We start from the raw sequence: 115343 nt of genomic DNA, 5'->3' as shown, positions 1-115343 counted from the left end.
TCGGGCGCGTAGGCGTCGAGCTCCGTGTGCGGGAAGCCGGCGCGCAGCGTCACCACCTCGGCGCCCGTCTGCCGGAGGTAGTTGGCCAGCGTGTGCACGAACGAGTCCTGGTGATCGACGAGCAGCACCTTGAGGCCGCCCCCCGGCACCGGGTTGATCGCCGCCGGCGCGGTCGTGGGCACCCCGCGCGGCCTCCGGATCGCGTCGATGAGCGCCGACGCCTTGACGTGGGTCTCGCGCTCCTCCTCGTCGGGATCCGAGTCGTAGAGCAGCGTCGCGCCCGCCCGGACCTGCGCCACGCCGTCCTTGATCCGGATCGTGCGCAGCGTCAGCCCCGTGTTCATGCCGCCGTCGAAGCCGATGAGCCCGACCGCGGCCCCGTACCACGCGCGCGGGGAGCGCTCGTGATCCTCGATGAACTGCATGGCCCAGGCCTTCGGCGCCCCCGTGACCGTGACCGCCCACGTGTGCGCCAGGAACGCGTCGAGCCCGTCGAACCCGTCGCGCAGCCGCCCCTCGACGTGATCGACCGTGTGGATCAGCCGCGAGTACATCTCGATCTGCCGGCGGCCGATCACGCGCACGCTCCCCGGCACGCAGATGCGGGACTTGTCGTTGCGATCGACGTCCGTGCACATCGTGAGCTCCGACTCGTCCTTCGCGGACGCGAGCAGGCGCGCGATCTGCGCCGCGTCGGCGATCGGGTCGCTGCCGCGCGGGATGGTGCCCGAGATCGGGCACGTCTCGATGCGGTTGCCCTCGACGCGGACGTACATCTCCGGCGAGGCGCCGACCAGGTACTCGGCCTCGCCGAGGTTCATCAGGAAGCCGTAAGGCGCCGGGTTGCGCTCGCGCAGGCGCTGGAACAGCTCGGTGGGCGCGACGGGGCATGGCTCGTAGAACGTCTGGCCCGGGACCACCTCGAAGAGATCGCCCCGCTTGAACGACTCCCGCGCGACCCGCACCAGCGCGGCGTACTCGCCCGGCGCGTACTCGTTCGGCGGCGCGCTGTGGGCGCCCACGTAGGGCCGCGTCGCGCCGTCGCGCGGCAGCCCCTCGGTCGATCGATCGCCGAACGTGAGCTCGTAGCGCGTGCGCGTCGCCCGCTCGCGGCGGTGGTCGACGGCGACGATCTCGTCGGGGAGGTAGAGGACGAGATCCCGCTGGTCCGCCGGGCGCTCGAGGCGCAGCCGGATGGGCTCGAACTGGAAGGCGAGATCGTACGCGAACGCGCCGTAGAGCCCGAAGAGCGGATCGCCCGGGACCCCGAAGAGCTCGATCATCCGCCGCAGCACCGAGAAGATGGACGGCTGCCGGCTCCGCAGCTCCTCCGGCACCCGCTCGCCCGCCGGCCGGACCGCGCCGACCACCTCGTCCGCGCGGCGCTCGACGGCCTCGAGCGGCTCGTAGCCCCGGAGGGCCTCCTCGATGGCCGGCAGGATCACGCGCCCGCGCTCGTTCAGCGCGGTGAACCGGAAGTCTCGGCCGCGCGAGACGAGCACGAGCGGAGGATCGACGAAGCCGATGTCCCAGCGCGTGTACCGGCCCGGAACCTCGTAGCTCGACGCCAGGACCACGCCGAGGTGGCTGTCGAGCGCCTCGACGATCGGCTGGATCGCGCCGTCGACGGCGAGGTCCTCGACCTCCCGCCGGACCGCGACGCCCCTCCGCGTAATGTTGCTCTCTCGTTTCACGACCACGTCTCCTTCTGCGCGGCGAGTATACGCGGCGCGGCAGACGCGCCGCACCCGCTTCTTCGCCGCGCGCACGGGTTCGTCGGGCACGTCATCAGCGCGCGACGCCCATCGCGCGCGCGCACGGCCCGGGCGCTCGGCCAGCGTCCGCGACGCGCTCCGCGAGGTAGACGGCGCGGAGCAGGGGGAAGCTCTTGACGAGGACCTCCTCGTACTCGGCCTCCGGGCTCGACTCCGCGACCACCGCGCCGCCGCTGCCGAAGCTGACCCCCTCGCCGTCGGCGACGAGGGTCCGGATGGCGATGTTCATGTCCATCGGGCCCTCGTACGCGAGGTACCCGATCGAGCCCGTGTACACGCCGCGCGCGCGCCGCTCCAGGGCGTCGATGATCGCGATCGTCCGGTGCTTCGGCGCCCCGGTGATCGAGCCGCCCGGGAAGCACGCCTCGAGCGCGTCGAGGGCGCAGCGGCCCTCGCGCAGCGCGCCGGTGATCACCGAGGAGAGCTGGAGCAGGGTCGCGTGCTCCGTGATCCGCAGGAGCTCCTCGACCTCGATCGAGCCCATGGCGCAGACCCGACCGAGGTCGTTGCGGACCAGGTCGATGATCATGAGGAGCTCGGAGCGGTCCTTGTCGCTGGTCGCGAGATCGCGGCGCAGGGCCAGCGTCTCCTCCTCGGTGGCGCCCTTCGGCCGCGTCCCCTTGATAGGCTCGCTGCGCACGCGCCGCTCCCGGTCCACCGACAGGAACCGCTCCGGCGAGGACGACAGCACCGCGCCGTCCGGCAGCCGGAGGTAGGCCGAGAACGGCGCGGGGTTCGTGCGGCGCAGGACGCGGTAGAGGGCGAACGGGTCCACCGAGGTCCGCACGCGGAACTCGTTCGTGAGGCACACCTCGTACGTCTCGCCTTCCCGGATCTCGCCGAGGATCGCCTCGACGGCGTCGAGGTGCTCCCTGCGCGAGAGGCGCGGCGCGTGCGCGACGCGATCGGCGAAGCCCTCCGGCACGGGCGGGAGGGCGAGCTCCGGGAGGGCCGGGAGGCCCTGGAGGCGCGCCGCGATCTCGTCGAGCCATGCTTCCGGCGAGGGCGGCGAGGGCGGCGGCGGCTCGTCCGCGACGAGCGCGCACGCGTACACCGCGCGCTCGACGTGGTCGAAGGCGAGGAGCCGCCGCGCGATCATCATCGCGCTGTCCGGGAGCGCGCGGCGCGGGTGGGCGGACGCGCCGAAGCCGAGGTGCTCCTTGAGCTCGTAGCCGAGGTAGCCCACGAGGCCGCCGGTGAAGTGGAAGGGCAGGCCGCTCGGCTCGAGCGACACGGACGCGAGCTCCCGCCGGAGCGCCGCGAACGGGCTCCCCTCGGACATGGCCGGGGTGAGGAGGCCCTCGGGGCCGCCGGCGCTCCAGCGCGTCGCGGCGGCGCCGCGGCTCTCGATGGCCTCGGTCGCGCTCCCCATGAACGAGAAGCGCCCGTCGCGGCCCGCCGCGCTCGAGTCGAGCCAGAACGCGTACGGCGCCGCGGCGAAGAGGCCGGCGAAGGCCCGCTCGGGGTCGACCCAGGGGAGCCGGACGTGCCGCACGCGGCCGCGCGGCTGCGCGCCCCCCAGCGCGGAAGGCGCGCGCGCGCCGGCGCGCGGAGCCCGCCGGCCGCGGGCTGCTTCCATGGCGATGTCACGGAAATTGGCGAGGATCTTCTTGCCGTGCTCCGTGCCGATCGACTCGGGGTGGAACTGCACGCCGTAGAGCGGCCGATCCTTGATCTTGAGGGCCATGATGAGCCCGTCGCCGCGCGTCCGGGCGGTCACCTCGATCTCGGGCGGGAGCGCGTCGTCGCCGACGATCAGCGAGTGGTAGCGCACCACCTGGAACGGGCTGGGCACGCCCTCGAACAGCCCGGTGCCGTCGTGCTCGACCTCCGAGACCTTGCCGTGCATCGCCCGCGGCGCGTGCTGGACGCGCCCGCCGAAGCGCGCCGCGAGCCCCTGGTGGCCGAGGCAGACGCCGAGGATCGGCGTGTCGGCGAGCGCCTCGATCACATCCATGCAGACGCCGAAATCGGCCCGCCGCTCGGGGCGGCCGGGGCCGGGCGAGAGGACGATGCCGTCCACCGCCAGGTCCCTGATCTCGGCGAGCGAGAGGCTGTCGTTCCTGACGATGAGCGGCTCCTCGCCGTTCACCTCCCAGAGGTACTGCCCGAGGATGTGGGTGTACGAGTCGTAGTTGTCGATGAGGAGTGTCTTCACGGCGAAGCTCCCCTCCGGGCCCGCGCGGCGGCCGAAAGCGCGGCCCCGCCGGCGCGGCGCGGGGCGCGGGTGAGGCGCCCGGGCGGCGGCCCTGGGGTCACGGGCGGATGATGGCGGCGAGCATGGCCTGGAGCTTGAGCTGCGTCTCGACCAGCTCGGCCTCCGGGCTCGAGCCGGCGACGACCCCGACGCCCGCGACCATGCGGGCGCGCGCGCCGTCGACGGTCGCGCTCCGGATGCCGATGAACCAGTCGCCGTCGCCGCGGGCGTCGATCCAGCCCACGAGCCCCGCGTAGAGCCCGCGGCGGATGCCCTCGTGCGCGCTGAGCCAGGCCTCCGCCGCGGCGCGCGGGGTGCCGCACACGGCGGGCGTCGGGTGCAGCCGCGCGGCGAGCGTGAGCGCGTCCGGCGCCGCCTCCTTGAGGTGGCCGTGGATCGGGGTGCCGAGGTGCATCACGTTGCGGAGGCTCAGGATCGACGGCTCGCTCGGGACGTCGAGCGACGCGCACTCCGGGGCGAGCGCCGCGGCGACGGCCTCCACCACGAAGCGGTGCTCGCGCTGGTCCTTGGCCGACTTCCGGAGGACCTCGGAGAACCGGCGATCGGCGTCGACGTCGGCCGAGACCGCGTACGTGCCGGCGAGCGGGTGCGAGGAGACGGCGCGGCCGCGCCGCGAGAGCAGGAGCTCCGGGCTCGCGCCGAGGAAGCCGTCGACGTGGAAGATCGCGCACGAGGGGTAGAGCGCGGTGAGGCGGCGCAGGACCTCCTCGACGACGATGGGCCGGTTCGCCTCGACGTCGACCGCGCGCGCCACCACGACCTTGGAGAGGTCCCCGTGCTGGATGTCGGCCACCGCGCGCGCGATGCGCCCGCACCACTCTTCGTGCGGGAGCGCCGATTTGAGGGTGAAGCTGTCGGGCGAGCGCCGGTGGCTCTCGGCCCGCTCCAGGTGCGGCGCGGGGGCGGCGCCCTCGCCGACGGTGGTGACCCACGCGGTCCCGTCGGGCGCCACGCCGACGACCTGGGCCGGCACGACGAGCGCCGCCGGCTCGGTCCGGTCGAACGGCAGGGCGCCGAGCGCCACCGGGCCGCACCCCGGGCGGCCCACGGCGTCGGAGGCGGCGATCGACGAGAGCGCCTCCTGGATCCACGCGACGCCGCCCTCGATGCCGTGCGGCAGCTCCAGGCGGGCGGCGACCCCGTGGGCGATCAGCTGCGCGCTGGGGTGCATCCAGACGCGCGCGCCGTCCCCCGCGAGCGACGAGATACCGCCGGGCATCCTCGCGAGCGTGTCAGCGTCGAGCCGGACGGTGCGGGCGACGAGCCGTGCCGCGAGGCGGGGGGCGTCGGCCGGAGAGGAGAGCGTGAGGGGGGTCATGCACAGCGGTGCGCAGGTCGGTTCGGGCTCGTCCTGCCCGGCAGGACCAGCCTGGGACCGGCAGGCCGAGAGCCCGCGGCTCCATGCCGGATCGCGAGCGCCGGCCGCGCAGCATCGGCTCTACCGCCTCCGGAAAGGCTCCGCAAGCGCAAAGCAGCCCGCGCCGAGGGCCCGAGGGCGCGGCGTTCGGCCGCTGAAATGGCGCTCTCGGACGCGCGTCCTGCTTCGCGCAAACGATGCGCGCTCGCCGCGCGAAGCCCCGCGCACCTCGCCCCGCGTCTCATCTCCGACTGTCGCGCTCGCCAAACGCCTTGTCGCGGCCGCGCCACCCGCCGTCAGCACAGAGAGCGGTGCTCCGTCCTCTGTGTGATCCGAGGGCGCTCGCTCTCGGCGCCTGCGGAGCGACGCATGAGATCCCTTGCCCCGGAGCGCGCAATTGTTCGATGCTTCCGCGGGCTTCACCTTCGCGGCGCTCGGGAGCGGCGTGTCTCGATAGCTCCGAGGCCCCGGGCATGTCGAAATTCTTCAGGACTGAGCTCAGAAAGGATCCTGCGATGGACCCCACTCGGCAACATGACCCCCGCGCGTGGCGAGCCACAGCGCTCCTCCTCTTCGTCGTCGGGCTGTGCGCCTGTCGCGGCGACAAGAGCCCGCCTGCCGGCGAGAGCCGCCCTCCCGCCGCCGCCACGACCGCGGCCGCCACGACCGCGGTCGCCGAGGCGCCGGGCGACACGGCGATCAAGGCGCAGCCCCCCGCGGTGCCGAACGCCGCCGAGGCGAAGAAGCATGCTGGAAGCAAGCTCAAATATTACAGCGAGCCGCTGGGGGTGGGCGCCGAGCTCGACAAGGTGATGGTCAAGCAGTTCCAGCAGGACACCGGCATCGAGGTGACCATCATCCCGAGGCCCAAGGACGCGACGGAGACGTACGCTGTCTACCAGCGCCTCTTCCAGGCGCAGTCCGGGGACGTCGACGTCATGATGCTCGACGTCATCTGGCCCGGCGCCTTCGCGCAGAACCTCGTCGACCTGAACGAGAAGCTCGGCGAGGCCGCCAAGCAGCACATCGAGAGCATCGTGCGGAACAACACGGTGGGCGGCAAGCTCGTGGCGATGCCGTGGTTCACCGACTTCGGGCTGCTCTACTACCGCACCGATCTGCTGGAGAAATACGGCTACAAGAAGCCGCCGGAGACGTGGGACGAGCTCGAGCAGATGGCGAAGAAGATCCAGGACGGCGAGCGGGCGAGCAATCCGAACTTCCTCGGCTTCGTCTGGCAGGGCAAGGCCTACGAGGGGCTGACCTGCAACGCGCTGGAGTGGATCGCCTCGCACGGCGGCGGCGCGATCATCGAGGACGGCAAGATCACCGTGAACAACCCGGGCGCCCAGAAGGCGCTCGCGCGGGCCAAGGGCTGGGTGGGCTCGATCTCCTCCGCCGGCGTGACGAGCTACGAGGAGGAGGACGCCCGCAACACGTTCCAGGGCGGCCACGCCGCCTTCATGCGCAACTGGCCTTATGCCTACGCGGCCGGCAACGCCGACAAGTCGCCGATCAAGGGCAAGTTCGGGGCGGGCCCGCTGCCGCACGAGCCCGGCCAGAAGAGCTCGGGCACGGTCGGCGGGTGGCAGCTCGCCGTCTCGAAGTTCTCGCCGAACAAGGACGCGGCCATCGAGTTCGTCCGCTACATGACGAGCCCCGAGGCGCAGAAGTTCCGCGCGACCGCGGGCTCGTTCATCCCGACCATCCCGTCGGTGCAGCAGGACCCGGACGTGGTGAAGTCGCTGCCCTTCCTGGCGAACGCGAAGGACATCGCGCTCGTGCCGCGCCCCTCGAACAGCACCGGCGCCCGGTACAACGAGGCGTCGATCGCGTTCTTCCAGGGGGTGAGCCAGGTCCTCCAGGGCAAGGAGCCGAAGGCGGTGCTCGGGCAGGTGGAGCAGCGCCTCACGCGCGCGCTCCGCTGACCCGGCGCCGTCGCGTCGCCCGGGTTTCGACGCCGCACGCCGCACGCCGCGCCGCGGCGGGCGGCGTCGGAGCCCGAGATCTCCCGGCCACACCACCTCGCGAGAACGGATCGTCCCATGAGCACGCCGGAGAACAGAGAGGCCACGAGCGCGGCGCCCCGCGCGGACAGCGCGTCGTTCGAGAAGCGGCGCCAGCGGCGCGCCTGGTTGTTCCTGCTGCCGACGCTCGTGGTCGTCGCCTTCGTCGCCCTCTACCCCCTGGCCCAGACGTTCTACCTGAGCTTCACGAACGCGCGCCTCGGCACGGGGGAGCCGGCGACGCTCGTCGGGGCGCAGAACTACGTCGACCTCGTGCAGGACAGCTACTTCCACGACGCGGTCCTGCTCACGGTCTTCTTCACGGTCGTCACCGTGCTGAGCGAGCTCGCCCTCGGGCTCGGCGTCGCGCTCCTCGTCAACTCCCAGTTCAAGGGGCGCTCGGCGGTGCGCGCGGCCATGCTCATCCCCTGGGCCATACCGACCGTCATCTCCGCCCAGATGTGGAAGTGGATGTACAACGACGTCTACGGCGTCTTCAACGATCTCCTCGTCAACCGGCTCGGCGTCCTGCCGCGCAACGTCGCCTTCGTCGCCGATCCCGACGTGTCCTTCTGGGCGGTCGCCATCATCGATATCTGGAAGACGACGCCGTTCATGGCGCTCCTCCTGCTCGCCGGGCTGCAGCTCATCCCGAGCGATCTCTACGAGGCCGCGCGGGTCGACGGCGCGACGCCGCTCCAGCAGTTCACCCGGATCACCCTGCCGCTCCTCAAGCCCTCGATGCTGGTCGCGCTCATCTTCCGCACGCTCGACGCGCTCCGGGTGTTCGACGTCTTCTTCGTCATGTTCGGCAACCGGCCGGACATGCAGACCATGGCGACGTACGCCCAGCAGACGCTGGTCAGCGTCTCGAACATCGGCTACGGCTCGGCGATCTCGGTCGCCCTCTTCCTGATCATCGCCGTGTTCATCCTGATCTATCTCGCGGTGTTCCGCACCGAGGAGGCGTGAGATGAACGGTCCTTCAGGTTCTTCGCTGGGCTCGGGGGTGCAGCGCTCGCCGGCGCAGCGCGCCTTGCGGGCGCTGTTCTACCTGCTCGTCGCCGCGGTCGTCGTGTTCACCGTCTTCCCGTTCGTCTGGGCGTTCGTCTCCTCCATCAAGCCCGACGACGAGCTCTTTACGACCCCGGTCCGCTACTGGCCCGGGCGCCCGACGCTCGAGAACTACCGCCTCGTGCTGGACAACGGCGAGTTCCAGACGGCGCTCTTGAACAGCGTGATCGTCGCCGTCTCGGTCACGGCCCTCTCGCTCGCCGTCGGCTCGCTGGCCGCCTACGCGCTCGGGAGGTTCCGGTTCCGCGGGCGCAGCGCCGTGCTCTACGTCGTCCTGGCGATGACCATCTTCCCGCAGATCGCCGTCCTCGGCGCCCTGTTCGAGATGATCAATTTCTTCAAGCTCTACAACCAGCTGCCGGCGCTGGTCCTGACGTACCTCATCTTCACGCTCCCCTTCACGGTCTGGGTGCTCACCGGCTTCCTGAAGGCGATCCCGCGCGAGATCGAGGAGGCCGCCTACGTCGACGGCGCGACGCCGTGGCAGGTGTTCACCAGGATCATGCTGCCGCTGTCGGTCCCCGGGATGGCGACGACCGGCATCCTCGCCTTCATCGCCGCCTGGAACGAGTTCTTGTTCGCGCTCTCGTTCACCCAGACGCCGGACAAGCGCACGGTGACCTACGCCATCCAGGCGTTCTCGACGACGACCAGCGGGCTCTACGAGATCCCCTGGGGGCAGACCATGGCGGCGTCGATCGTCGTGACCGTGCCGCTGGTCGTGCTGACGCTGGTCTTCCAGCGCCGGATCCTCGCGGGGCTCACGGCGGGCGCGGTGAAGGGCTGACGGGGCGGCGCGCGGCGCGGGCGCCGGCTCACGCGCGCCCCCAGGGGAAGCGGAGCCAGCGAGGCCCGTAGACGGCGCCGAGGTCGCGCAGCCCCGAGAGCAGCACGCCGGCGGCCATGAGCGGCAGGATCACGCGGAGGGCGAGCGGCGCGTCCCAGCGGGAAAAGCCGGTGGGAGCGAGCGACCAGCGCCGGAGCTCGGGGAGCAGGTGCGCGAGGGTGGCGCCGTAGACGATGCCCATCACGGCGTGCATCGCCCGCTCGCCCGGGTAGACGCCGCCGAGCGGCCTCCGGACCTCGTCTTCGACGATGAAGTCGCGGAGCGTGATCGCGATCTCCACGAGGAGGAGCGCCGCGAGCGCCCACGCGGCGAGCCCCTCCCATCGCACGAAGGGCAGCGAGGCGAAGAGCACCGCGTACACGAGATCGCGGGCGCCGTGCAGCACGAGCTCGGGCGCGGTGCCGGGCACGCCGCCGGGCAGGCGGGCGCGCCACTCGTGGTAGTAGAGCGTGTCGAACGCGCCGAGCGCGCCCTGCACGGCGAGGAGCACGAGCGCCGTGATCACGCGGCGCCCTCTGGCGGCGGCGCGCCTGGCGCCGGCGGCGGCGCGACGGCGCGCGCGGAGGGCGCCGCGCCTCGCTCCTCGCCCGCCACGCGGCCCTCGTACGCGACGAGCAGCCCGGCGATCGGCGCGGAGATCCGCACGTCGACGCGGACCTCGTCGCGCGAGGGCTCGGCCCGCCCCTCGACCCGCGGGGCGAGCCAGCGGGGCAGCGGCAGCCCGAAGCCGCGGAGCCCGAAGGTCGACCGCGCCTGCTCGAACACGAGCGCGCCGCCCTCGGCCCGGAGCCGGAACCAGCACTGGATCGGGCCGAGCGCCTCCACCAGCAGATCCCCCGAGCGCCACTGCGACGAGCAGAGCAGTCGGCCGCCGAAGGCGCGGATCCACCGCTCGCCGTCGCCCGAGGGCTCGACCGCGAGCGTCACGACGACGTCCTCCGCCGCCGCGGGCATGCGCAGCAGGGCGGCGAGCAGGCGCGCCGCGAGCCCGCGGCCGCGGCGCACGCGGAAGCGGCCGCGGGCGCGCGCGCCGCCCGCGTGGAGCGCCCGGACCGACGGCGCGAGCGCGGCCCACGCGGAGCCGAGGAGGGCAGGGTAGAGGGCAGGCATCGGGGCACCGCGCGTCGCGATCGAGCAGGAGCGCGAGGGCGCCTCGCGCGAGCGATCGCCCGTCCGGTGGGACCTCTCGTCAGCCGTCCTCGGGGAGCATCTCGCGCGGCAGCGCCGGGCTCCTCGGGGCGACGACCGCGTCGGCCAGGTCGCGGACCTTGACGAGGAGCGCGCTCTCCGCGTCGCCCTCCGTCTCCTCGCAGAGCGACCGGATCTGCCAGAGCAGCTTGCGCGTGCGCCGCAGCTCGAACACGAGCCACCGTGTCTCCGGCCGCGCCTCCAGCGGGTGGCGCTCCAGGTCGACCTCGATCTCGCGGATGCGCTCCTCGATCTGCTCGCCGGTCGGATAGATGCGGCCGTTCCCGTGACAGTCCTTGCACAGAAAGGGGCCGGCGTCGGTGTTGATCTCGCCTTCGCCGTAGCAGCTCGTGCACGTAACCAGATCGTAGGAGTTCATGGGGCGCCACTCTATCCGATCCTGCGCGCGCGGTGCTCGCGGCCGGCTCCGATCCTGCGCGCGCGGCGCTCGCGGCCCGCGTCGCCGGTCCCCGCGATCGCGCGGCGTGTCGTCGCGCGCGGGAGCGGCGGCGCCCTCCTCGGACGCGCGCGGCGCCGCGAGCGCCGCTGCATTCCTGCTTCGTCACGTCTGCCTGGCCGGGGCGGATCGGCGGCCGTGGCCGTTCGAGATCGCGATGCGTCGGCCCAAGGCCGTCGCGGCCCGCGCGTCCTAATTCCGCTTACGCCGTTCCTTGCGGTAATGGGAGCCCCCGTGACCTGCCCTCATCCCTCGCGCCGGGGTGCGCTGTGCGCCGTCCTGGCCCTGTGCGCCGTCTCCCTCGGCTCGTCGCGCGTCGCCCTGGGCGCCCCGCCGCTCCCTCGGCTCGCCGTCCACCGGGCGCCTTCGGCGGCCGACTGCCCCGATGCGGCGTCGCTCGCCGCCGCGATCGAGCGCGTGATGAACCGACGCGCCGTCGAGCCGGCGAGCGCGGGCGGACCGGCAGGCTCGGGCGGCGCTCCCACGGGGGTCGACGACGCCGCCGCAGGTCCGGGCAGCGCGCCGGCAGGCCCGGGCAGCGCGCCGGCAGGTCCGGGCAGCGCGCCGGCAGGTCCGGGCAGCGCGCCGGCAGGTCCGGGCAGCGCGCCGGCAGGCCCGGGCAGCGCGCCGGCAGCCGCCGGCGGCGCCCCCGCGGGCGCCGGCGTACCCAGCAGCGCCGGCGCCCCCGCCGCTCCGGCGATCGCCGGCGTTGCACCCGAGTTCGAGGTCCACTTCCTCCGCACCGATACCACCTACACCGCTGTCCTCCAGGCGGGGGGACGAGCCCGGCAGCTCTCGTCCGAGGCGGGCGCGACCTGCGACGAGCTCGTCGAGGCGGTGGCGCTGACCGTCGCCATCCTGCTCGACAGCCAGCCGGCGCCTCCTCCCGCCCCGCCCCCGGCCGCGCCCGCCCCCCCGCCAGCCCCCATCGCCGTCCCGCCGCCGCGCCCGCCGCCCCAGGCGCCGCGCGGGGACGTCGCGCTGGAGCTCGGCGCCGCGGGGACCGTCGGCATGCTCGATCTGTTCCGGCCGGCCGCGGTCGCCGACGTCTCCCTGCGGCGCAGCGCCTGGTCCGCCGGGCTCGGCGCGGTGTGGCTGCCGCGTCAGGACATCGAGATCGCCCCGGGCGCCGTCTCCGTCGGCCTCGTCGCCGCGACCGCGCGCGGCTGCGCGACGCTCCTCGGCGAGCTCGACGGCTTCCGGCTCTCGGCCTGCGCCGTGTCGCTGCTCGGCGCCGTCCACGGCGCAGGCAAGGGGTTCAACCCCGACCGCGAGGCCGCCGCACCCTGGTTCGCCCTCGGCGCCTCGGCCCTCGCGGAAGGGCCCCTCTTCGGCACGCGCGCGCTCGGGTGGGCCGCGCGCGCCACGCTCCTCGCGCCGGTCGTGCGGGCGCGCGTCACGATCGAGCGCCGCGCCGGCGCCGAGGCGGGCGCCGCCGTCACCGACGACCCCGCGCTCGACCCGTCGCCGGTGGGGTTGCTCGTCGGCCTGAGCGCCCGCGTGTCGATTTTCTGATGGCGAGGCAGGAGACCCTCCACAGACGGGGTGAGCATGGCGAAGAGCGGCAGGACAGAATGACCTTCGGAGAGGTCTATGCGCAGCATTTTCGGTTCGTCTGGCGCTCGCTGCGACGCCTCGGCGTGCCCGAGAGCGACGCCGCCGACGCGGTTCAGGACGTCTTCCTGGTCGTCCATCGGCGGTTGCCGGAATTCGAGAACCGCTCAAAAGTTACAACTTGGCTTTACAGTATTTGCTTCCACGTCGCCCGTGACCGGCGCAAGCTGGCGCACATGAGGCGGCGCGCTCACGATGACGAGCCGTTGCTCGACTGCGCGGACGACCGGGCCGACGTGGGCGCCGAGGCCGAGCGGCGCCAGGCGATCGAGCTCCTGGAGGCCATCCTCGACGAGCTGCCCCTCGAGCAACGCGCCGTGTTCACGCTCTTCGAGCTCGACGGCATGGGCGGCGAAGAGGTCGCCGAGCTGCTCGACGTCCCGCTGGGGACCGTCTACTCGCGCCTGCGCCTCGCGCGCGACGCGTTCCGCCGCGCGGTCGTGCGCCTGAACGCGCGCGACCAGTTCCGCGTGGGCGGGGCCACGCCCACGAAATCGCAGCCTGTGCTGAAGGCGGCGGCCGTCGACGCCGGGCTCCCGGCCCTCGAGCGGGGCCCGGCGCCGCCAGGGCCTTCCTCGATCGTCCTCCCCCTGCCGGGGGTCGAACGGCGCTCCCTCTGGAAGCGCGCGGGAGGGGAGCGATGAGCGATCCCGTGCGCTGGCTCGATGCCGAGGTGAGCGCGCTCGACACGGAGCGCGATCTCCTCCGTGCAGCTCCGCCCGTGGACCCGCCGGACGGCGCGCAGGAGCGGGTGTGGGCCGCGATGGCGGCGCAGCTCGGCCTCGCCGGAGCGGCCTCGCTCGGCGGGATCCAGGGCGCCGGAGGAGGGGCGCTCTCCGCGAACGCGGGGGGCGCGGCGAGCGCTGCCGCGAACGCGGGGGGCGCGGCGAGCGCTGCCGCGAGCGGCGCGGGCAAGGTCGCCGCCGCCACGTCGGCGGGCAAGGTCGCCGCCGCGTCCGCGGGCAAGGTCGCCGCCGCTGCGTCCGCGGGCAAGGTGGCGTCGGCCGCAGGGGTCGGCGCTGCGGGCGCGATGGGCGCTGCGGGCGGCGTCGGCGCTGCCGGCACCGCCGGCGCGGCGGCAGCGGTCGCCGCCGCGGGCGCGGCGGGCGCCGCGGGCATCGTGAAGTCGATGCTCCTCGGCGCCGCCTGCGGGGGCCTGTTCCTCGCCGGCTATGCCGTCGTGGCCCCGCCGAGCGCGGCGCCGCCGGCTCAGGTCGTCGAGGTCGCGCCCCCGGCGGCGCAGCTGGCGCAAGGGCCGGCAGCGTACGCCGAGGCGTCGCGGCCGGCCGAAGCGCCTGCGCCGGTCGAGGCGTCGCGGCCGGCCGAAGCGCCTGCGTCGGCCGAGGCGGCGCGGCCGGTGGCGGACCGGTCGCTCGCGCCGGCCAGGCCCCGCACGGCCGCGGCTCCCGCGAGGCCGGACGCACCGCGGCGGGAGCGCGTCGCGAGCGCGCCGCCCGCGGACGGGGCCGAGGTCGCCGAGGCAGCGCCCGCGGAGGCGGAAGGCACGCCCGCGCCCGAGGCGGAAGGGACGCCCGCGCCGGAAGCCGCAGGCGCCGCCCTCGCGGACGGGGCCGCCAGCCCGGCGGCCTCGCGAGAGAGCCGGCTGCGCGAGGAGCTGACGCTCCTCGCCGACGCGCGCGCGGCGCTCCGGCGCGGCGACGCCGCCGGCGCGCTGGTCATCGCCGAGCAGGCGCGGCTCCGCTTCCCGGGCGGCGCGCTGGCCCAGGAGCGAGAGGCGCTCACCATCGAAGCGCTCTGGCACAGCGGCCAGCGCGCGGCCGCGGCGCAGCGCGCATCGGCGTTCCTCCGCGCCTACCCCTCCAGCCCCCACGTCTCCCGCCTCCACTCCTTCACCCAATAGAGGGGGGCGATTCCGCTTCGGATACGGGCCCATCTCGACGTTTTCGGTGCTCGGCGTACAGGAGTACGCCTGTGCGCCGAAAACGCCGATATGGGCCCGTCTCCTGTGCGGAATAGCCCCCCTCTGGATGCGCTGGTTGGAAGGAGGGGAGGGGGGGCGCGATGCGCGGCAGAGCGATGGGGGGAGCAATGCGCGGAGGCATGGAGAGCGCCGGGGGGCTGCGTGCTTAGTGTCTGCGCGATTTGAATCCTTGGATCGGGGGGCTCGGTTTTTGCGGAGGGGGCGTCTTGGGTGCGGGTGGGGGAGGGGGAGGGCGTGGGACGTTTGTTGTGGGGGAGATGCTTTTTTGAAATGGGGGGCGGGGCGAGCGCCCCTTCACGCTCTGTCACAGCAGGCTTTCGGCGGCGGCGCTCGGGGCCGCTCATGGAGGAGCCATGTCATCGAGGCTTTTGAGGACCGTATCGCCCTTTGTCGTCGTGAGCGCCATGTCGCTCGCCGCATGTCAAGTGGAGATCTCGCTCGGAGGGGCGAACACCAGCTCGTCGTCGAGCTCGGGAGTCGGCGGCAGCGGCGGAGGCGGCGTCGGCGGGAGCGACGTCGCCGTCAGCTCCAGCAGCGTCGTCACCAGCAGCGCCTCGGGGGTAGTGAACGTGGACTGGCCGGAGTTCACGGCGGACAAGGTCGACGTCCTCTTCGTGGTCGACAACTCCGGCTCGATGGCGGACAAACAGCAGATCTTGCGCCTGGCGACCGCCGACCTCGTGTCCAACATCGTCAACCCGATCTGCGTGAACCCGAGCGGCGTGCCGGTGAGCGACGCCGAGCAGCCCGCGACCGGGTTCGAGGCGTGCCCGGCGGGCACCGCGCGCGTGCGCAACCCGGTGCACGACATGCACATCGGCGTCATCAGCAGCAGCCTCGGCGGCCACGGGTCGAGCGCCTGCCCCGCGATGACGTCCCCCTCGAACGTCGACATGGCCCACCTCCTCGCGCGCTCCAACGAGTCGAGCTCGAACGATCTGCCGACCTACCAGGACAGGGGCTTCCTCGTGTGGGATCCGGCCGGAGCCCACGATCCAGCAGGGGACTCCGATGTCACGACGCTTCACAGCAAGCTCAGCGCCATCGTGGCCGGGGTCGGACAGGCGGGGTGCGGCTTCGAGGCGCCGCTGGAGAGCATGTACCGCTTCCTCGCCGATCCCGAGCCCTACGAGCGGATCGAGATCCGAGGCGACGTCGCCACGCCGATGGGGGTCGATGAGACGCTCCTGACCCAGCGGCGGAACTTCCTCCGGCCGGACTCGCTCCTGCTCATCGTGATGCTCTCCGACGAGAACGACTGCTCGATCCGGGACGAAGGCAGGAACTACCTCGTCGCCGAGACCAGAAATGGCTTCAGGCTCTGGCGGCCGCGGAGCGAGTGCGCCATCGACCCGAACCACGCGTGCTGCAAGTCCTGCAGCCAGAACCAGGACGGGTGCCCCCCGGACCCGGCCTGCACGGGCTCCGACGGCTTCCCCGCCAGGCTCTCCGCGTCCGAGGACCCGGTGAACTCGCGGTGCTGGGACCAGAAGCGCCGCTTCGGGTTCGACTTCCTCTACCCGCTCGAGCGCTACACCAACGCGCTCTCGTCGCCGTACGTGGCCACGCGGGCCGGAGACCTCGTGCCGAACCCGATCTTCACCCACCCCGACGACGGCAACACCCTGACCCGCGGGCCGCAGCACGTCATCTTCACCGGCATCGTCGGGGTGCCGTGGCAGGACCTCGCGCGCCAGAACGCCCTCGGGGTCCCTGACCTCGACGCGGGCCTCGACGAGCAAGGCAATCCGGTCGGCGGGCTCAAGAGCGCCGCCGAGCTCGGCTCCACGTTGCCCGGCAGCTCCAACAACGTCTGGGACCTCGTCGTCGGCGATCCGGCGAACAACGTCCCGCCCGCGGACCCGTTCATGATCGAGTCGATGGCGCCGCGCGCGGGCGCGAACCCGATCACCGGCGATGCGATCGTCCCGCCGAGCGCCACGGGGTGGAACGCGATCAACGGCCGCGAGTACACGATCCCGGGGGGCGGCACCGGCGACCTCCAGTACGCTTGCATCTTCGACGTCGAGGAGCGCGAATGCGCCGGGAACACTCAGAGCTGCGATTGCAGGGAGATCGCGGGCCAGGCCACCGACAACCCGCTGTGCGCGCCGCAGCAGGGGAACGACCCGGCGGATCCCAGCGTGCGGACGACGACGCAGATCAAGGCCAAGGCCTACCCCGGCATCCGCGAGCTGCGGGTGCTCAAGAGCCTCGGAGATCAGGCGATCGCGGGCTCGATCTGCCCGGCGCAGACGAACGATCCTGACAGCGAGCTGGGCGACTTCGGCTACACGCCGGTCATCCGGGCGGTGCTCGAGCGGCTCGACGCGTCGCTCTGACCGCGGCAGCGGCCGCGCCCCGCGACCGCGTCTCGTGACCCGCGCCCGGTCGGCGCGCCTCCTGCGCGCCGACCGGGCGCGCCATCCATGCCCCCCACGGGAAGGGCCTCCGCCCTCGAGGCCCCGAGATCCTCCCGTCAAGCCGTTGGCACAACTGCCACACAGCAAGACATCCCGATCGCGGTGATCGCGCTCGACGTCGAGAGCTCCGCGCGAAATTCAGCGATTTCCAGTGGCACCGAAGCTGCCTCAGGGCGGGCGCATGGTGGGACGCCGCCCTCGAACGACGCGCAGCTCGAGAGCGCAGACCGCAGCAGCGCTGCAGGTGGCGCGGACGATCACACCGGGGGCGTCCTCGTCGGCAGCGCCCGCGCGATAGGCTCGCGGCGCGGCCGCCGCGCTGGTGGCCGCGCCGGATTTCGGACAAGCACAATGCGGAGGTTCTGATGCGCCACAAAGGACTAGGGCTCTTGTTGATCGTGATCGGGCTCGTGGGCTGCGACCCAGGGGGAGGCGGCGGCGACACCGGAGGAACGACGGACCCGCCGGGCCCTCAGGCGTGCGGCGGGTTCCTCGGGACGGGCTGTCCTGATGGGCTCGAGTGCGTCGATGATCCGGCCGACGACTGCGATCCGGAGCACGGCGGGGCCGACTGCCCCGGCGTGTGCGTCGAGCCGAAGCCGCCGTCGCCGGCGTGCGGCGGCTTCGCGGGCCTGCCGTGCCCCGACGGGCTCGAGTGCATCGACGACCCGAGCGACGACTGCGACCCGGAGCACGGCGGGGCCGACTGCGGCGGCATCTGCGTGGAGCCGAAGCCCGGGCCGGCGTGCGGCGGCATCGCGGGGCTACCGTGCCCCGAGGGGCTGGTGTGCATCGACGACCCGAGCGACGACTGCGACCCGGAGCGCGGCGGGGCGGACTGCGGCGGCATCTGCGTGGAGCCGAAGCCCGGGCCGGCGTGCGGCGGCTTCGCGGGGCTGGACTGCCCCGACGGGCAGCTGTGCATCGACGACCCGTCGGACGGCTGCGACCCGGAGCACGGCGGGGCGGACTGCGGCGGCATCTGCGTGACGCCCGAGCCCGCGCCGGTGGCGTGCGGCGGCATCACGGCGCGCCCGTGCCCCGAGGGGCTGGTGTGCATCGACGACCCGGGCGACGACTGCGATCCGGCGATCGGCGCGGACTGCGGCGGCATCTGCGTGAAGCGGTGAGCCGACCCGCGCGGGGCGCGCCGCCGTCGCGAGGCGCGCGCCCCGCGCCGGATCGCGCTCAGTACCGGTGCTTCCAGAGCAGGTCGAGCGTCGTCGCCGGGCTCTCGCCCGTCGCCATCCCGGCCCGCAACGACCAGTCCCGGCGGAACCGCCACTCGAGGCTCACCTCGGTGCGGGCTCGCGCGGCGGCGGGGCTGCTCGGGGAGCCGGCCCCCTGCCCCTCCCCCCCCGTCGGCCCCGCCTCGTAGCTCGCGCTCGCGGTCACCCGCTGCCCGAGCTGGTAGCCCACCGTGGTCTTCAGCGCGCCCTGGTCCGTCGTGTCCAGCTGCGTCTCGAAATTCTGGAGCGGGCCGATGCTCCGCAGGATCATGTTGATCTGCGCCGACGCGAGCCCCGTGCCCACGCCGGCCGCGACCCCGCCGGCCGCGTTGCTGCCGCCGCCCGAGCCGGGCTCCTCGGTGGACGTGCCGCCCGCCAGCGTCCCTTCCGCGTACTGCTTGCCGAGCAGGAGCTCCGCGATCACCTCGTTCTCCGGGCGCGCGGGCTCCGAACGGAAGGTGACCTTCTCCTCGGTGATCGGGTTCAGCTTCCCCTCGTAGTCGATGTAGATGCGGGTCCCCTCCGGCGTGTCGTGGAAGGCCGTCACGTTCAGGTACGGGTTCGAGGGATCCCCCTGCAGCGCGACGACGCCGGGCTCGATCTCGAACTCCTTGCCGATCACCTCGAGCTTGCCCGAGAGGATCTTCACGTTGCCCTCGATCTGGGTCTCCCCCGCGACCTTGATCCGGATCGGGTGCTCCGGATCGCCGGACAGCGAGGCCTGCACCATGTCGCCCTCGACGCCGATCCTGCCGAGGCGCACGTCCATGAGCAGCGGCGTGCCGCCCTCGCGCTTCTTCGCCTCCTCGGTCGGCTCGGCCGGCGCCCGCCGCGCTTCGTACTCTTCCCGGCTGAGCGGCGCCGACGTGACGATGTCCTCGTTCTCGTCGAGCGGCTGCACGCTCCGCCCGATCGTGGGCGGCAGCTTCAGGTTGAGCGTGGGCACGTCGACGCGGACGACGATCTGCTCGTCCCGGCTCTCCGCCGCGAGCACCACACGGCCGCGCGCGTCGCCCATGGGGACGCCCTCCAGCGCGATCGGGAGATCACGGCCCTCCGGGATCTCGAGCTCGGCGCGGGCGCTCCGGAACGCGAACCCCTCCATCTGGAGCGTCGCCTTGCCGCGGACCTGGCCGCTGCCGGCCTCGGCGCGGATGTCGTCGATGCGAAGCTCGCCGGAGGGGCTCGCCGTGACGCGGAACGAGGCGTTCTCGAACGGCTGGCCGATCGTGGCCACGTGGACCAGGCCATCGGTGAGCCGCATCTGGCCGGAGAAGCCCGCCTGCGCGCCGAGCCCGAGCCGCACCTCGCCGTCGAGCGTGCCGTCGAGCCGGTTCACCGAGCCCTGGACGAACGGCTCCAGCGCCGCCAGGCGGAAGCGATCGACCGCGAGCGACACCTTGGCGTTCTCGTCGTCCGTGAGCGTCGGGATCGCGTTCGCCTCCCACCTCATCGGCGCCTCCGCCTTGGCCTCGAGCCGGCCGCCGTCGCGCCCCACGAGGCGCACGTTCGCCACCGCCGCGGTGCGCCCGGCGCCGCCCGGCGGCGCGATGTCGAGCGACACCTCGGCGGTCTCGTACCGCACGTCGGGGCCGAGCGAGAGACCCGGGAACTGGAGGCGCGCCTCGACCTCGGGGGCGGCCTCGAACAGGCCCCGCACGGCGACCTCGCCGCGCGCCTGACCGCCGATCTGCATGTCGGCGAGGACGGGGATCTCCGAGAGCGGCAGGTCCGCGATCTTCGCCTCGAGGCTGCCCTTGCTGAGGAGCGGACCGCCCCCCGCGCCGCCCAGGAAGGCGGCGGCGCTCGCGCCGACCTTCGCCTTCGCCGTCATGTACGTGCGCGAGCCGCGGAACGCGAACGCGTCGAGCGCGGCGTCGCGCCCGTCGTAGACGAGCAGCGTGTCGAGCCGGAGCTTGCCGAGCGGCGAGCGGCCCCCGTTGCCGCCCACGTTCGTCGCGGTCGCGCGGGCCACGAGCCGGGGATCGGCCATCGTCCCCGCGAAGTACACGTCGAGGCCCGCGGAGCCGGAGAGCACCGGGGTCCTCTTGCCGAGGGCGGCCAGCTCGGCGAGATCGTTGAGCCGGCGGCGCGGCACGCTGAGGTGCGCCGCGACCGGCATCCGCGGGAGCGCCGCGGCCGGATCCGCCATGAGCGCCGGGAGATCGGCGTCGATCGCGGCCGAGAGCTCCGCCACGAGCTGGCGGTCGAACACCGACAGCGTGACGTGCGCGTCGCCTGTCTTCGCGTCGAGATCGCCGGCGATCCGCGCGTCGAGCTTCCTCGACACCCACGCCGGCGCGCCCGTCGTCTCGTCGATGGGCCCCGCCGCGCGCAGGCCCTCGGTGCGGATCAAGAGGCTCCGCACCGACGGGAGCCGCTCTCCCGCCTCGCGCGCCACCGCGAGGCGCGCGGTGAGCCGGCCCGCGAGCTCGCTCAGGGCGAGCTGGACCGGCGACGCCTGGGCCAGGCACCCGAGCTGCCACGCGTCGGCGTCCATGCGCGCCGAGCCGGTGACCGTCTCCCAGGTGCGCCCCGAGAGCAGCGGCCCGCGCAGCGCCTTCGCGTCCCCGTCGATCAGCACCCGCGCGATCGCGCCCTGGCACACCGGGGGCGGCGGCGTCCTCGGCCGCCGCGCCAGGTCGCCGACCGTGGCCGACGGCTCGCCCGGCGTCGCGCCCTGGCGCAGGGCCTCCCGCGAGCGGGCCTGAGGGGGCTCGGGCGGCGCGATCAGCCGGACCAGCCCGTCGGCCTTCAGCGCCTCGCCCTCGACGCGCGCGGTCATGTTCATCGACAGCCGCGGCGCCACGCCCGGGAGGGAGCCGTCCTCGAGCTCGATGAGCGCGTGCCCCGCGCGGCGCTTGCCCCGGCCGTGCATCGACACGTCGATGTTGGCGAGGCCCCCGACCCCGAGCGGCACCCCGGCGATCTCGGCGATGCGCTCGAGGTGGATCGCGGTGCCGCGGAGGTCGCCCTCGACCTCGTCCCCGACGAGCGACAGGTTCCCCTCGAGCTCGCCCACGCCGTCGCCGCGCAGCTCGAGCCCGCGGAGGGCGATCCCGCGGTCCCACGCGACGCGCGCCGCCTGCGCGGTCATCTCGTCCTCGCCGCGCGCCACCTCCACGCGGATCCGCCGCGCCTCGCTCCGCTCGATGTCGAGATCGGCCGAGGCCGAGATCCGGCGCTCCGCGCTGGCCAGCGACGCGCGCACGCGCGGCGCGGTGACGGGCCCCGCGACGCTCGCCGCGACGCTGCTGAACGCGTACTGCTGCGCGCGGAGATCCGCGCCCCGGAACGTGCCCTCGACCGTGAGCTTGTCGAGGGGACCTCTGGCCTTGGCCCGGACCTCGCCGCGCCCGAGCCGCAGATCCGACGCGACGCGGAGCCCGGCGACGCGCACGGTCGCCTTGGCGTCGAGCTCGTCGTTCTTGAGCGCGCCCTCGACGTGCAGCGCGGCGCTGCCGTGGATGCCGCTCGGGACGTGCTGCACGGCGCCGAGGGACGGGATCTCGCTCTGCGCCTCGAACTGGATCTCCCCTTCCTTGGAGAGGGCGACGGTGGCCTCGATGGGCGCGCCGGGCTCGTGGATCGTCGCGGCGGCGCGCAGCGCGCCGCGCTCGAAGGTCGCGCGCGCCTCGGTCGCCGGCACGCGCTGCCCCACGACGAGGAACGGCTCCGTCTTCGCCTCGGCGACCACGCGCGGGCCGCCCTCGTCGTCGAGGTGGATCTCCCCGCGGGCCTCCGCGCTCACCCGCGCGGCCGGGGCCGCCCCGGCGAAGGCGCGCGGGTCGAGCTCGGCGATCCGGATCTCGGCCGTGATGCGCTTCGGATTGAGCGCGTCCAGCCGGGCGCGGGCGGTGATCTCGCCGGTCACCGCGTCGTCGGTGACGAGCGGATCGAGGACCGCGACGCGCGCCGTCACGGCGAGGTCCGAGAGCGCCCCGTCCGCCGTGACCAGGACCGAGATCGGCCGCGCGAGCGGCGCGCTCGGGTCGATCGCGAGGACCGCCTCGGGGGTCACGCGCGGCGACGCGACCCGCGCCGAGAGGCGCTCGTCCTTCAGCGTCCCCTCGGCCGTGAGCGGGATCGCGCCGACGCTCCCCTCGAGCTTCGCGGTGAGCGCCATGGGCGCGTCCGTGGGGACGTCGACGTCCCCGGAGACGCGGGTCACCTCGATGGGGACCGGCAGGAGGCGCTGCTCGGCGATGCGCACGCGCTCGAGCGCGTACCGGCTCCGGTCCGCGACGACGATGCCGCCGGCGAGGTCCTCGATCGTCGCGTCGATCGGGCTCCCGGGGGCGACCGTGCCGTGGACCGCGGCGCGATCGAGGACGACGCGCGAGAGCTCGAGGCGGAGCGGGCGCCCCTCCTCGGCGGGCGGCTCCTCGGACGGCTTCGGCGTGAACGCCTCGGCGAGGGTGAGCGCGCCCTGCTCGTCCTGATCGAGCAGGACGTCCGCGTCGGCGACCCGGACGAGCGGGATCGTGATGGCGAGGTCGCCGTCGCCGAGCAGGAGCTCTCTCACGATCGAGAGCGCGTTGAACTCGGCGTGGACGCCGCTCACGCGCAGGAGCTCCGTCCCGCTGGGGTGGCGCACCGTCACCGTGGAGACATCGGTCGCGAAGAGGCCGAGGCGGTCGATCCGCGCGATCTCGATCTGCCCTTCCAGGCTCGAGCGCAGGACGTCGTTGACGAGCTGCCGTGTCAGGTTGCGGGTCGCGGCGGTGTTCAGGTGGACGACCGCGCCGACCCCGACCGCCGCGATGAAGACGCCCCCCAGGCCGATCACGCTGGCCGTCACGGAGGCCGCGCGGGCGAGCGCCCGGCGGAAGCGGCCCTGCCGGTGCGGGACGGCTGCGCTGGGCACGGGAGGATGGGTGGGCGGGTCGGGCATGGGGATCAGCTAGGGATGGCGGGCGGGACCGCAGCTCTGGGAGACCGTCGAACCGACAAATCCGGGGAGACCCGACGGCCTCATGCAGATCTCCCCGAGGATGCGACGGCTGTCCAGCCGGCGGTCGAGGCGCTATCCGCCACGCGCGCGCGCCCGCCGTCGGCTGGACGGCGGGCGCGTGCGGCCTGCTGCGGCCCGGTCCTACGCGCGCGGGAAGTCGTGGCGCGGGACCTCGTAGGGGGACGGGTCGGGGACCTCGGGCGTGTGCGTGGGCGCCGGCACCTCGGGCTGGTGCGTCCTCGGCGCCGGATCCCCGCCGGGCCGCTCCGTCCCGGGGAGCTGGATCTCGCGGTCCGGTGAGGTCCGGCCAGGCGAGCCTGGGTTCTCCGGCTTCTCGCCGGGAGGGCTCACCTGCGGCGCGCCGGGCCGGGCGGGCTCACCGCTTGATTGCTGCGAAGCGTTCTTCATGGCTCCACCTTTCCTTGGATCGCGCCGGGGCGCGGCGGATCACGACGGGACGCGGCGCCCCAGCGCGAGCGAGATGACGGCGAGCACCAGGAACGCGACGAACAGGATCTTCGCGATGGACGCGGCGCTCGCGGCGATACCGCCGAACCCGAAGATGGCAGCGATGATCGCGATGATGAAGAAGGTGACAGTCCAGCCGAGCATGATGTCCTCCAAGGGGTCTCAGGGGTCGACCCGTTGTGTTCGTGGGGACGACCTCAACGTGATTCTGTTTGAGGTTGATTGCAGCCCCCGTGCCGATGGGCGGCAGCGACCGGTCCGAGGCGTGTTTCCCGGGGTTCTGTGCGGGCGCGGCGGCGCGGCGCCGAGCTCGGCGCCGCCGCTTCCGTCCTGGGGCCCGCGCGGCTACCTCTGCCGTGGGGCATGATGCCCCGACCGTGACACCTGTGCGGGCGCAGATCCGGGCGCGCGCCGCGCCGCGCCGCGCTGCTCGCGCCCGCGCTGCACGGAGGCTCCACGGGGACGCCCCACAACTTCCCGGATCGGGCGACTCGGGACGAGCTATAACGACCCGGCCATGCCGAAATCCAAGGTTGCTGTGATCCGCACGTCCCCTGCGACGGTGCTCTCGGACTACCACCGGCTGATGAACCTGGCCGGTTACCAGGATGTGGTCGCCAAGGACGCCGACACGGCGCTCAAGGTGAACATTTCCTGGCACTTCTTCTACCCGAGCTCGTCCACGACGCCCTGGCAGCTGGAGGGCGTCATCCGGGCGATGACGAAGGACGGGTACTCGAAGGACCTGATCCACGCGTGCCACAACCGCACGGTCGTGATCGACGCCCACCTCGGCGAGCGCGAGAACAAGCAGATCGACGTGGTGCAGGCGCAAGGCCTGCGCAACGTCCACCTCTACGAGGGGGAGGAGTGGATCCCGATCGGGGACGCGGTCGGGGATCTCCGGAAGAAGTTCCTCTGTCTGAACGACGTGTACCCGAAGGGGTTCTCGATCCCGAAGCGCTTCATCGGGGAGAACATCATCCACCTGCCCACGGTGAAGACGCACATCTTCACGACGACCACGGGCGCGATGAAGAACGCGTTCGGCGGCCTGCTGAACGAGCACCGGCACTGGACGCACCCGGTGATCCACGAGACGCTCGTGGACCTCCTGATGATCCAGAAGAAGATCCACCGCGGGGTCTTCGCGGTGATGGACGGCACCTTCGCGGGCGACGGCCCCGGGCCGCGCTGTATGGTGCCGCACGTGAAGAACGTGCTGCTCGCGTCGGCGGACCAGGTGGCGATCGACGCGGTGGCGGCGAAGCTGATGGGGTTCGACCCGATGCGCGACTGCAAGTTCGTGCGCCTCGCGCACGATCTCGGCCTCGGGACGGGCGACGTGCGCGACATCGAGCTCGTGGGCGACCTGGACGCGGCGAACGAGAACTGGAACTTCGACGGGCCGTTCAAGGAGATGACGTTCGCCTCGCGCAACCAGCACCGCATCTACTGGGGGCCGCTGAAGAAGCCGGTGGAGTGGTCGCTCAAGACCTGGCTCGCGCCGTGGGCCTACGTGGCGTCGGTCACGTACCACGACATGTTCTGGTACCCGCGGTACGCGAAGGAGAAGATGGCGCCCGTGCTGGAGAGCCCGTGGGGGCGGCTGTTCGCGAACTGGGGCAAGGTGCAGCCCGACGCGGAGGGGCGAGGCTACCCCGACGTCGGGTCGGCAAGCCCGGATCTGGTCCGCACCGGGGTGCGGCACTTCCTCGAGGGCATGCGCCTCGTGGGGATGGCGGTGGCGGAGTCGCCGGAGATCCAGGTCCGCAAGCGGGCGCGCGCGCAGGCGGCCGGCGGGGGCGGGGCGGCGGCGGTGTAGGTGCCGAGGGGAGTCCACCTCCACGCACCGGGAGAGGATGCGGGCGCTGACGGGCGCCCGCTCGCCAGCCGCCAGGCGGGCCTCTCTGCGCACCACGGGACCGACCTGTACGCACCGGGGTCGCGCTACGCTGGGCCTCGGCGGGCTTGACCAGGAGGTCGACCGATGACCGACGTGGAGCGAATTTTCCAGGAGATCCAGGGCCTGCCGGTCCAGGAGCGGCTTCGGCTCATCGAACGCGTGGTTCATGAGCTCGCGGATGGATCCGCGAGCGAGGATCTATCACGCGAGGCAGAGGCAGCGCCGTCCCTGATCGGGCTCTTCGCCGACGACCCCGAGGCGGTCGACGCCATGATGGAGGTCGTCCGGGAGAATCGTCGCTCCTCCAGGTTGCGCGACGTGGAGGAAGCGGGTGAGAAAGGCGCTCCTTGACACGGACATCCTGTCCGAGATCACCAAGGCCAAGAGCCCGGCTGTCGTGGCGCGCGCGCGCTCGTACATCGGCTTCCATGGCCAGTTCACGTTCTCCGTGATCTCTGTCATGGAGGTCGTGGCTGGCTACTCGCTGCGGCAGGCAGAGGAGAAGACGAGGCGGTTCCTGGAGATGGCGCATCGGAGCGAGGTGTTGCTCCTTGACGCGACTGCGGCCGAGCTCGCTGGCCGCATCCTGGCCGATCTGCAGAGGACCGGCACGCCGATCGGCGTACCGGATACGATGATCGCCGCGACCGCGATTCATCATGGGATGCCGCTCGTGACAGGCAACACGTCGGACTACCGCCGTGTTCAATCCGCCGGTTACCCCCTGGTTCTGGAGAACTGGCGGGAGCCGACGTGAGCCCATCTCAGGCTCGGGCGCAGGTGACGGCGACCGCCCTGGCGTTCGGGCCCGAGCGTCGACCGCGAGCTCCCTGACCCGCGTTGTTCCGTACGTCCGGCTTGACGCACCTGCCACCCTGCGCTTTCCTAAGGGCGTCGAAAAAGGCGGACCGGTTCGGTGAGCCCGGTCGCTTCCGCAAGGGAGCTCTGTCCGACGCACCAGCGCGCCAGGACCCACGACGAGCAGGACGCAGTCTGCGCTGCGCCTGGTCGGGGCATCCATGGGCGAGCACATCCATCACCAGCATCCTGCGGGAACGCGCGCCGGCACACGCCGGCGCCGGACGGGTCGCGCATGGTGGGTCCCGACCTTTCAACCCCCTGAAAGGACCCGACATGCATCTTAACCACCTCGATCTGTGCGTACCCGACGTCCGAGAGACCAGCGAGTTCTTCGAGCGGTTCTTCGGCTTCCGATGCCAGCGGGAGAAGGGGCGCGACGCCCTCGCCATCCTGCAGGACGAGGCCGGCTTCACGCTCGTGATCAGCCGGCTGCGCGCCGGGGACCCGACCAGCTATCCGGCCCAGTTCCACGTGGGCTTCCTGCTCGAGAGCGAGGCGGCGGTCCAGGAGGCGTATGACCGGATGAGGGAGGCGAACGCGGAGAACGTGTCGCCGCTGCGGGATGTCCGCGGCGGGCCGGCGTTCTACACGCGGGCGCCGGGCGGCGTGCTCGTCGAGGTGAGCCACCGCCGCTGACGGCGCGAAGCGCACCGGCTCCGCGGGATCCGACAGCTGGCCTAGCATCACGGGTCAGAAATCCCGCCAGAACAACCGGGCGATGGCGAGCGATCGCCGGAACAGCAGCAATCTTGTTAGTTTTCGCCTGTTTCGCCGCCGAGGGTGGCCCCGGTGTGGCCCAACGGGGCACCCTCCGCCATTGCGCCGTCGGCGGTGAAGGGCCCGCGGCGTCACCGATCGGGATCGGCGCCTGGCCCGGCGGCGCCATTCGATGCGATCGAGCTCGACCTCTCTGTTTTGTGGGCGAAGTAGCGCCGCTCAGGCGGCTCCGCGCTCGCCGTGCGAGGCGGCGGGAGATTCCCTGCGGCGCTACCAGTCGCCGTCGGTGCTCACCGAGAGATCTCGCCACGAATCGAGTTCGGCCTTCTGCCGCTCGATGACGCCCGTCGCGAACGCGACGGCATCGGACCCCGCCACGAACGACACCGGCGGCTCCTCGACCCGCGCGAGGTGAAGAATTACGCCGGCGAGCTTCGCCGGATCACCCACCTGTTCGTGGTTGCGGTCGTCCAGGAATGCGCGGAAATCCGCCATCATCTTCGCGTAGTCGCCGATGGCGGATCCGGAGTACTTCACGGAGCTCGCATCGAGGAAATCCGTGCGGAAGAAACCAGGCGAGACGACCGTGACGTGGACGCCGAAGGGGGCGAGCTCCTCGGCGATGCACTGCGAGAACCCCTCGACCGCGAACTTGCTGGTGTTGTAGAGCGACCCGCCGAAGCCGCCCTTGAGCCCGGCGATCGAGGAGATGTTGAAGATGCGCCCGCTGCGTTGCCGGCGCATGCCGGGGATCACCGCCTGCGTCACGGCCATGAGGCCGAAGACGTTGGTGTCGAGCTGCCTGCGGACCTCGTCGAGGGGGCTCTCCTCGAACACCCCAAGGTGGGCGTATGCCGCGTTGTTGACGAGCACGTCAATCCTGCCGAACCGCTCGACGGCGGCGTTCACGGCGGAGCGCGCCTGGGCCTCCTGGCTGACGTCCAGCGGCAGCGCGAGGAGCCGGTCCGATCCCGCGCCGCCGAATGCCTGCTCGATCTTCCGAGGGTCACGTCCGGTCGCGACGACGCGGTCGCCGGCGTCGAGTACAGCCTTCACGATCGCGGCGCCGATGCCGCGGGCGGCTCCCGTCACGAACCATGTCTTGGTCATGTTGCTGGCTCCTTCCGAGCTCGTGGACGACCTCGGCGACAGGCCTGTGGCGTGCCGCCGGCTGCAGCGCTCCTCCTGCTTCGCGGCGTCGTCCGCCTCGCCGCGACGAGGAGAACGTACGGGGCGCGGTCCTCCCGGACCACCGTGGAATCGTGTATAGGTCTTGAAGCGGCGCTTAAAAATTCCCTGGATCACGGCTGCACGACGGAGTGGACGATGGACGACCCCTTCTCTGGCCTCTCGGCCTTCCTCGCCGTCGCCGAGCGCCGGAGCTTCACCGCCGCTGCTGCCCACCTCGGCGTCACGCCCTCGGCGGTGAGCCAGGCGGTCAAGCTGCTCGAGGAGCGCCTCGGCGCGCGCCTCCTGCACCGCACCACCCGCAGCGTCGCCCTCACCGAGGCCGGCGAGCGCTTCCTCGAGCGCGTGCGCCCGGCCGTCGCCGTCGTCGAGGACGCGATGGCCTCGGCGGGTGATGCGGCCGAGCGCCCCGTCGGCACGCTGCGCCTGAACGTGCCGAAGTTCGCCTGCTCCATGCTGCTCGAGCCGCTGCTCGCGCCGCTCCTCTCCGAGAACCCGGGCCTGACGCTCGAGGTCTTCGTCGACGACGGCCTCGTGAACATCGTCGCCGCGGGCTTCGACGCCGGCGTGCGCCTCGGTGAGACCCTGGAGCAGGACATGATCGCCGTGAAGATGGGCGGCAACCTCCGCACCGCCGTCGTCGGCGCGCCGTCGTACCTGGCCGCGCGCGGCCGCCCGCGCCGCCCGCGCGACCTCCTCCGCCACGACTGCATCCGTTACCGGCGCGTCACGAGCGGCGCCGTCTACCGCTGGGAGTTCGTGGAGGACGGCCGCGACCTCGCGATCGCGGTCAACGGCCGTCTCATTGTGAACGACCTCGATGTGATGGTGCGCGCCGCGCGCGATGGCCTCGGCCTCGCCCACGTCATCCGCGAGTCCGTTGAGGAGCACCTGGAGAGCGGGGCGCTCGTGGAGCTGCTGAAGGGCTACGCCGCGGTCTTTCCCGGCTTCCACCTCTACTATCCGAGCCGAGTGCACGTCCCGAGGAAGCTGCAGGTGTTGATTGACCGGCTGAAGAGCGCACGCGACGGGGCGCCGACGTCCCGGCGCCGGTCGTGAGCACGCGGCGTGGAGCGCGCCAGATGCCGTGAGCGTCAGCGTAGGTAAAAGAAGCCGGATCGCAGCGCGAAGAAGTATAGCGCAGCAAACCGAAAGGGTGGGACCGCGAGCGTCGTGATGGCTCGGTCCTGGGTCGAAAGAGCGTGGTCCGGCCGGCGCCGAGCGTGCTACGGGGCGCATCGGCGTGCCGTGGGCACACGTGTCCGTCCGGGCGTTGGTCTGGCCCGGGAGGCGCGTCGCGAGACGCTATGCGGCGTCACCGGGCGCCCTGCGGCGCAGAACGGTGCTTTTCCAGTACGGTGGCCCCCGGTCGGGAGAGCGTGCTGGAACATCGGTCGGCTCGCCGAGCGCGGAGAGGAAGCGGGCGATGTTCCGGGGCTCGGTCACCATGGCGACGAGCTTCATCCGCCCCTTGCAAGTTGGGCACTCGAGGACATCGATCGCAAATGTGCGGCGCAAGAGCTCGGCGCGGTTTGTCGACCGCCCGATAGCCGCCACGCTTGCATTTCGGAGCGGCGTCATCGTCCGCCTTGGTAGGCTCTTGTGGCTTCGCAGGGCGCGGTCCGATGCGCTTGCGCCATGGACTCGCTGAGGCGAGCACCCCCGCGTACTTGACGGTGTGAAAGCGCGGCGGCGGAACGCTGGCCGCGAGGCGGCACAAGAGCGAGAGCGGATCCATGTCCACCGCGACAGTCCCGTCAGCGAAGGCGCGCTTGAGCGAGAGCCGCACCAGGCCGTCCTGCTGCGGCTCGACGCGCTCCTTTGCGAGCGGGGGTCGCAGCACGTAACGCAGCAGCGCCTCCCTCGCCACGGCATGGTGCGCACCGGCGCGCGTCGCTGCGTGCAAGGTGAAGCCATCGAGCGCAGCGCACAGCGGCTTGTCGTACGCGAGCGCGCTCGGAACGCGAGCGCGCTCGGAAAGGACGGCGAGAGCCCGCGGAGCCATTGCGGGGCGACGACGTGTGGCGCGGCTCTCGTCCCGAGACGGCGAAGGCACAGAACGCTGCCTCGGGCTCGTCGTCCTCCTCGACGTCGTGCTCGACTGGCGAGCGGCAAGGCTCCGGCAGCGAGTCGACGCGAGCGGAGGGCTCGACGTTCGGCCGAAGCCAGCTCACCCCTCCGGTGCCACCGGCAGCCCGAGCAGCTGACCGATCGCATCGTGAACGACCCGGACCGCCACCTCATCCCCGAGGGCGACGGCGCGGCTCAGGGTGCTGGCGAGTGAGGCGACCACGGCCGCCCGAGGCGACGGATCGGTCACGGCGAGCTCCCCAGGCCCGGGGCTTGACTCTTGGGCCCGGGTTGGGCCAATGCCTCCGGAGGGGGTGCGATCCGTGGTCGCTCCCTCCCAAAATCCCCGGGGATCCGACGAATCGCGACGGTTCGCCCCCGCGGGACAGTCCCGTCAGAGATTTCCCGGTCGGAGAGGAGCGGTGGCTGGAAAGCTCAGTGCCTCATCCAGGGGGGCGAAGTCGCCCAGGCCGAGCTCAGCGACCTTGCGCGCGGCGCGTTTGTAGCGGTGGATCTGACGGCTCGACTTGTGCCCGGTCCGATCGGAAATGCACGTCTCAGTGCGACCGTTCGCTTCAAGATGTCCCGGCAGCATGGAGATCGCGCCATCCACCTGGTCGATCCGGTTTCTAAAATAAAATCCCCTTTTCCTTCCTTGGGATGGGCTTGACGAAGCGCTCCACGTTGTATGCGCGCTCCAACGCCTTCTGCCGCCACGGGTCCGGCAGCAGCGTGGCCGCGTCGCGGTAACGCTTGGACTGCTCCTGCTTGAAGGCAGGGGACTCGAGGATGTCCATCGACGAGACGGCTTCTTTCACGAGCGCGAGGTTGTAGAGGGCCTCGCCCGCGTAGGGCGCCTTGGGAACCGCCTCGACGATGGCCGCGAGCGCCCTTGTGTCGCCGAACCCCGCGGGGAGAGGGCGTGGATCGTGCACCCACGCCTTCGGCGTCCACGCCTTCGGGTAGTCCGGGGCGTGTCGAAGCGCGGTCGCCGTCGCGAGGAAGAGATCCACCTTGTGCGATCGTGGCAGCGAGCTGGCGAGCGAGATCGCGCGCTCGATGTCCGACGCGCGCATCCACTGCAGCCCCAGCAGCAACCGCGCTTGCGCGTGGAGCCACACCACGTCGGCCGGCAGATCGGCCGCCTCGAGGGCCGCGCGGTGCGGCGCCGGAAGCCCTTTGTCCATCAGCGCCCGCAAGAACGCAGGCTGGCGGGCGAGCGACGGCTCGAGCAGCAGCCCCGCATAGAACGTCGGCAGCAAGCCGGCGAGCCGCTCGTTGGTGGAGCCCGGTGACGCAGGCGGGGGCGGTGGTAGCTTCAGGGCAAGCTCGGGAGGCATGGTGTTCAACGCCAGGGAAGATATCCACCCGAACGGCGGGGACAGCGCCCCGGCGGGCCAGCTCCTCCGCGGGAACGTCCCATCGGGCGCGATCCTCCGCGGGGGCGACGGGGGGGCGGCCTTCCGGAGCGGCGGATACGGCATCAATGCCGAGGAGGTGTCGAAAAAGATGCTCATCAGGCAGTAGGGCTGCGTTTTGCGCATGAATATCCCGCCCCGGTTGGCGCGATAGTCGTCGAGCACGCCGAGCGCAGCGAAGTCGCGGAAGCTTACCAGGTAGGCATGGACGGCCTGGTCCACCAGCGGTTTATACAAGGCATACCGACCGCGGGAATAGGTATTGAAGAGACCCATCTCAGCCCTGCCGATTTTCGTCGATGGGCCGGCCACCCACATCACCACGTCGTCAACCGTCGTTAGCGACACTTCCGCCAGCGCAGACGCAGCGATGGTGCGGCCGTAGGAAGCCGGCATCGAGAGCACCTGTGCCCCGAGCTCGTCCAGAAGGGCCTTTTGCGCCTCCCACTCCGGCGTCAGGGTCTGCGCGAGGCGCGTCACGTCCTCTCGGGTGGGGCTCGCTCTGAGGTCGAGCGGCGGCAAATGGGGCGCCACGCGGGATACCCTGGATGCGAGCGCATGGCCATAGAGGGTCAGGTAAATCGCGCGGCTCATCCCCTGCGGAGGTGCGGCGAGCATCGGCACAACCAGCGCTTCGGCGCAGGCCGGAGGCGCGAGCTCCGCGCGCAGCGCTCGCACGACGCCGGCGGGCAGGCCGGCGCACCCCTCGAGCGCCGCGAGCTTCGCGCCGCGCTCGGACGCGCTCGGCGCGGAGAGCGCGGCGGCGAGGGCGGCGAGCGTCTTCTGTCGCGTCGCGCAGGCGGGCGCGCCGGCGTCCGCCGACGGCGTCCTGCGCACCAGGGCCGAGCATTCCAGAGGCGGTGGGGACAGCCCCGCAGGGGGCGCTGGGAGCGGGAGGGTCGCCGGGTCGAAGGATACGGGCTCCTCGGTCCATGGGTCATCCTGGTGCTTCGCGCTCTGGGCGTACGGGTCACTCGGCGCCACCTGGGCGGCCGCGCCACCAGATGACGCGGCCGCACTGGGCGCGGCCGCACTGGGCGCGGCCGCACTGGGCGCGGCCGCACTGGGCGCGGCCGCACTGGGCGCGGCCGCATCGCTGGATGACGCAGCGGCGGGCGCGTTCGAGCCGGCCGCGGCCTCTGCGGCCGCCGGGGGTGGCGCGGGCGCGGCGCACGCGGAGAGCGCCGCGGCGAGCAGACCGGGCAGCACGTATCGGAGGGCGCGCGGGCGCGTGGACGGGTGCGGGTGTTCATCGCGCTTCATCATGGATTCGAGTCTCCCTGCGTGGATTGGGGCCGTTTTTGAGTGCATTGATGTCGACGCCAGTCTGGCGTGGAGCGTGTGGTCATTCGACCCCGGCCTGTCGTCCGCCTCACGCATCGACCTCGCGCGCCGCCCGCAGCATCGCGATCGCGGGCCGCGGCAGATCGGCGGACACGAGCACGCGACCCGCCGGCTACCGGCTCACTTCCTGGACGACTCGGGGGGGACCGAAGGCGCTGCCGGCCGGGCCGGGGGTATCGATGCGGGCGTCAACGTGGGCGTCGGCGCGGGGATCACGTTCGACGTCGGGCCGGGGGCGACGTGCGTTCGCGCAGGCGCCTTTTGCTCCGGCATCTTCTGCTGGTCCAACGAGCCCGGCAAGGGCGAGCCGTTCGGCGTCAGCGACCGCGGGGTCGCCGCCTCCGGCGCCGCCTTCGGGGGGGGCGTGGGGCGCGGATCGCTCGACCCGCCCTGTACGCCGAGCGCCTCGTGCGTCCGCTCGCGCGCCCCCTGCACCTCCGGCGCGCGGTCGCCTGCCGGATCGAGCCGCGCCGCCTCGTCCAGCTGCGTGAGACAGGGCTGGAAGTAGCCCACTTCGCACGCCCAGAGCGCCTGGGCGCGCAGCTGGCGCGCGGTGTCCAGCGGCGTTACCTCCCGCTGGGCTCGGGGTCTCGATGCGGGCGTCTGCCTGGGCTTCGGCGCGGGGACCACCTGCGACGTCGGGCTCGGGGCAACAGGCGTTCGTTCAGGCGCTCTTTGCTCCGGCATCTTCTGCTGGTCCGACGAGCCCGGCGAGAGCGAATCGATCGGCGCTGACGACGGAACCTCGAGGCGCGACGGCACCGGCTCGGGGCGGAACGCGATCTCCTCTTTCGGCCGCCGGAGGAGGCGCGCGACGAGGAGGGCGAGGAGCGAAAGCGCTGCCACAGCTGCGAGCTCCGCGAGCCAGCGCTCTCGCATCCAGCGGCGCATGCGCGACACCCGCTGCCGCACGCGGGCCGCCGGGACATGCTCCGCTGCAGCGATGCTCTCGAGCTTCTCCCCTTCACCCTCGCGCGCCATCCAGTCGAGCGTCTGCTCCGCGTCGCGCGTCGACGCGGCGGCCTGCCGTTCGGCCCAGCGCGCGAGCTCGCGTGCCTCGATCGGCGGCGGCGCGACCGGCACCTCCGGCAGCTCTGCGACGCTCTCGCGGGCCGATCGCCGGAGGTGGCGGGCCACCTTGTGGCGAGCGATTCCGAGCAGCCAGCACCTGAACTCCGCGGGCTCTTCGGGGCAGGCTTTCGCCGTGAGCGCCTCGCAGAGCACGGTCTGCACCACGTCCTCGACGTCGGCCCCGGACATGCGCCGCCTCACGAAGTCCGTGAGGGTCCGGCGGAGGTCCGGATCGGCGAGGGGGGAGCGCGAGCGGATCGAACATTCGTCCATGTGGCAGCTCATCGAACTCTGAATGACCCGGGGCGCGCAAAGTGTGACACGCGACGGGCGAAATGAAACGAGCCCCCCCCACACGCGACCACCACCGGTCACCCCGGCCCACCGCCGCGCCTTTGTCTGGCCTCCCGCCGGCATGACGACCTCTCGCGCGCGCCTCGCCGGGCATCTCCTGCTCCGGACGCTGCGCGCTGGGCCCCAGAGCCCCACCTCCGTCCGGTCAACCGGATGCTGCATGGGACCACGCACAGCCCGCGGGCGAGGATGGCAGAGGGGGCGGCGCGCGTCTCAGTCGCCTGGCGCGACAGGGGCAAGGAGCGAGGTGTCGATGCGCAGGGCGCGCGCCGTGTAGGGCCCCATGGGAGACGCCTGCGTGCGCACCGCGACGGTGAGCTCCGCGCCGAACGCGGAAGCGTGGACGAGCGGCTGATCCCGGCTCGACTCGATGTAGCCGTTGTTCCCGAGCGCGGGGAGCGGCAGCGCCAGCGTGACCTCCGGGGCGCCTCCGGCCGACGGCACGCGCACGAGGCGCAGCTCGCCCCGGCTTTCGTCCACCGCGACGTCGCCGGCGCACATGAGCGATCCGTTGATGTTCTGCACCTCGTAGTCGATCGTCCAGTCGATATGGCTGATCACGACCGCGATCCATACGTCGCCGTCGCTCGTGCGCGCGGCCGAGAAGGCCGACCACCCGAGCCCCGAGGTCACGTCGTGGCATTCGGCCGGGCAGCCGCCGGTGGGCGCGCTGGAGTCCGCGGGCTCCAAGCCGCGCGAACATTCGAGCGTCGGTGTCGCGGTTCCGGGGATCGCGATCTCGTCGAAGCCGGCGCCCTCGGCGGCGCTCGCCAGCCGCAGCCCGTCGGGGTGCTGCACGACCGCGGCAACGCGCGGAACCATCGCTTCCCCGGCGGGCTGCGGCGGCGCGATGACGCCGTAGTCGAGCGGCCGATATCCGGCGACCGGAGCGCCGAGGCTCCGCTCCGTGGTGCCATCGAGCACCTTGAGCTGCCAGCTCAACGAATCCGCCTCGGCGAACCCAAAGGCCAGCGGCGCGCCGTCCGGCGCGAGGCCGAAATGGGTCCAGTCGCTGCGGCTCGGCCGGCTCGCCGGCACGAGGTCCCAGGCGCCGCTCGGCGCGCGCGTCGCGTGGACGAAGCGGTCGGGCCCGTCCGCAGCGAACCAGATGTGCGGCTCGCCCCGGGAATCCATCGCGAAGCCGTACACCGGCACGGCCTTGTCCTCGGGGTCGAACACCGGCTGCTCCTCGGTCGCGCCGCCGGCGAGCGGCAGGAACACGAGACCGCCGGGATAGGCGCCTGGGCCGGCCTGCGTCTCATCCGCTGCGGCGTACGCCTCGCCATCCGGCGAGAGCGCCACGTGCATGTAAATGGCCTCCATGTCGAGATCGCGTTGCGTCGCCCCCTCCTTGTCGAGCTCGAACAGCCGCGTCGGGTCGTTGCCGAGCGCCACGAGGTACGTCGCGCCCGCCGCCGGCGCGGCCATCACTCCGCCGAACGCAAAATTGGACTCGGTGCAGGTCACTTCCACGTCGAGCGTGATCGCGCATGGCGTGTCCGCAGGACAGGCGTCGTCGTGGTTGCCCGGCCGCGAATCGCACGTCACCGCCGCGCCGCCCTGACCGCCCGCGCCGCCCTGACCGCCCGCGCCGCCCTGACCGCCCGCGCCGCCTGCCGCTTCTGCGCCTGGCGACCCCTTGATATCGATCTGGCACCCAGCCGTCAGCCACAGGCCGGCGAGGATGCCGGCGCTCAAGATCCATTGGTCGCGCGAATTCAATTGTCTTCCCATGATCGATCGCCTCCTTGAGATGCGTGGCCACTCAAATGCGTGGCCACTCAGCAACAAACGCGCCATTCGATTTTCTGCGCAATACCACGGTCACACTTGATACTCGTGCTCCCACGCGCCATGGCAACGACGTTCACAATTGACAGATTGTGCCGCCTTGTGCCGCACGCGATCCGCTGGAGCTCGCCGATGGGCAGCCCCTCCTCTCCTCGGCGACGGGCTCGCTGGCGGCGAGGGGATGGTCGGCTCCAACCGGACCCTGCAAGGGCTCCTCGGAGCCACATCCGGTGAAGCTCCACGACGCCTGGAGAGCAAACCGACCTGAGCCAGGAAGACAGCTGAGCGGCGTGACACAAGTTCAGCAGGTGCCCTCGCCTGTGCATTGGTAGATCCTATGTTCTCTTGCCCGGTCGTGAGGCCGGGCGATGAGGGACCATCGCGCGGTAGCGCTCCGCGGAGGGCGGCGGCGCGCCCTGCTCGGCGCGCTCCGCGTGCGCCGTCATGGCCGCGTCGCGCGCCGCCTCCGCGCGCGCAGGGTGGTCGGCCAAGGTCGCGCTGATCATGGTCTGCTGCAGCTATGTTCGGAGGCGGGCGCCGGGATCACGAAATCGTGAGCCGATGCGAGCGGCGGGCTCGACGTTCGGCCCAAGCTTGCTCGCGCCTCCGGTGCCACCGGGGCGAGACCAGGCGGCAGCGACCTGCAGGTCGGCAAGGGGGTGGGCGAGACCAGGCGGCAGCGACCTGCAGGTCGGCAAGGGGGTGGGCGAGACCAGGCGGCAGCGACCTGCAGGTCGGCAAGGGGGTGGGCGAGACCAGGCGGCAGCGACCTGCAGGTCGGCAAGGGGGTGGGCGAGACCAGGCGGCAGCGACCTGCAGGTCGGCAAGGGGGTGGGCGAGACTAGGCGGCAGCGACCTGCAGGGGTGGTGCCCTAATGAGGGCAGACGGCGCGCCGCCGCTTGACCGGCGCGTGCGACCGCCATGCGGTCACCGATCTGAAGCTCAAGCGTCCCCATCCAATACGCCCTCTGTGCTGGACGTTGGACATCGCCGGCGCCGTCTGGTTCTTCCCCGCTTCCGTGGACACCCCCGGAGGCACCCAGGGGGCAGGGATGGGACGGAGAAAGAGGAGGGCGTTCACGCTATCCTCGTGTGGCTCCTCACTGCTGGCGCGCCCAACGCTCCGAATGAGCCGCCAACGAACGCGATGAAAGCGAACCCCTCCTCGTCGACCTCATTCGGTCGCTAGGCTCGCGTTCCCAAAAATCTTAATTTTGGCCTCATGGATTTCTAGTGCGAGGATCACCTCGTCCCGCGTCCAGCTTGGATTGCCGTGCCCGTGTGTTACGGCACATGATATGTGCCCAACGACTTCGGATTCTGCTGCGCGTGGATGCGCTACGTTCACCCACGCGTCGACGATCTCGACGAGCACTGTCCGGGACGCGGACAGGCCCGGCGTCACGACGAAGCTCGCTCAGCGCGCCGCGCTGGCCGCGTGCGACGGCCGCCGCCCCGACGTCACGGCCGGCGCGGCGCCCGCGACGAACCTGACGCGCACCGGCTTCGGCCGGAGCGGCGGCAGCGAGCGCGCGAGCCGCTCGTACGCGTCGCGCCCCACGCGCCGCTCCTCGTGGACGAGCGTCGCCCAGATCTCCGCCTCGCGCGCCTCCGCCTGCTCGGCCGCGCGCGGATCGAAGCGCAGCCCGCGCTCGAGGGCCGTCGCGCCGGGCACGCCGCCCTCGGCGCGCCGCGCCGCGCGCTCCCGGAAGACGCCCGGCCCGAAGCGGTCGTACTGGAGGATCGTGTGCGCCGTCGACACCGCGCCGGCCCACGGATAGCTGCGCAGCGTCCAGCCGCGCGACAGGTCGGCGAGCCGCTCGTCGACGTCGGCGCGCTCGGCGTCGGTCTTCCACGGCTCCCGCGGGACGAAGAACAGGCCGAGCCCGAGCTCGTCGCCCTCCAGCTCGAACACCTCGTCGATGCCGAAGCGCTCCGGCGCCTGCGCGACCAGCGAGCCGTGCGTCAGCCCGAACTCGCCGACGATGTACACCGCGAGCGCCTCCCGCCGCTCGCGCAGGAAATCGAGCGTCTCGACGGCCTCGGCGTGCGTCTCGGTGGGGAAGTCCGTGAAGCACATCGCCTCGGCGGCCACGCCCGCGGACGCGAGGTGATCGATGACGTCGGAGACGACCTCGACCGGCGCGCCCTTGTCGATGAGGCCGAGGACCCGCGGCGACGCCGACTCGACGCCGAGCGCGCAGGCGACGGCGCCCGCGCGGCGCAGCACGTCCGCGCGCTCCTGCGTGAGGTACTTCTCCGGCTTGAGGTCGGTCGCCCACCGCACGTCGAGCCCGGCGTCGAGGATCGCCTGCGACATCTTCACGAGCGTCTTCGGCGCGACCGAGTCCTGCGACAGGTAGAAGTGGCGGGTGCCGTGCCGCGCGGCGAGCGCCCCGAGGTGCGCCACGATCGTCTCGACGGCGCGCTCGCGGTACGCCGCGGTGCCGACCTCCGCGAGCCCGTAATGGCAGAACGTGCACTTGCCCCAGTAGCAGCCCCGCGTCGGGTCGTACGGGAGCACCAGCGTCGGCGCGAGGTACGCGCCGACCGGGAGCCCGTCGAAGTCCGGCGCCGGGAGCGCCTTGAGGTCCTCCATGCCGTGGCCGGGCGTCCAGCGCGCGCCCATCAGCCGGTCGCGCGCCACGACGTTCGGCACGTCGCGCAGCGGCCGGCCCTCGTCGAGGGCGCGCGCGAGCGCGAGCAGGGTGTGCTCGCCCTCGAAGAGGCACGCCGAGTCGAACGGGCCGAGGGCGCGCGCGAGCCGCTCGCCCGAGAGCCGGAGGAGCAGCTGCGTGACGCCGGGGCCGCCGCACGTGACGTGCACGCCCGGCAGCGCCTCCTTGATCTTGCGCGCGAACGCGTATGCGGGCTGGAGCTGGCCGGGGAAGCACACGGAGAGACCCACGACGTCGGCGCGCGCGTCGCGGAGCCGGGGCACGAGGACCTGCTGCACCCAGGCGTCGAACGGATCGTGCTCCGGGCGGCTCGACCGGGCGATCTCGTCCATCGACATCAGGCCGAACGGCGTCCGGTACGCCGTGAAGTCGAGCTTGAGCGGGTGGTGCGTGGCGGACACGACGCCGAGCGCCGCCTCGATCGTCGCGACCGCGCGGGCGTAGGCGTCCGGGTCGTAGAAAGTATCGGCGGAGCGGAGCGCGGCCTTGGCGCCCTCGACCGCGCCCGGGACGGCGTGCGCGTCGCCGCGCGCGCGGGCGAGGGCCAGGTACTCGAGCTGCTCGGCGTGCGGGAGCGCCGCGCGCCGGTCGAGCTCGCCGAGGCGCGCCTCGAGCCGGTCGAGGAGCCCCGCCATGCGGTCCTGGGTGAGGAGGGCGTCGAACGCCTCGACGTTCGCGTCGATGGGCAGCACCTCCACGCCGTTCGCGCGGAGGAAGCCGGTCAGCATCGGCACCGCGAGGTACGGCGCGGTGGGGTCGCAGGTCGGCGGATAGACGAGCGCGATGCGCATGCGGGGCGGCGGTCTAGCACAGGCCCGGAGGAGCGTCCGGGCCGGTCGACCGCGATGCCGTCGAGGCCGGCGGCGGCTCCCTCGGAGGCCGCCGGCGCCGCGCGACCCCTTCAGGCAGGCGCGCCAGGGAGCACATCCGCTCGCCTCACGGCTGCTCCGTGTAGGCGTAGAGGCCGATGTAGGTCCCGACGAAGCCGCCGGCCTGCTGCGTGCTCAGGATCTTCCCGTCGACCTCTTCCAGGAGGCTGACCCACGCGCCGGGCTCACGCGCGTAGGAGAAGCTGTAGGCGGCGCCCTGCGCCTCGATCTTGAGGTGGATGGGCGCGCCTGCGGAGAGATCGAGCGGCGCCGAGGCGATCACCTGGGGTTCGCCGTTCGCGGTGCTCCCGGCCTTCTTCTCCAGCTGGACGACCGGCTTGCCATCCGCCAGCGTGACGCCGAGGAAGTAATAGAAGTCGTCGTTCTGGAACGCGACGAGCCCCGCCGCGTCCCCGGGCGCTTCCGGCAGGTACTTCATGGCCGTGGAGGCGGAGGCCCAGCCGTGCTGCTGCCGCCGGCCGACGAACGACGGTCGCTCGCGCCGCCCGAGGTGGGCCGCGCGCGCCTTCAAGGTCAGCCACCCGGGCGACGCGGTGAGATCGTGCCATTGCTCGACGGGCGTGCGGATGAAGTTCCAGGCCGGGGCGAGCTCGTCGCCGTCGAACTCATCCCGGTACGTGAAGTTGCCGCTGGTCGGGGTGGCCGGCGCCGGCTGCGGCGGCAGGGCTGGGACGTCGTGCACGTAGGGCACCGTCTCCGTGCCTGCCGTGATGACCGGCCAGCCGTCGACCCACCGGACGGGCATCAGGAACGTCTCGCGGCCCGTGTTGTAGAGATCGCCCTCGTAGGGCCGGGTGCCCAGAAAGACGGACCACCAGTCGCCGTTCGGCAGCTGAACGAAGTCGGCGTGGCCGGTCGAGGTCACCGGGAAAGGCCGGTTGCGATCGAGGTGGCGTTGCGTGAGGATCGGATTGCCCGTGTAGGGCTCGTACGGGCCGGTCGCCGACGCGCTGCGGAACACCACCTCGGAGTGCTGATCGCCTGTGCCGCCCTCGGCGGCGATCAGGTAGTAGGTTCCATCCACCTTGAAGATGTGGGGGCCCTCGATCCAGATCGGCTTCTTCGAGATGTCGACGCCGCCGTCGACGATCACCGAGCGCGGGCCGACCATCTTCTGCGTCGCCACGTCGAACTCCTGGATCCAGAGCGCTCGGTGGCCGTCGTAGAGCGACGCGCCAGCCGGCGGGCCGTTGTTGACGACGTAGGCCTTGCCGTCGTCGTCGAAGAAGAAGGAGGGGTCGATCCCGTCGACGCTGTTGAGCCAGGTGGGGTCCGACCACGGCCCCGCCGGATCGGTGGCGGTCACGAAGAAGTTGCCGCCGCCGCCGACGAGCGTGGTGACCATGTAGAACACGCCGTCGTGGTGCCGGATCGACGGCGCGAAGATGCCCTCGGAGATCGCCTGGCTTTCGAGGTCGAGCTGCGAGGGGCGGTCGAGCACGTGCCCGAGCTGCGTCCAGTGGACGAGATCGCGGCTGTGGAAGATGGGGACGCCGGGGAAGTAGGAGAAGGACGAGTTGACGAGGTAGTAGTCCTCCCCGACCCGGCAGAGGCTGGGATCTGGGTAGAACCCTGTCAGGATCGGGTTCGAGTACTCGCCTTCCCCCGCGGTGAACTCCTGATAGACCGGGTCCTTGCCCTCGTACTCGAACCAGCTGAACTGCGGGTTCTTGCTGGGGGGCATCGAGGTATCCGGGTCGGCGCCGCCGTCGCCGCCGGTACCGCCGTCGCCGCCGGTACCGCCGTCGCCTCCGGCGCCGCCGTCGCCGCCGGTGCCGCCGTCGCCGCCGGTGCCCGAGCCGGGGCCGGTGCCGCCATCGCCGCCGGCGCCGCCGCTGCCCGATCCGGGGCCTTGATCGCCGCTCGTACCCGGGGGTGCGTCCTCGCTGGAGCACGCGCTCGCGAGGAGCGCCAGCAGAACGAAGGTGACGCGCGCAACGCGCCGATGGGAGCGCCCCGCCAGCCGTGGGCCTCCATCGACGGACACGAGCTTGCCAGAGACCCCGGACGACCGGGCCTGACTCGGCTCGCTCTCACGACCCACCAGCGCGTCCCCGCGCCTCCATTCGCTTCCAGGAGAAGCACCGATCGCGGACAAGCTCTTCATGAAGAACACCTCGCTGGTCAGGCTGGACCCGACCACGTCAAGAACCTCGGCGAGCCTCGGGACTCGCCAGCAACGACCCAAGGTCGCCCGGAGAGTACTGAACCCTCCGCATGAGGAAAACCTATGAATACGCTTGAGCCCGGGTCGGGGTCAGCTGGCGGCCCGAGCAGCCGTCGATCGCCTCGCGAACGACCCGGGCCGGGGCGCGACTCGTCACTGGATGCCCGGGGGGGCGTGAGGCATGCTGCGTCGAGCGTCGATGAGCCCCTCCACGCAGCACGTCGCGATCACCCCCCTCGGTCCTGCCGAGGCGGCGACGGTCGCCTGGCTCCTGCGCGGCCAGCTCCATGTCACCGTCGTCGTGAAGGCGACGTTCGCGCTCGTCCCCGAGGGGCGCATGTCCCTCGCGAAGCCGGAGCCGATCGCGCCGGACGAGCAGCCGGATCCGTCGGGCCGCGCGCTTCGCACCGCGGGCGACCTCGCGCCGTACCGCGCGCAGTGCGACGTCGTGGTGACCGGCCACGCGGAGCTGCCGCCGGCGTTCTCGTCGCCGGAGGTCATGGTCCGGCTCACGGTGGTGCAGGGCGGCCAGGTCCGCATCGACAAGCAAGCGCAGCTCGACGGCTCGGCGCGCGTCGGCGCGGGTCGCTCCCACGTTCGCATCGACGGCATGGGGCCGCTCTCCCGCGCGTCGCCGCCGCGCAGCCGGCTGCTCGGCGGCGTCGACGCGCGCCGCCTCGCGGGCCTCTGGCTCGACATCCCCGAGGGGCTCGACGCGAGCTACTTCCAGGCGGCGCCGGCAGACCAGCGCCTCGGCGCGCTGCGCGGCGACGAGTGGATCGTGCTCGGCGGCATGATCGCGCAGCGGCCGAAGCTCCGGACGCAGCTGCCGGAGGCGCGCGGCGCCGCGCGGCTCTACCGGGGGCAGGGCGCGGCGCCGCGGGCCGGAGAGCCGATCGCGCTCCGCGCCGACACCGTGCACGTCGACGTGGATCGGCGCTGCTGCTCCGTCGTGTGGCGCGGCCATCTGCCCGTGGAGGCCGCGGAGCTCGCGTCGCTGCGCGTGCTCGCGGGCGTGGAGCTCCCGGGGCAGCCGGTGGCGTGGGCCGATCCGTTCGGCGCGGGCGGCGCGTCCGCCGCGGGCGCCGCGCCGCCCGCGGCGGCGTCGCAGCGAGGCGACAGGGGCGGCGCGCTGGAGGGCACGAGCCACCTGAGCCTCGAGGAGGCGGCCAGGGTGGTCGCGGCGCCGGTGACGCCGTTCGACCCGTGGCGCGCTCCGGCCCGCGCGGCGCGCTCGGGCGCCGCGCCGCCGGCTGCGCCCGCTGCCGCTGCCGCGCATCGCTCCGAGGTGCCGGCGCCGCGCGCGCGCGAGAGCGATGCGCCGGCGGAGACGGCCCCGGTCGCGGGGGCTGCTCCGCGCGGGGAGAGCGCGCCTCGTGGCGAGACCGCGCCTCGCGGCGAGACCGCGCCGCCCGGCGAGACCGCCGTGCTCGGGGGGACCAGCCAGCTCAGCCTCGCGGAGGTGGCCAGGGCGGCCGCCTCCGCCGCGACGCCGTTCGGGGCGCGCCGCGCGCCCTCCGAGCCTGCGCGCGCGGCTGCGCCTCGCCCTGCCGCGCCGGCGGCGTCGCTGCCGGCCGCCGCGCCGCGCGCGGCGGCGCCCTCGCCCGCGCGGCACGGCGCCCGCGAGGTGCTCGGGGAGACGAGCGCGCTCAGCGCCGAGGAGGCGGCGAAGGCCATCGCCTTCGCGGCGACGCCGTTCGACGCCGGGCGAGCGCCGGCCGCCGCCGCTGCCGCGCCCGCGCGCCGCCCCGCCCCCTCGAGCGCGCCTCCGGCCTCGCCCGCGCTGCTCGCGCCGGCGCCTCCCGCCGTTGCGCACGCCCAGGCGGCGCCGCCCCCCGTGCAGCCGCCCGGCATCGGCGATGCGCGCGGCCGGCCGGAGGGGCTCGGCGCGCAGTTCCTCGCGGCGATGGCCGACGCCGATCTGGCGTCCATCTAGCGAGACCGGAAATGGCGCGGCGGCGCCGTCCCGGCGCGCGGCTCGACCGGCGCGCCCGGGATCTTTCCGGCATCTCGCCGGCGCCGAGGGCCGTCGTCCATTGCGGTCGAGCGGGCGTCGCACGTAGGATGGCATCCGGCTGAATGCTGCCCGCGGTCCGTCCGCGCATCCGCTCGCCTCACGTCTGCTCAAGGGAGAGTCCATGCACTTGTTTCAGGTCGACGGACTGGAGCACGAGCTCCGTGTGACGCGGTTCGAGGGGCGCGAGGGCATCTCCGAGCTCTTTCACTTCGATGTCCTCGTCGCCTCGCCGGAGAAGGACATCGCGTTCACGGACGTCGTGGGCAAGGCGGCGCTGCTCACCTTCCAGATCGGCGAGCAGCCCCGGTTCGTCCATGGCGTGGTCGCGAGCTTCGAGCAGGGCGAGGAGGGGAAGCGGCTCACGGCCTATCACGCCACGATCGTGCCCGACGTCGCGCGCCTCAAGCACCGCCGGAACAGCCGGATCTTCCAGGCGCTCACCGCCCCGGAGATCATCGAGAAGGTGCTGCGCGCGGCCGGGATCCCGAGCGAGGGCTACCGCTTCTTGCTGAGCGGGGTTTACCGCGCGCGGGAGTACTGCGTGCAGTACCGGGAGAGCGACTTCGCCTTCGTGTCGCGGCTGCTCGAGGAGGAGGGCATCTGTTACTACTTCGAGCACGACGAGGGCGGCCACGTGCTCGTGTTCGCCGACAGCCCCTCTGCGCACGGGCCGATCGCGGGAGAGAGCGCGGTCGTGTTCCGGCCGCAGCTCGGCGCGCTGTTCCAGGGCGAGCACGTCTCTCGTTTCCGGTACGTCGAGCGGGTGCGGTCGGGGAAGGTGACGCTGCGCGACTACAACTTCAAGAAGCCCGGCCTGTCGCTCGAGAGCAACGCCCAGGCGGACGCGGACGACGACCTCGAGGTCTACGATTATCCGGGCGACTACGACGCGCCCGGCGCGGGCTCGAGCCTCGCCAAGATCCGGCTCGAGCAGCTCCAGACCTCGCGCAGGACGGGCAGCGGCGAGAGCGTCTGCCCGCGCTTCGTCCCGGGCCAGACCTTCACGCTCGCGGAGCACGGCCGCGACGCCTTCAACCGCGAGTATCTGCTCGTCTCCGTGCACCATCACGGCCACGAGCCGGCGGTGGACGCCGTCACCGACAGCGACGTCCCGGCGTACGGGAACCGGTTTCAGGGCATCCCTTCCGACGTCCCTTACCGTCCGCCGTCGGTGACGCCGTGGCCGACGATCAAGGGGATCCAGACGGCGATCGTGGTCGGTCCTCCTGGCGAGGAGGTCTATACGGACGAGCATGGCCGCATCAAGGTCCAGTTCCACTGGGACCGGGAGGGCAAGAAGGACGCCCAGAGCTCGTGCTGGATCCGCGTGAGCCAGATCTGGGCCGGCGCCGCGTGGGGCGCGGTGTTTCTGCCGCGGATTGGCCACGAGGTGGTGGTCGATTTCCTCGAGGGCGATCCGGACCGGCCGCTCGTGGTGGGGAGCGTCTATCACGGCACCAACGTGCCGCCGTACGCGCTCCCTGCGGAGAAGACGAAGAGCACCATCAAGTCGAACAGCTCGACGGGGGGCGGCGGGTTCAACGAGCTCCGGTTCGAGGACAAGAAGGGCTCGGAGGAGATCTTCCTGCACGGCCAGAAGGACTGGAACATCGCGATCGAGCACGACAAGAAGCAGTGGATCGGGAACGACGAGATGCTCGAGGTCGCCCACGACCGGAGCAAGGTGGTGGGGAACGATCAGAGCGAGGAGATCGGCGGCCACAAGAGCATCGACGTCGCGAAGACCCACACCGAGACGATCGGCGAGGACGAGACCCTCTCGGTCGGGGGCGACAGGGCCGTGAGCGTCGGCGGGGATCACACCGAGTCGGTCTCGGGGAGCCAGTCGATCGACGTGGGCAAGAGCCAGAGCGCGTCGATCGGCGAGAACAAGAGCGAGTCCGTGGGGGGCTCGAGCTCGGAGAGCGTCTCCAAGGGCAAGTCGACGAGCGTGGACGAGGGCTACACCTTGACGGTGGGCAAGGACATGACGGTGACCATCGGGAAGAGCGCGAAGGAGGAGGTGAAGGAGAAGAAGACGATGATCATCGGCGAGAAGCTCGCGATCCAGTGCGGGGACGCCACGATCACGATCGAGAAGAACGGCAACGTTACCGTGCAGGGGAAGAAGATCACGGTGAAGGGCGAGGGCCCGGTCCGGGTGGAGGGGAAGAAGCTCGACGTGAAGAGCGAGGGGGCGGTGAACGTCGAGGCCTCGGGGAACGTGAAGATCAAGGGGAGCAACGTCGGGGTGAACTGAGGCGGGCAGGGGATCGCGGGCGCTTCGAGGCGAGCGGGAGCGGAGGAGCAGGGCGATGAGGGACGATGGGCGGGCGCCGGCGGCGGAGCAGGGCGGCGAGGTGATCCTGATCGAGGAGGAGGGCGCCGAGGCGGCGGCCTCTGGCGAGGCGGGGGTGGACGAGGCGGCGGGCGAGGCGGACGCGCTCGAGGGCGCGGAGGGGCTGCTCGAGCTCGTGGTCGCGGCGCACGAGGAGCGCGTCGCGGCGGAGGCCGCGAAGGCCGGGCCGATCGACGGGGTCGTGGTGGGGCGGATCGTGGGGTTCGCGCAGAACGGCGATCCGCTCGTCGAGGCGGCGGTCCTGGGAGGCGGCGCGGGTGGGGGCGTCCTCGCGCGGTCGATGACGGCGCTCGGGCCGGAGGACGAGGGGCGGGAGGTCGCGCTGCTGTTCGAGGGGGGGCGGCGCGACAGGCCGGTGGTGATGGGGCGGATGCACGCGGCGGGGGACGGCGCGGGCGCGGCGAGGCGCGACGGCGCGACGGCGACGGCGGACGGCGAGCGGCTGGTGCTCACCGCGGAGAAGGAGATCGTGCTCCAGTGCGGCAAGGCCAGCATCACGCTGACGCGGGCTGGCAAGATCCTGATTCGCGGCGCGTATCTGCTCACGCGGTCCTCCGGGGTGAACCGGATCCAGGGCGGCTCGGTGCAGATCAATTGATCTCGACGATAGAAGCCGAAGTCTTCGAGCAGCACGCCTCCGAGGCGGCGTTCCTGTGGTCGTACCGGGACGCGGCGGTGCTGGACCCGCTGTATGATCTCGAGAGCCTGGGTGAGCTCGACGAGCGCCTGGAGGCGCACATCGACGGCCTCCGGCTCGCCGGCGACGCGGGGTGGGAGATCTGCCGGGCGGCCGTCGACGAGGAGGAGCCGGGGAGCGTGTTTGCGCCGATGGTGCTCGCGGTCGAGCGGCGGGATCTGAAGGGCATCGCCGAGGTGCTCGACGTGGGCGGGGCCGTGCCGGCGCTCGCGCGGGCGCTCGTGTCGGCGCTGGGCTGGGTGTCGTTCTCGAAGGTGCGGGCGATCCTTCCCGGGCTTTTGTCGCACCGGGTCGGGCCGGAGCTCCATGCGATCGGGATCGCGGCGTGCGCGGTGCAGCGGCAGGATCCCGGGGCGGCGCTGGGATACGCGGTGGTGTCGAGCGATCTGCGCCTCAGGGCCAGGGCGCTGCGCGCCGTGGGCGAGCTCGGTCGGGCGGATCTGCTGGACGAGGTGCGGGGCGCGCTGGGCAGCGAGGACGAGGCGTGCCGCTTCGCGGCGGCGTGGTCTGGGGCGGTGCTCGGCGATACGGCGGCGCTGCGGGCGCTCGGGGCCGTCGCGGACGGCGGCGGGCGGTTCGCGGAGCGGGCGTGCGCGATGGCGATGCGGCGGATGGAGCCGGCGCTGGCGTCGACGTGGCTGCGCGCGATCGCCGGGGCGCCGCGGGGGGCGCGCGCGGCGCTCGCGGGGGCGGCGGCGCTCGGGGATCCGGGGCTGATGCCGTGGATCCTCGAGTGCATGAGGACGCCGGAGCTCGCGCGGATGGCGGGCGGGGCGTTCATGATGATCACCGGCGTGGGGCTCGAGGAGGCGAAGCTGCGGGGGGAGAGGCCGGCGGGGTTTCAGAGCGGGCCGAGCGACGATCCGGAGGACGAGGACGTCGCGATGGATCCGGACGAGAGCTTGCCGTGGCCGGATCGGGAGAAGATCGCGGCGTGGTGGGGGAGCCGGGGGAAGGAGCTGAAGCGGGGGACGCGGTACCTCGTGGGGAGGCCGATGGAGGTGGCGTGGCTCGAGGAGGTGCTGAAGCGAGGGAGCCAGCCGGCGAGGGCGGCGGCAGCGGTGGAGCTGGCGTTGCGGGGGGCGCGGAGGGGGGTGGTGGAGGTGCGGGGGCCCGTGCGGGGGCGGGAGATGCCGATGTAAGCGGGATGGGCTCGATATGGCAGCAGTCCTGGGCGCGTCGGCGCTGCCAGTGACATCGGGAGCCTCGTTGACGTCGGCCAAGCGCGGGTATTGCTTCACTCCGCGATATCGGTCCAATCGTCGACCGTGAACGCGCGGGTCGGACCGACCCGGAGCAGCGACGGAATGAAGGGATACTCGGGGCGGGTCACGATGCCGCGCGACTCGGCCAGCCTCACCAGCGCGAGCCCCTCCACGTCGATCTGGCCCTCGGTCGCCGCCTCTTCTTCATGCGCGCCGCCGCGCTCGAACAGGTGCATCGTGCGCTGCTCGCGTAGGTCGAGCAGGTCGCTCAGCGCATCATCGAAGCGACCCGCGTCGCGGGTGAGCAGGGCCGAGCAGATCGCGATCCGCGGGTCGTCGCGGCCCTCCGTCACCTCCTCGGCCCGCGCCAACATCGCCGTGAGCTCCGTAGCAGGCGCATCGAGAAAATGGGCCGACATGAGGAAGCGCACGTAGAGGAAGTCTTCCTCGTACTCCACGCGCTCGTTCCAGGTCGACCGAGCGCTCCGCGCCTGCTCGCGGGCGCACTCCACGTCAAGGCAGGCGATCGCGTCGAAGAACGGCTCCGCCCGGCTCGTCACCTTCGCCGCGTCCGCGCTGCCTCGCAGGAAGTGGAGGAACGCACGGCCGCTCTTGTGGAGGTAGAGATGAAACCGTCCCACCAACCCGAGCAGGAGCAGCTCGCAGATTGCACGGCGACGCAAGGTCCGGCAGAACCGCAGCACCTCGCGCTGACTGGCCGTACCGCCCGTCACGAGCGGCAGCAGCTCCGCCCCCTCTTCGAACGCGTTGAGCGCGATGATCGGCAAGAATTTCGATGTCATAGGACACCCTTCGGGGTTGCCGTCACACCACCTTCATCTCCTTGAGGACGACGTTCGTGAACCCTTCCGCCCGGAATGCCTCCGCCAGCGGCTCGGCGACGACGTACGTCTGCACGTCGCGGGCGATCCGGAACAGGCTCGGTGCACCGGCGAGCTTCGCCGCTGATAAAACTCGTTCTTTGATGCTGACGATGTCGCTACCCGAGTACTTGATTTTACTCGCGCCGAAATCCAGGCAGTCGTATGCACCGATGGGGTTGACGATCCAATAGTCCCTGGTGTGGACCCTGCCCTTGTGGTTGATGAGCGCGAACTGGAAGTATTCGATGTCCAGGCCGGCGCAGTGTTGCTCAATAATCTCCTTCATCGCTGTCGAGACGAGGAGGTAATTGTTGAAGTTCCCTATCAACGAGGCGGTGACGATGCCGGGGTAATCCTCGCTCATCGAGATGGATAGGTCGGCGGGGATATGGTCGCGAGCGGGCTTGCCCATCGCGAGGTAATAGCCTTCGAGCCCCATGTCCTTCGGCTCGTCCTCGAGGAGGCAGAGATCCCGGTCCCTCGTATCGCCGAGCGTGTCTAGTTTGTAGTACCGCATGATCCTTCTCTAGAGCGATAGGCGGGGCGAGGCCGCCTGAAAAGCGCAGAGCTTCGGACCGCCAAGACGCCAAGAGCGCCAAGAAGAAAATGCCATCTTGACGCCCTTGGCGTCTTGGCGGTTCAATTCTCGCTTGAACGATGTGATCGGTGTTCTAGAACTCAATGGTTTCCAGAGTGCCGTCATACCCGGGGTTACGTGCCGCGGAGGCGATCGCTTTGTAGATTTCCTCGGAGAGATCCTCGAGCTTCTCCTTGCAGAGTTTGTGCTTGAGCTTTGTGTGCCCCTTGCCCTTTTTCAGCTCCGCTTCGATGTCCTGCTTATATTCGTTCAAGATGGTCTGGAGGCGCAGCTTGACCCTGCCACTGTAATCGGCGTGACTCCGGCCCGTCACCTCATCCAGGTGCCTCGGCAGGTTGAGCGTACCAGCGACCGCTCTGTCCATGGGCAGGATGATCATGTTCTGCTTGTGGTTGAGGTTGTACCCCGCGCGCAGCAACCCTCCGCGCACAACGCCCACCCCGTTCACCGCTGGGTACGAGCGCTCGATGGCAGCACCTGTCTTGTTGAGCTCTTTGCGCAGCTCGGAGTTGGTCACGAGGTGGTGCGCGTTGTGGTAGTACGGGACCGCCGAGCTCTGCTTGAAGTTGTCCCCGACGCCGACGTCCCAGTCACCCTTCGCCGGCGCGGAGAGCAGCAGCCGGTAGAAGTGCGGGAAGACAGGGTGGACCTTCGTGACACCGTCTTTGCTTGTCTGGTAGTCTTTCTTCGCGTCGGTCCTGACCTTGGTCCTGCTCGACAGCGATGCGTATCTGGGCCAGTTGTAGAGATGTTTGTCGTCGAGCGCGCGCTGGTACGCCTGCCAGCGGTGGGAGCAGGAGCTCGGCGTCCAGGCCGACTCGTGCCGGTTCAAGCACTTCCCGCCGTCGACCTTCGCGCTCACCTCCAGGTGAAAGCCCGCGTTGACGTCGTCTTGGTGCTGCTCTTTCGAGGGATCCGACATGCGTTCCTCTCTCCGCGTCTCCGCGCTACCCCGGCGCTCCGGCGGCCCGGAGCCGCAGCGCGCCGGCCTGTCCCCACTCGGAGCACGAGGCGACTATCGCCCGGTCTCCGCTGCCGTAACCCCGCGCGAGCGCTCGCGCTGCGACGCAGACGCCGACCGCGCCGCTCGCCGCGCCGACCTCGCCCAGCGAATTGCAGGGGAGCACGATCCGTGTCCCGCTCGCGACGCGCTGGGCGAACCGTGCGAGCGCGTTCCCCCATGCTGCTGCGCGCCATGTCTCGCCGTTGACGTCGAGCACAATGTCCCCTCGGAATGGCGTCTCCGCAGAGGCATCGCCGAGCACGTCGCCCATCGCCCTCGCCAGCCCCGCGCCGTCGCCCCGCTGATCCTGCTCGGCGCCTTGGTGCGCGGGGGCGCCGGTGGACACCGCCTCGATCACCGCGCAGGCGGCGGCGCCGCGGCGGCCGGAGGACACTCCCGTTTCGAGCAGGACGCAGGCGCCCGCCTGGCCAGGAATCAGCCCGCACGGATTGTCATCAATCTTGAGCCGGCGATGATCGGCGAGCCACTCGAGCGTGAACGGGTCGAGGTACGAGTCGACCGCAAGCACGATGACCCGTTCGAGCCCCGCCTGAAGCCAGCCGCGAGCGACCGCGACCGCCGCTGCCGTGCCAGCGTGGCCGAGGCCGAGCACCTCGACGTGCTTCGCGCTGAGCGGCAGGCCGAGCGCCTCCTCGACGCGCTCTAGGTAAGCCTCCCTGATGCCGGCCGCGTCCTTGCGCACGCTGCAGTCGTCGGCGTAGCGGTCGCTGCCGAGGTGCGGAGTCACCGCGATGAGCCCGGTGCTCGCCCAGAAGCTCCTCGCCGATGCACCAGGCAGCGCGCCCTGCCGCGCAAGGTCGCTCAGCGCGCCGAGGGCGAGCCGAATCCAGGCCCCGACGAACACAAACCCCTCGGCGAAACCCCGGATCGCATGGCCCATGAGCGGCTCGTTCTCCTGGGTCGCAGCGTTGAGGACCTGAAAATAGGGGATCGGTCGCGGTATGGCAACGCCGGCGCGGATGGACGCGCACGCGGTCGGCGCGTCCATGCCGACCGACGTGACCATACCCATCCCGGTGATCGCGAGGTCCATGCTCATCACGGCTGTGCCAGCGGCGTCAGGCCAAGCGCCTTCAGAGGCTCTCGTCGCAGATTACGCACTTCCGTTCTGGCCCTTGGCCGGAAGGCGCGACCACCACCACCGGCCCCTGCATCACCGGGAACGGCGGCGTGTTCTTGTCGTTGTGCAGCATCAGGTCGAGCGCCCGCGCCACGTTCTTCCCCTCGAACTTCACGTCGAACGAGAAGTTCACGAACTCCGCCTTGCCCTTGGTCTTGCCCGACACGATCCCGCCGAGCGAGCCGGCCTCGTCCCCGGTGCTCGTGCTGAAGTTCGAGTCCTTGACGCAGACCGACTCCCCGTCGCACTTCACCTTCTTCGTGCCCTTGGCCGTGTCGCCGCTCTTGGCGACGTTCGGGTAGGGGATCGGCACGGGCGGCGCGGGCGGCGCCGGGGTCTTGCACACGTCCGGGAACGCCACGGTGACCCCGCTGCTCTTCGCGTGGACCACCGACATCATGTTCACGCCGACCGTAACGCCCATCGCCATCTCCTCAACACGACAGCTTCACTGAGGCCGAGCCCGCTCTCGGGACCACCCCGAGGGGACCTGTCTCCGGACGATACCCAGATCGTCCTCGATCGCGATCGCGCGCACGTCGTGCGGCCCATCCCGCAGCGCGACGTGCCCTCGATACTGCAGCAGCACGCGATCCGTGTCCGTGTCCACGATCACCGTATCCAGCCGCAGCTCCACCTGCGCGTCGTCCCGCCGCGCGAGCCCCACCCGGCACCTGGGCGCGGCGAGCCCTGGCAGCCGGAACGAGAGCCTCCCGAACGGCGACGCGTTCTCCACCAGCACCGGCTCGTCGCCCCTCAGGTAGCCCGGCGCGACGAGCCCCTTGGAGGCCGCGTTGAAGAACCGCCGATCGAAGTCCCTGGGCAGGAGCGGCATCCGCTCCTTCGACCACGCCTCGTCGTAGGTCCCGGCCAGCGCGGCCCGGGGCTGCCAGTCCGGCGAGACGAACCCCACCCCCGCCGGCGCGACCGCCTGGCCGTAGCGCTGCAGCGGCTCGCCCGGGTCCTCGATGTTCGGCAGGCGGAGCCCCTCCTCCACGGCCGCGCCGGGCGCGCGGAACCCCATCCCGATGGGATTCCTCGGCTCGAACGCGTGCTTCGCCGGATCGGGGTGGCTCCGGTCCCAGCCGCCGAAGGCGTGCTCGTAGCTGAGCGGGATCCGATCGAACGGACGCGGTCGCGACGGGACCATCGCTGCACCGCTCCGCACCCACGCCCGATCCCCGAATACCCGCGCCGTCTTCCCGACCGGGCCGACGCGGAACATCACCTGGAGCTCCGGGACGGCGTGGCGCGGCGCCTGCGCGTGGCCGACCAGGACCACATCCGTGGCGGGCTTGAAGAAGGCGAACGCCGGCTCGAACCGGTAGCTCGACATGGCGGCGTCCGCGCTCCAGAGCTCCCCGGCGAGGTTTGGCGGCGGCTGCTGCTCGGCGCGCTCGAGGCCGCGCACGGCGTGCAGCGTGAACGTCGCCTGGACCAGCACGACGAGCAGCGGGCGGCCCTCCTCGTCGGCGAGGAAGAGGGGCTCCATGGCCCACGGCGTCTGATTGTCGACCGCAGGGTGCCCCATGAGACGGCAGGATCTCCGATCGGCCGGAACGGCGCAATAGCCTCAGCGCACGGCGGCCGCCGCTCGCCTCAACGCGCGCTCGCCGCTTCGCGCCTCACCGCACCACCCGCAGCGCCCCGCCGCGGCTGCCGACGACGATCGGTATCTGCATCGTGCTCTCGTCCGCGTCCGGCGGCGTCTGCAGCAGCGGCGCTCCTCCGGGCCGCCGCAGCTCGCAGAGCCTCCCCCCCGCGCATGGCGCGAGCTCCACGTCCTCGCGCTCGAAGTCCGTCACGAACCCCCGCGGCGCATACTCGTCCTGCAGCACACCGCGCAGGCTCGCCCGGATCGCACCCGCGTCGTCGTCGTAAGCCGCCGCGTACGCCTGCACCTTCGGCTCCATCTCGGCCACGAGCCCCTCCACGTCGCCCGCGCGCGCGAGGTCCCGCAGTCGGATCGCATACTCGCGCAGCGCCTCCTCGCCCGGCAGCGGCTCGACCGTGGTCAGCTCGGCCGTGAAGTCCGGCCCCGCGGCGTCGAACGCGAAGCGAAACGCCTGCGGGATCGTCAGCTCCTCGCCGCGCTCGCCCGCGGCCTCCATCCGCCGGGCGAGCTCGCGCATCACCTCGATCTCGACCACCACCGGCCCTTCGCCCGGCGCCACCGCGTCGCCCTTGCCGTAGACGCGCACCGCGCCCTCGAGCTCCACGCCCCGGAAGTCTCCGGGGGCGCCGTCGTCGCGCGGCAGCGGAGCGACCTCCACGTCGAGCCGGTTCGCGCCCGCGACGAGGTACAGGTTGATCGGCGGCGCGAACCACTCGGGCTGCTCCCCCTCGGCCGTGAGCTCCACGACGGGCACGTCGTTCAGCCGCACGCGCACCCGGCACCGCTCCGCCTTCGTCTCGAGGTGATAGATGGGAAAGCTCATCGTTAGTTAGAGTAACTTATCGTTCGAACGGCCCTCTACCGCGTCGCGCCCTGTCCCCCGCGTCCCAGCGGGCTCAGCCGGTGAGCTTCCGAAGCGGGCTCGCGCCGTCGTTCAGGTGCTTCTGGAGGCTGCGGCCGTCAATGGTGCCGTCGAGGTACGCCTTGAACCGATCCGCCTCGATCCAGTCGCGCCCCCAGCGGTCGCCGAGCGCGTCGAGGTCCTGCCGGACGGCGTTCGCGAGCGCGTCAACCATCTCGGGCGTGCGGTGGAACGCGCTGTCGCGCTCGATGCGCGCCGCGAGCGCGCCGGCGACCTCGTCGATCGTCCACGCCTTGTCCGCGACGAACGCGCTCCCGGACGGCGTGAAGACCCGGATATCCCAGCTGTTCGAGAGCACCTTGGCAAGCACCGCTTTGATCGCGTCGCGGCTCATGAACGGCGGCTTGTACTCCTTCGGGCTGGGCCACTCGACGTGGAGCCGCTCGCTCTTCGGGACCAGCGTGCCCTTCCACTTCTTGGTGCCGCCGATGCCCCACATCCCGACCGAGCCCGTCGCGGTGCACTCGATGCCCGTCCACACGAACCCTCCGTCGATGCTGACGATCTGCGAGCGGTTCGGCTGGTTGATGCCGAGCGTCAGATCGACCTCGAGCGCGGTCTCCATCTTCGCGTTGAACTTGAAGAAATAGCCCGCCTCCGCGCGCGCGCCGAGGGCGCCGCCGATGCTGCCCTTGCCCTGCAGCGCGGCCCCCGGCGCGCCGTCGGGCTTGTACCGGGTGCCGCTCACCTCGACCCCGAGCGAGCCCGACACCTGGCCGAAGACCTGGAGCTTGAAGCTGTAAGCGCTGACGCCGACGCCGATCTCGAATGTGATGCTGAAGATGTCGAGCGCGGCCTTGACGTCGATATAGCGGAAGACGCGGTGATCCTCCCACTCCTGCCAGTGCCACTCCGCCGCGAGCCCGCCCTGCATCACCTGGATCTCGAGATCGACGTACCAGCCGACCTGCGGCGCGTAGCTCTTGATCGTCTTGATGATGTCGAGCCCCTCCTTGATGAACTCAAGGAGGCTCCCGACGATCTTCGCGGCGTCGATCGACAGCGCCCCGCCGTCGCGGCTCAGCACGATTGCGTCGGCGAGCTTCGTGCTCGTCTCGGACTCGGGCTTGTGCTCCTGGCTCGTCTTCCCGCCGGTGGTGGTCGCGGTGTGCGACGACTTGCTCGAGGCGATCTTCAAGGTCGACGGCTTCCAGCCCTCCGCGCTGACCTCGAGCTTCTCCTTGACCGTCTTCTTCTTGGTCATTGAGAGCTTCGACAGCGAGTCTCCCTCGATGGACTGCGACGACGCGGTGTACTTGTAACCCGCCTTGAAGCTCTCCAGCGGAGGGAACTTGAGCTCCAGCTTGAACTGCCGCGGATTGTAGACCTCGACGCTGACCGGCCGCGGGCCCGCCCCGAACGTGTACGACGTCTTCTCGTTCAGCGCCCGCCAGAAGGGGGGGAAGGGGAAGCGCAGCTCGTTCAGGTCGCCGAGGTACGCGACCTCGGCCTTGTACCCCGTGTACCCCGCGCTCGCGCCGGACTGGCTCGCCTTGGCCTCCGGGTGCCCGGGCGTGGTGAGCGCGAGCGACGGGGGCATGCTGCCGAGGTAGTCGTCGCGCCAGTGGACGGTGACCGTGTCCTTGGTCTTGCCCTTGTCGGGGACGACCTGGATGAGCGTGCCGCGCTCGAAGAACGGTCGGGAGCCGGCCGCGTGGTGCTTGCACTCGATCTTCCAGTCGCGGATCTTGGCCTCGGCCTCCTTCGGCTTCGGCTCGGGCGGCTTCTCCTCCTTCGCCGCCTGGCTCGCGCCGTTCTGCGCCGGGAGCGAGTCGAGGCGCGCGATCTCGCGCGAGAGCTCGCGCCGGCGGACGAGCACCATCGTGCCCAGCGAGAGGCGCCGCGTGACCAGCAGGCAGAGCTGGTGATCGTCGGGCGGGGAGGCGAGCTCCAGCGCGTCGTCCTCGAGCGCGCGCAGCAGCCGGTGGCGGTTCGACGGATCGTCGAGCAGGAGCCGCACGTGCCGTTCGATCGCGTCGGGATCGGTCACGGCGATGCCGTCGCCGGGGTCGGTCATGCCGAGCGTCGAGCGCAGCTCCAGCGGCTCGTGGAAGGAAGCGAGGAACATGCGGCTCAAGGGTTCACCTGGGCGGGGCGCGACGCGGCCATCGGACAGGAGAGCGAGGCGCGCTTTTCCTGTCAAGCAGAACCCGCGAGACCAGCGGCGGGCCGGTCTCGCGTCTCGTGCGCGTGTTGCGCGCGTGTCTCGTGCGCGTCTCGAGCCGTGCGGCGCGCGTCGCAAGCGCGTCCGCTGCGCCGTTCCTTCTCGAACCCGATCGGTGTACTACCGCGGCCGCCGTCTCCGTCGCCGTCCCTTTCGCCGTCGCGACCCGTGGTGAGACCACGGCAGCCCAACAGGTGCCCATGCGCAAGATCGTCGTCCACGAGCCCGGCAGCCACGACAAGCTCCGCGTCGAGGAGCACCCGGACCCGAGCCCCGGGCGCGGCGAGGTGCTCGTCGACGTGCGGGCGGCGGGCGTCAACTACGCGGATTGCGTCGTCCGCATGGGCCTTTACGAGTCGGCGAAGAAGTACGTCGGCTGGCCCATCACGCCCGGCTTCGAGGTCGCGGGCACGGTCGCCGCGGTCGGCGAGGGCGTCTCGGATCTCGCGCCGGGGGCGCCCGTCGTCGGCGTGGTCCGCTTCGGCGGCTACGCCTCGCGCGTCGTGGTCCCGCGCCACCAGGTCTTCCCGCTGCCGTCGCGGCTCACGCCGGAGCAGGCCGCGGGCTTCCCGGCGGTGTTCATGACGGCGTACTACGCGCTGTTCGAGCTGGTGCGGCTGCGGCCGGGCATGGTCTTGCTCGTGCACTCGGCCGCCGGCGGCGTGGGCAGCGCGCTGGTGCAGCTCGGCAAGATCGCCGGCTGCCGCGTGGTCGGCGTGGTGGGCGCGGCGCACAAGGTCGAGCCGGCGAGGCGCCTCGGCGCCGACGCGGTGATCGACAAGAGCAGCGAGCCGCTCTGGGCGGCGGCGGAGCGGCACGCGCCCGAGGGCTACGACGTGGTCCTCGACGCGAACGGGGTCGAGACGCTGCGGCAGAGCTACCGGCACCTGGCGTCGGCGGGGAAGCTCGTCGTGTACGGCTTCCACACGATGCTGCCGCGGCAGGGCGGCCGCCCGAATTACCCGAAGCTCGCGGTCGACTTCCTCCGGATGCCCCGCTTCAACCCGCTCGATCTCTGCAACGACAACAAGAGCGTGCTGGCGTTCAACCTGTCGTACCTGTTCCACAAGGCGGAGATCCTGCGCGAGGCGATGGACCGGCTCGCGGGCTGGGTGGAGGAGGGGCGCATCGCGGCGCCGCCGGTGGCGACGTTCCCGCTGGAGCGGGCCGCGGACGCGCACCGGGCGATCGAATCGGGCAAGACGGTGGGCAAGCTGGTGCTGACGATGTAGCCGGCGGCTGTCGAGAGGCCTAGGGGGAGAACTGATTTTGAACCCGGAGGGTGGGGCCAGCGCGCGAGGCGGGCAGGGCCGCGCGGGGTCGCGCGGCCCTGCGGGGCGGTGGTGTCAGGGGGCGAAGCGCAGGTCGTCGAGCACGTAGGTGCCTGCGTTCGTGGGCGCGTTGAGCGCGAGCCGGAGCTGGCACTCGTTGTCCTGGGCGAGGAGCGCGAGACCCGCCGGAGGCACGGTGAAGCTGACGACGTGGGCGCCCGAGCCCTGCGGAAGCGGGACCGTGTTCGTCGCGATCTCCTGGTAGGACAGGTTCGCCCCCATGCACTCCAGGAACATCGTGGCATCGCCGGACCAGCCGGGGTTGACCGGCGGCGGCGACACGACGTCGAGCTGCAGCGTCGGCCCGAACGAGGCGAGCTCGCTGGTCGGGAACGACGTGCTCTCGATGACCGTGTAGTTCGAGGCCGCGACCGAGAGCGCGTTCAGCACCGGGACCGTCGGCGACGCGACGAGGCTCGCCGTGGTGCCCTGGACGACGTGCCAGGCATCCTCGGTCTCGAAGCCGAGGACGCGCGCGGCGGTGGTGACCGGCACGAACGGCCCGTTGTTCAAGAGGTAGCTCGGCAGCCCGTTCCACTGGAGCTCCCCCATGAACCGCACGTTGTCGAACTGGAAGCAGTCGCCGTTCGCCGCGTCGGCCATGAGCGAGACCTGCAGGGTGGAGCCGCCGTCGGTCTCTTGAAGGGCGGCGAAGATCGGCTCGGGGAGCGTGAAGTGCGCCGTGACCCACTCGCCCGCCGGGTAGCCGGTCAGGTCGAACTGTCCGGCGAACTGGGCGACGGTGTCCTCGGGTCGATCATGATAGAAGAGCTGCACGGAGCCCTGCCATGCCGGGTTCGGCAGCCCGGTGGGGATCCGGACGTCGAGCGCGAGGTGGTGAGAGATCCCGGTGAAGCTCTTCGGGACGAAGGACGGGCTCTCGAGCGTGCGGGAGCCCGAGGAGCACACCCGCTGGGATGCCTCTCCCACGGTCGCCATCCGACTCATCGAGTTGCTGGCCGTGGTGGTCCAGGGGTCGTCCCAGCTGCCGACGAGGGCCTGGCCGCGCGGCGTGGAGCGGTAGGTGTTGGCCCGCAGCGACTTGACGTGCACGGTGGCGCCGGCGGCGCCCGCGACGTCGATGGCGATGGTAACGGGCTCCTGCGTCTGCTGGAGCTCCTCCAGGGCGTCGGCAGGGACGTTGAAGAGCACGTCCGTCTCGCCCGCGCTGAGGACATCGGCGAGCACGACGGTCGAGCCGAGCTGGACGGTGCCGGTCGAGGCGGCGTTCAGGGTGACCTTGAGCCGGGCGCTGCGGGTCGGGTTGCCGGTGACCGCGACGGAGAACCACACCGACCCCGGCGTCCAGCTCGTCCCTGTGCGCTGGTACTCCCGGTCGATACGGGCGTTGCCAGCGCTGTCCGGGGTGATGGTGAAGCCGCTGCCGTCGCCGTTTTGCGCGGCGGAGCCGGGCTGGGCGGGCAGCCAGCTCTCGTCGAACCGGATCTGGCTCGGGGGGTCCGTGGCCGCGTCCCCTTCCGGGAGGCGCTTCGGATTGTGGTGGTCCCTCGAGTCGAGGGTCAACTTCGCACCCAGGTGCGGATTGTGGATTGTGACGAGCCCGTCGCCCATGGCCCGCACGTACTCGACGTCCGTGAACTGATAGTCCGCGTCGACCTGCTGGACCAAGAGCAGCGGGAAATCGCGAACGTCCTGCGCAGTACGCGGATCGAACTCGAGGCCGAGGACCCCGTTGATCTTGAAGAACTTGAGCTCGGGGGCGGGCTCCGCGAAGTACGAGATCTCGAGCAGCTCGTCGCTCACCACCGTCCGGTAGGGGAACACGTTGTCCCAGTCGGTCAGGCCGGCGTTCCTGGACACGACCGCGCTCAGGACCTCGGCGGCCGGAACGCTCGCTTCCTCGGTGCCTGAGCCCCAATGACCAGGGACGACCTCCCAGAGACCGCCGTGGATCACGGGGAAGGAGACGACGACGACGTGCAGGCCGCCGCCCGGCTTGGTGATCACCTTGGCCCTCGACCCGTTGTCCAGGTTGACGACCTGGCTGTCGACCCATCCGGTCGGAGTCTTCGTGGGCCAATCCAGATTGGGATCGTAGCCCAGCGTGACGTTCTTGTACACGGCCCCGTTCTTCGAGGTGTAGCCGCCTCCTCTCATCATCGGCGTGACGTCCTGACCTTCGTTCACGCCCCAGTCGCCCTGATCGCCCGGGAGCAGCAGCACGCTGGGCTTCGCGAGGAAGTCGTGCGCGTGCTTCTTCTCCTCGAAGAACTGAGCCTCAAAGCTCGATTCGCCAGGCCTCAGGCCCGCGTTCTCGAAGTGCCAGTACTTGCCGCCCGAGCTGTTCAGGTAGTCCTTGGTGGTGAAGTAGTGCTCGAACGCCGGCTCGTAGTTCCAGGACCCGGAAAATAGGCCATCCTCTTTGACTGTCTCTTCCAGGACGCGGGCCGGATCACGCGCGATGGCGTCGAGGTCCGGGTCGCCCATCACGTTGGGCGCCGGGTAGCGCGCCGGCCCGTGAATCCGGTAAAACTGCGTGGAGTAGCGCGCCGCGGCGCGCGTGTACGCGCCGAACCCGGGCTGCTCGTTGTCCGGCTTCAGCATGAAGTGGTGGATCAGCTCCGGCACCTGGTACCCGCTGAGCGCGGCGTCGAGGGCGAACCCTTTGTACTGATCTCCGCCGTTCGTCCACATGCAGTTGCGAGCATCGCAGTGCGGATTGTCGTTGAATGAATACACGCCCGTCAGGATGCCGAACATGATGGGCGGATAATCGGAGCTGTACAGCGCAAGGTTGTCCCTGTAATCCCAGAGACGCCGCATCGGGGCGTAGCGCTTGCCGTGGTAGGACTGGAAGGCGATCATGGCGGCGGCGTAATCCACGGCGTTGCGCGCGGCGGTCCGCACCTTCTCGCCTTCGGCATGGCTGGCGAGCTGCATCAAAGCGCGCAGCGTGAAGCCCTGGTAGGGCCGCGCGTTGGTCTCGAAGAAGCCGTTCTTCGTGATCCGGCCGAGGATGGCGAGCAGCCCTTGCTCGAGGTGCGTGCCGTCATTGACGTACTTCTCGGGGCTCAGGTCGTGGATCGCCTGGATCTCCGGATCCTGTCGGGGGTTGTTGCGGATCCACTGGTTCGCCAGGTAGATCCAGGTGTTGATCATGAGGACGTGGTTCTCGGTCTCCGGGACTGTTATGATCTCATTGGGGTACGACAGCTTGCTCACCCTGTCTCCGGCGTAAGGGATCGTGGGGCTGCACCAGGTCTCCACGTGGACGTTGTCGCCGGGGTCGAGGGCCCCGCTCTCCCAGGCGTCACACGTCGTCTGGGGCGCCCACCTGTACATGAGGAGCGAATTGACGGCCTTGTCCGTGAGCAGCGGCTGCGAGCCCTCGGGCGTGTTCCCGAACGCGTTCAGCAGCGTCATCGCGCCCATGAGATAGAAATCGAAGTCCGCGTTCGTACCGACGTCTTTGTGCATGTACGCGTGGCTGAGGAGCCAGTCCTCGACGATCTGCGGGAAGGTCCCCGGCGGCCTGAGCACGTCCGTCTCCTCCAGGTGGACCATCGCCGCGAGGCCCGCGGCGATGCGGCGGAAGCCTGCATTTTCGGCGTCTTCCCAGCTCCCGATCTTGGTGAAATCGCCTTGGAAGGTGCGCATCCACGCCCGCAGGAGCTTCTTGAAGCGGTCGTTCATCTCCGCGTCGGCGTCCGCGACCGAGCCGGGGATGGGGTGCGGATCGCCCTCGATGACGCACTGCTGGTCGCCGAAGGCGATGTCGGTGACGTAGTAGTCCTCGTCCCAGTCGTGGCCGAACCCTCTCTTGTAGACAGCGCCTGCGCTCAGGTCGTCGTAGATACCCCATTTGGGGGCCGGGCCTTCGGTGCGGCCGAACACGAGCTCCCCCTGGCCATCCGAATCCGCGTCGAAGATGGCGAGCGGGTACGCGCCGATGTCTTCTCCCCATTCGTGACCGCGGGTGGTCTCGGAGATGATCCCGTTTTCGTCCTTGCTGAAGATCACGAGCCTCGAGCGCTGGTCGCCCCCGCTCCGCCCGACCGCGAGCTCCTCCCTTCCATCATCGTTCATGTCTCCGGCTGCGATGGAGATGGCCTGGTGGTCGCTATCCCAGGTGTCGCTGCCGGGGTCGAACTGCGGCCCGAAGGCGATCTGCCCGAGGGCGAGGTCGTGCATGCCGGGGAAGACGAACACACGCTGATCGCCGTGGTCTCCTTCGGCGATCGCCGCGAGGTCCCCGTTGCCATCGCCGTCGAAGTCGAGGAGCTTGACGCCGAGCACGGCGGGGTCGTCGCCGAACACGCTGTCGCCCGCGCTGAAGCGGGTGGTGAGATTGCCGCTGACATCCAAGCCTGCGACCTCGACGCGGAGCCCGATGCTCCCGCACAGGAGGCCGCAGCCCATGTTCCTGGAGATGGCGACCTCGGCGCGACCGTCTCCGTTGACGTCGCGCACATCGAGCCCCGTCACGTAGTAGTCCTCACCCCATTCCGTGCGCTGCTCCTTGACCACGTTGAAATGGGGGGTCTCGCCGTCATGGGTGAAGTCATCCAGGATCAGCACCCTGCCCGCCAGCGTATCGGTGCCGTCGTTCATTCCGACGATGACCTCGTCGTCGCCATCGCCGTCCAGATCGCCCGCCGCCAGGGCTTCCACGCCCTTGCTCGTGCTCCAGTTGCCCATCGTCGCGATCTGCTTGAACTGGGTGGTTCGATCATCGTAGATGACCAGGCGCGGCACGACGTCGCAGCCCAGCACGCAATCGCGCCGGTTGCGCCCCGCGATGAGCTCGAGCTCCTCATCATCGTCGATGTTGGCGAACGTGATCGCCGTGGCGTAATAGGGCTCGCCGTAGTTGTCGCCGCGCAGGGTGAACACGTGGTCGCCGTCGTACACGTAGATCGACGGGTGTTTTTCCGTGTCACGGAAGCGCGAGACGGCAAAGAGCTGAGCTTTGGCTCGGCATTCGGTGTTCTGCGCGTCGGCGGTGATTGGAACGCCGACCAGGACGATGGATCCAAGCAATGATAACCAGCGACGCATCGGTCTCCTTCTCTGGGCCTGCAGGTTGGCTGCGGAGTGAAAGCAGCCAACCTGCAGGCGTCGGCGAAAGCAGCGACCGTGCCACTGCACGCGCGCCTCCCCGCAGGGCGCGGTGAGATGGCCGGCGAGCCGAAGCTGCGCGCGCCCTCGCCCCGCCACGCGCATGGCGGCACGTGGCACGTGCCACGGGCACGTGCCCGTGCCGCGTGCAACCCGGTGGCGGGCCCGCAGGTTTCCAGCCTGGGGAGGGGGTGGCCTCGCCGCAGAGCGCGCGAGGCGGGCAGGGCCGCGCGGGGTCGCGCGGCCCTGCGGGGCGGTGGTGTCAGAGGGAGAAGCGCAGGTTGTCGAGCACGTAGGTGCCTGCGTTGGTGGAGGCGTTGAGCACGAGCCGGAGCTGGCACTCGTTGTCCTGGGCGAGGAGCGCGAGACCCGCCGGAGGCACGACGAAGTTGACGACGTGGGCGCCCGAGCCCTGCGGCAGCGGGACGGTGTTCGTCGCGACCTCCTGGTGCGACATGTTCGCTCCCATGCAGGCCAGGAACATCGTGGCATCGCCCGGCCAGCTGGGGTTGACCGGCGGCGGCGACACGACGTCGAGCTTCAGCGTCGGCCCGAACGCGGCGAGCTCGCTCGTCGGGAACGACGTGCTCTCGATCTCGGTGTAGTTCGAGACCGCGACCGACAGCGCTTTCAGCTCCGGGACGGTCGGCGATTCGACGAGGCTCGCCGTGGTGCCCTGCACGACGTGCCACGCATCGTCGGTCTCGAAGCCGAAGACGGCCTCGACGGTGGTGACCGGCACGAACGGCCCGTCCTCCAGGCCGCGCGTCGCCCCGTTCCACTGCAGCTCCCCCATGAACCGCACGTTGTCGAACCGGAAGCAGTCGCCGTTCGCCGCGTCGGCCATGAGCGAGACCTGCAGGGTGGAGCCGCGGTCGCTCTCCTGGAGGGCGGCGAAGATCGGTTCGGGGAGCGTGAAGTGCGCCGTGACCCACTCGCCCGCCGGATAGCCGGTCAGGTCGAACTGGCCGGCGTACTGGGCGACGGTGTCCTCGGGGCGATCATGGTAGTAGAGCTGGAGGGAGCCCTGCCATGCCGGGTTCGGCAGCCCGGTGGGGATCCGGACGTCGAGCGCGAGGTGGCGAGAGATCCAGGTGAAGCTCTTCGGGTTGAAGGAACCGCTCTCGAGCGTGCGGGAGCCCGAGGAGCACACCCGCTGCGACGTCTCGCCCACGGTCGCGACCGCGTTCATCGAGTTGCTGGCCATGGTCGTCCAGGGGTCGTCCCAGGTGCCGACCCTGGCCTGGCCACGCGGCGTGGTGCGGTAGGTGTTGGCCCGCAGCGACGTGATGTCCACAGTGGCGCCGGCGGCGCCCGCGATATCGATGGCGATGGTGACCGGCTCCTGCGTCTGCTGGAGCGCCGCCAGCGTCACGGATGGCACGTTGAAGAGCACGTCTGTCTCGCCCGCGGTGAAGACGTCGGCGAGCACGACGGTCGAGCCGAGCTGGACGGTGCCGGTCGAGGCGGCGTTCAGCGTGACCTTGAGCCGGGCGCTGCGGGTCGGGTTGCCGGTGACCGCGACGGAGAACCACACCGACCCCGGCGTCCAGCTCGTCCCTGTGCGCTGGTACTCGCGGTCGATACGGGCGTTGCCGGCGCCGTTCGGGGTGATGGTGAAGCCGCTGCCGTCGGCGTTCTGCGCGGCGGAGCCGGGCTGCGCGGGCAGCCAGCTCTCGTCGAACCGGATCTGGCTGGGCGGGTCCACGGCCGCGTCCCCTTCCGGGAGGCGCTTCGGATTGTGGTGGTCCCTCGAGTCGAGGGTCAACTTCGCACCCAGGTGCGGGTTGTGGATCGTCACGAGCCCGTCGCCCATGGCGCGCACGTACTCGACGTCCGTGAACTGATAGTCCGCGTTGACCTGCTGGACCAAGAGCAGCGGGAAATCGATGATTTCCTGCGGCTCCTGCGGGTCGAACGCGCCCGCGGAGTCGCCATCGATCCGGTCGATCCACATCAGGGACTCCTCCTCCGAGAAGCCGATGTCGAGCTGCTCGTCGCTCACCACCGTCCGGTAGGGGAGCACGTTGCCCTGCGCCGTCAGGCCGCCGTTCCTGGACACGACCGCGCTCAGGACCTCCGCGGCCGGGACGCCCTGCTCCGCGGTGCCTGAGCCCCAGTGACCAGGGACGACCTCCCACAGACCGCCGTGCATGACGGGGAAGGAGACCACGACGAGGTGCAGGTCGCCGCCCGGCTCGGTGATCACCTTGGCCCTCGACCCGTTGTCCAGCATGACGACGTCGCTCTGGGCCCAGCCATCCGGGGTCCGCGTCGGCCAATCTTCCTTGGGATCGAAGCCGAGCGTGACGTTCTTGTACACGGGCCCGTTGTTCGAGGTGTAGCCGTCCCCTCTCATCATCGGCGTGAGGTGCTGAGCCTCGGTCACGCCCCAGTTGCCCTGATCACCGGGGAGCAACAGCACGCTCGGCCTCGCGAGGAAGTCGTGCGCGTGCTTCTTGTCCGGCATCGTATCCTCGACAGCCGCATCGATAGGGCCCAGTCCCGCGTTCTCGAAGTACCGGTACCTGCCGCCCGAGCTGTTCAGGAAGTCGCTGGTGGAGAAGTAGTGCTCGAACGCCGGCTCGTAATCCCAGAACCCGGAATAATCGCCTTGCTCTCTCATCGTCTCTTGCGCGACGCGGGTCAGATCACGCGCGATGGCGTCGAGGTCCGGGTCGCCCATCACGTTGGGCGCCGGGTAGCGCGCCGGCCCGTGGACCCGGTAAAACTGCGTGGAGTAGCGCGACCCGGCGCGCGTGTACGCGCCGAACCCGGGCTGTTCGTTGTCGGGCTTCAACATGAAGTGGTGGATCAGCTCCGGCACCCGGTAGCCGCTGAGCGCGGCGTCGAGCGCGAACCCTCTGTACGGCTCTCCGCTCCACCACATGCAGTTGTGAGCCCACTTCGGGCAAAACGGATCATCGTTGAACGAATACACGCCCGTCAGGATGCCGAACATGCTTGGCGGAAAGTCGCCGGTGTACAGCTCCAGCTGGTCCTTCTGTGCCCATTGACGTCGCATCGGGGCGTAGCGCTTGCCGTGGTAGGACTGGAAGGCGACCATGGCGGCCATGTAGTCGACGGCGTTGCGCGCGGCGGTCCGCACCCTTTCGCCTTCGGCATGGCTGGCGAGCTGCATCAAGGCGCGCAGCGTGAGGCCCTGGTACGGGCGCGCGTTGGCCTCGAAGAGGCCGTTCTTCGTGACTCGGCCGAGGATGGCGAGCAGCGCTTGCTCGAGCTCCGTGCCGTCGTTGACGAACTTCTCGGGGCTCCGGTCGTGAATGGCCTGGATATCCGGATCATGCCGTGGATTGTTGCGGATCCACTGGTTCGCCAGGTAGCTCCAGGCGTTGATCATCAGGACGTGGTTCTCGGTCTCCGGGACGTCCACCCAGAAAGTTTCGTGTTCCAGCTTGCGCACCTTGTCTCCGGCGTATGGGATAAAGGGGGTGCAGCGGAACTTGTAGAAGTCGCTGTCGACTGGGCCCATGTTGGCGCACTGTGCTGGAGTATTCTTTGTGTACAAGAGGAGCGCTTTGACGGCCGCGTCTGTGAGCAGCGGGGTCGCGCCATCGGGCGTGTTCCCGAACGCGTTCAGCAGCGTCATCGCGCCCATGAGATGAAAGTCGAAGTCCCCGTCCGTACCGGCGTTTTCATGCATGTGCGCGTTCTCGACGAGCCAGTCCTCGACGCGCTGCGGGAAGTCCGGCGGCGGCCTGAGGGCGTCCTCCGGGTCCAGATGGACGAGCGCGGCGAGCCCCGCGGCGATGCGGCGGAAGCCCGTGATCTGCGCCCTGTCCCAGCTCCCGAAGTTGCTGAAGTCGCCTTCGAAGGTGCGCATCCACACCTTCAAGAGCTTCTTGAAGCGGTCGTCCATCTCCGCATTGGCGTCGGCGACCGAGTCGGGGATGGGGTGCGGATCCCCGAAAATGGCGCACACCTTGTCGCCGACGGCGATGTCGGTGACGTAGTAGTCCTCGTCCCAGTCGGTGGTCCCCCCTTTCCGGTAGACGACGTCCGTGAGCAGGTCGTCGTAGGCGCCCCACCTCGGGTTCGGGCTCTCGGTGCGGCCGAACAGGAGCTCGCCCCGGCCATCCAGATCCGTGTCGACGACGGCGATCGCGCTCGCGCCGACGTCTTCGCCCCACTCCTGGCCGCGGGTGATCTGGGAGATGGTCCCGTTGTCGCTCTTGCTGTAGACGATGAGCTTGGGGCCCGGGCCATCCCCGAACCGCCCGACCACCAGCTCCTCGTTTTCGTCCCCGTCCATGTCCCCGGAGCTGATGGAGATGGCCTGGAGGTCGCCGTCCCAGGTGTCGCTGCCGGGGTCGAAAGGAGCCCCGAAGGCGATCTCCGTGGTGAAGAAGTCGTGCTCGCCGGGGAAGACGAACACGCGCTGGTCGCCGTAATCACCTTCGGCGATTGCCGCGAGGTCCCCATTGCCGTCGCCGTCGAAGTCGAGGAGCTTGACCCCGAGCACGGAGGGGTAGGCGCCGAACACGCTGTCGCCCGCGCTGAAGACGGTGGCGAGCTCGCCGCTGCTATTCAGGCTCGCGACCTCGACGCGGAGCCCGAGGCCGCTGCACCCGTCGCACGGGCTGTTCCTGGAGATGGCGACCTCGTCGCGGCCGTCTCCGTTGACGTCGCGCACGTCGAGCCCCGTCACGTAGTAGTCCGGTCCCCATTCCGAGCGCTGCTCGCGGACGATATCGAAATGGGACCTCTCGCCGTCATGGATGAAGTCGTCCAGGATCAGCACCCTGGCCGCCAGCGCATTGGAGCTCTCGTTCATTCCGACGACGACCTCGTCGTCGCCGTCACCGTCCAGATCGCCCGCTGCCAGGGCCTCCACGCCCGTGCTCGTGCCCCAGTTGCCCAGCGTCGCGATCAGCTCGAAATGGGTGGTTTTGTCATCGTAGACGAACAGGCGCGGCACGGTGTCGCAGTTCACGCAATCGCGCGCGTTGCGCCCCGCGATGAGCTCGAGGTCCGGATCGCCGTCGATGTTGGCGAACGTGATGGCGGTGGCGTAATGGGGCTCGCCGTAGTCGCCGCCGAGCTCGACGAAGACATGGTCGCCGTCGTACACGTAGATTGACGAGTGGCCCTCGGTGTCGCGGTACCGCGAGACGGCGAAGAGCTGATCTTCGGCACGGCATTGGGTGCTCTGCGCATCGGCGGTGATTGGAACGCCGATCAGGACGATGGATCCAAGCAATGTTAACCAGTGACGCATCGGTCTACCTCTCTGGGTCTGCAGGCTGGCTGTGGGGTGAAGACGGTCCATTCACAGCAGCGCACCGCTAAAGCAGCGGCCGTGCCACAGAGAGCGCGCCACCCCGCGGCGCACGGTCGGATGGCCGGCGAGCCGAAGCTGGCCGGTCTCGCAACCCGGCGCGTGTGGCGGCACGTGGCACGTGCCGCGCGGCACAAGACACGTGGTCGACGGCCGCGTGTGTCACCCGTGGCGGGCGCGCAGGTCTCCAGCGTGGGGTGGGGGTTGGGATGGCCTCGCCGGCCAGCGAGCCGGTCGGCAGAGCGCGCTCAGGCGCTTGCGGCGCTGGGGGAGCTCCGGCTAGATTCGCGCGCGCCAGCGCGCTCTCCGCCGCTGGCGCTCATCGCGCGCGAAGCGCTCATCGCGGCCGCGCTCCATCACCCGCTCTTCTGGACGGGCATCACAGGTCAGGGGAGAATATCTTGTTTTCGTTCATCGCCGCCTTCAACCTGCCGGACGCGAGCGACCGCGATCCCGCCGCGTTTCTCCGCCGCACGGCGCTCCTCATCGGCGAGCGGATGCCCTCCGTGGGCCCGGAGCCCCGGATCGCGCTGGAGGTCTTGCCGGAGGTGGGCGGCGGGTGGGCGCTCCTCGCGCCGGAGCCGCGGCCGCGGCTCGACCTGCTCGACCAGGTGGTCACCGACACGCACGCCGCGCTGTTGTTCGGTGATCTGCAAGGCGAGTCCAGGGCGTCGCCCGCGAGCGCCGTCCTCCGCGCCTATAAGTCGGGCGGCGGGGCCGCGGTGGCCGCGCTCGACGGCAACTTCTCCGCCGTCGTCGTCGACCGCGCGGAGCGCACGGTCGCGGTGATCTCGGACCTGCTCGGCCGCCGGGCGCTGCGCACCCTGCACGCGGACGGGGCCCTCTACGTCTCTCCCCACGACATCGCGCTCGTGGCGACCGGGGCGTGCCCCGTCGAGATCGATCACGCCTCGGCGTGCTCGATCGTCGCCGCCGACTGGTCCATCGGCGGGCGGCCGCTGCTCGCGCGCGTCGAGCCGTGCGAGCCCTCGCACTGGCTGCGCCTGCGGGGCGGCCGCCTGGAGCGGCTCGCCGCGCCGCTCGGGCTGTTCGAGGGCCGCGTCGACGCCCGCGACGGGGCCGCGGTCCGCGAGCGAATCGACCAGATGGTCGACACGATGCGCGAGAGCACGCGCTTCGCCGCGGCGGGCTTCGACACGGTCCGGGCCGACCTGACCGCGGGCATCGACAGCCGCGCCGTCTTCGCGCTCGTCGCGTCGGTCGTGCCGGCGGAGCGCATCGTCGCCAAGACCTCGGGCGCGCCCGACAGCCTCGACGTGCGCGTGGCCGGGCGCATCGCCGCCCTCTCGGGCGTGCGGCACGAGCACCGCGAGCTGGATCTGCCCATCCACGATGACTTCAGCCGTCACGCGGATCTCATCGCGTTCCACATGAACGGCGACTCCAGCGCAAAGCGCGCCATCGACAGGTATCCGAGCTGGGACGACGAGCGCCCCCTGGGCTTCGACGGGGGAGGGGGCGAGATCTTCCGTGGCTATTACTATGCTCGCCCCGGCCAGTACCGGCGGGTGGCCGGCGCCGGCGCCGGCGACGTCGCAACCTTCCTCGCCCGGAAGTGGCGCCGCCTGGCCGCGCCAGGCTTTCGCTCGCCCGAGCATCCGGCCGCCGTGCGCGAGCGCACCCAGGCGGTGGTCGAGGCGATGTTCCGGCGCTCGCCCGACGTGCACGACGTGCTCGATCAATTTTACCTCTTCGAGCGGTATGGCCGCTGGGGCGCGCTCACGTCGCGCTTCTCCTGGTGGAGGAGCTTCAGCCCGTACGCGAGCCCGTCGGTCGTGCGGCTGGCGTTCAGCCTGCCCTCCCCGATAGGCATGCACGCGGGCTTGCACGACGCCATCGTGCGCCGCTTCTTGCCGCCCGCGCGCGGCATCCTCGTGAACGACAACGCCCTGCTCCGGCTCCAGGGGCCCGGGCTCGGGCGCATGCTCGCGCGCGATCTGCTCTATGTCACGGGCGAGCTCTGGCGAGCGGCGACCGCGTGGCGGGGCCGCTCGGCCAAGCGGCGCCGCTCGGTGGACGCCATGCGCGCCGACATGGTCGCGGGACCGCTCCACGACTACGCGCGCGACGTCCTCCTCTCGCGAGGCAGCATCGCCGTGGATCTGCTCGGGCACGAGCTCGCCGCGCGCCTGCTGGACGAGAACAGGGCGCGGCGGCAGCACCTGGAGACCCTGTGTAACCTCCTCGGCATCGAGCATTTCCGGCGGCTCGCCGCGGCCACCGCCGCGGCCACCGCCGCGGCCGCGGCCGGGCGTTGACCGGCGGCGTCGCTGGCAGTCACGTCGGTGAACGTGCCGCCGATGGCCGCGGTGAAGACGACGGCCATGTCGCGCTCGTCGCGATGTTGCTGATGCTGTGCTGGAGGTCGAGGGCGAGAGGCTGCGCGAGGCGGCGCGCGGCGCTGACGTGAGCTCGTCGGGCTCACCCCGGGGCGTGGGCGGCAGACCCGAGGCGGCGCCGCGCGGTCTGGATATCGGCGCGGAAGCGCGACGTCAGCGAGCGCTCACTGGCAGACCCAGTAGTCAGGGAACGCGCTCGATTGCGGCGTGCACGCCGGAAGCCCTTCGAGGCTGCGGAAGTTGTTGATCTGGCTCATCCGGGTGCTGGAGATCCGCATGCCCCGCGCCTTGCCGCCGACCTCGGCGCAATGATCGTCACCCGGCTTCTCCGAGTTGGAATGGATGCCGAAGATCCAGTTGGTGTTCCTGAGGAAATAGGGGCCGCCCGAGTCGCCTTCGCAGACTCGGATGTCGTCCGCGTCCGTGACGAAGTGCTCGGCACCTACCCAGTTCAACGAATCATTCATGAAGCGCATGACATTTTGGCCCGTGCCATTGTAGTGGTAGAAGCCCCGCCCGTAGAACGTATAGGGCTCCGTGGAGCCGAGGTACCCTGCGTAGATGCCATCGGCGGCGTCGCTGGCCGTCACGTTCTGGAACGCGCCGCCCGCAGCCTGGGTGAAGACGACGGCCATGTCCGCTTGCGCATCCGCATGCTGCAGGCGTCGCACCCAGACACTGCGGTTCGTCGAGCATTTGCCGTTCGAGGGGGTGCCTGTCATGCAGCTCCAGGTGGTCCCGGTGCGCGCGTAGGATACCGAGACGCTCACAGACCCCGTCAGCGCCGTGCCGAGCAGGTGGTCAAAGCAGTGAGCCGCGGTGAGGACCATGTGTCGACCGATCAGCGTTCCCGTGCAGAATCCGTTAATCCCGTCCCCGATCTCCACGGCGCCGACTCCGCCGCCCTCCGTGCCGGCGCGGATCTCTTCCGCGTGGGTCCCGAGCGGCTCGTCGGAGAGGTCGTCGCTCGGATCTGCGGCGACGCACGCCGAGCCTGCCAGAGCGAGGAGCGCGCCGGCTGCGCCCGTGCGAGCCCACACGAGCCCAGCTCCTACCATCCCGCGGCAACCTTTCGAATCCTTGATGTTCGTCATTGGAGTTCTCGCCTTCGTCCTGAGTGGTTGTTCTTCTTCTCCGCTGCTCGCGGCGCGCAGAGCGACACACAGGGCTCGTCACCGAAGCCCGTGGGCCACACCGCTGGCCTTCGAACGCGGCCACATCGATGCTCCCGACATGCTCGGTCGGAGGGAGCCTCCGCCTGCAGCATCGGGATCATCGCGGGATACGCCTTACCCGGGACCGCCCGTCTCCCGCTGGATTACGATCCAGCCATGCAGCGGGTCAGATAAAGAGTACCGCTCAGGGGGCAGTGCAACGAGCGCGCCAGCTCAAACGCACGACGGATCCGGGAGCGCTGAAAGATTTTGACGGTCATTTCGTCCTGCGCTGGGTGACATGTCACGGCGTGGCCCCGTGACATGTCACCCAGCGCACCGTGACATGTCACGGTGGAGCGGGCCGCACGTCACGGCGGGTGGCTCATTGTCCGTCGCGTGGACGCGACACCCCTCCCCTGAAGGGGAACGTGGGCCGAGGCCTCCCGGATCTCCGCCGATACCGCCGGAGCGTCTCAAACGCGCGTCGCGGCGGATGAGCAGGATCGTGCCCGGCGCGGCAGCGGGAGCGCGCCCGGCGCGTTGCTGCTGAATCCGTGCTGGAGGTTGGCGGCGCGGCTGCGCGAGGCGCTGCCCGGCTACACGCGGGCATCGTGGACGACGGCGCAGCGTTGCTCGCAGAGGACGCCGGCGCGCTCGGCCTGCCGGACGTCACCCCCGAGGCGCTGCGCGCGGCGCAGGCCGACCAGAAGTGCCTCGGCCGCGCGCGAGGCCCGGTCGCGCGCACCGTCTGCCGGTGCCCGTTCGAGCAGCGGCGGCAGGTCGCCGGCCGCGCGGTGGCACGCGCGAGAAGATGGCCCGGCGGAGGGGGGGCTCGCGGACTGCGACGACCTCAGCGACCCTTGAGGGTGAGCTTCGTCGCGCTGCGCGACACGCCCTCTCGCGATGATGCCCAGAGCGCCCGGCGCCGGCGATATCCGGCTGGTCAACGAGCCGCATCCGCTGGGGAGCGGGGATGCTCGCTGTTCTTGTATGGAGCCACCTTCGGGACTTGAACCCGAGACCTACGGTTTACGAAACCGTTGCTCTACCACTGAGCTAAGGTGGCATGCCTCGCGTCGAGGAGGCGCGCAGATTACCCACTCGTCCTACCGAGTCAAGCTCTTTTATTCGCGCCCCCCGTCAGCCCGGTCCCGTCCGCCGCCGCTGCGCCCGCTGTCCCCGTCCTCGCCTCTGCTTCCCCGCTCCCCTGGCCCGCCGCGTCGCCGGCGCTCCCTCTCGCGAAGAACTCGCCCAGCCGCTCCGAGAGCTCCGCCGCCGCCGACCAGTGCATCATGTGCCCGGCGTCCGGCAGATCGACGTGCTCCGCGCGCGCGAGCTTCGCCACCCGCGCCGCCTCGTCCGGCGGGCGCCACCCGGTCGGCCCGCCGCTCACGACCAGCGTCGGGCACGCGATGCGCTCCAGGAACGCCGCGAACGCCTCCGCCTGGAACCAGAGCGGCGACGTCGTCCGGTGCATCGGATCGTACGCCCACGCGAGCCCGCCGCCGGGCTCCTCGCGCGTGAGCAGCGGCGCGCGCGTCGCGAGCACGTCGAGCGGCACGCGCGGGTGATGCGCCGCGAGCCGCGCGATCGCGTCCTGCATCGACGCGAGCCGCCGCGGCGCCCGATCGAGCCCCTTCATCTCGCGCAGCCACGTCTCCATGCGCGCGACCGCGACGTCGGGCCCGCGCGCCGGCGGCCCCAGGCCCTCGAGCAGCGCCAGGCGCTCGACGCGGCCGGGGCTCGCGCCCGCGTAGTACACCGCGACCGCGCCGCCCATCGAGTGGCCCACCACGCCGAGCCGCGCCGGCGCGAGCGCGTCGACGAGCGCCGCGACGTCGGCGATGTAGTCGGGGAAGTAGTAGTAGCCGCCCGCGCCGACGCGGCCGCTCCGGCCGAAGCCGCGCAGGTCGGGCGCGATCACGTCGTGCCCCGCCCGCGCGAGCGGCTCGGCCACGAGATCCCACGTGCTCCCCGCGTCGAGGAAGCCGTGGAGCAAGAGCAGCGTGAGGCCGGACGGCCGCGCGGCGTCGTCGCGAAAGCGATGGACGCACAGCTCCAGACCGTTGGGCTTCCAAGATTCCGACGTCCTACGCACCACGCGCGTGCTCTCGCGTGCAGGCGCCCACGTCAACCCCCCGCGCGCGCCGCGCGCCCGGCGCCGTCACCGCTTCGCCGGCGGCGCCGCAGGAGCCGCCGGGGGAAGCATCGTCCCCGTCGCCACCGGCACGGCCGATCCCGCCGCGCCCGCAGGCGGCGCGGCCGCAGCGCCCGGCGCGGCCGCAGCGCCCGGCGCGCCCGGCGCCGCGGCGTCGGACCCGGCCGGCGCGGCGCTCGCCGACGCCGCAGGCGCCGCCGGGAGCGCGGCGCCCGTGAGCTGCGCGGCGTCCTTCAGCACCTCGTCGGCGTGCACGCCGGGATCGACGTCCGGGTAGACCTTCGCGACCTTGCCGTCGGGATCGATCAGGAACGTCACGCGCGCCATCGACCCGAGCCGCGTCGGCACGCCGAACGCGTTGGCCCACGTCTGGTCGGTGTCGACGAGGATGGGGAACGGCAGCCTGTGCTCGGTCGCGAACGCCTCGTGCGACTCGCGCGTGTCGGGGGAGACGCCGAAGATCTGCACGTTGGCCTGCTTGAAGCGATCCCACGCGTCGCGGAACGCGCACGCCTCCTCCGTGCAGCCCGGCGTCCCGTCCTTCGGATAGAAGTACACGACCACGGCGCGACCCCGCTGGTCGGACAGCCGCTGGATCGCGCCGTTCTGATCGGCGGCGAACACGTCGGGCGCCGTCGCGCCGACCGGGAGGAGCCCCTGTCCACCGTCGGGTCGCTCGGCCGCGCCACACGCGAGCAGCGAGACAAAGGCAAAGACGACAGCAACAACGACAAAAACGAGGGCAGTCGGGAAGCGTCTCTTCATCAGAGCGCCACGTTAGCACGCACTCGGTAGGATCGATCCGACGCTTCTGGTACGTTGCGCCGACAGGAGACCAGGCCGATGGCGATCTACGGAAACGGCAGCGGCGCCGCCCCCGGCGCGGTGCGCCAGGGCAGGGGAATCACCTACCCCGATTTCTCTTCGCCTACCGTGGATAAGGTCATGGTGGAAGAGCGTGCAGCCGGGCTCGGCAAACGAAGCATCAAGGGCCCGGCCAAGGTCGCCGGCCTCAAGCTCGCCATCTCCATGATGGACCTCACCACCCTCGAGGGAAAAGACTCGCCCGGAAAAGTCGAGCAGCTCTGCCAGAAGGCGCTTCGCCCTCACGAGCGCGCGGACATCCCTCCGTGTGCGGCGGTGTGTGTCTATCCGAAGCTCGTGCCCGTCGCCAGGCGAGCGGTCGCGGGCTCGACGGTCAAGGTGGCGAGTGTGGCGACCGCCTTCCCGAGCGGGCTGTCCACGCTCGAGGTCAAGCTCGCCGACGTGCGCCAGGCGGTCGAGCTCGGCGCCGACGAGATCGACATGGTGATCGACCGCGGCGCGATGCTCGCCGGCGAGGTCAACGCCGTGTACGACGAGATCGCCGCGACCAAGGAGGCGTGCGGGCGCGCGCACCTCAAGGTGATCCTGGAGACCGGCGAGCTCGGGAGCTACGACCGCGTCCGCAAGGCGAGCCGCATCGCGATGCTCGCCGGCGCCGACTTCATCAAGACCTCGACCGGGAAGGTCACCCCGGCGGCCACGCCCGCGGTGACGCTGGTGATGCTCGAGGCGATCCGCGATCACGCGCACGCGACCGGCCAGCGCGTCGGGATGAAGCCGGCCGGCGGCATCCGGACGGCGAAGCAGGCGCTCCACTACCTCGTGCTGGTCAAGGAGACCCTCGGCGACGCCTGGCTCACGAGCGACCTGTTCCGCTTCGGCGCGTCCACGCTCCTCAACGACGTGCTCATGCAGCTCGAGAAGGAGCGGACCGGCGCCTACCAGGGCGGCGACTATTTCAGCAAGGACTGACCGCGCGCGGTCGGGGCGCGCGTGGCGTCGCGCGGCGTGGCCGGGGCCGATGTTCAACGCGCGGCCGCCGGCGTAGAGTGCGCGGCATGAGCGACAGGAGCACCGCCGCGGCAGGCGGCGACGGGGGCGCGCCCCGGGAGTCTGGCGTGGAGCGCGCCGCGCGCGACGCGGGCCCCGCGCGCGAGGCGGCCGTCGTGTTCGGCGACGCGTGGCGCTACGCGCCGGCGCCCGAAGGGCGCGACCACGTGAAGATCGCGCCGCGGTACGACCTCTTCATCGGCGGCGCGTGGCGCGCCCCGGAGTCGGGCCGCTACCTCGACAGCGTCAGCCCGTCGACCGAGGAGAAGCTCTGCGAGTTCGCCGAGGCCTCCGAGCGCGACGTCGACCTCGCCGTGCAGGCGGCCCGGGCCGCGTACGAGAAGCACTGGTCGCGCCTGCGCCCGCTCGATCGCGGCAAGTACATCTACCGCATCGCCCGCGCCCTCCAGGAGAAGGCGCGCGAGCTCGCGGTCGTCGAGTCGCTCGACGGGGGCAAGCCCATCAAGGAGTCCCGCGACGTCGACCTCCCGCTCGCGGCCGCGCACTTCTTCTACTACGCGGGCTGGGCCGACAAGCTCGAGCACGCCTTCCCCGGGCGGGACCCGCGGCCGCTCGGCGTCGCGGGGCAGGTGATCCCGTGGAACTTCCCGCTCCTCATGGCGGCGTGGAAGCTCGCGCCCGCGCTCGCGGCGGGCAACACGTGCGTCCTCAAGCCCGCCGAGACGACACCGCTCACGTCGCTGCTCCTCGCGAAGATCATCGAGGAGGCGGACCTGCCGCCCGGCGTCGTCAACGTGGTCACGGGCGCGGGCGCGACGGGCGCCGCGGTCGTCGGCCACCCCGGCGTCGACAAGGTCGCGTTCACCGGCTCGACCGAGGTCGGCAAGCGCATCCAGCGCGCGCTCGCCGGCACCGGCAAGCGGCTCACGCTGGAGCTCGGCGGCAAGGCCGCGAACATCGTCTTCGAGGACGCGCCGCTCGATCAGGCGGTCGAGGGGATCATCGGCGGCATCTTCTTCAACCAGGGCCACGTCTGCTGCGCGGGCTCGCGCCTGCTCGTCGAGGAGAGCGTCCACGACGCCCTGCTCGTCAAGCTGCGCGAGCGCATGGCGACCCTGCGCGTCGGCGATCCGCTCGACAAGAACACGGACGTGGGCGCCATCAACTCGCGGGCGCAGCTCGAGAAGATCCAGGAGCTCGTGGCCGCGGGCGAGCGCGAGGGGGCTGCGCGCTTCTCGGTGAGCTGCGCGCTCCCGGAGCGCGGCTACTGGTTCGCGCCGACGCTCTTCACGGGCGTCGCGCAGTCGCACCGGATCGCGCGCGAGGAGATCTTCGGCCCGGTGCTCTCGATCCTGACCTTCCGCACGCCCGAGGAGGCGATCGAGAAGGCGAACAACACGATGTACGGGCTGTCGGCCGGCGTCTGGACGGGCAAGGGCTCGAAGAGCTTCTGGGTCGCGCAGCGGCTCCGCGCCGGCGTCGTCTGGGCGAACACCTTCAACAAGTTCGACCCCAGCTCCCCGTTCGGCGGCTACAAGGAGAGCGGCTTCGGCCGCGAGGGCGGGCGCCAGGGGCTGCTCGCCTACCTCGAGGTGGACTGATGGCGCTCGGCAACGGCGAGGCGGGCGCGCGCGTCGGCGTGCGCAAGGCGTACAAGATGTTCGTGGGCGGCGCGTTCGTGCGCTCGGAGTCGGGGAGGTACACGCAGGTGCGCGATCACGGCGGCGCGGGCGCGGTCGAGAACATCCCGCGCGCCTCGCGCAAGGACGGGCGCGACGCGGTGGTCGCGGCGGCCGGCGCGCTCGGCGGCTGGTCGTCGCGCTCGGCCTACAACCGCGGGCAGATCCTCTACCGCCTCGCCGAGATGCTCGAGGCGCGGCGCGCGGAGCTCGCGGCCTCGCTCGAGCGCGGCGGCCAGGGCGCCGGCGACGCCGAGCGCGAGGTCCTCGCGTCGATCGATCGCGCCGTCGCGTACGCGGGCTGGGCCGACAAGTACCAGAGCCTCTTCGCGAGCCTGAACCCCGTGTCCGGCCCGCACTTCACCTTCACGGTGCCCGAGCCGATGGGGGTCGTCGTCATCGCGGCGCCGCCGCGCCCCGCGCTCCTCGGCCTCGCGGGCGCGCTCCTGCCGGTGATCACCGCCGGCAACACCTGCGTCGTGCTCGCCAGCGAGGCGGATCCGCGCACCGCCCTCGTCTTCGCCGAGGCGCTCGCCACGAGCGATCTGCCGGGCGGCGTCGTCAACCTCCTCACTGGCCAGCTTGCCGAGGTGCTGCCGCACCTCGCCGCGCACATGGAGGTCGCCGCGCTCGATCTGCACGGCGTGGACGCGGCCCTGGCGAAGCGCCTCGAGGAGGCGGCCGCCGCCAGCGTCAAGCGGGTGCGGTCCCGCTCGCTCGGCGAGGCGGAGTGGTTCGACGAGCGGGCGGCGACGTCCCCGCGCTGGATCGAGCGGTTCGTCGAGCTGAAGACGATCTGGCACCCGGCCGGGCCGTAGCGCGGGCGGCGCGCGCCGCTCAGCCGCCGAGCACCATCCCCGTCTGCAGCGTCCGCCCGGCGACGAGATCCGCGGCCGCGAGCGGCTTCCGCCCCTCGGCCTGCGCCCGCAGGATCTGGATCGCGCCGTCGCCGCAGGCGACGATCACGATGTTGCGGCCGGCCATCACCACGGTCCCCGGCGGCGCCCCGTCGCGGTCGGCCTCGCGCTCGACGCGCGCGGCGAGCACCTTGAGCGCCTTGCCCTCGATCGTCGTGAAGGCGCCTGGCCACGAGGTCATCCCCCGGATGTGGTCGTGGATCTGCCGGGCGCTCCGGTCCCAGCGGATGCGCCCGTCCTCCTTCTTGAGGAGCGGCGCGTGCGTCGCCGCCTCGTGATCCTGCGGCGTCGCCTGGAGCTCGCCGTCCACGGCGCGGCGGAGGTCCTCGCGCACGACGCGCGCCGCGAGCGCCCCGAGATCGATCGCGAGCTCGTCGGCGGTCGTGTCGGGGCCGATCGGGATGCGATGGATGGCGTAGACCGGCCCCGTGTCCATGCCCTCGTCCATCTGCATCAGCGAGACGCCCGTCTCGGCCTCGCCCCCGGCGATCGCCCAGGTGATCGGCGCGGCGCCGCGGTAGCGCGGCAGGATCGACGCGTGCAGGTTCATGCAGCCGCGCCGCGGCCCATCGAGCACCGCCTTCGGCAGGATGCGCCCGTAGGCGATCACGAGCGCGACGTCCGCGGCGGCGTCCTTCACCCACGCGGCGAACTCGGGCGTGCGGATCTTCTCGGGCTGCACCACCGGTAGGCCGAGCTCTCCGGCCTTCACCTTGACCGGCGGCGCCTTGAGCTCGAGCCCGCGACCGGCCGGCCGGTCGGGCTGGCAGACGACGCCGACGACGTCCGCGATCGACGCGAGCGCCTCGAGCGAGGGCACGGCGATGGCGGGGGTACCGAAGAAGAGCGCGCGCACGCCCTAGCTTCTAGCAGGAGCGGCGCCCGGCACGGCCGCCTTCTTCATCGCGATCGCGCCGACGCCGCCGCGCGGACGTGGCTCAGGGCTGCGCCGCCGGCCGCCCGGCGTCGTCGTCCTTCCCGCGCGCCGCTGCGCCGCGCGGATCGGCGCAGCAGCGGAAGCCGGTCTCGTAGAACACGAACTTCGGGTCGTGCGCGTCGTTCGTCCCGCGGCAGCCCGTCCACGGCTTGGCCCAGAAGCCGCCCATGAGCGCGCCCGGCCACCGTCGGCCGCGGCGCGACGCGACCCACTCCTCGACGTTGCCCATCATGTCGAAGATGCCGAACGACGAGGCGCACCCGGGGTACGAGCCGCTCGGGGCGCCTTGCCAGAGCCGCTCCACCTCGCGCCGCGCGACGTCGCCGGAGGCGCCGAGCTTCCGCTCGTCGACCGGCCGCCACGCCTTGCCGCTGTTGCAGACGGCCCTGTCCACGCGCCAGCCGTAGACGAGCGGGCGCCGCTCGGGGCCCTCGCACGCGAGCTCCCACTCCTGCTCGGCGCACACCCGCTTGCCGCGCGCCGCGCACCACGCGGTCGCCATCTCGAACGACTGCATGACGAGCGGCTTCGCCCCCCGCTGGTTCGGCGCCTCGAACTGATCCATGCACACCGCGATCTCCGTCGTCGGCCCCTCCTCCGCGGTGATCCCCTCCCAGTAGGCGAAGCAGTGGGTCGCCTTGCCGCTCTTGACCGGCTCGACGCAGACATGCTGGACGTCGTCATGGTGGGTGCCGGTGACGAGCCGCATGTCCGGCGGGCACGCCGGGCTGGGCCCTGGATCGAGGGACGGCGCCGCTGGCAGGCTGAGCATCGCGAGCGCGAGCGCGCCGAGGCCGAGCAGGGGATCGATCATCGTTCGCGAGGGCTCCGGTGTCGCTCCGCGCCGGGCGCCGCCGCGGCCGAGCCCGCGTCGCGGCGCGACGGCGGGGAACGGTGGGGAGACGATGCGCCTCTCGTCTGACGCGGTGGGCGACGCGGTGGGCGCCGCGGTGGGCCCTGCGCCGCGTCGCCCGACAAGCGAGCGCTGCAGGTCGGAGCTGACCCGCAGAATATCCCCATTCAAAAAAATGGCCAGGGCTGTGGCACGCGGCATGCGCCGTGTCTATGGTGAGTTCCCGTAGCCTCGCGGGCTGTCTTCCACCAGAGCTGCCAGCAGGGCTCCGCGTCGCACCGTTCGCATCCGTCTGGATGCAAGCCAGGATGACCGGGGCGCGCGCCCGCCGCGCGACCCGGCGTCAGGTTGATGAAGGGGTTTACCTCCCCCGGTCGGGTGCCTAGAGGAGATCGCCATGTCCGAGAAAAAGAACCCGCCGATGCCGCCGCGCTCCGAGGAAGAGGTCGTCTTCGGCGACGAGCTGCCGGTTCTGCCGATCCGCAATGCGGTCCTGTTCCCGGGCGCCGTTGCGCCCTTCGATGTCGGCCGCGAGAAGTCGGTCGCGCTGGTCGAGGATGTCGACAACCTTCCCGGCCCGGTCATCGCGATCTTCGCCCAGCGCGATCCGTCGACCGACGATCCCGGCGCCGAGGATCTGTACCCCATGGGCTGCGCGGCGCGGGTGCTGAAGGCGCTCAAGCACAGCTCGGGCAACTACTCGCTGATCCTGCAGGGCCTCACGCGGATCCGGCTCGACACCGTCACCGCCCACACGCCGTACCTGCGCGCCAAGATCCGCCGCATGGATGAGCCGGCGACGGAGGACGTCGAGGCGGAGGCGCTCGCGATGAGCCTGCGCGACATCGCGAAGCAGGTCATCCAGCTGATGCCCGAGCTCCCGCGCGAGGCGGGCTCGCTCATCGACTCGATCCAGGCGCCGGGCGCGCTCGCCGACCTCGTCGCGGCGAACCTCGACGCGCCGGTCGAGGAGAAGGCGCAGCTCATCGAGACGATCGACGTGAAGGAGCGCATCCGCAAGGTGCTCCGGCTGCTCACGCGGCAGCTGGAGATCCTGAAGATGCGCGAGCGCATCAACTCCCAGATCAAGGAGGAGATGGGCAAGAACCAGCGCGAGTACGTGCTCCGCCAGCAGCTCAAGGCCATCAAGGAGGAGCTCGGCGAGGACGACGGCGATCAGGGCGACCTCGACGGGCTCGAGGATCGCATCGCGAAGGCGAACCTGCCGACCGAGGCGGAGACCGTCGCGAAGAAGCAGCTGAAGCGGCTGCGGACGATGCAGGTCGGGTCGGCCGAGTACACCGTGGTGCGGACGTACCTCGACTGGATCCTGGACGTGCCGTGGACGCAGTCGACGCAGGACAACCTGGACATCGGCAGCGTCCGCAAGGTGCTCGACGAGGACCACTACGGCCTGGAGAAGGTCAAGAAGCGCATCCTCGAGTACCTCGCGGTCCGCAAGCTGAAGCAGGACAAGAAGGGCCCGATCCTCTGCCTGCTCGGGCCGCCCGGCGTCGGCAAGACGTCGCTCGGCCGGAGCATCGCGCGCGCCCTCGGCCGCAAGTTCCACCGCGTCTCGCTCGGCGGCGTGCACGACGAGGCGGCGATCCGCGGCCACCGGCGCACCTACGTCGGCGCGCTGCCCGGCCAGATCATCCAGGGCATGAAGAAGTCGGGGACGATCAACCCGGTCTTCATGATGGATGAGGTCGACAAGATCGGGCACGACTTCCGGGGCGACCCCTCGGCGGCGCTGCTCGAGGTGCTCGACCCGGAGCAGAACAACACGTTCGCGGATCACTACCTGGAGATCCCGTACGACCTGTCGCACGTGATGTTCGTCGCGACCGCGAACGTGGCCGATCCGATCCCGCCGCCCCTCCGCGACCGCATGGAGATCCTCGAGATCCCGGGCTACACGCGGAAGGAGAAGCTCGCGATCGCGCGGCAGCACCTGCTCCCGAAGCAGCTGTCCGAGCACGGGCTGACGACCGACCAGCTCGAGGTCACCGACAAGGCGCTGGAGGAGATCATCGATCACTACACGCGCGAGGCCGGCGTCCGCTCGCTCGAGCGGCAGATCGCGGGCGTCATCCGCGGCGTGGCGGTGAAGGTCGCTGAGGGCGACACGCAGAAGCGGCGCGTCGACAACGAGGACGACCTGCACGAGTTCCTCGGCCCGGCGAAGTACACGAGCGAGGTCGCCGAGCGCACCGCCGAGAGCGGCGTCGCGACGGGCCTCGCGTGGACGAGCGTCGGCGGCGAGATCCTCTTCATCGAGGCGACGCGGATGTACGGCACGGGCAAGCTCCAGCTGACCGGCCAGCTCGGCGACGTGATGAAGGAGTCGGCGCAGGCGGCGCTGTCCTTCGTGCGCAGCAACGCGGCGAGGTACGGCATCGCGAAGGACTTCCTCGAGAAGAGCGACCTGCACATCCACATCCCCGCCGGCGCGATGCCCAAGGACGGGCCGAGCGCGGGCGTGACGATGTTCACGGCGCTCGTCTCGCTCCTCACCGGGGTCAAGGTCCGCCACGACGTCGCGATGACGGGCGAGATCACGCTCCGCGGTCGGGTGCTCCCGATCGGCGGCCTGAAGGAGAAGGTGCTGGCGGCGCACCGCGCCGGCATCAAGCGCATCATCGTCCCCGAGCGCAACCGGGCGGATCTCGAGGAGGTCCCGAAGGAGGTCGTGGACGAGCTGCAGTTCTTCTTCGTCAGCCGGATGGAGCAGGTCCTGGAGGCCGCGCTCGAGCGGATGCCCGAGCCCGCGCCCGCGACCGAGGAGTCGAAGGACGGCGAGAAGAAGGACCTGGAGAAGTCGGAGAAGAGCTCGATCGCGAGCAACTGATCCGGGGGCGATCGCTCTGCGATCGTTCTACGAGGCGCCGCGCGGCTTGAACGCGCGGCGCCTTTTTCGTCAACCCTTTCGTCAAGAGGGGCGAGCGGCTCGTCGCGCGCCGCGCCGGGAGCCGCGGGCGTGCGCACGCTTGCCGCCGGCTTTCGTCTCGACGGAAGTCAAGCGAATCGGTAGCCTCGTGGTCGCATGAGGCCGTGCCCGAACTGCGCGTGGATGCTCAAGGAAACCGACGCTGCCTGCACGATGTGCGGCGCGAGCGTGGCGGGTGCTGCGCCTTCGGCCTCCGGTCCGGTCGCGCCTCCGCCGCCGGTGCAGGGGGGCGCGGGCGCCTACGCTCCGCCTGGCCCACCGGGCTATCCGGGGCAATCGGTCGCCTCCGGGTACGGCGGTGCGGCGCCGCAGGGGTACGGCGCCGTGGGCGGCGCGCAGGGGGCCTACCCGCCTCCTCCTCAGGTCGGGGTGGGGGGTGGTCTCGCGGCGCCGCCGGGAGGCGTCCCCTTCTCGAGCGGCGCGGACTCTCCGTTCCCGGTCTCTCCGTGGGCGCGCGCGGCTCCTTCGGCGGGGCTCACGTCGCAGCCGTCGTCGCCTCCGATGAACCAGCCGGGCGTCATGCCCGCCCAGCCGCCGCTGGCGTCGCCGATCCCGGGCATCGTGCCCGGCGCGTCGATGGGCGGCGCGATGGGGCAGCCGGCCGCGTCGCCGGCGCCGGTCTTTGGCACGCCCCCGCAGATCGTCGCGCAGCCGCCGATGGTCGTGCCGACGGCGACGCCGGGGATGGTGGCGCCGCCGCCGCTGGTGCAGGCCGGGGGGATGGCGCCGCCGCCGCTGGTGCAGGCCGGGGCGGTAGCGCCGCCGCCGCTGGTGCAGGCCGGGGCGGTGGCGCCGCCGCCGCTGGTGCAGGCCGGGGGGATGGCGCCGCCGCCGCTGGTGCAGGCCGGGGTGCCTGCGGCGGCGCAGGGCAGGGCGCCGGCGATCGTCGCGCCGCCGATCGTGCAGGGCGCGGTGCCGGTGGCGGTGCAGCCGGTCCCGGGGCAGCCGTCACGCGTGCTCGTCGGCTTCCTCGTGACGTTCCAGAACGACCCGGGGGGCAGCTTCTGGCCGATCTACAGCGGGCGCACCCAGGTGGGGCGCGCCGGGGCGGATCCGACGACGGAGATCGGGCTGCCCGACGCGAGCGCCTCGTCGCGGCATGCGTCGCTCCACGCCGACCCGACGACGGGCCAGGTCTTCATCGAGGACGACGGCTCGCGCAACGGCACCTTCGTCAACGAGCAGCGCCTCGGGCAGGGCGAGCGGCGGCAGCTGCGCGACAACGACCGGCTGCGGCTCGGGAGCACGACCTTCGTGGTGAAGGTGCTGGTGGCGTGAGCGGAACGGGCCGGGCGCTGCGTCGCAGGCCCAGCCCTCCACGGAGCTTACTGTCCGCCTGTGCCGCCCGTGCCGCCTGCGCCACCGGTGCCGTCGGTGCCGCCTGCGCCGCCTTCGCCGGCCGGGGCCGCCTGGCATACCTTGAAGCGGGTCATCGGGTCGACGTCACATATCCCGGATGTGCAGTCGCTATCGGCGACGCAGGACTGCCCATCCCCGCAGGGCTTACCGCAAAACGTGCCGCCGCAGTCGATGTCGGTCTCCACGCCATCCTTCTCGCCGTTGAAGCAGAGCGGCGCAACCGGCGGGATCATGCAATTGAAGTATTCGACCACCTCGGCGGCGGTATCCTTCACGATCCCCTCTTTGTCGGTCGGCGGATCGATGGGCGGGTAGTGGACACGGAAGCTGATGAATCCGGCGTATTTCTCGATCTCCGCCGCGTCCTTCAGGACCTCCTTCGGCGGAGGCTGAAGGCCAGGGCTCGACTCGAGCACAGCCCTCGGCAACAGTTGCTGGAAGCCGCCACACTCCCGTTCGGCGGCGTCGATCCGGTTGAAATGGTGCGAAGTCCCGTCGGCGCAGCTCACATCGAGGATGTCCCGGCCCTCCGGTGTCGTGATGGCGACGGCCCCGCCGTTCACGCTGACAACCTCGGCGCTGCTGCCGCCGCCGCTTCCGCCAGTGCCGCTACCGCCGTTCCCGGCGTTGCCGCCGCCACCGTCGTTGCCGCCACCCTCGTTGTTGCCGCTGCCATCCTCGCACTGCGGGAGCATGGCGCTGCCGCCCGTGCCCCCGCCGCCCCCCGCATTCTCGGGCTCACCGCAAGGATTGATCGTCACGGAGTAGGTGAACTCCCCCGCGTACGTGAACGATCCGCACTCCTGCGCCTGGGCGTCGATGCGCTTGAACGAGACGCTCGTCGGGGGGAACGCCGCGACGTCGAGCGGCGGATCGAAGATGACCTGCCCGCCACCCTCGAGGAAGCACACGTCGAGCTTCTCACGGGTCGCGAAGCTGCCTTTCGGCCCATTCCCCGCGCCCGGAGCGCCGCACCTGTCGCTGATGTCGTCGTGAAAGGTCGCGTAGCAGCTGTTCTGATCCCTGAGGAACGCGCAGATGTTCTCGAACTCCTCGCCGCAGCCGGGCACGGTGACGGCTGCGGCCACGAGGAGCGGAGCGACGGCGGCGGCGAACAAGACGTAACGGCGCATGGGCGCAGTCTACGCGGACTCCCCGCAGGTGGGCCAGATCCGCAGAGGTCGCCAAGGCACGGCGGCGCCGGAGGGCGCCTCGGCCTCGCGTCCGCGGTCGGCTCGCCTCAGAGCTCCGCGTAGGGCCCGGGGACCACGTACGCGTCGTCGTTGCCCGCGTACGTGAACACCCCCCAGCAGACGAGCTTGTACTTGATCGCGAACGCCATCGCCTCCCGCAGGCTCGCCTTGGGCGCCAGCACGGCGAGGTTCGAGCGGCGGACGCCCCACCAGCCCGGCCCGTGCTGCAGCACCGCGTCGTGGAGGTCCTTCGTCGCGTGCTCCGAATCCTCGAGCACCGCAAGGCGCAGCCGCACGAACGACTTGTCGCTCGAAGGGAAGTCGAACCAGTACAGGTTCGACCTCGCCTGCTTCGGGGCGATGCTCCCGGCGCCCTGCGCCGACAGGAAGCGCGTGAGGTCGTCGGGCGCGAGCTTCTGCGTCACCGGGTGCGTGTCGACGCCCTGGCACGTCTCGGGGCCCACCTTGAACTCCCCGAGCGTGAGCGGCGGCTCGCGGCCGTTCTCGGGCGTCAAGAGGTACCTGTCGATCTCGGGCAGATCGCCCGGGTACTCCACGCCGGCGTCGATGCCGCTGCACGCCGGGACCCCCAGCGAAAGCGCGAACGCCGCCGCGAGCGCGGGGCGCCCTGGCGCGCGGCTCGGCGCCGGACGTCCGTGGGCGGGGCTCCTGCGGAAGGGGGGGCTCGGCGCGCTCGCCGCCGGTGCTCCGGCGGGCGCGCCCTTGCGGCTCGGTTTGCTTTCGTTCGACATGGCTCTCTCGCGGCACCTGGGGCGTCGCCTCGATCGGCGGGCGCAGCGCTGCCCGGGCCGGGCAATCATTCAATGCCGGACGCCCCGAGGGCAAACTCCTCTGCGAACATTTGGCTGGCGCGCCCCCGCTGGCCTAAAGTTCGCCCGATGAGGCACCTCGGAACGCCGATGCTCGCGCACGTCCCCGCCCTCCGCGCAGGGCTCGCGGCCGCCGCGGGGCGCGCCGGAGCGGCCTGCGCCGCCGCGGCCATGATCGCGCTGCTCGCCGGCTGCGGCGGGTCGCCCGCCGCCCCCAGGCAGGACGAAGTCTTCTATCTCCACGGCGCCAGCGGGCTGCTGAGCAAGGACCAGAGCTTCGAGGTGTACTTCCCGCCGCTCGACGCCCCGGCCACCGATCGGGTGCCGCGCCGGATCGGCGTGGGCCTCATGAACGGCGACGTCCGCATCAGCCGCCCGATGGACTGGAACGTCGGCGGCGCCGACTACACGCCCGAGCGCCGCTTCATCACGTACCAGTCCCCGCGCCAGTTCCTGTTCTCGATCTACGAGCGCATCGACAGCCCGGAGGACCCGTGGCCCGACGTGCTCAAGCGCTACGAGGCCGACCTGGAGGAGCAGGGCGCCGAGATCCTCTCCGGCCGCGCCCCGGTGGCCACCGCGAACACGCAGGGCCGCAGCTACCTCGTCAAGGCGAAGATCCCCTCGAAGCCCGTGTCCGAGGCATTCGCCCACGAGGTCCTCGTCCGGAGCCCCCGCCGCGTCCTGCTCGTGCAGATCGTGCACCACGAGAACATCGACGCGAACGCCGACGAGATCACGGCCGCGCTGCAGAGCCTCACCGTGTACTGAGCGCCCGCCGCGCGCCTCCGTCACATCGGCGGGGGCTCGCCCCGATCCTCGTCGTCCTCCTCGTCGCCGCCCGCGAGGTGCTTGTCGTCGAGGGGGATCGTGATCACGAGCCGCTCCGCCGCGGAGCCGCCGATCCACGCGGTGCGCTTGAGCGTCGAGGCGCGCGGCGAGCCGAGCTGGAACCGCGGCGCCTCCTCGGTGTCCACGTGGATCTCGAGCATCACGTCGTGGATGCCCGGCGTGAACGTCTCGATGATGCCGCGGACGAGTTCCTGACGCTGGCCGCCGGGCAGGAACGAGAGGTACTCGTCGTAGCCGACCGGACCGAGCACGACCTTGTAGCGCCCCGACCCGTCGAACACGTAGCGCCCCAGCGTCAGGCTCTCGCCGAGCTGGTGGTTCATCACGCCGAGCTTGTTCCTGAACGGCTTCTCGATCTTCGTCCAGTGGCCGACGAACTGCTCGATCTTCACGCCGATGTCCCCGAGCATCTCGGAGAGCACCGTCTCGAGGTTCCGCGCCGAGCGCGACTTCGAGGCGAGGATCGGCGCGTACCGGAGGAAGAAGAAGCGGTCGAGCGGCGTCTCGTAGTCGCGGAACCCGTCGAGGCCGACCGCGCAGAGCATCCGGCGCGAGAACGGATCGGCGCCCTGCTTGCGGTACGTGACGGGCAGCCGGTACTTGGTCCACGCGCGGTAGAGCAGCGACAGGAGCCGGTGGTGGAGGACGTCGAGGAGCTCGCGGACCGGCTGCGGCCCGCCCTGGTAGTCGGCCAGCGCGATCTGCTCGATGAAGTACGCCGGCAGCGGCGACACCGAGCCGTACAGGCCGAGGAACGTGGTCGAGACCCGCGCCCGCTGGACCCCGTCCGCGTACTTGACCGGCGCGAGCTCGCTCACGTCGCTCGACGCGAAGACGAGCGACGGATCGCCGCGCAGCCGGATGCGCTCGTCCTGCACCGGCCCGAGCTGGCCCACCGGCGGCGCGGCGGGGAAGAGCCGCTCGAGCAGGTAGACGAGGCGGTAGTACGAGAAGCGCGGCGCGGTCTCCGCGAAGCGCCGGAGCGCCTCCAGCGCCGCGGGGTCGGCGACCGCGGCGCCCCTCGGCGCGGCCGCCCTCAGATCAGCGTCAGGCTGCCGCTCTTCGGCTCCCATTTGTGCACCACGCGTGTGTTCGTGCCGGTGACCGTCAGCTGCGTGAACGAGTTCAACGAGACGTAGGACCCGAGCATCTCGTTGAGGATGCTCGCGAACAGGTACATCTCGCCCTCGCCGACGAACCCGCCCTCGTCGAGCTCGACGTCGACCGCGACGCCGCGCACCGGCGCGCCCCGGTACAGCCGGTCGGTCGGCCGCACCCGGATCGACTTCATCGCGGCCAGGCGGAGCTGGTTCGCGCGCGCCGCCTGGCGATCGACGATCGCCTGGAAGTTGTAGAGATCGACGGTCGCCCGGAGCACCTCGAGATCGGTGATCGAGCGGTAGCTCATCGCCATGTGGGCCAGCACGCGCCACTGCAGCTCGCGCCCGATCGGCGGCGGGAGCGGCGCGGTGACGCCCGTGAGGTTCGTGAAGCTCGCCACCGCGGGGGAGGTCGCCGTCGGCACCCGCAGATCGCCGAGCTTCAGCTGCGCCGGCAGGCGGCGGTTCGTGCTCGTCGCCTCGATGCTGATCACGTCGAACTCGGGGAGCGCCCCCGCGTCCTGCGGCGAGCCGAACGACAGGTACATGTCGATGCCGTCGCCGATCGCGGCCGGGCGGAGGTGCGTCTGGTAGAAGATCGTCCGCGCGGCGGCCTCGGGATCGAGCTCGTGCTGGAAGCTGAAGAACGAGGGGATCTCGACGCGCTGGCTCGTGCGGCGGGCGATCCCGACGACCTTGTCGATGCTGTGGATCTCGAAGGCCGCGGGCGTCGCGCCGGCCGGGCGGCACAGGTACTCGTGCTTGGTGGCCTCGGGCTTGATCGGATCGCTCGTGTGCTCGAACAGGTTCACGACCGGCGAGCAGAACAGCCGGAGGTTCTCCCGGCTGACGCGGGTCCCCGGCGGGAGCCCGTCCCTGAACTGCAGCAAGATCGCGAACCGATCGGAGATCCGCTCCGCCGAGAGCGCCTGGAGGCCGGTCACCTCGAAGAACGCGAACTTCTGCGGGAGCGTGAAGAACTCCTGCAGGAGCCGGAAGCCCGGGTAGACCGTCTTGGGATACGGGATCAGCGCCTCTTCGTCGGTGAAGCCGGTGAGCCGCACGGCGCGCCCCGGGAGCGACGCGATCGTCGTGTCGCGCCCGGACGCGTCCACGGCGGCGAGCGCGACGGTGTCGACGTGCGCGCCGACCCAGAGGCGGAGGTCGTCCTGGAGCCGGCGCTCGCCGTGGATGTAGAAGCGGAGCGACGAGAGCGACAGGCCCGCGAGCGCGGCGCCGCCGGTCAGGCGGAGCTCGATGCGGAGCGTCTGCGCGAGCTGCGCGCCCGTGTCGATGCGCACGTCCTCCACCGCGAGCGGGACGAGCTCGACGTCCTGCGTGGTGCGGAACCGGCACGAGACGCCGTCGACCGGCACCGACCCGACCTCCGCGTGCCGGGCCACGACGAGCTTCTCGCGCACGACGTTCGGCAGCGGCGTGAACTCGATGATCGACGTCGCCGGGATCTGACGGAGATAGTGCGGAAAGAGCAGCGACGCGACCGAGTGGATCACCTCGGGGAGCTCGTCGTCGAGCTTCTGGCGGATCTTGCCCGTCAGGAAGGCGACGCCCTCGAGCAGGCGCTCGACGTCGGGGTCGCCGCCGCGCTCCGCGAGCATGGGCGCGATCCCGGGGTAGGCCGCGGCGAACTCCCGCCCCAGGTCCCTCAGGTAGGTGAGCTCGTCCTGGTAGTACTTGTTGAACATCCTCTCGCCACCGCCAGTCGACCGCCTGGGCCGAAGCGTGTCAACCGCCGTGAGCTCGGCCGCCGGACAGAAGCTACGTCATCCGGACGTTGCCGCTCTGGTCCACCGCGGCGCCGAGCCGGAGCGCCTGGCGCCGGCCGTCGGGGAACTGGATCTGCGCGGTGATCTCGAACTCGAGGATCATCGACTGCAGCACCGAGTCGCTGCGCAGGTGCCGGACCTGCACGTTCTTCAGCCGCGGCTCGTAGGCCTGGATGCAGTTCTTGAGCGAGCGCTGCACCAGGCCGATCGCCTCGGGGAACTCGTGCAGCACCTCGGAGACCTCCATGAGGCCGTAGTCCGGGCAGGTCAGCGAGCTGCCCTGGCGGGTGTTCAGCATGTGCCCGAGGTGCGTCAGGATGGCCGACTCGAGGTCGTGATCCCGGTAGGTGTGCCGCTCCGTCGAGTGCGGGTCGGCCGCGTGCTGGATGCGGGTGAGGAGCGATGGGCCGGCCACGGCGCGGATCGTAGATCAGCTCGCGCCTCGAGCGGAAGCCCGGCGTTTCAGCGCGGGGTGAGCCAGTCGTCCTCGGCCGAGAGGCCGCCGTCGTTCCAGATCCAGAGCACCTTCTGGTACGTGAACGCGACCTCCTCCTGCTCGGGCACGCGCGCTTGCGACGGGTGCCGCACGTTGAGCATGTGGAACTGGATGCTCGAGATGGTCGCGTTCGTGAGCTGGACCGTGAAGACCGGCTTCTCGATGCCGATCGCGACCGACCGGTAGAACTGGAGCTCCCAGCGGGGGATGCTCTCGTTGTGGCTGAGCATGCTGAGGAGGAGCGGGGTGGACCGGTCGAGGTCCTTCGTGACGATGAAGGGCTTGTGCATCCGCTTGCCCGTCGGGCGGCCGGTCACCGGGTCGCGCGGTCCCACCAGCGAGTGGAACACCTCCGTGACCAGGATGCTACCTTCTCGCCCCTTCTGGGTGACGGAACCCCTGACTTCCCCTTGTTTTGCGCCGACGAGTCTGAGGTAGGCGTTGAGGGGCATGCCAACATTCTGATCCGAGGACGCCGTATCGCCATGCCTGAATTCGAGCGGCCTCCCGGCCGGCTCGATCTCCAGGACCACAAACGCGACCGGGCGACCCGAAGGCCGCCCGGCGCGACGAGACCCGAAGCCGGAGGCTACGGGCTACTGGTTCGGCGTCTCCCAGTCGTCGTCCGCCTGGCGGGCGCCGCTGCCGTCGTCGTACGACCACTCGATCTTCTGGTACGTGAAGGCGACCTTCTCGTACTCCGGCGTCTGCGCGTCCCGCCGGGTGTTCTCCATGTGGAAGTCGATGCTCGCGACCGTCGCGTTCGTGAGCTTGACGGTGTAGTGGTTCTTCTCCTTACCGTCGTTGTTGATCGCCTTCGCGCCCGGCGTGTAGAACTTGAGCTCCCACGTCTTGATGCTCTCGTTGTTGACCAGGGCGTTGTAGAGGAGCGGGGTCGCCTTATCGAGCTCCTTCGTGATCACGAAGGGCTTGTGCTGCCGCTTGCCGCTGGGCAACCCGGTCGCCGGATCGCGCGGGCTCACGACCTGATGCTGCACGGAGATGACGGCGATCGTGTTCTCGCGCTTAGCCTGGGTGACCGAGCCGTGAATCGGGCCCTGCGTGACACCCTCCAAGGTGAGATGAGCTTGCAACGCCATGGTCAATTGCCTCTTCCTTCAAGGTCTCGCCGCCTGGGCTCAGTCTACGCCCCATTGCGCGCTGGCAGACGGTTCGTCCCATCGGGAGTAAGAGCCTGAGAGATACGACTCTCATCGTATCTCTATCCCTGTTCATCCCAGGGAGCCCAGAAGGTAACTCCCTATATGGGAGCGTCAAGACTTTTGTGTCCCAGGGCAGCCGGCGCTTGGAGGTTTCTTGGTTCTCGATGTTCTCGATGGCCGCAATATTCCGTCCGCTGGGCCACCGCTTCGATAGGGCGGCGCTCGTGTGTCGAGCCCGTTGCGGAGGTTGTGGGCGACGTGACGATGCGCGGCGCAACGGCTCGATCCGACGGTGGGCACGACCGCCGACATGGAGAACAAGGTGGCCTGGCCGGCCAACAGGGCTGGCCGGCCAACAGGGCTGGCCGGCCAGCCGGAGCGGCCGGCCAGCGTGGCCGGCCAGGGCGTTCGGTCGCGAACTCGCCTCGGCGACGCCTTGCATGATACGAAGGACGCGTGAACATCGTTCGCTTCGGCTCCGTCGCCGGCCTGGGGCTCGCCGCCGCCCTCTCGGGCTGCGGAGCGTACCCCGAGCAGCCGCACGGCGAGCTGCAGACACGCAAGCAGAACCCGATTCCGGTCTGCACGACCCAGCTTCCGCCCGCGCGGCGCGCGGCGGGCAACAAGGCGGCCGTCCGTACCCTCGATCACGACCAGTGGCTGGGGGTCGTCGTCCCCGCTTACAACGAGGAGCGAGGGCTCGGGCCGACCGACGTCGACTGCACCGGGCACTACGTGTTCGCCAACGAGACGCTGCGCGGCGGCGTCTCCAAATCCGGCTGGCCGCGCAAGATCGATCCGGACGAGGTCGAGATCCGCTCCGGGCCAGAAGGGCTGCGCGCCATCTGGGTGCGCGTCCTCAAGTTCGAGAACGGCGACGAGGGCGGCCTCGTGGCGCTCGTGCGCGCGGCGGGCGACCGGGCCGACGTCTACGGCGTCGGCAGCTTCCGCGCGCCCGGCAAGGGGACCAAGCTGTCCCCGGTGCGCCTCGGCAACGACAACCTCGTCGTCGCCGAGACGAAGAGCTGCCCGGATCCCGACGACTGCCGGCAACGGGCCCACTTCTACCTGGCGCGACGAGGACGCCTGATCGAGGCGGCCTCCGTCGACCTGGAACGGACCGCCGTGGTGCCCTCCGTCACCGAGCGCGGGCTCTACGCGCGCTACGTGCTGCGCACCGACGTGTCCTACAAACCGAACGGCATCCAGCTGCTCGAGCAGGTGCGCGTGAAGATCGTGAAGTACGACGACGGCAACCGCGACAGCGATCGCGAGCTCCGCCGCGTCGAGTTCCAGCGGTTCCTCCGGGTGGAGCGGGATACGCTCTTCTCGTCGAACGATCCGCTCTGGGAGCGCGTCGTCGGACAGGACTAGAGCTGCAGCGGCGGCGCCAGGGGGAGCGCCGGGGGGGGCGGGCGGTGGCCCGCCGAGCTCGCAGGACGCGCGGCTCGCACGCGCAGGGCGCGGACGAGCCGCGCGTGGATCGGCTCGGAGGACGGCCAGAGAGGAAAATTGCCGTCGTGACGGGGAGGGGCGCCCGCCGGCGCGGAGGGCTCGCCGGCGAGCGGGGCTCGCCGGCGAGCTGCGGCGGCTACCAGCAGAACAGCGCGTTGCCGTAACCGCAGTTCGGACGCTGGAACATCGCGTAGGCGGTGCCGACGGCGAGGCCGCTCAGGAAGCCGGTGACGCCGCCGATCGCGATCTGACCGGCGTTCTCGTGCGGCCGCGTGCCTTCCGGGGCGACGCCGCGCGCGATCGTGGTCACGACCGAGGCGGTGAGGGGGAAGGCGACATTGCCGATGAAACCGCCGGCGTTGAAGCGACCCGACGAGTACCGGAACGTGTCGACCAGGAAGATGCCGGTGCCCGCGCCCGTCGCGCCCCACGAGGCGAACGCGTGCGTCGAAGGGCCGCCGAAGGACTCGCAGCCCGAGTCGGGCAGCGCCGTCTTCGTCTCCTCGATCCCGCATCCGGGGCGCGTCGACTCGATCGCGTCCTTGATCGGCAGATCCACGAGCAGCGTCAGCGCGGTCATCGTCATCGCGGGCGCCAGGACCGAGAAATGCCAGCGCCCCTTCCAGCCGACCGTGGCCTCGGGATCGCTGTAATAAACGCGCGGCATCAGGAAGACGACCGAGGAGCCCAGCGCGAGGCTCACGTCCGAGACCGTGGCCCAGCCCTTATCGCGCACCGCCTCCGCAGCCGCCTCGCGCGGGGCGAGGAGGCACGCGGCCACCGAAAGACAACCTGCTGCTACGACTTTCTCCCTGATTCGCATGAACGGCGCCTCGCGTTCGGCCGCGCCACCGGCGAAGGGCGGCGAGCTCAAGGCGCGGCGCGCCGCGCGAAGCCCCGCCGTTTTGGGGCGCTACCGTTTGTTCGAATTCCCAGAGACGGGGAAGCGGACGATGCTCCTGCCTCCCGACTCGCCGGCTGACCCGTAGTCCTCTCCGGCGGTCGCAGCGTACGCCCGAGAGAACTGCTCGCCAAATATTTCCCGAAACGTCTCCTTGTCCTCCCCCGAGTAGTCGCCGTGGCGGCGCTCGTAGAGCTTCCAGAGCTCCTCGTACTTGCTGGAGAACAGCCCGCCTTTCTTGCCCTCGCGCTCGAGCTTCTCTTCGAGCGTCTTCGGCGCGAGCTTCACGAGCAGCGACCTCACGCCCCCCATCACGCCGTTCAGGAGCGCGATCTGGTGGCTCATGACATCGACGAAGATCTCGTGGAGGTGCCGCGCGGCCTCCGGCCCGCCGACCGGCGTGAGCAGGACCGTGCCGAGCTCCTTCGCGTCCTTCGCGTTCGCGACGTTGTCCGTCTCCGCGGAGCGATCGCGGGCCAGCACCTCGGCCTCGAACTCCTGGTAGCCGTCGCGCAAGCTCACGAAGCACTTCAGGAAGACCTCCATCGTGTCGCGGAGCCGCCGCGCGAAGTTGACGATGCCCGCCACGTCGTCCGGGGGCTTCGCGCCGGGCGCGAGGGCGCCCGCGAGCTCGGACAGCGCAGCGAACGCGGCGTTCGCCGGCGCCAGCTCGCCGAGCGTGCGGTAGTCCACGCCGTAGTACTGGGAGATCTTCTGGAAATCACGCTCCGCGAGCACGCTCGGGTGCTCCTCGCCCAGCCGGCGCAGGTAGCTCTGGCGCGCGTCGGGCGGGAGGCGCGCGAGGTGATCCCAGATCATCCGGTACACCGCGCCCCACGCGGTCCGGTACGCCTCCAGGTACGGCACCACCTGGCGCAGGTACGGGTCCTCGCCGCCGGGCGCGGCGCGCTTCTGCGGGTGGAGCAGCGCGGAGAGGTTCTCGCCGCCCGTGCCGAGCAGCGTGCCGTCGCTCGGGCTCTCCGACTTCAGCGGCGCCTCGACGATCGCCAGCCGGATCTGGATCGGGCCGATCGTGATCTCCGGCTGGCTGCTCACGTCCACCGAGGTGTCGCGCGCCAGCCGGTGCCCGGCGAACATCGTCCCGTTGGTCGAGCCGAGGTCGCGGACGAGGATCCGGCGATCGCGCACGTCCACCGCCGCATGGAACTGGGAGATGTACGGCCGGTCGATGTGAAGGTCGTTCAGCTGGTTCCTGCCGATCCGGACAGGGAAGCGCTCGAACGAAGCTTCGAAGCTTTGGTTGGCCTGGGTGTCGGACACGCGGGCCGAGAGCGCCGCCGGCATGGGTGCAGACTAGCAGACCCGCTCCGCCGCACGGGAGTGCCTGAAGCCCCTCCGCGCCGCCATCCCGCCGACGCGTGGTCCGCCCACCAGCCCGCAGCGCACGGCGAAAGCAAGCCGGTCGCTTTCTTGACGGGCTTGCCTACATGGTGCGACCTTAAACCACACATGAGCCTCGTCCATAAGATCCCTCCCATGGTCTCCGCCCTGGCGTTTGGCTACGGGGTCGGGATGGCGGCGCCCCAGTCGGCGATCTCGTCGGTCCACTCGGCGGTGTCGACCTACCAGCTGGGCGGAGCGCAGGCCGGGGCGCAGGTCACGGCGCTCGCCGCCGCGCCGGTGATTGCCGCGCCGGCGCGCGGGGTCGACGCGCCGGCGCTGCCGCCGGGGAGCGAGTCGCGGGAGCTGCTCCGGCTGCGCGACGCCGCGGGGCGCGACGCGCGGGAGGGCGCGTCCTGCGAGGTGGATCGGCCGAGCTTCTCGCGGCCGCCGCGCGCGTTCTCCGCCGAGGGCAGCTACGCCGACGACGCGGACGACCTCGACGCGCCCGGCGCCGAGGCGCTCTCGAAGCTGCAGCTGCCGGACCTCCGGCTCTCCGTGTCGCGCCGCACCCTGAAGTACGTCCGCTTCTTCACGCGGACCGACCGCGGCCGGGGGATGTTCGAGACGTGGCTGAAGCGGAGCGGGCGTTACCAGGAGATGGTCCAGGCCGAGCTCCGCGATCGGCGGCTGCCGGAGGATCTCATCTGGGTCGCCATGATCGAGAGCGGCTTCGACCCGCGGGCGAAGTCGCCGGCGGGCGCCGTCGGGCTCTGGCAGTTCATGCCCGCCACGGGGGAGGTGTACGGGCTGCAGCAGACGCGGCACCTCGACCAGCGCAAGAACCCGCGCCTCGCCACGCAGGCCGCGGCCCACCACCTGCGCGATCTCTACATGCGCTTCGGCAGCTGGGATCTCGCGCTCGCGGCCTACAACATGGGCTACGAGCAGCTGCTCGACCGCATCGATCGGTACGGCACGTCCGACTTCAACGAGCTGGCGCGCCAGCAGGCGATCCCCTCGGAGACGGCCGCCTACGTGCCGAAGATCGGGGCGGCGGCGATCGTGGCGAACAACCTGGAGCGGTTCGGGTTCGATCAGGTCGAGGTGAGCCGGCCGCTCGACGCCGCCGAGATCGCGGCGCCCCCGGGGACGCCGCTCAAGACCCTGGCGAAGGCCGCGGGCGTCGCGACGTCGACGCTGCGATCGCTGAACCCCGACATCCTCGGGGACCGCGTGCCGCCCGGCCGGGGGGACTTCATCGTGATGATCCCGTCGGACACGCTGGCGCGGGCGCAGGCGGCCCTGCCCGCGATGCTCTCCGCGGAGCAGCTCGCCACGGACGACGCGTCGATCGTCGATCCGATCGACCTGCTCGGCGGGCGCGACTTCGCGCCGCGGCGGAGGAGCCTCGACGACGAGAGCCTGCTCTCGCTGCTCCCGAAGCCCGCGCGGCGGCGGGCGGCGGACCCGGCGGACGGCGACGACCGGCCCGCGAGCGGCAAGCGGCGCTCGATGCGCGACCCGGTGGCCTCGCTCGACGGCGGCGCGGAGAGCCCGTCCGACGACGACGACGCGGCGTATGCCCCGGCGCGATCGCGGACCGCGCGCGCGGGGCGAGCTGCGCGCGAGGTGATGCTCTACCGCGTCGGGCCCGGCGATACGCTGATCGGCGTGGCGCGGCAGTTCGTCATCGACGTCGAGGACGTCGCGCGCGATAACGGGATTGACGCGGACCAGAAGCTCCGCGTCGGCGCCCTGCTAAAGCTGCGGATACGGCCCGACATGGTGGACCGCGTCGCCTCGAGCGAGGCGGCCGTCGCGCAGGCGAAGGACGAGCGGGCCCAAGACGGGGCGGCGGCGTCGCGGGGCGCCGCGCCGCGCGTCGAGGCGGCCCGCGGCGGGGCGAGGCCGCCCGCGCGGGAGCGCGGAGAGGCCGGCGGGGGCGAGGGCCGCGCCCCGGAGGCCGCGGAGAAGAAGCCCAAGGGGCGCGGCTGACGACGGCGCTTTCGGACGAGGGCGCGCCTCGGTTAGCATGCCTCGCATGCAGCTCGTCGACACCAAGGCCATCGTCAAGCGACTCACCAAGAACTGCACTTCAGCCCTCGAGGCGGCGATTGGCCAGTGTGTCAACGCGCGCCACTACGAGGTCACGCTCGAGCACCTGCTCCTCGCGCTGCTCGACGACGCGAACTCCGACATCGCGTTTCTCGTATCCCACTATGATCTCGACCCGTCGCACCTCCGCGCCGCGCTCCAGCGCAGCCTGGAGGAGCTGAGGAAGGGCAACGCCGGCAGGCCGGTGCTCTCTCCGACGATGCTCGAGTGGATGCAGGACGCCTATCTCGTCGGATCCATGGAGTATGGCTACCAGCGGGTGCGGAGCGGCGTGCTCTTCCAGCGCCTCGTCCAGCAGCCGACCCGGTACTCGGTGAGCGGCATCGGCGCTTACCTCGAGGGCATCTCGAAAGACGATCTCAAGACCAATCTCTCCAAGATCGTCTCCGGCTCGAAGGAGGAGGCCGAGGCCGCCGCGGCGTCCGCGGGCGCGCCCGGGGCGGGGAAGCTGCCGGCCGGCATGGCGAGCGCCGGGCCCGACTCGGCCCTGGCGAAGTTCTGCGTCGACTACACCGGCAAGGCGCGCGCGGGGCAGATCGATCCGATCTTCGGCCGCGAGCGGGAGATCCGGCAGGTCATCGACATCCTCGCGCGGCGCCGCAAGAATAACCCGATCATCGTCGGCGACGCGGGCGTCGGCAAGACGGCGCTCGTCGAGGGGCTCGCGCTGCTCATCGTCGAGAGCACGCCGGAGAACCCGAAGGTGCCGCCGCTCCTGCAAGGGGTCGACATCCTCGGGCTCGACATGGGCCTGCTCCAGGCGGGCGCCGGCGTGAAGGGCGAGTTCGAGAACCGCATGAAGCAGGTGATCGCCGAGGTGAAGGGGTCGCCGAAGCCGATCATCCTCTTCATCGACGAGGCGCACACGCTCATCGGCGCGGGCGGCCAGCAGGGCGGCGGCGACGCGGCCAACCTGCTCAAGCCGGCGCTCGCCCGCGGCGAGCTCCGCACGATCGCGGCCACGACGTGGAGCGAGTACAAGAAGTACTTCGAGAAGGACGCGGCGCTGGAGCGGCGCTTCCAGCCCGTCAAGGTCGACGAGCCGAGCGAGCCGGCCGCCGTCGTGATGCTCCGCGGGCTCCGGCCGAAGTTCGAGCAGGCCCACAACGTCATCATCCAGGACGAGGCGGTGACCGCCGCGGTGCGGCTCTCGGCGCGCTACCTGACCGGCAGGCAGCTGCCGGACAAGGCGGTCGACCTGCTCGACACGTGCGCGGCGCGGGTGAAGGTCGCGCTGCAGCAGCGCCCCGCCGCGGTCGAGGACGCCGAGATCCTCATCGTGAACACCGAGACCGAGCTCAAGGCGCTCGAGCGCGATCGGGACAAGGGCGTGCACATCGACGCCGAGCGGGTCGCCGAGCTCAAGGACCGCCTCGCCAAGGCGAAGGCCGAGCTCGAGGAGGTGCGCGCCGCCTACGCGAAGGAGACGGCCGGCACGCAGAAGGTCATCGACGCCCGCAAGAAGATGGACGAGGCGAAGTCGAACGAGGAGCGCGACGCCGCCCGCCGCGAGGTGGTGAAGGCCCTCGACGAGCTCAAGCAGAGCCAGGGCGAGGTGCCGCTGATCCGGCCGGACGTCGACGAGGCGATGGTGGCGAGCGTCGTGGCGGCGTGGACGGGCATCCCCGTCGGCAAGATGGTCCAGGACGACGTGAAGGCGCTCCTCGAGATGGAGGACCGGCTGACCCGGCGGATCAAGGGGCAGACGCACGGCATCGTGACCATCTCGAAGGAGCTCCGGAGCGCGCGCGCGGGCCTGAAGCCGCTGAGCACGCCGCAGGGCGTGTTCCTGCTCGTCGGGCCGAGCGGCGTCGGCAAGACGGAGACCGCGCTCGGCATCGCCGACCTCATGTTCGGCGGCGAGCGGATGATGACCGTCATCAACATGTCCGAGTTCCAGGAGAAGCACACGGTCTCCCGGCTCATCGGCTCGCCGCCCGGCTACGTCGGCTACGGCGAGGGCGGCATGCTCACCGAGGCCGTGCGCCAGCGGCCCTACACGGTCGTGCTCCTCGACGAGGTCGAGAAGGCCGATCCCGACGTGCTGAACCTGTTCTACCAGGTGTTCGACAAGGGCATGCTGAGCGACGGCGAGGGGCGGCTCGTCGACTTCAAGAACACGGTCATCATCCTGACGAGCAACCTCGCGACCGACAAGATCACGAACATGACGATCGCCGCGCGCGAGGAGGACCCGGCGCGGCGGCTCGACGCCGACGGCGAGTTCATCAAGGAGGTGGTCGAGGCGATCAAGCCGACGCTCTCGGCGCACTTCAAGCCGGCGCTGCTCGCCCGCATGACGACGGTGCCGTACCTGCCGATCTCGCCCGACGCGCTCGGCGAGATCACGCGGCTCAAGCTGGACGCGCTCGTCGATCGCCTGCGCAAGAGCCAGCGGATCGAGGCGTCGTACTCGGACGCGCTCGTCGACACGATCGCCGCGCGCTGCACCGAGGTCGACACGGGCGCGCGCAACATCGATCACATCCTCCGGGCGTCGCTCCTGCCGCAGCTCTCGGTCGCCGTCCTCGAGAAGATGGCGGAGGGCCCGCTCCCGAAGCGGCTCCAGATCGGGGTCGACGCCGAGAAGAACTTCACGGTGTCGTTCTCGGACTAATCGACCGCGCCCGCGCACCGAAAGTTGTACGGGCCGTGAGACTCCGCATAAATTGGGCGGAGCATGGTCGCGTTCGCCAAGCTCCTACAGCGTTCGATGTGGCTCGGGGAGCCGCGTTCGCCCTCCCCCGCGGGGGAGGGCCCGCCGCGCAGGCCGGCGCCTCGACCCGGGCCGGCGTCGCTCCTCCGCGGGGCGGCCCCGGGGAGGGCCGCCGCGCTGGTCGCGGCGGCGACGCTCGCCGCCGCCGCGCTCGCCGGCCTGCCCGCGGCGGTGGCGGGCTGCACGTCCCCCGCGCCACCGCCCGCCGCCCCCGAGCCGTGCGACGTCCAGATCGTGACGCTGTCGATCTACGCGTCCGACAACATCAACCCCAACGAGAACGGCAACCCGCGGCCCGTCGTCGTGCGGCTCTACCAGCTGAAGAGCAGCGCGCGCATGGAGAACGCGACGTACGATCAGATCCTGCTCCGGGACAAGGAGACGCTCGAGGACGACCTCGCCAAGGTCGACGAGGTCGAGGTCTTCCCGAACGACCTCGTCGAGGTGAAGTTCGAGCGCCTGCCGGACGCGAGCCACCTCGTCGGCGCCGCCCTGTTCCACAGCCCGAAGGGGAGCAGCTGGAAGACGTTCTACGAGTTCCCGCTGCCGCCCGGAGAGGCCCAGTGCGGCGGGCGCGAGAGCGACGCGGGGCCGCCCGTGGCCGACCCGCGGGTCGCGTTCTTCATCGACTCGACAAAGATCGACAACGGGGTCGAGATGGACGAGTCGATGTTCCCCAACGCGACCGCCGTGCGGCGGCTCAACCTGCCGAAGAAGGCGGCCGCGCCGGAGGCGCCGTCCGCGCCGAGGCGGTAGCGGCCCATGGTGCGCCCCGGTCGTCCTCGATGCGGTGCTCGATCGCTCGCGGGAGCGGCGAGCGGCGCGGCGCGCGCGGCGCGGCGTGATGGCGCGACGCGCGCGGTCCGGCGTCGCGGCGCCCCGCGCGCGGCCAGCTTTCGCGCCGCGCTGCGCGGCACATCTGATAAGACTGGACGGGCGACATGATCCACCCGCGTAAGCCTGTCTGGACCGAGGGGCTCTTCATGACCCCTCAGCATCTGCAGCAGTCGGACGTCTACCACGAGACGCTGCTCCACGCGCGCCTCCACGCGGTCGTGGGCTACGACTGGGGCATCACGTCCGCGCAGTTCGACGAGCGGGCGCTCTCGGCCGGGCAGTTCAAGGTGGTCAAGTGCCACGGCGTCTTCCCCGACGGGACGCCGTTCTTCATCGGCGATCGCGGCGAGGACCAGGTCGAGGCGCGGCCGCTCGAGGGCGCCTTCCCGGCCGCGCTGCAGGATCTCGACGTCTACCTCGGCATCCCGAACCTGCGCGAGACCGCGGCGAACATCAGCCTCGACCCGGCGAAGGCGGGGCCGGCCCAGCGGTTCGTGGCGTCCCAGGCGACGGTCCCGGACGTGAACTCCGGGCGCAACGACACGTCGGTCACCTGGGCCCGCACCAACCTGCGGCTCATCTTCGGCACCGAGCCGCGCGACGCGTACCAGACCGTGCGCATCGCGCAGCTCACCCGCGACCGCTCCGGCGCGATCGTCCTCCGGAAGAGCTTCATCCCGTCGGTCCTCCGCATCAACTCGTCCGACCACATCATGTCCGGCCTCCGGCGGGTGCTGTCGGCGCTGGTCGGCAAGCAGAAGTCGCTCGTCGAGGGGCGGCGCATGCGCACCGCGGCGTCGGTCGACTTCCAGGCCTCCGACCTCACGAAGTTCTGGCTGCTCCACACCCTGAACTCGTACATCCCGGTCGTGTCGCACCTCGTCGACCACGGCCGCGCGCACCCGGAGCAGTGCTTCGTCGTCATCGGCTCGCTCATCGGCGAGCTCTGCACCTTCTCGGCGGCCGACAGCGACCCGACGACGATCCCCAAGTTCAACTACCTCGACCTGGAGGGCGTCCTCGACCCGATGTTCGATCGGGCGGTCGCGCTCATCAGCGGGGTCGTCACGGACCAGTTCATCATCGTGCCGCTCGAGAAGCGCGAGGACGGCATGTACCTTGGCAGGTTCGATGACCCGAAGGTGCCGCGCACCCACGAGATGTTCCTCGAGGCGAAGGGCACGGACGAGGCCACGCTGCGCGAGCGGCTCCCGCGCCTGCTCAAGATCGGCTCGTGGACGCAGATCGGGCACATCCTGCACTCCGCGACGCCCGGCGTGAACGTCGCCATCGAGTACCGGCCGCCGGGCGCGATCCCGGTCAAGCCGGGGCTCGTCTACCTCCGCGTCAACCAGTCCGGCGATTACTGGAACGACATCCTCGGCTCTGGCACGATCGCCATCTACCAGCCTATCGAACCGCAGAAGGTCGACCTCCGGCTGATCGGGGTCCCGACGGGGAAGTGATCGTGCCTGGCCGCCCCATCCGGGTGAGGAGCCCATGAGCCTCTCGCAGACGATGTACTTTGTTTGCTCCGACGTGCTGTCGCTGATCCTGCAGCTCAGGAACTCGCGCGACCTGCCGGCGCCGGACATCCTCCAGCGGCGCGTCCTCGGCCTGTTCGACACGATGATGCAGAACGGGCGGGAGGCCCGCATCCCCGAGCAGGACATGATCGACGCGAAGTTCGCGCTCGCGGCCTTCGCCGACGAGGTGATCTTCAACTCGAACTGGCCCGGCAGGACGCAGTGGCTCCAGAACCCGCTGCAGTTCCAGTTCTTCCAGCTGAACACGGCCGGCGACGGGTTCTTCACGAACCTCGACAACCTCTACGGCCAGCGCGGCAGAAACCACGTCGCGCAAATCTACTTCCTGTGCTTGGCCCTCGGCTTCCAGGGGAAATATCGTCTCCGGCAGCAGGAGGGCCTCGGCGCGGTCATCGAGGGTGTGGGCAACTACGTCGCCGTCGCCGAGGGCGGCGGGGACGTCCTCGCGCCGAACGCGGAGCGCAAGGACGGGGGCGCCGGCGCGGTGCGCCGCGAGCTGCCCTACCTGGCGATCGCGCTCGGCCTGCTCGTGCTGGCCGTCCTCGTGGTCATCGTGCTCCGGCTCGTCGTGGCCTCGGACGCGGAGGGCGTGGCCGACCAGATCAAGAAGCTGATCAGCACAGGGACCTAGGCGACTCCGCCCGTCCTCTGTTGTTCCCGAGGGAGACTTCCGATGTGGCTGTGGATCCTGAGCGCCCTGTTCCTCGCCGCCGTGTGGGGAGTATGGTTCATGCTGCGCCCCGCGGGAGGGGAGGGGGCCGAGGTGCTGCCGATCGAGATCCCGATCGCGGCGACGGCGGCCGTCCTCTTGCTGCTGGCGGGGCTCGCGATCTACCGGCGGATCCGGGCGGCGCGCGCCGCGCGGGCGCTCGAGAAGGCGATCGCGCAGCAGGCGCAGGAGCAGGTGATCAACGCGAAGCCGGAGCGGCGCGCCGAGATCCAGGAGCTGAGCCGGCAGATGCAGGAGGGCATCGCCGCGCTGAAGGCCTCGAAGCTCGGCGGCGGCCGGCGCGGCGCCGACGCGCTGTACGTCCTGCCCTGGTACGTGATGGTCGGCCCGCCCGGCGCCGGCAAGACCACCGCGCTCCGCCACTCGGGGCTCGTGTTCCCGTACATCGACCCGGAGCGCACCGGCGTGCGCGGCGTCGGCGGCACCCGCAACTGCGAGTGGTGGTTCACGAACGAGGCGATCCTCCTCGACACCGCCGGCAGGTACACGACCGAGAGCGACGACCACGACGAGTGGATGGCGTTCCTCGAGCTCCTGCTCCAGTACCGCGAGCACAAGCCGCTCAACGGCGTCATCGTCGCGGTGAGCATGAGCGAGCTGCTCGACGCGAGCGACGACCAGATCGATCAGACCGGCAAGAAGATCCGCGCGCGCATCGACGAGATGCAGCGGACGCTGCACATGACCCTGCCGGTCTACGTGCTCTTCACGAAGACCGACCTCGTGGCGGGCTTCACCGAGTACTTCGGCGACCTGAAGAAGAGCGAGCGCGCCCAGGCCTGGGGCGCCACCGTGCGGCTCGACGAGGGCAAGTCCGAGCCCGGCAAGATCTTCGATCGCGAGTTCGACGTGCTCATCGAGCGGCTCCACGCCCGCCTGACGAAGCGGCTCATCGGCGAGCGGAGCCGCGACGTGAAGGAGAAGGCCTACCAGTTCCCGCTCGAGTTCGCGGCGGTGAAGCGCAACCTCTCGGACTTCATCGCGGCGGCGTTCGCGCCCGGGGCCGGCGCGGCCCCCGCGCCGATCCTGCGCGGGTTCTACTTCACGAGCGGCGTCCAGGAGGGGCGGCCGCTCGATCGCGTGGTCGGGGCGATGGGCCGGGCGTTCGGGCTGCGCGCGGCGCTCGGCGAGGGCGAGGAGGAGGCGGCGCTCCCGAAGGAGTCGAAGAGCTTCTTCCTGCACGACGTCTTCACGAACGTCGTCTTCCCCGATCAGGATCTCGCGGCGCGCAGCGAGGCCGAGCTCCGGCGGCGCCGCTTGCAGCGGATCCTGGTGGCGGCGGTGGCGGCGTTCGTCGCCCTCCTGTTCCTGCTCCCGGCGGTGATCTCGTACTTCAACAACAGGGCGCTCGTCGCCGAGACGAGGCGCATCTCGGACGAGATCGCGTTCGTGGACTGGTCCGGGCGGAGCGGCGCCCCGCCGAACGTGCCCGCGAACATCGACAAGCTCGACCGGCTGCAGGGGCACGTGGGGAAGCTCGATCAGTACGTCGAGAACACGCCCCTCGACCATGGCTGGTTCATGTTCCAGGGGGACAAGCTCTTCCCGCCGACGATGGGGCAGTACATCAAGAGCCTGAAGCAGGGGTTCGTCGGCCCGGCGAAGGCGCAGCTCGAGGCGAAGCTCGAGCGGGTGCGCGACGGGGAGTTCCTGGACGGCTACAACGCCCTGCGCAGCTACCTCCTGCTCGGCAAGGGCTTCCAGGAACACATGGATGAGCAGGCGGCGCGGTGGCAGACCGGCCGGCTGGTCCAGGTCTGGGCCGACATCCTGAAGCCGTTCACCGACATGCCCGAGAGCGACCTCAAGGAGCGGCTCACGCCGCACGTCGCCTATTACATCGACCTCGTGCGGCGCAACAAGCTCGAGGCCGAGGAGCTGAACGATCCGCTCATCGCGAGGGCGCGGGCCGATCTCCTGCGGGTCGACCCGACGAAGCGCTACTACGACCAGTTCGTGACGAGCCTGATCGACCAGAAGTACGACGAGTCGGGGCCGAACACGCCGGAGAACCTGAAGTACCCGCCGGTGTCCCTGGACGAGATGTTCGCGGACCGGCCCGAGGTGCTGACCGTCATCCACAGCGCGCAGAAGAACCGGGGCGGGCCCTGGTTCAAGGTGGAGGGGCCCTACACGGCCAAGGGGCACGCGCAGGTGCTCGAGTCGCTCAAGGAGGGGAGGAAGAAGCTCGAGCGCGAGCTCTGGGTGCTCCCGCTGTCGAACGACGAGAAACGGAGCGGCGATCAGATCCAGAAGGAGCTCGACCGCGTCCGGCAGGACTACGACAACGCGTACATCGCGCAGTGGGAGGCGTTCTTCCGCGACATCCAGGTCGACATCCCGAAGACGAACCGGGACGCGATCCACGAGTTCCGGGTCCTCTCCACGCCCGACTGGCCCTACCGGCGGCTGCTCCAGCGGCTCCACGACGAGACGCAGTTCCCGGTGGAGAAGCCGAACGTGCTCACCGCGGACGGCGGCATCATCGACAGGGCCAAGGACATGTTCGCGCAGCGGGTCGAGCGGCGGACGAACGTGCAGATCGGCTCGATGCTCCCGGGGCAGGGCGGGCGCGAGCACTACGACCCGGTGCCCGACAAGTTCGAGTCGATGGCGGGCTTCGGGGTGCCGGCGGCGCCGGCGGAGGAAGGGCAGCCCCCGCCGCCTCCGCCCAAGCTGGGCCAGTACGTCGGCCACCTCGAGCGGCTCGCCGGGGAGATGAGCGTCGTCGAGGACGGGCCGCCGGACACGGACACCTCGAGGGCGACGGAGGCGTTCCAGGACGCGGTGAAAGAGACCCAGACGCTCCTGCTCTCGATGGACCAGACCGGGCAGCGGCTGATGGAGCCGCTCCTCATGAACCCCCTCCGGCAGGCGTACAAGGCGGTCGTGCGGCGCGCCGGCGGCGCGGCGAGCGGCATCTGGGAGGTCGAGGTCTGGCCGCACTACCGCGACAAGATCAAGGACCGGTACCCGTTCAACCTCGCCTCCTCCCGCGACGCCTCGCTCGAGGACGCGATGGCCTTCTTCAAGCCGAAGGACGGCGTGCTCTGGGGCTTCTACGAGACGTACCTGAAGGGCTTCCACTACCAGGTCGGGCACGAGTACTTCCCGAAGTCGCACCTGTCGGGGCAGCCGCAAGCGGCGAAGCCGTTCACGCCGTTCAACGCGAACCTGTACAACTGCCTGAGGCGCTCGGACGAGATCACCGACGCGCTCTTCGGGGGCGGCGGCGCCGAGGGGCCCAAGGTCGTCTTCCACATCAACATGAAGACGGTCAGCCCCATCGTGAGCGAGGTGGTCTTCGAGGTCGACGGCCAGAAGAGGCTCTATCGCAACGAGAAGGAGTTCTGGCACACCTTCAACTGGCCCGGAGAGGGCGCGAAGGGCGCGAGGATCCAGGTGCGCGGCGCAGGCGGGCTCGACGAGGAGCTCGTGCGCGAAGGGCCCTGGGGGATCTTCCGGCTGTTCGAGGCCGGGACCACGACCGCCCAGAAAGACAACGACGCGCTCTTCACGGTGACCTGGCAGATGACCGCTCCGCCCGTGACCGTCACCATGGAGATCCGGCCGACCCGCGGGAACCATCCGTTCCCGGCGAGCTTCTTCCGGGCGACCAACTGCCCGCCCAGCATCGGTGATCGCTTCGGCAAAGGGTGATCCGGACAGCAACGGAGCCGGCGGGGGAGGGGGTGTCGTGCGGGGGGCCGGCGGGGGCCCCTCCCGCGAACTCGCGCCTTTTGGTGGCTATGGCCGTGGGGACGGGAGAGCTGGGCTGTGAGGTGGGCGCTGCGATGCGGGCCGGCGCTCGGATTCGCGGGGCCCTCCCCCGCCGGCCCCCGCACGCACGGCCCCCTCCCCGCACGCTCCCGCTGCGACCACGACCAACCGGGAAGGTGGTAGCGCTCGGTGAGCAGTTCGTGGTTCACTCCCAGGCCGTCATGTTCTGGCGCCGCAAGAAGGGCCCAGCCGCTCCGCCGCAGATCGGCTGCTTCGGCAAGCTGCCCGCCACGGGCGACTTCATCCGGCTGAACGCAGGAGGCGAAGAGCTCGCCGCCTTCGACCGATGGCTGGGCGCGTCCATCGATTTCGCCCGGCGCGCCATGGGCCCCCATTTCGATGCGTATTACCAGCCGGCGCTGGGCCTCTTCGTCTTCCACGGCGACCCGAAGGGCGACGAGCCGCCCGCCCGCGGGCTCGTGGGCGCATGGGCCGCGAGCGGCGACAACGCCGGCCGGCTCTACCCGATCGTCGTGTTCGGCTCGTACGACTACGACCAGCTCCTCGCCGCAGGGCCGTCGCTCCCCATCACCCTGTTCCCGCTCCTCGCCGCCGCCCACGACGCCGCGACGAACGGCCGGTCCATGCCCGTCGACGCCTTCCTCCACCGCGTCTCCCAGATCGCGCCGCCGTCGCTCGACGACCCGGACGCGTCGAACGCCGCCTACCGCGCCTGGCTCAAGACCCAGCCGATGAAGGCGCTCTGGGACGCAGGCTTCGGCACCGACGCGAGCCGCTTCTGGGTGCTGCAGAACATCCTCGACTCGGTGATGCCGTTCCGCGGCCAGGAGCTCCCCAGGACAGGGCTCGCGCTCCGGCTGCCGCTCGGCGCAGGCGACGCCTACGCCGCCGCCGTGTGGATGGACATGACCCTCCGCCTGTCGAAATGGGGACGCACGCTGATGAACGCGTTCTGGACGCCCCAGCGCACCCTGCTCCTCCACCTCGGACCCCCCCACGTGGGCTCGTTCCGCGAGATGATCGCCCCCACCACCCAGGCCGAGCACATCGCCGACCTCTGCGGACCCCCGCCGGTCGAAGAGCACGTTTCCCGACACGCGCTCGGGCCGGAGCTCGACGCCCTCGTCGCCCGCACCGACCTGTCGCTCGACAGCTTCCTGGAGGCCCTCGGCTGAGCCCGTGCCCGAGCCCACGACCCCCGATCCGCCGCGTGCGCCGCCGCTCCGGCGCGCCGCCATCGACGCCCGCCGATTCGCCGTCCACGCTCGGGACGTCTTGATATCCTTCGCGCCCCATGGCCGCTGAAGACGCCATCCAGAAATCCAAAGCGCGGATCGAGACGCTGTTCGCTCCCATCGACGGCGGCGTCGGCGCCGACGTCACCTACGACGAGGCGTTCGAGGCCCTCAAGAACGAGGTCGATAAGCTGCAGTCGCTCGCGGGCGGCAAGGTCGACTGGTCCCGCGTCGTGACCGGCGCCGACGAGATCCTGAGCGAGAAGTCCAAGGACTTCCGCGTCGCGCTCTACTACGCGGCGGCGAAGGCGCAGCTCGACAGGCTCCCCGGCCTGCTCGACGGGCTCGTGCTCGTGCAGGAGCTGAACAACGCGTTCTGGGACACGATGTACCCCGCGCTCCGGCGGCCCAAGGCGCGCGGCAACCTGTGCGCCTGGTTCGGCGACATCGCGGCCTCGACGCTCGCCGGCGTGACGCCCTCCGCCGCGGAGCGCGACGTGGTGAACGCCATCGACCAGGTGAGCCGCGCCCTCGACGCCGACCTCAGCAACCGGCTCGGCGACGCCTACGGCGGCTTCGGCCAGCTCCGGAGCGCGATCCGCAGCGTCGTCGCGAGCCTCCCCGCCGAGGCGCCGCCGCCGCCGCCACCCCCGCCGCCGCCACCGCCGCCGCCGCCGAAGGCGGCCGAGGCGGCGATCGTCCAGGCGCCGGCGGCCACGCCGGTGATCGTCACGCCGGCGCCGCCGCCGCCGCCGCCGCAAGTCGTCGTCACGAGCAGCCCGGGGCTCAGCCTGGAGGCGATCGTCGACGAGGACTCCGCGCTCACCGTCCTCGGCCGCTGCGCGCCCCTGATCGCGCGCGCGGGCGACGCGCTCCGGGCGACGAACCCGAAGCGCGCGGCCGCGTACCGCGTCCTCCGCATCGGGCTCTGGATCGACATCCTCGACGACCCCGGGGCCGGATCCCCGAACAGCACCACCGGGGTCCCGCCGCCGCCCGATCACGTGCAGCGGGCGCTCCCGGCGCTGACGAGCCAGAGGGCGTTCGCCGACATCCTGCCGCTCGTCGACGAGTACGCGCAGAGCTACCCCCTCTGGCTCGATCCGCACCGGTACGCGGCGAACGCGCTCGAGCAGCTCGGCGACGACTACGCCGACGCCCGGCGGGCCGTGCTCGTCGAGATGGGCGTCCTCATGCTCCGCGCGCCGCTCCTGGCGACGCTCAAGTTCAACGACGGCACGCCGTTCGCGGACGCCGAGACGCAGACCTGGCTCTCGAACGACGTGGCGGCCGCCTTCGGCTCGGGGGGCGCCGGCGCCCCCGCGAGGCCGCGGAGCTACCTCGACAAGCCGCTCTCCGAGGCCCGCGGGCTCGTCGCGAACGAGCAGCCCGTCGACGCGATGGTCCTCCTCGAGAAGGCGGCGGCCGCCGCTCCGTCGGCGCTGGACCGCTTCCGCGTGCGGCTCGCGATGGCGCAGATCAACGTCGAGCTGTCCCAGTTCCTCGTGGCGCGCGCGCAGCTCGAGGCGCTGGAGCACATCGTCGAGCACCACCGACTCACCACCTGGCAGCCGGATCTCTGCGCGGAGCTCTACGCCGCGCTCCATACATGCTACCGCGCCCTGAACGAGCGCGACGACGTCACCCCCGAGGCCAGGGCGAAGGAGGTGCTCTGCTTCGAGCGCGTCTGCCAGCTCGACGCTGCGCTCGCCCTGAAACTTTCGCTGGGGGTCTGAGGGCCCCGACGGGGGGCGAGGCGGGGACGAGGGGGCGGCCGAGGACGATGAGAAGGCGGATGCGCGTCGCGCCGAGAAGCTTGCCCGGAGGGCCGGGGTTTTGGTCTATGCTCGTACGGCCTGCGGGCGCTCCGCCCGCTGCTGACGGGGAAAGGAGCCTGCGATGAAAGAGGGATCGGTCGCGCCGAAGGAGCGCGTGAACATCACGTACAAGCCGGCCACGGGGAACGCGAAGGAGGACGTCGAGCTGCCGCTGAAGCTCCTGATGCTCGGCGACTACACGCAGCGCCCGGATCCGCGGCCCCTCGAGGACCGCAAGCCGATCAACGTGGACAAGGACAACTTCCAGAAGGTCATGAGCGAGCAGAAGCTCGCGCTCACCTTCAACGTCAAGGACGTCCTGTCCGAGCAGGAGAACAGCGAGCTCACGGTCAACCTCAAGTTCCGCCGGCTGAGCGACATGGAGCCCGAGGCCATCGCGACCCAGGTGCCGGAGCTCAAGAAGCTCCTCGACCTGCGCGCCGCGCTGACGGCCCTCAAGGGGCCGCTCGGGAACGAGAAGGCGTTCCGCAACAAGATTCAGCAGATCCTGAGCGACCCGGCTCAGCGCAACAAGATCGTGAGCGAGCTCGGGCTCGACAAGGAAGGGGAGTGAGCGATGGCGACGGAGACACAGGCCGCGGGGAGCGCAGGCGTCCAGACCCTGGAGGGAGGGTCGCTGCTCGACGAGATCCTCGCCGAGACGAAGATGACGCCCGGCGACGAGGGGTACGAGATCGCCAAGCGGGGCGTGCAGGCCTTCATCTCGGAGCTCGTCGCCCCGCGGCGCGAGGGTGAGAAGGTCGACAAGGCCTTCGTCGACGCGCTGATCGCGGAGATCGACGTCAAGCTCTCGCGGCAGATCGACGAGATCCTCCACCACCCCAGCTTCCAGAAGCTCGAGTCCGCCTGGCGCGGCCTCAAGTTCGTCATCGACCGCTGCGACTTTCGCGAGAACGTCAAGGTCGAGATGCTCAACTGCTCCAAGGAGGACCTCCTCGCCGATTTCGAGGACGCCCCCGAGGTGCCGAAGAGCGGCCTGTACAAGCTCGTCTATTCGGCGGAGTTCGGCCAGTTCGGCGGCAAGCCGGTCGGCGCGATCATCGCGAACTACGAGTTCGGCCCCGGCCCCCAGGACATCGCGCTGCTCCAGAAGTGCGCCGCCGTCGCGGCGATGTCGCACGCGCCGTTCATCGCGGCGGCGGGCGCGCAGTTCTTCGGCCTCAAGGACTTCATCGGGCTGCCCAACCTGAAGGACCTGAAGGCGCTCTTCGAGGGGCCGCAGTACACGAAGTGGAACGCGTTCCGCGAGACCGAGGACTCGCGCTACGTCGGCCTCGTGATGCCGCGCTTCCTGCTCCGCCTGCCCTTCGGCGCCAACACCGTCCCGGTGAAGGCGTTCAACTACGAAGAGGACGTGATCGGCAAGCACGACGCGTACTGCTGGGGCAACGCGACGTACGCCTTCGCCACCCGGCTCGCCGACAGCTTCGCCAAGTACCGCTGGTGTCCGAACATCATCGGCCCGCAGGCGGGCGGCGCGGTGGAGAACCTGCCGCTTCATCAGTACGAGGCGATGGGCGAGATCCAGACCAAGATCCCGACCGAGATCATGCTCACCGAGCGGCGCGAGTTCGAGCTGTCCGAGGAGGGCTTCATCGGGCTCACGTTCCGCAAGGACTCGGACAACGCCTGCTTCTTCTCGGCGAACTCGGCGCAGAAGCCCAAGTTCTACGGGCAGAGCGAGGAGGGCAGGGCGGCCGAGATGAACTACCGGCTCGGGACGCAGCTGCCGTACATGTTCATCATGTGCCGCATCGCGCACTACCTGAAGGTGCTGCAGCGCGAGCAGATCGGGACGTGGAAGGAGCGCGCCGACCTCGAGAGGGAGCTGAACGAGTGGATCGGCCAGTACGTCGCCGATCAGGACGTCGTCTCCGCCGCGACCCGCGGGCGCCGGCCGCTCCGCAAGGCGAGGATCATCGTGACCGAGGTGCCGGGCAACGCCGGCTGGTACAAGGTCGACATGCAGGTGCGCCCGCACTTCAAGTACATGGGCGCGTTCTTCACGCTGAGCCTCGTCGGCAAGCTCGACAAGGAGTGAGCGGCCGGCCACGGCACCGCGCTGCCCGCGCGGTGCCTGGCCGCGCAGCGGGCGGCCGGGCTACGCAGCGGGCGGCCAGGCTACGCAGCGGGCGGCCAAGGCTACGCAGCGGGCGGCCAGGCTACGCAGCGTGGGGCGACGCCGCGAAGCGGGCGGCCCTGGAACGAGCCCGCCCGCCGGCGTAGGCTCGGGCGATGAGGAAACTCTCAAGGATCTGCGTCTATTGCGGGTCGAGCGCCGGCGCGTCGCCGGCCTACCGCGCGGCGGCCGTTCAGGTCGGGGAGCTCCTGGCCGCGCGAGGGATCGGGCTCGTGTACGGGGGCGGCCACGTGGGGCTCATGGGCGCGGTCGCCGACGCGGTGCTCGCGGCCGGCGGGGAGGCGATCGGCGTCATCCCCCACTTCCTCAACCAGCGCGAGATCGAGCACCGGGGCCTGACGGAGCTCCACGTGGTCGAGACGATGCACGAGCGCAAGGCGAAGATGGCCGCGCTCTCCGACGCCTTCATCGCCCTGCCGGGGGGCATCGGGACGCTGGAGGAGCTGTTCGAGGTGTGGACCTGGACGCAGCTCGGGTCTCAGGAGAAGCCGGTCGGGCTGCTCGACGTCGCCGGGTATTACCGGCCGCTGATCGCCTTTCTGGATCATGTGGTGGCCGAGCGGTTCCTCAAGCCGGGCCACCGCGCGATGCTCCAGGTCGAGAGCGACGCCGAGGCGCTCCTGGGGCTGCTCGCCGCCTGGCGCCCGACCGTCGAGTACAAGTGGATGGCGCCCGACGAGCGGTAAGCGCGTCGCTCGACGCGAAGTCGGGAGCGAGGTTCATTCCTTCAAATCGAGCGCATTTCTCATCCGCCCTGTCGAGGACCCGGCCGCGCGCGCTCACGAAACGCGGCCGCACTGCGGTGGTCGATCAGGCGATACCCTAGCTCGTATCCGGATCTCTCCTTAGCTCCGCTGCATGAGGGGCACTCCCGAGCGCTCCGGCAAGCATCGTGCATCTACGACACTGCGCTCGCGCCCGGAGGCGCGTCGAAGGGCGCGGCGCAGGTTGCATCTTTTGTGAAGGCCCCACAGGAAACGCCCGAACGCGGCGCGTTTTGCCTCATCTGTGGCAAGTTCGCCGGTTCTCGCGTCCAGCGATCATGGCGCCGGCGAGCGTACTTCGATGTTCAGCGCTCTGCCCAGCCCATGTAGCGGATTGCCGCGCGTTTCACGGCGGCCGCGCGGCCCGGCCGCGATGTCCCCGTCAATGGCTTCATCCCGTCGTCGGCCCGTAAATTGCTAAAATGCTAAAAAACGGCGCGGTACGTTCTCAATTCACAGAAATCGGAGACAAGATGAAGCAGGTCGGGCCCGATCTCATCTGTTTGTCGCACCTGCGCTGGAACTTCGTCTTCCAGCGACCGAACCATCTGATGAGCCGCTTCGCGCAGGAGAGGCGGGTTTACTTCGTCGAAGAGCCCGTGTTCGAGGACGGGCCCCCGAGGCTCGAGGCGAGGCACATCGAGGCCAATCTCACCGTCGTCGTCCCCCACCTCCGCCACGGCACCGAGCAGGAGGAGGCCCTCGCGCAGCAGCGCCGCCTGCTCAACTCCTTCGTGCGGGAGCAGGACGTCCGGCAGCCGATCCTGTGGTTCTACACGCCGATGTCGCTGCCGATCGCCGCGGACGTGGAGCCGTCGCTCGTCGTCTACGACTGCATGGATGAGCTCTCCGCCTTCCGCGGCGCCCCGCCCATCCTCCGGGAGCGGGAGCGGGAGCTCTTCGCGCGCGCCGATCTCGTGTTCACCGGCGGCCAGAGCCTCTACGAGGCGAAGCGCGCCCAGCACCCGTCGGTGCACGCCTTCCCGAGCAGCGTCGACGCGGCCCACTTCGCGAGGGCGCGCGAGCACGCCGCGGACCCGGACGACCAGCGCGACATCCCGAGGCCGCGGCTCGGGTTCTTCGGCGTCATCGACGAGCGGCTCGACGTCGAGCTCGTCGCCCGCGTGGCCAAGGAGCGCCCCGACTTCCAGCTCGTCATGCTGGGGCCGGTCGTGAAGATCGACCCGGCCACGCTGCCCCGGCTGCCGAACATCCACTGGCTCGGCCAGAAGTCATATCAGGATCTTCCGGCCTACCTCGGCGGCTGGGACGTCGCACTCATGCCGTTCGCGCTCAACGAGGCGACCCGGTTCATCAGCCCGACGAAGACGCTCGAGTACCTCGCCGCGGGCAAGCCGGTCGTCTCCACCGCCATCCGCGACGTGGTCACGCCCTACGGCGAGAAGAAGGCGGTGCACATCGCCGACGCCTCCACGTTCGTCGCCGCGGCCCTCGCAGCGCTCGCGGGGCCGCGCGAGGAGCACATCGCGATCGCGGACGAGATGGTGAGCGCGACGTCGTGGGACAAGACGTGGCGCTCGATGTCGAAGCTCATCGCTGACGCACTCCAATCCAAGCGTCCGGCGGCTGTCCGGGCGGAAGGGAACGTACCGTGTTCGACACTCTGATCGTAGGTGCCGGGTTCGCTGGCAGCGTGCTCGCCGAGCGCCTTGCCTCGCAGATGAACAAGTCGGTCCTCCTGTGCGACAAGCGTCCGCACATCGGCGGCAACGCGTACGACTACCACGATGACGCCGGGGTCCTCATCCACAAGTACGGCCCCCACATCTTCCACACCGCGTCGCCGCGGATCTTCCGCTATCTGTCGCAGTTCACGGAGTGGCGCCCGTACGAGCACCGCGTGCTCGCGCACGTCGACGACAAGCTCGTCCCGTTCCCGATCAACGTGGATACGGTCAACGCCCTCTACGGGACCAACTACTCGCCCGCCGAGGTCGAGGCGTTCTTCGCCCGCGTCGCCGAGCCGATCAAGCACTGCCGCACCTCCGAGGACGCGGTCGTCAGCAAGGT

Annotated in this window: 79 protein-coding genes and 1 tRNA gene (2 of these 80 running past the window's edge); 39 read left to right on the top strand and 41 right to left on the bottom strand. The window is 71.0% G+C overall.

All coding sequences use genetic code 11. The features are described from left to right. The 3 genes from WMF26_RS30710 to WMF26_RS30700 all read right to left on the bottom strand — a co-directional run. Nucleotides 1-1700, bottom strand: partial view of an anthranilate synthase component I gene (locus tag WMF26_RS30710; RefSeq protein WP_437995594.1) — the 5' portion only. The gene continues 475 nt to the left of window position 1, outside the view; the window shows 1700 of its 2175 coding nt (coding positions 1-1700); it begins with the start codon at nt 1698-1700; the stop codon falls past the left edge of the window. Between the two features lie 88 nt (nt 1701-1788). Then, nucleotides 1789-3933, bottom strand: coding sequence for an aminodeoxychorismate synthase component I (pabB, locus tag WMF26_RS30705; RefSeq protein ID WP_437995593.1), 2145 nt, complete (start codon nt 3931-3933; stop codon nt 1789-1791). 97 nt (nt 3934-4030) lie between these two features. Continuing rightward, entirely contained in the window at nt 4031-5311 is a 1281-nt protein-coding gene (locus WMF26_RS30700; protein ID WP_437995592.1) for an isochorismate synthase, read from the bottom strand. A gap of 554 nt (nt 5312-5865) precedes the next feature. On the opposite strand from WMF26_RS30700, the gene WMF26_RS30695 reads away from it, so the two are divergent. The 3 genes from WMF26_RS30695 (at nt 5866) to WMF26_RS30685 (ending at nt 9217) form a co-directional block, all read left to right on the top strand. Further along, nucleotides 5866-7278, top strand: a complete 1413-nt coding sequence (locus WMF26_RS30695; RefSeq protein ID WP_061629827.1) for an ABC transporter substrate-binding protein — start codon at nt 5866-5868, stop codon at nt 7276-7278. A gap of 117 nt (nt 7279-7395) precedes the next feature. Continuing rightward, nucleotides 7396-8328 (top strand): carbohydrate ABC transporter permease, encoded by a 933-nt coding sequence (locus WMF26_RS30690; protein ID WP_437995591.1) that lies wholly within the window; start codon nt 7396-7398, stop codon nt 8326-8328. A 1-nt stretch (nt 8329) separates the two neighbouring features. Then, a complete protein-coding gene (locus WMF26_RS30685; protein WP_437995590.1) occupies nt 8330-9217 on the top strand; it encodes a carbohydrate ABC transporter permease in 888 nt (295 codons plus the stop codon). Between the two features lie 28 nt (nt 9218-9245). Here WMF26_RS30685 and WMF26_RS30680 read toward each other — a convergent pair whose 3' ends face one another. From WMF26_RS30680 to WMF26_RS30670, 3 genes are all read right to left on the bottom strand, one after another. Beyond that, entirely contained in the window at nt 9246-9782 is a 537-nt protein-coding gene (locus WMF26_RS30680) for a hypothetical protein (protein WP_437995589.1), read from the bottom strand. Further along, nucleotides 9779-10387, bottom strand: a complete 609-nt coding sequence (locus WMF26_RS30675) for a DUF4166 domain-containing protein (protein WP_437995588.1) — start codon at nt 10385-10387, stop codon at nt 9779-9781. The genes WMF26_RS30680 and WMF26_RS30675 overlap by 4 nt, the downstream gene beginning before the upstream one ends. 79 nt (nt 10388-10466) lie before the next feature. Beyond that, entirely contained in the window at nt 10467-10844 is a 378-nt protein-coding gene (locus WMF26_RS30670; RefSeq protein ID WP_437933965.1) for a hypothetical protein, read from the bottom strand. Nucleotides 10845-11156: 312 nt separating this feature from the next. On the opposite strand from WMF26_RS30670, the gene WMF26_RS30665 reads away from it, so the two are divergent. From WMF26_RS30665 to WMF26_RS30645, 5 genes are all read left to right on the top strand, one after another. Continuing rightward, nucleotides 11157-12437: a hypothetical protein gene (locus WMF26_RS30665; protein WP_437995587.1), complete on the top strand. Its 1281-nt coding sequence runs from the start codon at nt 11157-11159 to the stop codon at nt 12435-12437. 59 nt (nt 12438-12496) lie between these two features. After that, nucleotides 12497-13180 (top strand): RNA polymerase sigma factor, encoded by a 684-nt coding sequence (locus tag WMF26_RS30660; protein ID WP_437331928.1) that lies wholly within the window; start codon nt 12497-12499, stop codon nt 13178-13180. Nucleotides 13181-13188: 8 nt separating this feature from the next. Further along, nucleotides 13189-14397 (top strand): hypothetical protein, encoded by a 1209-nt coding sequence (locus WMF26_RS30655; protein WP_437995586.1) that lies wholly within the window; start codon nt 13189-13191, stop codon nt 14395-14397. A gap of 434 nt (nt 14398-14831) precedes the next feature. After that, on the top strand, nt 14832-16820 hold the full coding sequence (locus WMF26_RS30650; RefSeq protein ID WP_437995585.1) for a hypothetical protein: 1989 nt from the start codon (nt 14832-14834) through the stop codon (nt 16818-16820). 446 nt (nt 16821-17266) lie between these two features. Then, nucleotides 17267-18031: a hypothetical protein gene (locus WMF26_RS30645; protein WP_437995584.1), complete on the top strand. Its 765-nt coding sequence runs from the start codon at nt 17267-17269 to the stop codon at nt 18029-18031. 58 nt (nt 18032-18089) lie between these two features. Here WMF26_RS30645 and WMF26_RS30640 read toward each other — a convergent pair whose 3' ends face one another. The 3 genes from WMF26_RS30640 to WMF26_RS30630 all read right to left on the bottom strand — a co-directional run bounded on the left by WMF26_RS30640 (nt 18090) and on the right by WMF26_RS30630 (nt 23696). Continuing rightward, complete coding sequence (locus tag WMF26_RS30640; protein ID WP_437995583.1) at nt 18090-23024, bottom strand: translocation/assembly module TamB domain-containing protein; 4935 nt, start codon at nt 23022-23024, stop codon at nt 18090-18092. A 201-nt stretch (nt 23025-23225) separates the two neighbouring features. Then, entirely contained in the window at nt 23226-23492 is a 267-nt protein-coding gene (locus tag WMF26_RS30635; protein ID WP_061626598.1) for a hypothetical protein, read from the bottom strand. A gap of 39 nt (nt 23493-23531) precedes the next feature. Next, on the bottom strand, nt 23532-23696 hold the full coding sequence (locus WMF26_RS30630; RefSeq protein ID WP_044988936.1) for a DUF1328 family protein: 165 nt from the start codon (nt 23694-23696) through the stop codon (nt 23532-23534). Nucleotides 23697-24069: 373 nt separating this feature from the next. Between WMF26_RS30630 and WMF26_RS30625 the strand changes: the two genes are divergently transcribed. The 4 genes from WMF26_RS30625 to WMF26_RS30610 all read left to right on the top strand — a co-directional run bounded on the left by WMF26_RS30625 (nt 24070) and on the right by WMF26_RS30610 (nt 26955). Then, the gene (locus WMF26_RS30625) at nt 24070-25377 is read left to right on the top strand and encodes a DUF362 domain-containing protein (RefSeq protein ID WP_437995582.1); all 1308 of its coding nucleotides are present in this window, start codon (nt 24070-24072) and stop codon (nt 25375-25377) included. Nucleotides 25378-25542: 165 nt separating this feature from the next. Further along, nucleotides 25543-25809 (top strand): hypothetical protein, encoded by a 267-nt coding sequence (locus WMF26_RS30620; protein WP_437995581.1) that lies wholly within the window; start codon nt 25543-25545, stop codon nt 25807-25809. Further along, on the top strand, nt 25790-26215 hold the full coding sequence (locus tag WMF26_RS30615; protein WP_437995580.1) for a type II toxin-antitoxin system VapC family toxin: 426 nt from the start codon (nt 25790-25792) through the stop codon (nt 26213-26215). The genes WMF26_RS30620 and WMF26_RS30615 overlap by 20 nt, the downstream gene beginning before the upstream one ends. Nucleotides 26216-26592: 377 nt before the next feature. Continuing rightward, nucleotides 26593-26955 carry a VOC family protein gene (locus WMF26_RS30610; RefSeq protein WP_020738022.1) on the top strand — a complete coding sequence of 121 codons (363 nt, stop codon included), beginning with the start codon at nt 26593-26595 and terminating at the stop codon, nt 26953-26955. Nucleotides 26956-27306: 351 nt separating this feature from the next. On the opposite strand, the gene WMF26_RS30605 is transcribed toward WMF26_RS30610, so the two are convergent. After that, a complete protein-coding gene (locus WMF26_RS30605) occupies nt 27307-28146 on the bottom strand; it encodes an SDR family NAD(P)-dependent oxidoreductase (protein ID WP_437995579.1) in 840 nt (279 codons plus the stop codon). Between the two features lie 216 nt (nt 28147-28362). Here WMF26_RS30605 and WMF26_RS30600 point away from each other — a divergent pair, with 216 nt between their 5' ends. Beyond that, on the top strand, nt 28363-29283 hold the full coding sequence (locus tag WMF26_RS30600) for a LysR family transcriptional regulator (RefSeq protein WP_437995578.1): 921 nt from the start codon (nt 28363-28365) through the stop codon (nt 29281-29283). Between the two features lie 256 nt (nt 29284-29539). Here the strand turns inward: WMF26_RS30600 and WMF26_RS30595 are convergent, their stop codons facing one another. The 6 genes from WMF26_RS30595 to WMF26_RS30570 all read right to left on the bottom strand — a co-directional run bounded on the left by WMF26_RS30595 (nt 29540) and on the right by WMF26_RS30570 (nt 41984). Beyond that, the gene (locus WMF26_RS30595; RefSeq protein ID WP_437995577.1) at nt 29540-30229 is read right to left on the bottom strand and encodes a transposase; all 690 of its coding nucleotides are present in this window, start codon (nt 30227-30229) and stop codon (nt 29540-29542) included. A 694-nt stretch (nt 30230-30923) separates the two neighbouring features. Then, complete coding sequence (locus WMF26_RS30590) at nt 30924-32549, bottom strand: hypothetical protein (protein WP_437995576.1); 1626 nt, start codon at nt 32547-32549, stop codon at nt 30924-30926. Between the two features lie 627 nt (nt 32550-33176). Continuing rightward, nucleotides 33177-34400, bottom strand: a complete 1224-nt coding sequence (locus WMF26_RS30585) for a sigma factor (RefSeq protein WP_437995575.1) — start codon at nt 34398-34400, stop codon at nt 33177-33179. 294 nt (nt 34401-34694) lie between these two features. Beyond that, entirely contained in the window at nt 34695-36215 is a 1521-nt protein-coding gene (locus WMF26_RS30580) for a hypothetical protein (protein WP_437995574.1), read from the bottom strand. Between the two features lie 1475 nt (nt 36216-37690). Beyond that, on the bottom strand, nt 37691-39742 hold the full coding sequence (locus WMF26_RS30575) for a B12-binding domain-containing radical SAM protein (protein ID WP_437995573.1): 2052 nt from the start codon (nt 39740-39742) through the stop codon (nt 37691-37693). 145 nt (nt 39743-39887) lie between these two features. Then, the gene (locus tag WMF26_RS30570) at nt 39888-41984 is read right to left on the bottom strand and encodes a glycoside hydrolase family 43 protein (protein ID WP_437995572.1); all 2097 of its coding nucleotides are present in this window, start codon (nt 41982-41984) and stop codon (nt 39888-39890) included. Nucleotides 41985-42207: 223 nt separating this feature from the next. Between WMF26_RS30570 and WMF26_RS30565 the strand changes: the two genes are divergently transcribed. The 4 genes from WMF26_RS30565 to WMF26_RS30550 all read left to right on the top strand — a co-directional run bounded on the left by WMF26_RS30565 (nt 42208) and on the right by WMF26_RS30550 (nt 48223). Then, on the top strand, nt 42208-43944 hold the full coding sequence (locus WMF26_RS30565; RefSeq protein ID WP_437995571.1) for a DUF2169 domain-containing protein: 1737 nt from the start codon (nt 42208-42210) through the stop codon (nt 43942-43944). 202 nt (nt 43945-44146) lie between these two features. Next, nucleotides 44147-46285: a type VI secretion system Vgr family protein gene (locus tag WMF26_RS30560; protein WP_437995570.1), complete on the top strand. Its 2139-nt coding sequence runs from the start codon at nt 44147-44149 to the stop codon at nt 46283-46285. 214 nt (nt 46286-46499) lie between these two features. Beyond that, nucleotides 46500-46982: a DUF6484 domain-containing protein gene (locus WMF26_RS30555; RefSeq protein WP_438002465.1), complete on the top strand. Its 483-nt coding sequence runs from the start codon at nt 46500-46502 to the stop codon at nt 46980-46982. Continuing rightward, nucleotides 46979-48223, top strand: a complete 1245-nt coding sequence (locus tag WMF26_RS30550; RefSeq protein ID WP_437995569.1) for a TIGR02270 family protein — start codon at nt 46979-46981, stop codon at nt 48221-48223. The genes WMF26_RS30555 and WMF26_RS30550 overlap by 4 nt, the downstream gene beginning before the upstream one ends. 95 nt (nt 48224-48318) lie before the next feature. On the opposite strand, the gene WMF26_RS30545 is transcribed toward WMF26_RS30550, so the two are convergent. The 8 genes from WMF26_RS30545 to WMF26_RS30510 form a co-directional block, all read right to left on the bottom strand. Then, nucleotides 48319-49089, bottom strand: a complete 771-nt coding sequence (locus WMF26_RS30545; protein ID WP_437995568.1) for an Imm49 family immunity protein — start codon at nt 49087-49089, stop codon at nt 48319-48321. Between the two features lie 22 nt (nt 49090-49111). Further along, nucleotides 49112-49687 carry an imm11 family protein gene (locus WMF26_RS30540; RefSeq protein ID WP_437995567.1) on the bottom strand — a complete coding sequence of 192 codons (576 nt, stop codon included), beginning with the start codon at nt 49685-49687 and terminating at the stop codon, nt 49112-49114. A 154-nt stretch (nt 49688-49841) separates the two neighbouring features. Beyond that, nucleotides 49842-50690 (bottom strand): AHH domain-containing protein, encoded by an 849-nt coding sequence (locus WMF26_RS30535; RefSeq protein WP_437995566.1) that lies wholly within the window; start codon nt 50688-50690, stop codon nt 49842-49844. 25 nt (nt 50691-50715) lie between these two features. After that, complete coding sequence (locus tag WMF26_RS30530) at nt 50716-51825, bottom strand: hypothetical protein (protein ID WP_437995565.1); 1110 nt, start codon at nt 51823-51825, stop codon at nt 50716-50718. 40 nt (nt 51826-51865) lie between these two features. Beyond that, nucleotides 51866-52336, bottom strand: a complete 471-nt coding sequence (locus WMF26_RS30525; RefSeq protein WP_437995564.1) for a DUF4150 domain-containing protein — start codon at nt 52334-52336, stop codon at nt 51866-51868. 24 nt (nt 52337-52360) lie between these two features. Beyond that, on the bottom strand, nt 52361-53443 hold the full coding sequence (locus tag WMF26_RS30520) for a DUF2169 family type VI secretion system accessory protein (RefSeq protein ID WP_437995563.1): 1083 nt from the start codon (nt 53441-53443) through the stop codon (nt 52361-52363). Between the two features lie 94 nt (nt 53444-53537). Beyond that, entirely contained in the window at nt 53538-54350 is an 813-nt protein-coding gene (locus WMF26_RS30515; protein WP_437995562.1) for a hypothetical protein, read from the bottom strand. 73 nt (nt 54351-54423) lie between these two features. Continuing rightward, nucleotides 54424-56517 carry a hypothetical protein gene (locus tag WMF26_RS30510; RefSeq protein WP_437995561.1) on the bottom strand — a complete coding sequence of 698 codons (2094 nt, stop codon included), beginning with the start codon at nt 56515-56517 and terminating at the stop codon, nt 54424-54426. Nucleotides 56518-56813: 296 nt separating this feature from the next. Between WMF26_RS30510 and WMF26_RS30505 the strand changes: the two genes are divergently transcribed. After that, the gene (locus WMF26_RS30505; RefSeq protein WP_437995560.1) at nt 56814-57845 is read left to right on the top strand and encodes a synaptic vesicle VAT-1 family membrane protein; all 1032 of its coding nucleotides are present in this window, start codon (nt 56814-56816) and stop codon (nt 57843-57845) included. A gap of 114 nt (nt 57846-57959) precedes the next feature. On the opposite strand, the gene WMF26_RS30500 is transcribed toward WMF26_RS30505, so the two are convergent. Next, complete coding sequence (locus WMF26_RS30500) at nt 57960-62963, bottom strand: FG-GAP repeat domain-containing protein (protein ID WP_437995559.1); 5004 nt, start codon at nt 62961-62963, stop codon at nt 57960-57962. Between the two features lie 322 nt (nt 62964-63285). Further along, the gene (locus WMF26_RS30495) at nt 63286-68262 is read right to left on the bottom strand and encodes an FG-GAP repeat domain-containing protein (RefSeq protein WP_437995558.1); all 4977 of its coding nucleotides are present in this window, start codon (nt 68260-68262) and stop codon (nt 63286-63288) included. A 461-nt stretch (nt 68263-68723) separates the two neighbouring features. Here WMF26_RS30495 and WMF26_RS30490 point away from each other — a divergent pair, with 461 nt between their 5' ends. Further along, complete coding sequence (locus tag WMF26_RS30490) at nt 68724-70601, top strand: hypothetical protein (RefSeq protein ID WP_437995557.1); 1878 nt, start codon at nt 68724-68726, stop codon at nt 70599-70601. A gap of 245 nt (nt 70602-70846) precedes the next feature. Here the strand turns inward: WMF26_RS30490 and WMF26_RS30485 are convergent, their stop codons facing one another. From WMF26_RS30485 to WMF26_RS30470, 4 genes are all read right to left on the bottom strand, one after another. After that, nucleotides 70847-71776, bottom strand: a complete 930-nt coding sequence (locus tag WMF26_RS30485; RefSeq protein WP_437331887.1) for a trypsin-like serine peptidase — start codon at nt 71774-71776, stop codon at nt 70847-70849. 1054 nt (nt 71777-72830) lie between these two features. Further along, nucleotides 72831-72905 (bottom strand) — tRNA-Thr (locus WMF26_RS30480). Between the two features lie 48 nt (nt 72906-72953). After that, nucleotides 72954-73937 (bottom strand): alpha/beta fold hydrolase, encoded by a 984-nt coding sequence (locus WMF26_RS30475; protein ID WP_437995556.1) that lies wholly within the window; start codon nt 73935-73937, stop codon nt 72954-72956. Between the two features lie 66 nt (nt 73938-74003). Next, the gene (locus tag WMF26_RS30470) at nt 74004-74762 is read right to left on the bottom strand and encodes a peroxiredoxin (protein ID WP_437995555.1); all 759 of its coding nucleotides are present in this window, start codon (nt 74760-74762) and stop codon (nt 74004-74006) included. Between the two features lie 78 nt (nt 74763-74840). Here WMF26_RS30470 and deoC point away from each other — a divergent pair, with 78 nt between their 5' ends. The 3 genes from deoC to WMF26_RS30455 all read left to right on the top strand — a co-directional run bounded on the left by deoC (nt 74841) and on the right by WMF26_RS30455 (nt 78330). Continuing rightward, nucleotides 74841-75794 carry a deoxyribose-phosphate aldolase gene (deoC, locus tag WMF26_RS30465; RefSeq protein WP_437331884.1) on the top strand — a complete coding sequence of 318 codons (954 nt, stop codon included), beginning with the start codon at nt 74841-74843 and terminating at the stop codon, nt 75792-75794. A gap of 86 nt (nt 75795-75880) precedes the next feature. After that, entirely contained in the window at nt 75881-77434 is a 1554-nt protein-coding gene (locus tag WMF26_RS30460; protein WP_437995554.1) for an aldehyde dehydrogenase family protein, read from the top strand. Continuing rightward, a complete protein-coding gene (locus WMF26_RS30455) occupies nt 77434-78330 on the top strand; it encodes an aldehyde dehydrogenase family protein (protein WP_437995553.1) in 897 nt (298 codons plus the stop codon). The genes WMF26_RS30460 and WMF26_RS30455 overlap by 1 nt, the downstream gene beginning before the upstream one ends. A 19-nt stretch (nt 78331-78349) precedes the next feature. Here WMF26_RS30455 and fmt read toward each other — a convergent pair whose 3' ends face one another. After that, nucleotides 78350-79285 carry a methionyl-tRNA formyltransferase gene (gene fmt / locus WMF26_RS30450; RefSeq protein ID WP_437995552.1) on the bottom strand — a complete coding sequence of 312 codons (936 nt, stop codon included), beginning with the start codon at nt 79283-79285 and terminating at the stop codon, nt 78350-78352. 82 nt (nt 79286-79367) lie between these two features. Continuing rightward, on the bottom strand, nt 79368-80180 hold the full coding sequence (locus WMF26_RS30445; protein WP_437995551.1) for a formylglycine-generating enzyme family protein: 813 nt from the start codon (nt 80178-80180) through the stop codon (nt 79368-79370). Between the two features lie 436 nt (nt 80181-80616). On the opposite strand from WMF26_RS30445, the gene lon reads away from it, so the two are divergent. Both lon and WMF26_RS30435 read left to right on the top strand, forming a co-directional pair. Continuing rightward, nucleotides 80617-83070: an endopeptidase La gene (gene lon / locus WMF26_RS30440; RefSeq protein WP_437331879.1), complete on the top strand. Its 2454-nt coding sequence runs from the start codon at nt 80617-80619 to the stop codon at nt 83068-83070. A gap of 222 nt (nt 83071-83292) precedes the next feature. Then, nucleotides 83293-84447 (top strand): FHA domain-containing protein, encoded by a 1155-nt coding sequence (locus tag WMF26_RS30435; protein WP_437995550.1) that lies wholly within the window; start codon nt 83293-83295, stop codon nt 84445-84447. Between the two features lie 47 nt (nt 84448-84494). Here the strand turns inward: WMF26_RS30435 and WMF26_RS30430 are convergent, their stop codons facing one another. Next, nucleotides 84495-85661: a hypothetical protein gene (locus WMF26_RS30430; RefSeq protein WP_437995549.1), complete on the bottom strand. Its 1167-nt coding sequence runs from the start codon at nt 85659-85661 to the stop codon at nt 84495-84497. Nucleotides 85662-85768: 107 nt separating this feature from the next. After that, the gene (locus WMF26_RS30425) at nt 85769-86473 is read right to left on the bottom strand and encodes a hypothetical protein (protein WP_437995548.1); all 705 of its coding nucleotides are present in this window, start codon (nt 86471-86473) and stop codon (nt 85769-85771) included. 147 nt (nt 86474-86620) lie between these two features. Between WMF26_RS30425 and WMF26_RS30420 the strand changes: the two genes are divergently transcribed. After that, on the top strand, nt 86621-87322 hold the full coding sequence (locus tag WMF26_RS30420) for a hypothetical protein (protein ID WP_437995547.1): 702 nt from the start codon (nt 86621-86623) through the stop codon (nt 87320-87322). 20 nt (nt 87323-87342) lie between these two features. Here the strand turns inward: WMF26_RS30420 and tssG are convergent, their stop codons facing one another. From tssG to WMF26_RS30395, 5 genes are all read right to left on the bottom strand, one after another. Then, nucleotides 87343-88476: a type VI secretion system baseplate subunit TssG gene (gene tssG, locus WMF26_RS30415; protein ID WP_437995546.1), complete on the bottom strand. Its 1134-nt coding sequence runs from the start codon at nt 88474-88476 to the stop codon at nt 87343-87345. Then, the gene (gene tssF / locus WMF26_RS30410) at nt 88440-90209 is read right to left on the bottom strand and encodes a type VI secretion system baseplate subunit TssF (RefSeq protein WP_437995545.1); all 1770 of its coding nucleotides are present in this window, start codon (nt 90207-90209) and stop codon (nt 88440-88442) included. Before tssF ends, tssG begins: the two co-directional genes overlap by 37 nt. A gap of 73 nt (nt 90210-90282) precedes the next feature. Next, complete coding sequence (tssE, locus tag WMF26_RS30405) at nt 90283-90705, bottom strand: type VI secretion system baseplate subunit TssE (protein ID WP_061622427.1); 423 nt, start codon at nt 90703-90705, stop codon at nt 90283-90285. Between the two features lie 47 nt (nt 90706-90752). Continuing rightward, complete coding sequence (tssD, locus tag WMF26_RS30400; RefSeq protein WP_044986282.1) at nt 90753-91238, bottom strand: type VI secretion system tube protein TssD; 486 nt, start codon at nt 91236-91238, stop codon at nt 90753-90755. Between the two features lie 144 nt (nt 91239-91382). Next, nucleotides 91383-91886, bottom strand: coding sequence for an Hcp family type VI secretion system effector (locus WMF26_RS30395; protein ID WP_437313263.1), 504 nt, complete (start codon nt 91884-91886; stop codon nt 91383-91385). 519 nt (nt 91887-92405) lie between these two features. On the opposite strand from WMF26_RS30395, the gene WMF26_RS30390 reads away from it, so the two are divergent. After that, on the top strand, nt 92406-93323 hold the full coding sequence (locus WMF26_RS30390; RefSeq protein WP_061622429.1) for a hypothetical protein: 918 nt from the start codon (nt 92406-92408) through the stop codon (nt 93321-93323). 217 nt (nt 93324-93540) lie between these two features. Here WMF26_RS30390 and WMF26_RS30385 read toward each other — a convergent pair whose 3' ends face one another. Both WMF26_RS30385 and WMF26_RS30380 read right to left on the bottom strand, forming a co-directional pair. Next, the gene (locus tag WMF26_RS30385) at nt 93541-94185 is read right to left on the bottom strand and encodes a hypothetical protein (RefSeq protein WP_437331871.1); all 645 of its coding nucleotides are present in this window, start codon (nt 94183-94185) and stop codon (nt 93541-93543) included. A 132-nt stretch (nt 94186-94317) separates the two neighbouring features. After that, nucleotides 94318-95610, bottom strand: coding sequence for a type VI secretion system-associated FHA domain protein (locus WMF26_RS30380; protein ID WP_437949700.1), 1293 nt, complete (start codon nt 95608-95610; stop codon nt 94318-94320). 192 nt (nt 95611-95802) lie between these two features. On the opposite strand from WMF26_RS30380, the gene WMF26_RS30375 reads away from it, so the two are divergent. The 13 genes from WMF26_RS30375 to glf all read left to right on the top strand — a co-directional run. Then, nucleotides 95803-97644 (top strand): transglycosylase SLT domain-containing protein, encoded by a 1842-nt coding sequence (locus WMF26_RS30375; RefSeq protein ID WP_437995544.1) that lies wholly within the window; start codon nt 95803-95805, stop codon nt 97642-97644. Nucleotides 97645-97681: 37 nt separating this feature from the next. After that, nucleotides 97682-100381, top strand: coding sequence for a type VI secretion system ATPase TssH (gene tssH / locus WMF26_RS30370; protein ID WP_437949698.1), 2700 nt, complete (start codon nt 97682-97684; stop codon nt 100379-100381). Between the two features lie 63 nt (nt 100382-100444). Further along, nucleotides 100445-101236, top strand: a complete 792-nt coding sequence (tssJ, locus tag WMF26_RS30365; protein WP_437995543.1) for a type VI secretion system lipoprotein TssJ — start codon at nt 100445-100447, stop codon at nt 101234-101236. 185 nt (nt 101237-101421) lie between these two features. Beyond that, nucleotides 101422-102783: a type VI secretion system baseplate subunit TssK gene (gene tssK / locus WMF26_RS30360; RefSeq protein WP_061627898.1), complete on the top strand. Its 1362-nt coding sequence runs from the start codon at nt 101422-101424 to the stop codon at nt 102781-102783. A gap of 34 nt (nt 102784-102817) precedes the next feature. Continuing rightward, nucleotides 102818-103495, top strand: a complete 678-nt coding sequence (locus WMF26_RS30355) for a DotU family type IV/VI secretion system protein (protein ID WP_020737975.1) — start codon at nt 102818-102820, stop codon at nt 103493-103495. A gap of 42 nt (nt 103496-103537) precedes the next feature. Then, a complete protein-coding gene (gene tssM / locus WMF26_RS30350) occupies nt 103538-107254 on the top strand; it encodes a type VI secretion system membrane subunit TssM (protein ID WP_437995542.1) in 3717 nt (1238 codons plus the stop codon). Between the two features lie 236 nt (nt 107255-107490). Further along, nucleotides 107491-108510, top strand: coding sequence for a type VI secretion system-associated protein TagF (gene tagF, locus WMF26_RS30345; protein WP_437331866.1), 1020 nt, complete (start codon nt 107491-107493; stop codon nt 108508-108510). Nucleotides 108511-108629: 119 nt separating this feature from the next. Next, nucleotides 108630-110306: a type VI secretion system protein TssA gene (tssA, locus tag WMF26_RS30340; protein ID WP_437995541.1), complete on the top strand. Its 1677-nt coding sequence runs from the start codon at nt 108630-108632 to the stop codon at nt 110304-110306. A gap of 163 nt (nt 110307-110469) precedes the next feature. Then, entirely contained in the window at nt 110470-110961 is a 492-nt protein-coding gene (tssB, locus tag WMF26_RS30335) for a type VI secretion system contractile sheath small subunit (protein ID WP_437313251.1), read from the top strand. A gap of 3 nt (nt 110962-110964) precedes the next feature. Further along, nucleotides 110965-112449 carry a type VI secretion system contractile sheath large subunit gene (gene tssC, locus WMF26_RS30330; protein ID WP_061628583.1) on the top strand — a complete coding sequence of 495 codons (1485 nt, stop codon included), beginning with the start codon at nt 110965-110967 and terminating at the stop codon, nt 112447-112449. A gap of 194 nt (nt 112450-112643) precedes the next feature. Then, a complete protein-coding gene (locus WMF26_RS30325) occupies nt 112644-113234 on the top strand; it encodes a TIGR00730 family Rossman fold protein (RefSeq protein ID WP_437995540.1) in 591 nt (196 codons plus the stop codon). A 551-nt stretch (nt 113235-113785) separates the two neighbouring features. Further along, nucleotides 113786-114940, top strand: a complete 1155-nt coding sequence (locus WMF26_RS30320; RefSeq protein WP_437995539.1) for a glycosyltransferase family 1 protein — start codon at nt 113786-113788, stop codon at nt 114938-114940. Further along, nucleotides 114925-115343, top strand: the start of a protein-coding gene (gene glf / locus WMF26_RS30315; RefSeq protein ID WP_437331862.1) for a UDP-galactopyranose mutase. 706 nt of this gene lie beyond the right edge of the window; only the first 419 of its 1125 coding nucleotides appear in the window; it begins with the start codon at nt 114925-114927; its stop codon lies off the right edge, out of view. Before WMF26_RS30320 ends, glf begins: the two co-directional genes overlap by 16 nt.

It is taken from the genome of Sorangium sp. So ce185 (genome assembly GCF_051526825.1).
In the GTDB taxonomy this organism is placed as follows: Bacteria; Myxococcota_A; Polyangia; order Polyangiales; family Polyangiaceae; genus Sorangium; species Sorangium cellulosum_D.
This window is presented reverse-complemented; position numbering and strand designations above follow the sequence as displayed.

What these genes read in the sequence shown, in the direction of transcription:
- WMF26_RS30530 (WP_437995565.1), bottom strand. Translation starts at nt 51,825, where the DNA reads ATGGACCTCGCGATCACCGGGATGGGTATGGTCACGTCGGTCGGCATG.
- WMF26_RS30575 (WP_437995573.1), bottom strand. Translation starts at nt 39,742, where the DNA reads ATGCGCATCGCGCTCGTCTATCCGCCGACCTGCGACCCCACCGCGCCG.
- WMF26_RS30420 (WP_437995547.1), top strand. Translation starts at nt 86,621, where the DNA reads ATGAGGCACCTCGGAACGCCGATGCTCGCGCACGTCCCCGCCCTCCGC.
- WMF26_RS30395 (WP_437313263.1), bottom strand. Translation starts at nt 91,886, where the DNA reads ATGGCGTTGCAAGCTCATCTCACCTTGGAGGGTGTCACGCAGGGCCCG.
- WMF26_RS30470 (WP_437995555.1), bottom strand. Translation starts at nt 74,762, where the DNA reads ATGAAGAGACGCTTCCCGACTGCCCTCGTTTTTGTCGTTGTTGCTGTC.
- WMF26_RS30460 (WP_437995554.1), top strand. Translation starts at nt 75,881, where the DNA reads ATGAGCGACAGGAGCACCGCCGCGGCAGGCGGCGACGGGGGCGCGCCC.
- WMF26_RS30690 (WP_437995591.1), top strand. Translation starts at nt 7,396, where the DNA reads ATGAGCACGCCGGAGAACAGAGAGGCCACGAGCGCGGCGCCCCGCGCG.
- WMF26_RS30635 (WP_061626598.1), bottom strand. Translation starts at nt 23,492, where the DNA reads ATGAAGAACGCTTCGCAGCAATCAAGCGGTGAGCCCGCCCGGCCCGGC.
- WMF26_RS30505 (WP_437995560.1), top strand. Translation starts at nt 56,814, where the DNA reads ATGCGCAAGATCGTCGTCCACGAGCCCGGCAGCCACGACAAGCTCCGC.
- tssH (WP_437949698.1), top strand. Translation starts at nt 97,682, where the DNA reads ATGCCTCGCATGCAGCTCGTCGACACCAAGGCCATCGTCAAGCGACTC.
- WMF26_RS30600 (WP_437995578.1), top strand. Translation starts at nt 28,363, where the DNA reads ATGGACGACCCCTTCTCTGGCCTCTCGGCCTTCCTCGCCGTCGCCGAG.
- WMF26_RS30560 (WP_437995570.1), top strand. Translation starts at nt 44,147, where the DNA reads ATGCACTTGTTTCAGGTCGACGGACTGGAGCACGAGCTCCGTGTGACG.
- WMF26_RS30565 (WP_437995571.1), top strand. Translation starts at nt 42,208, where the DNA reads ATGAGCCCCTCCACGCAGCACGTCGCGATCACCCCCCTCGGTCCTGCC.
- WMF26_RS30500 (WP_437995559.1), bottom strand. Translation starts at nt 62,963, where the DNA reads ATGCGTCGCTGGTTATCATTGCTTGGATCCATCGTCCTGGTCGGCGTT.
- WMF26_RS30435 (WP_437995550.1), top strand. Translation starts at nt 83,293, where the DNA reads ATGCTCAAGGAAACCGACGCTGCCTGCACGATGTGCGGCGCGAGCGTG.
- WMF26_RS30375 (WP_437995544.1), top strand. Translation starts at nt 95,803, where the DNA reads ATGGTCTCCGCCCTGGCGTTTGGCTACGGGGTCGGGATGGCGGCGCCC.
- WMF26_RS30445 (WP_437995551.1), bottom strand. Translation starts at nt 80,180, where the DNA reads ATGATCGATCCCCTGCTCGGCCTCGGCGCGCTCGCGCTCGCGATGCTC.
- tssD (WP_044986282.1), bottom strand. Translation starts at nt 91,238, where the DNA reads ATGCCCCTCAACGCCTACCTCAGACTCGTCGGCGCAAAACAAGGGGAA.
- WMF26_RS30670 (WP_437933965.1), bottom strand. Translation starts at nt 10,844, where the DNA reads ATGAACTCCTACGATCTGGTTACGTGCACGAGCTGCTACGGCGAAGGC.
- WMF26_RS30520 (WP_437995563.1), bottom strand. Translation starts at nt 53,443, where the DNA reads ATGGGGCACCCTGCGGTCGACAATCAGACGCCGTGGGCCATGGAGCCC.
- tssC (WP_061628583.1), top strand. Translation starts at nt 110,965, where the DNA reads ATGGCGACGGAGACACAGGCCGCGGGGAGCGCAGGCGTCCAGACCCTG.
- WMF26_RS30320 (WP_437995539.1), top strand. Translation starts at nt 113,786, where the DNA reads ATGAAGCAGGTCGGGCCCGATCTCATCTGTTTGTCGCACCTGCGCTGG.
- tssM (WP_437995542.1), top strand. Translation starts at nt 103,538, where the DNA reads ATGTGGCTGTGGATCCTGAGCGCCCTGTTCCTCGCCGCCGTGTGGGGA.
- tssB (WP_437313251.1), top strand. Translation starts at nt 110,470, where the DNA reads ATGAAAGAGGGATCGGTCGCGCCGAAGGAGCGCGTGAACATCACGTAC.
- WMF26_RS30660 (WP_437331928.1), top strand. Translation starts at nt 12,497, where the DNA reads ATGACCTTCGGAGAGGTCTATGCGCAGCATTTTCGGTTCGTCTGGCGC.
- WMF26_RS30640 (WP_437995583.1), bottom strand. Translation starts at nt 23,024, where the DNA reads ATGCCCGACCCGCCCACCCATCCTCCCGTGCCCAGCGCAGCCGTCCCG.
- WMF26_RS30515 (WP_437995562.1), bottom strand. Translation starts at nt 54,350, where the DNA reads ATGAGCTTTCCCATCTATCACCTCGAGACGAAGGCGGAGCGGTGCCGG.
- tssG (WP_437995546.1), bottom strand. Translation starts at nt 88,476, where the DNA reads ATGGGAGCCGAAGAGCGGCAGCCTGACGCTGATCTGAGGGCGGCCGCG.
- WMF26_RS30585 (WP_437995575.1), bottom strand. Translation starts at nt 34,400, where the DNA reads ATGGACGAATGTTCGATCCGCTCGCGCTCCCCCCTCGCCGATCCGGAC.
- WMF26_RS30625 (WP_437995582.1), top strand. Translation starts at nt 24,070, where the DNA reads ATGCCGAAATCCAAGGTTGCTGTGATCCGCACGTCCCCTGCGACGGTG.
- WMF26_RS30510 (WP_437995561.1), bottom strand. Translation starts at nt 56,517, where the DNA reads ATGTTCCTCGCTTCCTTCCACGAGCCGCTGGAGCTGCGCTCGACGCTC.
- WMF26_RS30495 (WP_437995558.1), bottom strand. Translation starts at nt 68,262, where the DNA reads ATGCGTCACTGGTTAACATTGCTTGGATCCATCGTCCTGATCGGCGTT.
- WMF26_RS30685 (WP_437995590.1), top strand. Translation starts at nt 8,330, where the DNA reads ATGAACGGTCCTTCAGGTTCTTCGCTGGGCTCGGGGGTGCAGCGCTCG.
- WMF26_RS30425 (WP_437995548.1), bottom strand. Translation starts at nt 86,473, where the DNA reads ATGTCGAACGAAAGCAAACCGAGCCGCAAGGGCGCGCCCGCCGGAGCA.
- deoC (WP_437331884.1), top strand. Translation starts at nt 74,841, where the DNA reads ATGGCGATCTACGGAAACGGCAGCGGCGCCGCCCCCGGCGCGGTGCGC.
- WMF26_RS30580 (WP_437995574.1), bottom strand. Translation starts at nt 36,215, where the DNA reads ATGGGAAGACAATTGAATTCGCGCGACCAATGGATCTTGAGCGCCGGC.
- WMF26_RS30455 (WP_437995553.1), top strand. Translation starts at nt 77,434, where the DNA reads ATGGCGCTCGGCAACGGCGAGGCGGGCGCGCGCGTCGGCGTGCGCAAG.
- WMF26_RS30535 (WP_437995566.1), bottom strand. Translation starts at nt 50,690, where the DNA reads ATGTCGGATCCCTCGAAAGAGCAGCACCAAGACGACGTCAACGCGGGC.
- tssF (WP_437995545.1), bottom strand. Translation starts at nt 90,209, where the DNA reads ATGTTCAACAAGTACTACCAGGACGAGCTCACCTACCTGAGGGACCTG.
- WMF26_RS30630 (WP_044988936.1), bottom strand. Translation starts at nt 23,696, where the DNA reads ATGCTCGGCTGGACTGTCACCTTCTTCATCATCGCGATCATCGCTGCC.
- WMF26_RS30695 (WP_061629827.1), top strand. Translation starts at nt 5,866, where the DNA reads ATGGACCCCACTCGGCAACATGACCCCCGCGCGTGGCGAGCCACAGCG.
- WMF26_RS30700 (WP_437995592.1), bottom strand. Translation starts at nt 5,311, where the DNA reads ATGACCCCCCTCACGCTCTCCTCTCCGGCCGACGCCCCCCGCCTCGCG.
- WMF26_RS30380 (WP_437949700.1), bottom strand. Translation starts at nt 95,610, where the DNA reads ATGCCGGCGGCGCTCTCGGCCCGCGTGTCCGACACCCAGGCCAACCAA.
- WMF26_RS30325 (WP_437995540.1), top strand. Translation starts at nt 112,644, where the DNA reads ATGAGGAAACTCTCAAGGATCTGCGTCTATTGCGGGTCGAGCGCCGGC.
- tssK (WP_061627898.1), top strand. Translation starts at nt 101,422, where the DNA reads ATGATCCACCCGCGTAAGCCTGTCTGGACCGAGGGGCTCTTCATGACC.
- WMF26_RS30355 (WP_020737975.1), top strand. Translation starts at nt 102,818, where the DNA reads ATGAGCCTCTCGCAGACGATGTACTTTGTTTGCTCCGACGTGCTGTCG.
- WMF26_RS30485 (WP_437331887.1), bottom strand. Translation starts at nt 71,776, where the DNA reads ATGACGAACATCAAGGATTCGAAAGGTTGCCGCGGGATGGTAGGAGCT.
- WMF26_RS30645 (WP_437995584.1), top strand. Translation starts at nt 17,267, where the DNA reads ATGCGCCACAAAGGACTAGGGCTCTTGTTGATCGTGATCGGGCTCGTG.
- tssJ (WP_437995543.1), top strand. Translation starts at nt 100,445, where the DNA reads ATGGTCGCGTTCGCCAAGCTCCTACAGCGTTCGATGTGGCTCGGGGAG.
- WMF26_RS30595 (WP_437995577.1), bottom strand. Translation starts at nt 30,229, where the DNA reads ATGGCTCCGCGGGCTCTCGCCGTCCTTTCCGAGCGCGCTCGCGTTCCG.
- lon (WP_437331879.1), top strand. Translation starts at nt 80,617, where the DNA reads ATGTCCGAGAAAAAGAACCCGCCGATGCCGCCGCGCTCCGAGGAAGAG.
- WMF26_RS30525 (WP_437995564.1), bottom strand. Translation starts at nt 52,336, where the DNA reads ATGGGCGTTACGGTCGGCGTGAACATGATGTCGGTGGTCCACGCGAAG.
- WMF26_RS30675 (WP_437995588.1), bottom strand. Translation starts at nt 10,387, where the DNA reads ATGCCTGCCCTCTACCCTGCCCTCCTCGGCTCCGCGTGGGCCGCGCTC.
- WMF26_RS30610 (WP_020738022.1), top strand. Translation starts at nt 26,593, where the DNA reads ATGCATCTTAACCACCTCGATCTGTGCGTACCCGACGTCCGAGAGACC.
- WMF26_RS30430 (WP_437995549.1), bottom strand. Translation starts at nt 85,661, where the DNA reads ATGCGCCGTTACGTCTTGTTCGCCGCCGCCGTCGCTCCGCTCCTCGTG.
- WMF26_RS30620 (WP_437995581.1), top strand. Translation starts at nt 25,543, where the DNA reads ATGACCGACGTGGAGCGAATTTTCCAGGAGATCCAGGGCCTGCCGGTC.
- WMF26_RS30605 (WP_437995579.1), bottom strand. Translation starts at nt 28,146, where the DNA reads ATGACCAAGACATGGTTCGTGACGGGAGCCGCCCGCGGCATCGGCGCC.
- WMF26_RS30650 (WP_437995585.1), top strand. Translation starts at nt 14,832, where the DNA reads ATGTCATCGAGGCTTTTGAGGACCGTATCGCCCTTTGTCGTCGTGAGC.
- tssA (WP_437995541.1), top strand. Translation starts at nt 108,630, where the DNA reads ATGGCCGCTGAAGACGCCATCCAGAAATCCAAAGCGCGGATCGAGACG.
- WMF26_RS30540 (WP_437995567.1), bottom strand. Translation starts at nt 49,687, where the DNA reads ATGCGGTACTACAAACTAGACACGCTCGGCGATACGAGGGACCGGGAT.
- WMF26_RS30545 (WP_437995568.1), bottom strand. Translation starts at nt 49,089, where the DNA reads ATGACATCGAAATTCTTGCCGATCATCGCGCTCAACGCGTTCGAAGAG.